The 115,343-nt window shown below is 47.8% G+C and carries 103 protein-coding genes, 1 tRNA gene, 1 rRNA gene and 3 riboswitches (1 of these 108 running past the window's edge); of the genes, 33 read left to right on the top strand and 72 right to left on the bottom strand.

The genetic code is table 11. The annotated features are described in order from the left end of the window. Nucleotides 1-1,193: the 5' portion of a helix-turn-helix domain-containing protein gene (locus AC0YNT_RS08470; RefSeq protein ID WP_475804164.1), read on the bottom strand. It extends 1,108 nt beyond the left edge of the window; 1,193 of the gene's 2,301 nt are visible here — the first part of the coding sequence; it begins with the start codon at nucleotides 1,191-1,193; the stop codon falls past the left edge of the window. A 113-nt stretch (nucleotides 1,194-1,306) separates the two neighbouring features. Between AC0YNT_RS08470 and AC0YNT_RS08465 the strand changes: the two genes are divergently transcribed. Genes AC0YNT_RS08465 through AC0YNT_RS08455 form a run of 3 tightly spaced genes read left to right on the top strand, consistent with a single transcriptional unit; the run spans nucleotide 1,307 to nucleotide 6,023 of the window. Then, on the top strand, nucleotides 1,307-2,332 hold the full coding sequence (locus AC0YNT_RS08465) for a carbohydrate-binding family 9-like protein (RefSeq protein ID WP_475804163.1): 1,026 nt from the start codon (nucleotides 1,307-1,309) through the stop codon (nucleotides 2,330-2,332). A 5-nt stretch (nucleotides 2,333-2,337) separates the two neighbouring features. Continuing rightward, a complete protein-coding gene (locus tag AC0YNT_RS08460; RefSeq protein ID WP_475804162.1) occupies nucleotides 2,338-4,962 on the top strand; it encodes a transglutaminase domain-containing protein in 2,625 nt (874 codons plus the stop codon). Nucleotides 4,963-4,988: 26 nt separating this feature from the next. After that, nucleotides 4,989-6,023, top strand: coding sequence for a glycoside hydrolase family 18 protein (locus AC0YNT_RS08455; RefSeq protein ID WP_475804161.1), 1,035 nt, complete (start codon nucleotides 4,989-4,991; stop codon nucleotides 6,021-6,023). A 48-nt stretch (nucleotides 6,024-6,071) separates the two neighbouring features. Here AC0YNT_RS08455 and AC0YNT_RS08450 read toward each other — a convergent pair whose 3' ends face one another. The 3 genes from AC0YNT_RS08450 to AC0YNT_RS08440 form a co-directional block, all read right to left on the bottom strand. Continuing rightward, entirely contained in the window at nucleotides 6,072-6,569 is a 498-nt protein-coding gene (locus AC0YNT_RS08450) for a DinB family protein (RefSeq protein WP_475804160.1), read from the bottom strand. A gap of 175 nt (nucleotides 6,570-6,744) precedes the next feature. Continuing rightward, nucleotides 6,745-7,347, bottom strand: coding sequence for a class I SAM-dependent methyltransferase (locus tag AC0YNT_RS08445; RefSeq protein WP_475804159.1), 603 nt, complete (start codon nucleotides 7,345-7,347; stop codon nucleotides 6,745-6,747). 83 nt (nucleotides 7,348-7,430) lie between these two features. Beyond that, the gene (locus AC0YNT_RS08440) at nucleotides 7,431-8,012 is read right to left on the bottom strand and encodes a TetR/AcrR family transcriptional regulator (RefSeq protein WP_475804158.1); all 582 of its coding nucleotides are present in this window, start codon (nucleotides 8,010-8,012) and stop codon (nucleotides 7,431-7,433) included. Between the two features lie 269 nt (nucleotides 8,013-8,281). On the opposite strand from AC0YNT_RS08440, the gene AC0YNT_RS08435 reads away from it, so the two are divergent. After that, nucleotides 8,282-9,439 carry an MFS transporter gene (locus tag AC0YNT_RS08435; protein ID WP_475804544.1) on the top strand — a complete coding sequence of 386 codons (1,158 nt, stop codon included), beginning with the start codon at nucleotides 8,282-8,284 and terminating at the stop codon, nucleotides 9,437-9,439. A 92-nt stretch (nucleotides 9,440-9,531) separates the two neighbouring features. Next, nucleotides 9,532-11,538 carry a catalase gene (locus AC0YNT_RS08430; RefSeq protein ID WP_475804157.1) on the top strand — a complete coding sequence of 669 codons (2,007 nt, stop codon included), beginning with the start codon at nucleotides 9,532-9,534 and terminating at the stop codon, nucleotides 11,536-11,538. Nucleotides 11,539-11,604: 66 nt separating this feature from the next. On the opposite strand, the gene AC0YNT_RS08425 is transcribed toward AC0YNT_RS08430, so the two are convergent. Next, nucleotides 11,605-13,029, bottom strand: coding sequence for an MDR family MFS transporter (locus AC0YNT_RS08425; RefSeq protein ID WP_475804156.1), 1,425 nt, complete (start codon nucleotides 13,027-13,029; stop codon nucleotides 11,605-11,607). Nucleotides 13,030-13,158: 129 nt separating this feature from the next. On the opposite strand from AC0YNT_RS08425, the gene AC0YNT_RS08420 reads away from it, so the two are divergent. Further along, nucleotides 13,159-13,794, top strand: a complete 636-nt coding sequence (locus AC0YNT_RS08420; RefSeq protein WP_475804155.1) for a TetR/AcrR family transcriptional regulator — start codon at nucleotides 13,159-13,161, stop codon at nucleotides 13,792-13,794. 240 nt (nucleotides 13,795-14,034) lie between these two features. On the opposite strand, the gene AC0YNT_RS08415 is transcribed toward AC0YNT_RS08420, so the two are convergent. The 8 genes from AC0YNT_RS08415 to AC0YNT_RS08380 form a co-directional block, all read right to left on the bottom strand. After that, the gene (locus AC0YNT_RS08415) at nucleotides 14,035-15,495 is read right to left on the bottom strand and encodes an MFS transporter (protein WP_475804154.1); all 1,461 of its coding nucleotides are present in this window, start codon (nucleotides 15,493-15,495) and stop codon (nucleotides 14,035-14,037) included. Nucleotides 15,496-15,878: 383 nt separating this feature from the next. Continuing rightward, the gene (locus AC0YNT_RS08410) at nucleotides 15,879-16,394 is read right to left on the bottom strand and encodes a DUF2179 domain-containing protein (protein ID WP_475804153.1); all 516 of its coding nucleotides are present in this window, start codon (nucleotides 16,392-16,394) and stop codon (nucleotides 15,879-15,881) included. A 313-nt stretch (nucleotides 16,395-16,707) separates the two neighbouring features. Then, entirely contained in the window at nucleotides 16,708-18,252 is a 1,545-nt protein-coding gene (locus tag AC0YNT_RS08405; RefSeq protein ID WP_475804152.1) for an ABC transporter substrate-binding protein, read from the bottom strand. A gap of 7 nt (nucleotides 18,253-18,259) precedes the next feature. Then, a complete protein-coding gene (locus tag AC0YNT_RS08400) occupies nucleotides 18,260-19,021 on the bottom strand; it encodes a response regulator transcription factor (protein WP_475804151.1) in 762 nt (253 codons plus the stop codon). After that, complete coding sequence (locus tag AC0YNT_RS08395; RefSeq protein WP_475804150.1) at nucleotides 18,996-20,756, bottom strand: sensor histidine kinase; 1,761 nt, start codon at nucleotides 20,754-20,756, stop codon at nucleotides 18,996-18,998. The genes AC0YNT_RS08400 and AC0YNT_RS08395 overlap by 26 nt, the downstream gene beginning before the upstream one ends. 149 nt (nucleotides 20,757-20,905) lie before the next feature. Further along, nucleotides 20,906-22,429, bottom strand: coding sequence for an ABC transporter substrate-binding protein (locus AC0YNT_RS08390; protein WP_475804149.1), 1,524 nt, complete (start codon nucleotides 22,427-22,429; stop codon nucleotides 20,906-20,908). A 95-nt stretch (nucleotides 22,430-22,524) separates the two neighbouring features. Next, nucleotides 22,525-23,454, bottom strand: a complete 930-nt coding sequence (locus AC0YNT_RS08385; RefSeq protein WP_475804148.1) for a carbohydrate ABC transporter permease — start codon at nucleotides 23,452-23,454, stop codon at nucleotides 22,525-22,527. 15 nt (nucleotides 23,455-23,469) lie between these two features. After that, the gene (locus AC0YNT_RS08380; protein ID WP_167281309.1) at nucleotides 23,470-24,414 is read right to left on the bottom strand and encodes an ABC transporter permease; all 945 of its coding nucleotides are present in this window, start codon (nucleotides 24,412-24,414) and stop codon (nucleotides 23,470-23,472) included. Between the two features lie 424 nt (nucleotides 24,415-24,838). On the opposite strand from AC0YNT_RS08380, the gene AC0YNT_RS08375 reads away from it, so the two are divergent. From AC0YNT_RS08375 to AC0YNT_RS08365, 3 genes are all read left to right on the top strand, one after another. Then, nucleotides 24,839-26,008: a sensor histidine kinase gene (locus AC0YNT_RS08375; RefSeq protein WP_475804147.1), complete on the top strand. Its 1,170-nt coding sequence runs from the start codon at nucleotides 24,839-24,841 to the stop codon at nucleotides 26,006-26,008. Then, on the top strand, nucleotides 25,995-26,696 hold the full coding sequence (locus tag AC0YNT_RS08370; protein ID WP_475804146.1) for a response regulator transcription factor: 702 nt from the start codon (nucleotides 25,995-25,997) through the stop codon (nucleotides 26,694-26,696). The genes AC0YNT_RS08375 and AC0YNT_RS08370 overlap by 14 nt, the downstream gene beginning before the upstream one ends. A 186-nt stretch (nucleotides 26,697-26,882) precedes the next feature. Further along, on the top strand, nucleotides 26,883-27,770 hold the full coding sequence (locus AC0YNT_RS08365; RefSeq protein WP_475804145.1) for a lysostaphin resistance A-like protein: 888 nt from the start codon (nucleotides 26,883-26,885) through the stop codon (nucleotides 27,768-27,770). Between the two features lie 41 nt (nucleotides 27,771-27,811). On the opposite strand, the gene AC0YNT_RS08360 is transcribed toward AC0YNT_RS08365, so the two are convergent. Next, the gene (locus AC0YNT_RS08360; RefSeq protein WP_475804144.1) at nucleotides 27,812-28,399 is read right to left on the bottom strand and encodes a TetR/AcrR family transcriptional regulator; all 588 of its coding nucleotides are present in this window, start codon (nucleotides 28,397-28,399) and stop codon (nucleotides 27,812-27,814) included. 160 nt (nucleotides 28,400-28,559) lie between these two features. Here AC0YNT_RS08360 and AC0YNT_RS08355 point away from each other — a divergent pair, with 160 nt between their 5' ends. Further along, entirely contained in the window at nucleotides 28,560-29,456 is an 897-nt protein-coding gene (locus AC0YNT_RS08355; RefSeq protein ID WP_475804143.1) for a ketopantoate reductase family protein, read from the top strand. A gap of 66 nt (nucleotides 29,457-29,522) precedes the next feature. Here the strand turns inward: AC0YNT_RS08355 and AC0YNT_RS08350 are convergent, their stop codons facing one another. Beyond that, nucleotides 29,523-31,262 carry an ABC-F family ATP-binding cassette domain-containing protein gene (locus AC0YNT_RS08350; protein ID WP_475804142.1) on the bottom strand — a complete coding sequence of 580 codons (1,740 nt, stop codon included), beginning with the start codon at nucleotides 31,260-31,262 and terminating at the stop codon, nucleotides 29,523-29,525. Nucleotides 31,263-31,667: 405 nt separating this feature from the next. Between AC0YNT_RS08350 and AC0YNT_RS08345 the strand changes: the two genes are divergently transcribed. Then, nucleotides 31,668-32,300, top strand: coding sequence for a TetR/AcrR family transcriptional regulator (locus AC0YNT_RS08345; RefSeq protein ID WP_475804141.1), 633 nt, complete (start codon nucleotides 31,668-31,670; stop codon nucleotides 32,298-32,300). 4 nt (nucleotides 32,301-32,304) lie between these two features. Then, nucleotides 32,305-33,021 (top strand): MBL fold metallo-hydrolase, encoded by a 717-nt coding sequence (locus tag AC0YNT_RS08340; RefSeq protein ID WP_475804140.1) that lies wholly within the window; start codon nucleotides 32,305-32,307, stop codon nucleotides 33,019-33,021. 7 nt (nucleotides 33,022-33,028) lie between these two features. Here the strand turns inward: AC0YNT_RS08340 and rlmH are convergent, their stop codons facing one another. The 7 genes from rlmH to glyA all read right to left on the bottom strand — a co-directional run bounded on the left by rlmH (nucleotide 33,029) and on the right by glyA (nucleotide 39,361). After that, nucleotides 33,029-33,508 (bottom strand): 23S rRNA (pseudouridine(1915)-N(3))-methyltransferase RlmH, encoded by a 480-nt coding sequence (rlmH, locus tag AC0YNT_RS08335; protein WP_167281277.1) that lies wholly within the window; start codon nucleotides 33,506-33,508, stop codon nucleotides 33,029-33,031. Between the two features lie 189 nt (nucleotides 33,509-33,697). Beyond that, complete coding sequence (gene lpdA, locus AC0YNT_RS08330; RefSeq protein WP_475804543.1) at nucleotides 33,698-35,140, bottom strand: dihydrolipoyl dehydrogenase; 1,443 nt, start codon at nucleotides 35,138-35,140, stop codon at nucleotides 33,698-33,700. Nucleotides 35,141-35,160: 20 nt separating this feature from the next. Further along, nucleotides 35,161-36,069, bottom strand: coding sequence for an L-serine ammonia-lyase, iron-sulfur-dependent, subunit alpha (gene sdaAA / locus AC0YNT_RS08325; RefSeq protein ID WP_475804139.1), 909 nt, complete (start codon nucleotides 36,067-36,069; stop codon nucleotides 35,161-35,163). A 16-nt stretch (nucleotides 36,070-36,085) separates the two neighbouring features. Then, nucleotides 36,086-36,751: an L-serine ammonia-lyase, iron-sulfur-dependent subunit beta gene (gene sdaAB, locus AC0YNT_RS08320; RefSeq protein ID WP_475804138.1), complete on the bottom strand. Its 666-nt coding sequence runs from the start codon at nucleotides 36,749-36,751 to the stop codon at nucleotides 36,086-36,088. 13 nt (nucleotides 36,752-36,764) lie between these two features. After that, entirely contained in the window at nucleotides 36,765-37,721 is a 957-nt protein-coding gene (gene lipA / locus AC0YNT_RS08315) for a lipoyl synthase (protein ID WP_475804542.1), read from the bottom strand. After that, nucleotides 37,705-38,097, bottom strand: coding sequence for a glycine cleavage system protein GcvH (gene gcvH, locus AC0YNT_RS08310; RefSeq protein WP_475804137.1), 393 nt, complete (start codon nucleotides 38,095-38,097; stop codon nucleotides 37,705-37,707). The genes lipA and gcvH overlap by 17 nt, the downstream gene beginning before the upstream one ends. A 22-nt stretch (nucleotides 38,098-38,119) precedes the next feature. Next, nucleotides 38,120-39,361, bottom strand: coding sequence for a serine hydroxymethyltransferase (glyA, locus tag AC0YNT_RS08305; RefSeq protein ID WP_475804136.1), 1,242 nt, complete (start codon nucleotides 39,359-39,361; stop codon nucleotides 38,120-38,122). A gap of 161 nt (nucleotides 39,362-39,522) precedes the next feature. Continuing rightward, a riboswitch (glycine riboswitch) is annotated at nucleotides 39,523-39,632 on the bottom strand. A 154-nt stretch (nucleotides 39,633-39,786) separates the two neighbouring features. After that, nucleotides 39,787-39,892: riboswitch (glycine riboswitch) on the top strand. Between the two features lie 3 nt (nucleotides 39,893-39,895). Continuing rightward, nucleotides 39,896-39,989, top strand: a riboswitch (glycine riboswitch). Between the two features lie 100 nt (nucleotides 39,990-40,089). On the opposite strand from glyA, the gene gcvT reads away from it, so the two are divergent. From gcvT to gcvPB, 3 genes are read left to right on the top strand one after another with little or no spacing between them, the layout of a single operon-like run. Further along, complete coding sequence (gene gcvT / locus AC0YNT_RS08300) at nucleotides 40,090-41,202, top strand: glycine cleavage system aminomethyltransferase GcvT (RefSeq protein WP_475804135.1); 1,113 nt, start codon at nucleotides 40,090-40,092, stop codon at nucleotides 41,200-41,202. An 8-nt stretch (nucleotides 41,203-41,210) separates the two neighbouring features. Beyond that, nucleotides 41,211-42,569, top strand: coding sequence for an aminomethyl-transferring glycine dehydrogenase subunit GcvPA (gcvPA, locus tag AC0YNT_RS08295; RefSeq protein ID WP_475804134.1), 1,359 nt, complete (start codon nucleotides 41,211-41,213; stop codon nucleotides 42,567-42,569). 8 nt (nucleotides 42,570-42,577) lie between these two features. Next, nucleotides 42,578-44,083 carry an aminomethyl-transferring glycine dehydrogenase subunit GcvPB gene (gene gcvPB, locus AC0YNT_RS08290; RefSeq protein ID WP_475804541.1) on the top strand — a complete coding sequence of 502 codons (1,506 nt, stop codon included), beginning with the start codon at nucleotides 42,578-42,580 and terminating at the stop codon, nucleotides 44,081-44,083. A 625-nt stretch (nucleotides 44,084-44,708) separates the two neighbouring features. Here gcvPB and AC0YNT_RS08285 read toward each other — a convergent pair. The 7 genes from AC0YNT_RS08285 to AC0YNT_RS08255 form a co-directional block, all read right to left on the bottom strand. Beyond that, a complete protein-coding gene (locus AC0YNT_RS08285; RefSeq protein WP_475804133.1) occupies nucleotides 44,709-46,172 on the bottom strand; it encodes a M20 family metallopeptidase in 1,464 nt (487 codons plus the stop codon). A 79-nt stretch (nucleotides 46,173-46,251) separates the two neighbouring features. Then, on the bottom strand, nucleotides 46,252-47,241 hold the full coding sequence (locus tag AC0YNT_RS08280; protein ID WP_475804132.1) for an ABC transporter ATP-binding protein: 990 nt from the start codon (nucleotides 47,239-47,241) through the stop codon (nucleotides 46,252-46,254). A 33-nt stretch (nucleotides 47,242-47,274) separates the two neighbouring features. After that, nucleotides 47,275-48,936 (bottom strand): ABC transporter substrate-binding protein, encoded by a 1,662-nt coding sequence (locus tag AC0YNT_RS08275; protein ID WP_475804131.1) that lies wholly within the window; start codon nucleotides 48,934-48,936, stop codon nucleotides 47,275-47,277. Between the two features lie 51 nt (nucleotides 48,937-48,987). Beyond that, a complete protein-coding gene (gene opp4C / locus AC0YNT_RS08270) occupies nucleotides 48,988-49,887 on the bottom strand; it encodes an oligopeptide ABC transporter permease (RefSeq protein ID WP_475804130.1) in 900 nt (299 codons plus the stop codon). 49 nt (nucleotides 49,888-49,936) lie between these two features. Further along, entirely contained in the window at nucleotides 49,937-50,887 is a 951-nt protein-coding gene (locus AC0YNT_RS08265; RefSeq protein ID WP_475804129.1) for an ABC transporter permease, read from the bottom strand. A 27-nt stretch (nucleotides 50,888-50,914) separates the two neighbouring features. After that, the gene (locus tag AC0YNT_RS08260; protein WP_475804128.1) at nucleotides 50,915-51,913 is read right to left on the bottom strand and encodes an ABC transporter ATP-binding protein; all 999 of its coding nucleotides are present in this window, start codon (nucleotides 51,911-51,913) and stop codon (nucleotides 50,915-50,917) included. After that, nucleotides 51,910-52,914, bottom strand: coding sequence for an ABC transporter ATP-binding protein (locus AC0YNT_RS08255; RefSeq protein WP_475804127.1), 1,005 nt, complete (start codon nucleotides 52,912-52,914; stop codon nucleotides 51,910-51,912). The genes AC0YNT_RS08260 and AC0YNT_RS08255 overlap by 4 nt, the downstream gene beginning before the upstream one ends. 366 nt (nucleotides 52,915-53,280) lie before the next feature. Between AC0YNT_RS08255 and AC0YNT_RS08250 the strand changes: the two genes are divergently transcribed. Further along, nucleotides 53,281-54,027 (top strand): response regulator transcription factor, encoded by a 747-nt coding sequence (locus tag AC0YNT_RS08250; protein WP_475804126.1) that lies wholly within the window; start codon nucleotides 53,281-53,283, stop codon nucleotides 54,025-54,027. An 8-nt stretch (nucleotides 54,028-54,035) separates the two neighbouring features. Next, the gene (locus AC0YNT_RS08245; protein ID WP_475804125.1) at nucleotides 54,036-55,802 is read left to right on the top strand and encodes a cache domain-containing sensor histidine kinase; all 1,767 of its coding nucleotides are present in this window, start codon (nucleotides 54,036-54,038) and stop codon (nucleotides 55,800-55,802) included. A gap of 9 nt (nucleotides 55,803-55,811) precedes the next feature. On the opposite strand, the gene AC0YNT_RS08240 is transcribed toward AC0YNT_RS08245, so the two are convergent. After that, nucleotides 55,812-57,863, bottom strand: a complete 2,052-nt coding sequence (locus AC0YNT_RS08240; protein WP_475804124.1) for a helix-turn-helix domain-containing protein — start codon at nucleotides 57,861-57,863, stop codon at nucleotides 55,812-55,814. A 167-nt stretch (nucleotides 57,864-58,030) separates the two neighbouring features. Between AC0YNT_RS08240 and AC0YNT_RS08235 the strand changes: the two genes are divergently transcribed. Beyond that, entirely contained in the window at nucleotides 58,031-59,440 is a 1,410-nt protein-coding gene (locus tag AC0YNT_RS08235; protein WP_475804123.1) for an amidohydrolase, read from the top strand. 81 nt (nucleotides 59,441-59,521) lie between these two features. Here AC0YNT_RS08235 and AC0YNT_RS08230 read toward each other — a convergent pair whose 3' ends face one another. Continuing rightward, nucleotides 59,522-59,692: a CxxH/CxxC protein gene (locus AC0YNT_RS08230; RefSeq protein ID WP_167281275.1), complete on the bottom strand. Its 171-nt coding sequence runs from the start codon at nucleotides 59,690-59,692 to the stop codon at nucleotides 59,522-59,524. Between the two features lie 166 nt (nucleotides 59,693-59,858). On the opposite strand from AC0YNT_RS08230, the gene AC0YNT_RS08225 reads away from it, so the two are divergent. Continuing rightward, on the top strand, nucleotides 59,859-60,188 hold the full coding sequence (locus AC0YNT_RS08225; protein ID WP_441895082.1) for a YnfA family protein: 330 nt from the start codon (nucleotides 59,859-59,861) through the stop codon (nucleotides 60,186-60,188). Nucleotides 60,189-60,317: 129 nt separating this feature from the next. Here AC0YNT_RS08225 and AC0YNT_RS08220 read toward each other — a convergent pair whose 3' ends face one another. Then, on the bottom strand, nucleotides 60,318-61,226 hold the full coding sequence (locus tag AC0YNT_RS08220) for a DUF4097 family beta strand repeat-containing protein (protein WP_475804122.1): 909 nt from the start codon (nucleotides 61,224-61,226) through the stop codon (nucleotides 60,318-60,320). 167 nt (nucleotides 61,227-61,393) lie between these two features. Continuing rightward, nucleotides 61,394-62,761 (bottom strand): S1C family serine protease, encoded by a 1,368-nt coding sequence (locus tag AC0YNT_RS08215; protein ID WP_475804121.1) that lies wholly within the window; start codon nucleotides 62,759-62,761, stop codon nucleotides 61,394-61,396. A 148-nt stretch (nucleotides 62,762-62,909) separates the two neighbouring features. On the opposite strand from AC0YNT_RS08215, the gene AC0YNT_RS08210 reads away from it, so the two are divergent. Next, the gene (locus AC0YNT_RS08210) at nucleotides 62,910-63,131 is read left to right on the top strand and encodes a hypothetical protein (RefSeq protein WP_475804120.1); all 222 of its coding nucleotides are present in this window, start codon (nucleotides 62,910-62,912) and stop codon (nucleotides 63,129-63,131) included. Here the strand turns inward: AC0YNT_RS08210 and AC0YNT_RS08205 are convergent. The 14 genes from AC0YNT_RS08205 to AC0YNT_RS08140 all read right to left on the bottom strand — a co-directional run bounded on the left by AC0YNT_RS08205 (nucleotide 63,100) and on the right by AC0YNT_RS08140 (nucleotide 80,479). Then, entirely contained in the window at nucleotides 63,100-63,906 is an 807-nt protein-coding gene (locus AC0YNT_RS08205) for an MBL fold metallo-hydrolase (RefSeq protein WP_441895505.1), read from the bottom strand. The two genes, AC0YNT_RS08210 and AC0YNT_RS08205, sit on opposite strands and share 32 nt — an antisense overlap. Nucleotides 63,907-63,973: 67 nt before the next feature. Beyond that, nucleotides 63,974-64,729 (bottom strand): two-component system regulatory protein YycI, encoded by a 756-nt coding sequence (yycI, locus tag AC0YNT_RS08200; RefSeq protein WP_475804119.1) that lies wholly within the window; start codon nucleotides 64,727-64,729, stop codon nucleotides 63,974-63,976. 28 nt (nucleotides 64,730-64,757) lie between these two features. Further along, entirely contained in the window at nucleotides 64,758-66,254 is a 1,497-nt protein-coding gene (yycH, locus tag AC0YNT_RS08195; RefSeq protein WP_475804118.1) for a two-component system activity regulator YycH, read from the bottom strand. Continuing rightward, entirely contained in the window at nucleotides 66,251-68,101 is a 1,851-nt protein-coding gene (walK, locus tag AC0YNT_RS08190; RefSeq protein ID WP_475804117.1) for a cell wall metabolism sensor histidine kinase WalK, read from the bottom strand. The genes yycH and walK overlap by 4 nt, the downstream gene beginning before the upstream one ends. After that, nucleotides 68,098-68,859: a response regulator YycF gene (yycF, locus tag AC0YNT_RS08185; protein WP_167281256.1), complete on the bottom strand. Its 762-nt coding sequence runs from the start codon at nucleotides 68,857-68,859 to the stop codon at nucleotides 68,098-68,100. The genes walK and yycF overlap by 4 nt, the downstream gene beginning before the upstream one ends. 178 nt (nucleotides 68,860-69,037) lie before the next feature. Continuing rightward, on the bottom strand, nucleotides 69,038-70,600 hold the full coding sequence (locus tag AC0YNT_RS08180) for a peptidoglycan DD-metalloendopeptidase family protein (protein WP_475804116.1): 1,563 nt from the start codon (nucleotides 70,598-70,600) through the stop codon (nucleotides 69,038-69,040). 138 nt (nucleotides 70,601-70,738) lie between these two features. Next, complete coding sequence (locus AC0YNT_RS08175; RefSeq protein WP_475804115.1) at nucleotides 70,739-71,443, bottom strand: hypothetical protein; 705 nt, start codon at nucleotides 71,441-71,443, stop codon at nucleotides 70,739-70,741. 142 nt (nucleotides 71,444-71,585) lie between these two features. Next, on the bottom strand, nucleotides 71,586-72,872 hold the full coding sequence (locus AC0YNT_RS08170; RefSeq protein WP_475804114.1) for an adenylosuccinate synthase: 1,287 nt from the start codon (nucleotides 72,870-72,872) through the stop codon (nucleotides 71,586-71,588). 199 nt (nucleotides 72,873-73,071) lie between these two features. After that, nucleotides 73,072-74,445 carry a replicative DNA helicase gene (dnaB, locus tag AC0YNT_RS08165; protein ID WP_167281249.1) on the bottom strand — a complete coding sequence of 458 codons (1,374 nt, stop codon included), beginning with the start codon at nucleotides 74,443-74,445 and terminating at the stop codon, nucleotides 73,072-73,074. A 207-nt stretch (nucleotides 74,446-74,652) separates the two neighbouring features. Next, nucleotides 74,653-75,099 carry a 50S ribosomal protein L9 gene (gene rplI, locus AC0YNT_RS08160; protein WP_167281248.1) on the bottom strand — a complete coding sequence of 149 codons (447 nt, stop codon included), beginning with the start codon at nucleotides 75,097-75,099 and terminating at the stop codon, nucleotides 74,653-74,655. Continuing rightward, a complete protein-coding gene (locus tag AC0YNT_RS08155; RefSeq protein ID WP_167281247.1) occupies nucleotides 75,096-77,057 on the bottom strand; it encodes a DHH family phosphoesterase in 1,962 nt (653 codons plus the stop codon). Before AC0YNT_RS08155 ends, rplI begins: the two co-directional genes overlap by 4 nt. A gap of 20 nt (nucleotides 77,058-77,077) precedes the next feature. Further along, a complete protein-coding gene (locus AC0YNT_RS08150; RefSeq protein WP_341805922.1) occupies nucleotides 77,078-77,998 on the bottom strand; it encodes a DUF2232 domain-containing protein in 921 nt (306 codons plus the stop codon). A 98-nt stretch (nucleotides 77,999-78,096) separates the two neighbouring features. Then, nucleotides 78,097-79,926, bottom strand: a complete 1,830-nt coding sequence (locus AC0YNT_RS08145) for an amidohydrolase family protein (protein WP_475804113.1) — start codon at nucleotides 79,924-79,926, stop codon at nucleotides 78,097-78,099. A 124-nt stretch (nucleotides 79,927-80,050) separates the two neighbouring features. Then, nucleotides 80,051-80,479: a CBS domain-containing protein gene (locus AC0YNT_RS08140; RefSeq protein ID WP_167281244.1), complete on the bottom strand. Its 429-nt coding sequence runs from the start codon at nucleotides 80,477-80,479 to the stop codon at nucleotides 80,051-80,053. A gap of 181 nt (nucleotides 80,480-80,660) precedes the next feature. Here AC0YNT_RS08140 and AC0YNT_RS08135 point away from each other — a divergent pair, with 181 nt between their 5' ends. Then, nucleotides 80,661-81,014 carry a DUF4870 domain-containing protein gene (locus AC0YNT_RS08135; RefSeq protein ID WP_475804112.1) on the top strand — a complete coding sequence of 118 codons (354 nt, stop codon included), beginning with the start codon at nucleotides 80,661-80,663 and terminating at the stop codon, nucleotides 81,012-81,014. A 64-nt stretch (nucleotides 81,015-81,078) separates the two neighbouring features. On the opposite strand, the gene AC0YNT_RS08130 is transcribed toward AC0YNT_RS08135, so the two are convergent. Beyond that, nucleotides 81,079-81,846 carry a DUF1836 domain-containing protein gene (locus tag AC0YNT_RS08130; RefSeq protein WP_475804111.1) on the bottom strand — a complete coding sequence of 256 codons (768 nt, stop codon included), beginning with the start codon at nucleotides 81,844-81,846 and terminating at the stop codon, nucleotides 81,079-81,081. A gap of 249 nt (nucleotides 81,847-82,095) precedes the next feature. Between AC0YNT_RS08130 and AC0YNT_RS08125 the strand changes: the two genes are divergently transcribed. After that, nucleotides 82,096-83,436 (top strand): hemolysin family protein, encoded by a 1,341-nt coding sequence (locus AC0YNT_RS08125; protein ID WP_475804110.1) that lies wholly within the window; start codon nucleotides 82,096-82,098, stop codon nucleotides 83,434-83,436. Nucleotides 83,437-83,475: 39 nt separating this feature from the next. Here the strand turns inward: AC0YNT_RS08125 and AC0YNT_RS08120 are convergent, their stop codons facing one another. The 6 genes from AC0YNT_RS08120 to rpsF all read right to left on the bottom strand — a co-directional run bounded on the left by AC0YNT_RS08120 (nucleotide 83,476) and on the right by rpsF (nucleotide 87,832). Continuing rightward, nucleotides 83,476-84,621: a cation:proton antiporter gene (locus AC0YNT_RS08120; RefSeq protein WP_475804109.1), complete on the bottom strand. Its 1,146-nt coding sequence runs from the start codon at nucleotides 84,619-84,621 to the stop codon at nucleotides 83,476-83,478. A 176-nt stretch (nucleotides 84,622-84,797) separates the two neighbouring features. Next, complete coding sequence (locus AC0YNT_RS08115) at nucleotides 84,798-85,976, bottom strand: NAD(P)/FAD-dependent oxidoreductase (RefSeq protein ID WP_167281239.1); 1,179 nt, start codon at nucleotides 85,974-85,976, stop codon at nucleotides 84,798-84,800. A gap of 30 nt (nucleotides 85,977-86,006) precedes the next feature. Further along, complete coding sequence (locus AC0YNT_RS08110) at nucleotides 86,007-86,429, bottom strand: DUF1641 domain-containing protein (protein WP_167281238.1); 423 nt, start codon at nucleotides 86,427-86,429, stop codon at nucleotides 86,007-86,009. Nucleotides 86,430-86,670: 241 nt separating this feature from the next. Then, the gene (gene rpsR / locus AC0YNT_RS08105; protein ID WP_167281237.1) at nucleotides 86,671-86,955 is read right to left on the bottom strand and encodes a 30S ribosomal protein S18; all 285 of its coding nucleotides are present in this window, start codon (nucleotides 86,953-86,955) and stop codon (nucleotides 86,671-86,673) included. 18 nt (nucleotides 86,956-86,973) lie between these two features. Continuing rightward, nucleotides 86,974-87,513 carry a single-stranded DNA-binding protein gene (gene ssb / locus AC0YNT_RS08100; RefSeq protein WP_167281236.1) on the bottom strand — a complete coding sequence of 180 codons (540 nt, stop codon included), beginning with the start codon at nucleotides 87,511-87,513 and terminating at the stop codon, nucleotides 86,974-86,976. Between the two features lie 34 nt (nucleotides 87,514-87,547). Continuing rightward, on the bottom strand, nucleotides 87,548-87,832 hold the full coding sequence (rpsF, locus tag AC0YNT_RS08095; RefSeq protein ID WP_015847812.1) for a 30S ribosomal protein S6: 285 nt from the start codon (nucleotides 87,830-87,832) through the stop codon (nucleotides 87,548-87,550). Nucleotides 87,833-88,017: 185 nt separating this feature from the next. Here rpsF and AC0YNT_RS08090 point away from each other — a divergent pair, with 185 nt between their 5' ends. Continuing rightward, nucleotides 88,018-88,200: a YjzC family protein gene (locus AC0YNT_RS08090; protein WP_167281235.1), complete on the top strand. Its 183-nt coding sequence runs from the start codon at nucleotides 88,018-88,020 to the stop codon at nucleotides 88,198-88,200. Between the two features lie 317 nt (nucleotides 88,201-88,517). Here the strand turns inward: AC0YNT_RS08090 and AC0YNT_RS08085 are convergent, their stop codons facing one another. The 5 genes from AC0YNT_RS08085 to AC0YNT_RS08065 all read right to left on the bottom strand — a co-directional run bounded on the left by AC0YNT_RS08085 (nucleotide 88,518) and on the right by AC0YNT_RS08065 (nucleotide 91,482). Then, nucleotides 88,518-89,834: an NAD(P)/FAD-dependent oxidoreductase gene (locus AC0YNT_RS08085; RefSeq protein ID WP_475804108.1), complete on the bottom strand. Its 1,317-nt coding sequence runs from the start codon at nucleotides 89,832-89,834 to the stop codon at nucleotides 88,518-88,520. A gap of 149 nt (nucleotides 89,835-89,983) precedes the next feature. After that, a tRNA-Ser gene (locus AC0YNT_RS08080) sits at nucleotides 89,984-90,074 on the bottom strand. Between the two features lie 69 nt (nucleotides 90,075-90,143). Continuing rightward, a complete protein-coding gene (locus AC0YNT_RS08075) occupies nucleotides 90,144-90,362 on the bottom strand; it encodes a DUF951 domain-containing protein (RefSeq protein ID WP_167281233.1) in 219 nt (72 codons plus the stop codon). After that, nucleotides 90,352-91,227, bottom strand: coding sequence for a mechanosensitive ion channel family protein (locus AC0YNT_RS08070; protein WP_475804107.1), 876 nt, complete (start codon nucleotides 91,225-91,227; stop codon nucleotides 90,352-90,354). The genes AC0YNT_RS08075 and AC0YNT_RS08070 overlap by 11 nt, the downstream gene beginning before the upstream one ends. Before the next feature lie 15 nt (nucleotides 91,228-91,242). Further along, nucleotides 91,243-91,482, bottom strand: a complete 240-nt coding sequence (locus AC0YNT_RS08065; RefSeq protein ID WP_475804540.1) for a putative Se/S carrier protein — start codon at nucleotides 91,480-91,482, stop codon at nucleotides 91,243-91,245. Nucleotides 91,483-91,597: 115 nt separating this feature from the next. Between AC0YNT_RS08065 and yyaC the strand changes: the two genes are divergently transcribed. After that, complete coding sequence (gene yyaC / locus AC0YNT_RS08060) at nucleotides 91,598-92,215, top strand: spore protease YyaC (protein ID WP_475804106.1); 618 nt, start codon at nucleotides 91,598-91,600, stop codon at nucleotides 92,213-92,215. A 1-nt stretch (nucleotide 92,216) separates the two neighbouring features. Here yyaC and AC0YNT_RS08055 read toward each other — a convergent pair whose 3' ends face one another. From AC0YNT_RS08055 to rpmH, 12 genes are all read right to left on the bottom strand, one after another. After that, nucleotides 92,217-92,699: a DUF4446 family protein gene (locus tag AC0YNT_RS08055; RefSeq protein ID WP_475804105.1), complete on the bottom strand. Its 483-nt coding sequence runs from the start codon at nucleotides 92,697-92,699 to the stop codon at nucleotides 92,217-92,219. 27 nt (nucleotides 92,700-92,726) lie between these two features. Beyond that, nucleotides 92,727-93,884, bottom strand: coding sequence for an aminotransferase class V-fold PLP-dependent enzyme (locus AC0YNT_RS08050; protein ID WP_475804104.1), 1,158 nt, complete (start codon nucleotides 93,882-93,884; stop codon nucleotides 92,727-92,729). Between the two features lie 203 nt (nucleotides 93,885-94,087). Then, nucleotides 94,088-94,945: a ParB/RepB/Spo0J family partition protein gene (locus tag AC0YNT_RS08045; protein WP_475804103.1), complete on the bottom strand. Its 858-nt coding sequence runs from the start codon at nucleotides 94,943-94,945 to the stop codon at nucleotides 94,088-94,090. Then, nucleotides 94,926-95,699 carry a ParA family protein gene (locus tag AC0YNT_RS08040; protein ID WP_167281227.1) on the bottom strand — a complete coding sequence of 258 codons (774 nt, stop codon included), beginning with the start codon at nucleotides 95,697-95,699 and terminating at the stop codon, nucleotides 94,926-94,928. Before AC0YNT_RS08040 ends, AC0YNT_RS08045 begins: the two co-directional genes overlap by 20 nt. A gap of 148 nt (nucleotides 95,700-95,847) precedes the next feature. Beyond that, a complete protein-coding gene (gene noc / locus AC0YNT_RS08035; protein WP_167281226.1) occupies nucleotides 95,848-96,666 on the bottom strand; it encodes a nucleoid occlusion protein in 819 nt (272 codons plus the stop codon). Nucleotides 96,667-96,989: 323 nt separating this feature from the next. Continuing rightward, entirely contained in the window at nucleotides 96,990-97,712 is a 723-nt protein-coding gene (gene rsmG / locus AC0YNT_RS08030; protein ID WP_475804102.1) for a 16S rRNA (guanine(527)-N(7))-methyltransferase RsmG, read from the bottom strand. Then, nucleotides 97,712-99,601 (bottom strand): tRNA uridine-5-carboxymethylaminomethyl(34) synthesis enzyme MnmG, encoded by a 1,890-nt coding sequence (mnmG, locus tag AC0YNT_RS08025; protein WP_475804101.1) that lies wholly within the window; start codon nucleotides 99,599-99,601, stop codon nucleotides 97,712-97,714. Before mnmG ends, rsmG begins: the two co-directional genes overlap by 1 nt. A 21-nt stretch (nucleotides 99,602-99,622) precedes the next feature. After that, a complete protein-coding gene (gene mnmE, locus AC0YNT_RS08020) occupies nucleotides 99,623-101,002 on the bottom strand; it encodes a tRNA uridine-5-carboxymethylaminomethyl(34) synthesis GTPase MnmE (protein WP_475804100.1) in 1,380 nt (459 codons plus the stop codon). A gap of 83 nt (nucleotides 101,003-101,085) precedes the next feature. Then, nucleotides 101,086-101,718: an RNA-binding cell elongation regulator Jag/EloR gene (jag, locus tag AC0YNT_RS08015; protein ID WP_475804099.1), complete on the bottom strand. Its 633-nt coding sequence runs from the start codon at nucleotides 101,716-101,718 to the stop codon at nucleotides 101,086-101,088. Further along, nucleotides 101,715-102,440, bottom strand: a complete 726-nt coding sequence (locus tag AC0YNT_RS08010) for a YidC/Oxa1 family membrane protein insertase (protein ID WP_167281672.1) — start codon at nucleotides 102,438-102,440, stop codon at nucleotides 101,715-101,717. The genes jag and AC0YNT_RS08010 overlap by 4 nt, the downstream gene beginning before the upstream one ends. 153 nt (nucleotides 102,441-102,593) lie before the next feature. Next, the gene (gene rnpA / locus AC0YNT_RS08005; protein WP_167281221.1) at nucleotides 102,594-102,947 is read right to left on the bottom strand and encodes a ribonuclease P protein component; all 354 of its coding nucleotides are present in this window, start codon (nucleotides 102,945-102,947) and stop codon (nucleotides 102,594-102,596) included. Nucleotides 102,948-103,074: 127 nt separating this feature from the next. Next, nucleotides 103,075-103,209: a 50S ribosomal protein L34 gene (gene rpmH, locus AC0YNT_RS08000; protein ID WP_068681599.1), complete on the bottom strand. Its 135-nt coding sequence runs from the start codon at nucleotides 103,207-103,209 to the stop codon at nucleotides 103,075-103,077. Between the two features lie 565 nt (nucleotides 103,210-103,774). Between rpmH and dnaA the strand changes: the two genes are divergently transcribed. From dnaA to gyrB, 6 genes are all read left to right on the top strand, one after another. Further along, nucleotides 103,775-105,127: a chromosomal replication initiator protein DnaA gene (gene dnaA, locus AC0YNT_RS07995; RefSeq protein ID WP_167281220.1), complete on the top strand. Its 1,353-nt coding sequence runs from the start codon at nucleotides 103,775-103,777 to the stop codon at nucleotides 105,125-105,127. Nucleotides 105,128-105,375: 248 nt separating this feature from the next. Beyond that, nucleotides 105,376-106,518 carry a DNA polymerase III subunit beta gene (gene dnaN / locus AC0YNT_RS07990; protein WP_167281219.1) on the top strand — a complete coding sequence of 381 codons (1,143 nt, stop codon included), beginning with the start codon at nucleotides 105,376-105,378 and terminating at the stop codon, nucleotides 106,516-106,518. A gap of 42 nt (nucleotides 106,519-106,560) precedes the next feature. Continuing rightward, nucleotides 106,561-106,776 (top strand): S4 domain-containing protein YaaA, encoded by a 216-nt coding sequence (gene yaaA / locus AC0YNT_RS07985; RefSeq protein WP_167281218.1) that lies wholly within the window; start codon nucleotides 106,561-106,563, stop codon nucleotides 106,774-106,776. A gap of 30 nt (nucleotides 106,777-106,806) precedes the next feature. After that, on the top strand, nucleotides 106,807-107,916 hold the full coding sequence (gene recF / locus AC0YNT_RS07980; RefSeq protein ID WP_167281217.1) for a DNA replication/repair protein RecF: 1,110 nt from the start codon (nucleotides 106,807-106,809) through the stop codon (nucleotides 107,914-107,916). Nucleotides 107,917-107,946: 30 nt separating this feature from the next. Then, nucleotides 107,947-108,198 carry an extracellular matrix regulator RemB gene (gene remB, locus AC0YNT_RS07975; RefSeq protein ID WP_012772007.1) on the top strand — a complete coding sequence of 84 codons (252 nt, stop codon included), beginning with the start codon at nucleotides 107,947-107,949 and terminating at the stop codon, nucleotides 108,196-108,198. A 41-nt stretch (nucleotides 108,199-108,239) separates the two neighbouring features. Beyond that, nucleotides 108,240-110,147: a DNA topoisomerase (ATP-hydrolyzing) subunit B gene (gyrB, locus tag AC0YNT_RS07970; protein ID WP_475804098.1), complete on the top strand. Its 1,908-nt coding sequence runs from the start codon at nucleotides 108,240-108,242 to the stop codon at nucleotides 110,145-110,147. A gap of 35 nt (nucleotides 110,148-110,182) precedes the next feature. Here gyrB and AC0YNT_RS07965 read toward each other — a convergent pair whose 3' ends face one another. After that, entirely contained in the window at nucleotides 110,183-110,944 is a 762-nt protein-coding gene (locus AC0YNT_RS07965) for a YheC/YheD family protein (RefSeq protein ID WP_475804097.1), read from the bottom strand. 295 nt (nucleotides 110,945-111,239) lie between these two features. On the opposite strand from AC0YNT_RS07965, the gene gyrA reads away from it, so the two are divergent. The 3 genes from gyrA to AC0YNT_RS07950 form a co-directional block, all read left to right on the top strand. Further along, entirely contained in the window at nucleotides 111,240-113,747 is a 2,508-nt protein-coding gene (gene gyrA, locus AC0YNT_RS07960; protein ID WP_475804096.1) for a DNA gyrase subunit A, read from the top strand. Between the two features lie 43 nt (nucleotides 113,748-113,790). Then, nucleotides 113,791-114,858 carry an HD-GYP domain-containing protein gene (locus AC0YNT_RS07955; protein WP_475804095.1) on the top strand — a complete coding sequence of 356 codons (1,068 nt, stop codon included), beginning with the start codon at nucleotides 113,791-113,793 and terminating at the stop codon, nucleotides 114,856-114,858. Nucleotides 114,859-115,144: 286 nt separating this feature from the next. After that, nucleotides 115,145-115,343: ribosomal RNA gene (locus AC0YNT_RS07950) — 16S ribosomal RNA — on the top strand; the annotation flags it as partial.

The raw sequence follows: 115,343 nt of genomic DNA, 5'->3' as shown, positions 1-115,343 counted from the left end.
AAGCGAAGATCAAAAGCTTGCAGCAGCTCAGGAGTCAGACTTTGAACATTGCCGTACTTCAGCAGCATCGACAAGAAGTGATTACGCGCGAAAGGCTCTTGAAGATCGATCCTTGAACTGTATTCCTGCAGCGTGGACCGAATTCGGTCCAGCTCGTTGCCGAGTGCTTCGGTCCCACCTTGCTGACGGTTCTTATTCGACTTGGATGCGGCGAATTGTACAAGCATCGAAATCGGCTGGTACTGCATTCTGGCAAGCACAAGCGCAATAGCCGCTCCAACAAGGACGATGATACAAAACAGCAGGATGATGAAGCTGCGTACATGCAGCACACTGCTGAAGAATTGCGCGCTTGGCATCGCCGTAACGTACGTCCAGCCGTTATTTTGTGATTTGACGGAGACGACGGAGTGCGGCTTGCCGTTAATGGTCTGCTCGTGAATGCCGGGTTCCAGGTTGATCAGCGATTTCGCTGCCGTACTGGTCATTGCTTCCCCTTGGCGGTTATCCACCAGAATATGGCCTTCGTTATCAAGAATAAAAGTAAGGCCTTGATAGTTTCCGAGTATGGAATCAATTAGGCTGGTGAGCTCGGACTCTCGGATCAGATACATAACCGTGCCATGCGGCGTTGGACTGTTTGGTGTGATGGGAATGAGATAAGCCAGCATACTCTCCGAGATCTTCGAAGATTTCGTAACGGTATCTGCCGGCCGCATCGTCGGATATTTGACCGTGTTCAGGTCAAGGAACAGCTTGTCCGTCGGCCAGTTTCCAAAGCTGAAGACATTAGCGAAAACGTCAAAATTGTAGAGGCCTTTGCTGGAATATATTTTCTCGTCTTGATGGAAATAGAGCAGCAGCTCACCGATTATTGAGCTGGTCGATTTGTATTGATCCAGCCCTTTAATCGCTTCGCCGCTGTAGATCGGGTCGTGAACACGGTAGGGCGTAAGCCGGTTGTCATAGGAGATACGGGAAGCGATCTCGCTCAGTTCCTTGATCCGGCCGTCGACAATAACCTTAGCCTGAGTCAGCTGATTCAATCGGGATTGCTCGATTTCCGAACGCAGGCTGCTGACGGCATTTTGGTAAATGAAGATGGTCATCAGAATTAAAGGAATTAACAATATAAACAAATAGGACCAAATGTATTTCAGGAAAAGCTTTGATTTAAAGTAGTTCTTTATCAAAACATGCTGCCCCCTGTGCGTCCTGCCGTGAATATATTTACCAATCATATCAACTTTTAATTTTTTTGCCCATAGCGCGAAGGAACGTAAAACCAACAACGGAGGATGAGAATATGAACAGAAGCGGAGTGCCGGAACCAAAAATTGCCTACGCCCCTGAACACTATCTATGCCGACGAGCGCAGGAGCCGCTTGAGCTGGACGGCCGCGTCGATAAGTCGTTCTGGGCGGCTGCGGAATGGACCGGGGATTTTGTTGATATCGAAGGCGATCTCCGTCCCAAGCCTTCAAAGCAGACGAGGGTCAAAATGCTGTGGGACGACGAATATTTCTACTTCGCGGCGGAGCTGATCGAGGATCAGATATGGGCAACGCTGACAGAGCGCGATTCGGTCATTTTTCACGATAATGATTTCGAGATCTTCATTGATCCCGACGGCGACAGCCATCACTATTACGAATTTGAAATCAATGCGCTGAATACAGTGTGGGATTTGCTGCTGGTCAAGCCCTATCGGGACGGCGGCCCGCCGGTGAACAGCTGGGATATCGCAGGACTGAAGACCGCCGTGCATATTGACGGTGAGCTTAATTGTCCTTCTGCAGCTAACCGCATGTGGAGCATCGAAGTGGCGATGCCTTGGACCAGCTTACGAGAATGCGCTGCCGGTGGGCGGCCTCCGTCTTCCGGTGAGTTCTGGCGCGTCAATTTCTCACGTGTCGAGTGGCAGGCCGAGGTACACGAAGGCAAGTACCGTAAAGTCATCAATCCGGTGACGGATAAGCCCTATCCCGAAGATAACTGGGTGTGGTCACCGATGGGTCTCGTCAACATGCATTATCCAGAGCTGTGGGGTTACGTCGTATTCACGGATGAGTATGGCGAGCCTTCGGCGTTTGAGCTTCCTGCAGATGAGCAGATCAAATGGGAGCTGCGCCGGCTCTACTACCGTGAACGCAACTATTTCGAAGCGCATGGTGAATTTACTAGGGATGCCAAGCTTCTGATGGGAGAGGAATGCTGGAGCATCAAGCCTGTCATTGAAACGACGAGCAGCCTATTCCAGATTAAAGTGCCATCCGCGGACCAGCAATCTGTGTTCTGTATTCGTGAAGACGGGAAGTTATGGAGGGAGTGACCCTAATGACAATACCAAAGATGATATTTTTACTGGATCATGAAGCTTTGGAGCGGATTGAACGCAAATTTCGTTTGAAACAGCAACTTGCCGCAGGGCGGCAGCAAGAGCTGTTTGGTATTTTCCAAGAAGAGCTGACAGAAGAAGAACTATGGGCTTTAAAGTACCTGTTCGCTTACATGCCGGTTAACGACATGGCCGATTACGACGGCTCCTTGTTCTTAAGCCATGTGCGGCAGACGCTGGACATCCGAAGGAAGATGCCGTGGAGTATTCCAGACGATCTCTTCCTGCATTTCGTATTGCCCTACCGGGTCAATACGGAGAATATCGAGGATTCACGCGGCATCCTATACCAAGAATTAGCAGAGCGTACGGCGCAGCTATCGATGGCTGAGGCCATATTGGAGACGAATTACTGGTGCCAGGAAAAAGCGACATACATAGGCAGCGATCTGCGCACGTTATCGCCGCTCTCCATGATTCGGAACGCGCGTGGACGCTGCGGCGAAGAGTCGACGCTTGCCGTAGCCGCGCTGCGCAGCATTGGCATTCCCGCCCGCCAGGTATATACGCCGCGCTGGGCCCACTGCGACGATAATCATGCATGGGTTGAAGCGTGGGCCGACGGGCAGTGGCACTATATTGGGGCATGCGAGCCGGAAGCCCGTCTCGACCAAGGGTGGTTCACGCCGCCCGCGCGCCGGGCCATGCTGGTCAACACGAGGATCCTCGCGGATTATCGGGGACCCGAAGACATTACCCTTGCCCACGACTGGTACACGGAGATCAACTTGCTCGATAACTATGCTCCTAGCGGAATGATACAGGCAATGGTGAAAGATGTGCACGGTGCGCCTATTGCCGGTGCGGAGGTCCGATTCGAGCTGTACAATATGGCCGAATTATTCCCGATTGCCATTGTGCCAACAAATAGCGAGGGCAAAGTCTCCTTTAAGACAGGTCTCGGGGATCTGGTCATTCGCGCGGTGAAAGACGGCCAATGGGACGAAACAAAAATCTCGGTATTAGGTCACAACTTGAACTTAGTGGAGCTTGTTCTGAACGAATCGGAGCAGCCGGCAGGATATGTCGACTTCAATATGGTTCCGCCTCCCGAGAGAGAGGGGGAGCCTTTGGAGCCGCTGACGGAAGCAAAGATTATGCGGCATAATAGCCGTCTAGAGGAAGGGACTCGATGTCGGACCTCTTATGAAGGAACTTTCCTCTGCGAGTTGGATGCCGCCTCGCTTGCGGAAGAGACGGGACTGCCTTCGGATCGTGTATGGAACATCCTTCGGAATGCGCGGGGCAACAGCCGTGAGATCGCAGCCTTTTTGCGGGAGCAGTCAGGCGCATTTGGTGAGTGGCCGCTGCGCCTCTTAGAAACGCTGCCGAGTAAGGATTTAATTGATACGTTCCGCCCTGTGCTTGAGGATCATTTGATCGGTGCACTCTCGAGTCGAGGCACGCTGGACGAAGAAATTTTTGTTCGTTACGTGCTTTGTCCGCGAGTACTGCATGAGATGCTGGTTCCTTATCGGAAGCTGCTACGAGCTGCATTCACGGCGAAGGAAATCGCCTCATTTCAAGTTGATCCTTCGCTGGTTGCCCGCAGCTTGCAAGAGAACTTTGAGGTTTGGACAGATCTGCCGAATCTAATAGGCCGGGGAAATCCAGCTGGAACTTATAAGCTGAAGCTGGGAGATCCGTTATCACTGGATATTCTGTTTGTAGCCGTCTGCCGCAGCTTAGGTATCCCGGCACGTCTGCATCCGAGCGAACAAACAGCGCAATATTTACAGCAGGATAGCTGGTTCGACGCCGAGACCACAGTGGAAGTATCCTCCGGAAGCGAGCGTGAAGCACCAAAAGATCGCGGGCTGTTACGGTTGAGCAAAGATGCTGCCGGAGGGCAGGAACCGCCAGTCGCCTCCTATGCAGAGAATTTCACATTCGCCCGTCTAGAGAACGGCGTTTACCAAACGTTAGTGTATCCTCACGGCAAGACGGATATCTACGATGTACCATTTGAAGTGCAAGCTGGCCAATATCGGTTGACAACGGGCATTCGTCTGAAGGACGGTACGGTGCGCGTACGCCTCTCGTATTTTGCTGTGCGTGCTGGAGCAACGATTGAAGTGCCACTGACATTCCGAGAAACGATGATGGATATTCCGGTACTCGGCGTATTCGACAGCAACAGGGAAATTACCCTGCAAGGCGGCGAGTCAGCCATGCTAGAGCAGATCCTCGGAACGGAAGGCGCTATTGTCGCCTGGATCGAGCCGGAACGGGAACCGACCAAGCATTTGCTCCGTGAGCTGATGGAGTTGTCTGAGCAGCTCAATCAGCTGAAGGTACCGATTATCCTGCTCACCAGCAACATGGAACGAACTGCATCCGACAGCTTTTCCGAATATCCGAAGCTGCCTTTGCATACCGTGTTTGTTCGTGATTCAAGCCCTTTGCCAGACACATTCGTCCAAGCATCGGCGACCGAAGCCGGATTCCCGCATCTGCTCGCCCTAGACCGTCAAAATCAAATTCGTTATGCCGCTTCCGGCTACAGAATCGGTAATGTGAAAGAAGCCATACAAGTGATGACTAGTCTCATTCCTTACGAATAGAAACAGAACGGAGCGGATAAACAACAATGGAAAAAAAATATTTTAAAGTAGGTTATGTGAGCGATTCGGCGCTTCCCGAGATGACACGGGAGGATCTGCTGAAGCTCACGCATATTAACGTGGCGTTTGGTCATGTTCGGCAGGATGAAATTGTTACGGAGCATCTAAAGCAAATCGATGCGATTCATACCATTAAGCGCGAAAATCCTGAGCTGAAGGTACTCCTGTCCGTCGGCGGCTGGAGCGCCGGCGGCTTCTCCGAAGCGGCATCGACCGAAGAAGGCAGACAGAAGATGGCTGCCTCGGCAGTCCGGGTCATTCGCACACTTCCTTTTGACGGGATCGATTTGGATTGGGAGTACCCTTGTTACGGAGAAGCGGAGATTGCCTCAAGTCCGGCGGACAAACAAAATTTCACGCTGCTGCTCTGTGCAATCCGGGAAGCGCTAGATGCCCAGGGCTCTGAAGACGATCGCCATTATTTGCTCACGATTGCAGCCGGGGCCGACCAGTACTACATTGATGGCACGGAAATGGATAAAGTACAGCAGTATTTGGACTACATTCAATTGATGACCTACGATATGCGCGGCGGCTTTCAGGTGCTCACCGGCCATCATACCAATCTATATACGCCAACTGGGGATCTGTTCCGCATTAGTACGGATGCTTCCGTTCGGATGTTCGCCCGTGCAGGCGTACCGATGAATAAGATCGTTATCGGCGCAGCCTTCTATTCCCGCAAGTGGGATAGCGTGCCGGACCGTAATAACGGCCTTCATCAAATGGCTGGCACCACAGGTGGATATGGCCCTTCCTTCACCGAATTGGACGCTGAATACATCAACAAGAAAGACTACATCCGCTACTGGGACAGCGAAGCTTGCGCTCCGTTCTTATTCGACGGATCGACCTTCATCTCTTATGAAGACGAGCAATCACTGCGCTGCAAATGCGAGTATGTGATGAGCCAGGGGCTTGCAGGCATCATGTTCTGGGAGTACAGCTGCGATGAGACACATAGTTTGCTTGATGCGATTAATGAAGGATTCTTGAAATAAGATACTGGATATAGCAAAGAGAGGGGTCTAGCCCCTCTCTTTGCTTGCTTATAGCGGTGGCGTCACTCCTAATTGCGCCCACCCCTCCTTGGAGGGACCGTATACGGCAGGTATAGGCAATCCCGCTTGGCGCATCAATACCGTGACCTGACCACGATGGTGAACGATGTGCTTAATCAATCCCATAAAAACCGTCGCGTTCGACTCCATTCTTTCGAATGCTTTTTGGATTTGCTTCAACGTATCATCTGTCCATTGCTCTTGAAGAGAATGGGTCACCTGGGAGCTTACCACTTTAAAGACCTCCGCAATTTCCTTTGCGGATGGCACCTCGCTCTGATTTGGCACTTTCGCTATCGAGACTCCAAATTCCGTTAAATAATCCGGAATGTTCGAAACGAAATGCCATGCGATTCTTCCCAACGTACGTCCTTCAGAATAAACCTGCTGCAAGAGTGCTTCATCGGTCAAGCTATCTAATATTTTCTGGGTTAATCCGGCTTCCCGCTTCCACTCAGCGATCAAATTTTCAACTGTACAATACATCTTGTCGTCACTCCTCTTTGTTCAACTTTAATCTCCTCAAACCAATTCTAATCCCTAATGATGACAACCTTTGTCATTGTTATGCATTTTATTAGCCGCCTTGTCTGCGTACCCAACATTACCGCATAACAAAAAGCCACTCCGACTAATGGAGTGGCTTTTCCCGTCTAAGGGTTTACTTTTGAGCATCAAGAATGAACATCGAGGCATCCTGTGCCATGAATATTTTACTTCCATGATAAAAAGTTTTGGATTGAATATTGTTGTAGCCTATTCGAGTCATTATGTCAGCTAATTCAGCTTGATGAAATCCGTTATGAACCATATCCGAAACGACATTTTCATTTTTATCAAAATCAACGATCATTACATGTCCACCTTCATTGAGAACATCAAATAATCTGGATAAGACGAATTCAACATCCGGAATGTGGAGCAGAACCTGAGCCATGAATATATAATCGGCGCGTATATCCGACAGACCATCCTGTTCAAAATCAAAGCATAATGTAGCTGCATTCTTAATATTCAGATCAGAAATTTTTTGCTCTATTTGATTAATCATGTTTGGTGATGTATCGAGAAAAAGCACCGAGTTAAACTCGTCTAGCAGGTTCAATCCAACAAGACCCGTTCCACACCCAAAATCGATAGCACTCTTGCTGCCAGCGTCAGTTAAATATTCACGAATGGCATCTGATGATACCTTTGCAATGTGGATTCTTCCAGGACTGTCATAGGTATGAGCGATCATTTCAAACTTATCTGTATTTGCCATCAATTTCTCTCCGATTCAGCTTCAGCTTTAATAAATAAAAATTGTTTCATGTGGAACAAACAAGTCAATTCAATCACGTGATTCTATCTTAATAATGTAAGTATTTCTTTTATTGAATTATCAACAAATACTCGTTCAGGACGAGATTTCATGAAAACAGTAAGTCCTATTAACTGTATAACCAGAGTTTGCGCTAGACCCTTTGCGTTAATACCGGTATCAAGCTCACCTGAGCGCATCCCTCGTTCAATCGTTTCTTGGAATATGACCGAGAGATACATCTGATGTTCTCTTGTGAGAATTTCAAATTTCTCATCATGAGGCGCAAGCTCCACCATTGAATTGATGCAAAAGCACCCCCAGTTTGGACATTCCTCATATTCCTTTGCCAACATATTTTCAAAAAAGGCACGGAATGCCTCCTTAACAGAAGAATTGTTTTGAAGATTGGTGCGAACATAGGCAGCATGGGCACTCGTATATTTCCGCAACGCAGCTTCAAATAGTCCCTTCTTGTCTCCAAAGGTGGAGTATATGCTTGGACGCTGAATACCCATTCTTGCTGTCAAGTCGCTTAAAGACGTAGCTTCGAACCCTTTTTCCCAAAATAGCTGCATAGCTGCATCTAATGCCTTTTCCTCATCAAATTCGCGTTGTCGGGCCATAATAACCCCTCTTTTCATATCGATCGGTATATTATAATTTTATGAGTTGAGGATTGTGCTGTCAATAATATTAAGCTTTAATCCGTCCACTACAGTAGTCTATTGACAGCAAACTTTTCCTGCAGTTATATTTAACAGGAAATATTTCATACTGATCAGTATGTTATTATTCAAATGGTAAACGTAAATTTAGGGAGGTGTTATCTTTGGGGAAGTTTGAGTCAGCTCAAACAGCGCTCACAGCATCAAAATCTGTGCCCGCATCTTTGATGTCTCGCAATGTTGCCCTTTTATTTGCAATCGCCTGCGGACTGGCAGTCGCCAACATCTATTACGCGCAGCCCTTGCTGGACGCCATTGCAACCGAGTTCGGTATTACTCATTCATCCGTCGGTATTGTTATTACAATCACTCAGGTATGTTACGCACTTGGCCTGCTGCTGCTAGTCCCCCTCGGAGATTTAATAAATCGGCGTTGGCTGATCGCTGGACAGATGCTAGTATCCGTATTGGCTTTAATTGTGGTTGGCACCGCCCCCACCGGCATGGTGTTATTCATAGGCATAGCTGTGGTTGGATTGCTTGCCGTAGTAACACAGACGCTCGTTGCGTTCGCGGCAACCTTGGCTGCCCCAGCCGAACGTGGACGTGTCGTTGGTGTTGTGACAAGTGGAATCGTAATTGGTATTCTGCTGGCGAGAACTTTCGCTGGCGTATTAACGGATTTGGCCGGATGGCGTTCTGTCTACCTTGTCTCGGCGGGATTAACGCTAATCATGGCATGTGTATTGTTTCGGGTACTACCGCATGATGAATACAAAAGAGAATTATTATCCTACTTACAGCTGCTTCGTTCGCTGCTCACTTTGTTTGCACAAGAACGAATCCTGCTAATCCGTGGTGCACTAGCCCTAATGATTTTTGCCGCTTTCAGTATATTATGGACTTCCCTAGTGCTGCCTCTCAGCACTCCACCGCTTTCTCTTTCACATACTGCGATTGGGGCGTTTGGTCTCGCTGGAGTTGCTGGGGCGTTAGCAGCAGCGCGAGCAGGTCGTCTTGCCGATCGGGGGTTAGGACAGAAGACCACAGGCGTGGCATTAATTCTGCTGCTTATATCATGGTTGCCAATAAGTTATACTCCTCATTCGCTCCTTGCATTAATCGTCGGCATTGTCCTTCTTGATCTGGCGGTGCAAGCCGTACATGTCACCAATCAGAGCATGATCCTTGCTATACGCCCTGAGGCACGCAGCAGGCTTACTGCTGGTTATATGATTTTCTATTCCATCGGCAGCGCCACCGGGTCAATTGCATCTACCAGTATCTATGCTTACTCAGGCTGGAACGGTGTCTGCTTGTTAGGTGCCATTGTCAGTGCCCTGGCTCTTCTATTCTGGGCATTAACCCATCGTATAGGGAAATAAGTTTTCTTCGACAATACGATTAAATCCTAGCAAATAGGGTATTTGAACGTAAGGTACTTTTTACGTGAATAAATACCGCTAGGAGGATTCAAATGGACAATAAGAAGACGGAGCAATTAAAGAAATACACCATTAACAACGAAGATAAGCATGGTTTGACGACAAACCAGGGGATCAAAATGGCCGAGGACGAGTTTTCTTTGAAGGCGGGACAACGCGGACCAACTCTTATGGAGGATTTCCATTTTCGCGAGAAGATGACTCACTTCGATCATGAGCGCATTCCCGAACGAATCGTTCATGCACGCGGCGTAGGGGCGCATGGATTTTTTCAACTTTATGAATCCTTAGAAGACTACACTAAGGCGGATTTCCTTACGGATCCATCCAAAATCACGCCCGTATTCGTACGCTTTTCCACGGTGCAAGGATCAAGGGGATCTAATGATACCGTTCGAGACGTGCGCGGATTTGCAACTAAGTTCTACACGGATGAGGGTAACTATGACTTGGTGGGCAACAACATGCCTGTTTTCTTTATTCAGGATGCCATCAAGTTCCCCGATTTTGTCCACGCCGTTAAACCTGAGCCGCATAATGAAATCCCCCAAGGTGCCAGCGCGCATGATACGTTCTGGGATTTCGTCGGGCAGAATCCGGAGACGGCTCACATGGTCATGTGGGCGATGAGCGATCGCGCTATTCCGCGCAGCTTGCGTATGATGGAAGGCTTCGGTGTGCATACCTTCCGTTTGATAAATGCGGCAGGAAGATCACATTTCGTCAAATTTCACTGGAAGCCCATCTTAGGGATACACTCCTTAGTTTGGGATGAAGCCCAGCAAATAGCTGGCAAAAACCCAGACTTCCATAGAGAAGATTTATATGAAGCAATTGAGAAGGGTCTATATCCAGAGTGGGAGCTTGGCCTGCAGCTTATTCCAGAAGAGGATGAGCATAAATTCGACTTTGATATTCTAGATCCAACCAAACTGTGGCCGGAAGAGGAAGTTCCCGTGAAACGGGTTGGTAAAATGACCTTGAATCAAAATGTCAGCAATTTCTTTGCGGAGACGGAGCAGGTAGCCTTTCACCCCGGTCATGTCGTGCCCGGTATTGATTTCTCGAATGATCCCCTCTTGCAAGGGCGGTTATTCTCCTATACCGATACTCAACTGTCGCGACTAGGCGGCCCTAACTTCCACCAGATTCCGATCAATCGGCCTGTGTGCCCGTTCCACAACAATCAACGTGACGGCATGCATCAGACTACCATTCATGAGGGACAAACAAGCTATCATCGGAACGGTTTGAATGACAACCAGCCTGCGCCAGTCCCCGCTGAACATGGTGGTTACGAGCATTATCAAGAGCGGATTGACGGGCGCAAAATCAGAGGTCGCAGCGAAAGCTTCCTTGACTTCTATTCGCAAGCGAAGCTTTTCTACAATAGTCTAGCTCCTTACGAACAAGAACATGTAAAGAAGGCTTTCAGCTTCGAGCTGGGCAAATGCAAATCAGATTTGGTAAAAACAAATGCGATTGCCCTCTTGAATCATATCGATCGCAACTTGGCGCAAGTGGTGGCCGACCACATCGGAACTGCTCTTCCCAAGGAGAACATGGAAGTGAAATCAGACAAAAAATCTCCCGCACTCAGCATGGCCGATACCGTCCTTGTGCCGGATACAAGGAAGGTCGCAATCGTTCGGATTGGCGATCCTGATGTGGAACAGTTTGCAGAATGGACGACCGCTCTAACGGAGAATAAGGTCAATTATACGATTGTTGGTGATAAGCTCCATGACTTGCCAAACCCGCTGAGAGTAACGGCTACTTATGAAACGGTGGACCCTACTCTCTTCGATGCGGTACTATTGGTTAGCAGCGAAGCCGCGATACCGATGCCTGCATTAGCATTTATCGAAACGACATTTAAGCATTATAAACCACTCGCAGTGGCTCTTAGCGATCAACAAGCCTTAGATAAAGCACGGGTAAAATTAGACGAGGCCGGCGTGTATGATTTAAACAACTCTACAATTCAAGCGTTTATTAGCGGAATCGCGCAAGGCCGTTTCTGGACACGACAATTATAAATTCAAAATAAAGCCACTCCAGCGTAGGAGTGGCTTTATTTTGTCATCGAGCTTTCCCACTCTTCCCTATTTTTTCCGGTTAGATAAGAACATGATGGGAAGCAAGCAAACGGCTGCAAAACCGACCGACCACCAGAAGGCAACTTGATACGCATCAGCAAGTGAAGTAAGACTTACTTCCGTTCCGTGCTTCAGTTGATGACCGATAACTGTCGCCAAGACGGCCGAGCCAAACGCTCCCCCAATCGTCTGGAAGATCCGCGTCGAGATGCTTGCATGCGGGATTTGTTCCTTCCGTAATCCTTCATATGCGGATACCATGATTGGAATAAAGATTCCGTTCATAGCCGCCCCCCGCACAAACTGCGCGGCGCCCAGCAGGATATGGCTCGTGTCCGTACCCGCGAAGGCAAACGGAATGGATGCCGCTAGTGTAATCACCAGACTGATAAGGACAATGTTTCGGGAACCGACCCGATCCGACATTCCTCCTATCCAACTCCTCGTAAGCAGCATCCCAACCCCCTGAGGAATCAAGAGAAGTCCCGTCGCTAGTACGCTCTCTCCGCGAACCTGCTCATAATATAGCGGGAGTAGCAGAAGTGCCCCATTCATCACCATACTCGTGAAGAACAAGATTACGTTCGAAGCCAAGAAATGTCGAGACCGGAATAGATGTAAATCCAGCAAAGGAGCTTTGCTCGAACGCAAGGCGTACGCGATGTACGCAGCCATTAAGACTATTCCAGCAGCTAGTGGAACGAGAGTTTTTGCTGACGACAGTCCATCTGCGGAGCTGATCTGCGAGATACCGTAGATGAGACTCGCGAACGCCGGGGATAATAGCAGTAGTCCGATCGTGTCAAATTTCGGCTTGCTCGCGGCAGCCTCTCCTTTCGGTAAGTACCTCCAAGACAGCCAAAGAGCGACCAGCATAATCGGGATGTTCACGTAGAAGATCCAGCGCCAGCTCATGTTGTCCATAATCAATCCGCCGATAACCGGACCAAGAATCGGACCAATCAGAGTCGGGATGCTGATAATCGCGATCAGCCTTCCGAGACCTCGTCCTCCCGCCGATTGAACAAGTACATTCTGTACCGTCGGTACTAGCAGCCCCGCGCCAGCTCCTTGCAATAACCGGAAGCCGATCAAGCTGCCGGTGTTCCACGCCAGGGAACATAAGAGCGAAGAAATGAAAAATACCCATAGCGAGAACAAATACACGTTCTTCCCGCCAAACCGCTGAATCGCCCATCCCGACACCGGGACTGCCAGCCCCATCGTGAGCACATAACCCGTAATCACCCACTGAGTTGCCGATACCGAACTGTGTAAGTCTACCGCGAGCGTGTTAATCGCCACGTTAATCATTGTTGAGTCGAGCAAGGGAACAATCGCTCCGAGAACAAGAATGAGTGCAATTTTTAAAACACCAGGATCAATTTTTTCTTTGGGAGGCTTAACCGCCTCCGCTTGGCTTTTGGCCATTGTCGTTCACCTCTCTGTCATTTAGGGTACGGTACGTACCGTACCTTATTGAAATACAATATTATAATTCTATCGAAAATGCAATATACTATTTAGAAAGTCTAAGGCCTAACGGGAGAGGAACACGATATGCCGGAATCACCGCACGATAGCAAAATGAATAAAGAGAAACAACAAGCAGGGGGTTCACGGAGACGCGGAGATGTTCTAGAGAACGCCATTTTGTCGGCTGCGTGGGAGGAACTGCAGGAAATCGGCTATTCCAAGCTGACGATGGAAGCTGTCGCCGTTCGGGCACAGACGAATAAGACTGCCGTCTACCGCAGATGGCCAAGCAAGGCGAAGCTCATCATCGCTTCGATGATTAAGCATATGCCTAAGCCTTCCCTCGACGCCCCCGATACGGGCAGCCTGAGAGAAGACGTCCTCACCTTGCTGGAGCGGATCATCAAGCCCATGCAGCTGATAGGAGCCGAGACGATTCATGGCCTGATGGTCGATCTTCACGGGGACGAGGTTCATGCCAAGATGACGTTGTCACCAAGAGCAGAAGATCCGCTCTCCATAACCATGACGAACATATTGCGCAATGCCGAGAAGCGCGGCGAGGTCGTGCTCGGAGAACTGCCGGAACGCGTAGTCACCCTGCCCATTGATCTGGTGCGGCTCGAGGTGCTCACGACTCACACGCCACTTACCGATGAGGCTGTCATTGAGATTGTAGATCACATTTTCCTGCCTCTCGTGCAAAAAGCTAACAAATAAGGCTGAACCGATGATCTCGGTTCAGCCTTTGGTTTAGATATAATGTCCCTAATCACAGTTACCACGCTGATAAATGATCTAAATTGTCGATCGAACCAAAGTTCACTGTGCAGATCCTTAACACGGAAGTCTTGAAGAATAAATAGAACAAATAGCGCTGAGATAAAATGAGGGGCACAACCGCTAGGAATAGCCGGGTGTGCCCCTTTGTAATGGCAATGGTGCATGATATTCGAAAGCCTACATTTCAGCGCGCTTGGCGTCGAGTTGCTTATTGATGCTCTCAACGTCTTTATCAGACAGTGGATAGATATGCATCACAATCATAGAAACAACAGCTAGAACAGCGGGTATCCAAATTGCCGTTATATTAATCCCTGAAAGGGCGTTAGCTGTTTGGTGATCAGCATCTCCATTAAATCCATAAGCGGCAAGGAACCAAAGTGGAACGGCACCACCAAGCGTGAAGCCAACCTTGAAGAACAGCCCCATAATAGCGTTGATAATAGCAGCATTACGTTTACCAGACTTCAGTTCGCCGTAAGAGACTACTTCAGGAACAAGGGCCCACATGAAACCAGTCGCTGAAGTCAATCCCCATTGCTTGATGAAAGTTGAAACATAAGCAAGCCAAAGCTGATCATGCATACCATCAAGACTCCAAATCCAAGTCAGAATTTCGCCGACAACAAACATACCGAGGAAGAAATGGAAGAAGCCCTTTTTACCGAAGGTCTTCTTGAGTTTTGGCCAGAATACTGTAAAAGCGATACCCGGTATTGAGGCAATCAGCCCCACAGCACCCACCCAGTCCGAGTGATCGACGGTATATTGATAAAAGAAGCCATTAACCGTATTCATGAAGAACATAAAGGTAAATGCCAACATGAAGAAGATTCCTAAGATGACCAATGGCTTATTATTTTTAAATTCAACAAAGAAATCAGAGACTTTAACTTGCGCCGATTGCTCAGCATTAGCGACAACGCGTTCTTTCGTAAGCTTGTAGCAAAGGAAAAGCGCAACGGCACCAATAACCATATATATGGCATAGACGCCAAACCAAGCATGGTCTGCAGAAGGATCCGTATAAGTCCCCATATTAAGCTTTAGTCCGAAGAAACCGGTGTCTTTGAGTGAACGGTCTTTTGTTGCCACCATTTGAACAAACATGGGGAACAAGGTATAAACAAGAAGATTCGCAATGTTTGCAAGCGTCATACGAGTCGTTGTAATTTGGTCAACAGATTCAGGGTTACGGGTCAATGAAGCGTTTAGCGATCCGTAAGGAATATTAACAACGGAATAAACCAAATCAAGTAACAAATAAGTGATGAAAATAAAGGGCACAGAGCCACGGACACCAGGAATAGGCGCAAACAGCAGCGCAGCCAAGATAACCAGTGGAATACCTGCACGAAGTAACCAAGGACGATATTTACCTGCTCTTGATGAGCGTTTATCGACAAATGTCCCGACCATTGGATCCCAAATCACATTGATAATACGGACAAAAAGGAAGATAAATCCTGCTGTTGCTGTGCCAATAGCATTAACAGTCGTCAAATAGAGGGCAAGAAAACCTCCGACTGTACCAAAAACAAGATTTTGAGCAAAGTCTCCAAAACCGTAGCCAATACGTTCAACAAGATTGAGCTTGCGATACTCCTCTTGTTGAATATTTTGTGTGTTATCACTCATTATGAATACTCCTTCTAAGATGTAAATTTGTACCATAATATTACATTCACTTTTTTATTCCATTAACAACTCTAGCTTGAAACACAATAAAAGCCCTTACATTTTTACAATTGCTTAAAGCTTTTGCGAATAAAACAAAAAAAATCATCAAGTTCTTATATAAGATTACCCGCGTCACGTCATCATATAATCGATTTTTCTCCTCCTGCCATGTTGTACTTTTGAAAGCGGATGACTTTCTTTGTTTATTAAACAAACTAAGTTGCAAATATAACACACTTATTTTTATTTATCAATTTCAACTGGGCAATGACCCAAGTAAACCCAGAATTTGGACATCCGCCTTCAGTATATGGTATAGGCTCATGCAGCAAATATTGACTTTATTGTTTTAACACCTTAGTCCAAAATCCACCGTGAAATCTCTTTGGCTCGATCGTAATGACGAAAGCCTTCGGATCACATTCAAGAACTAGACTATAGACTTTATCTTGATACTTTCTTCTCGAAAGAATTTCCATAACGAGTCTTTCCCCATCTTTTCCGGTGCCAATCCAGGAGGTCACTCCAAAGCCTTTTTCGCGCAAGAGGACGGGAAGACCAGAATTGGGTGCAATGCTGATGACTTTTAAAGTGACGTATCCAAGTGCGAGTTTTTCCTCGATCCACGATCCGATAAGAATTCCTAGCGCATATCCGAGCGCATATACGATCAAATAGACGATTTGATTCAAGTAGTTTAGTACCATATTTAGTCCCAAAACGTAAATCGTAATTTCCAGAACACTAATGACAGCGGCAATATACTTTTGCCCTTTGAGCGTCAATATCATCCTTAACGTATACGCTGAGACATAGACGACTTGAATGGCGAGAATGATGCCTAGCACTTTGAACATAAAGAAGGACCTCCAATGAGAATTCGGTGGTTAGTATTTTACATAAAATACCCTCTTTATACAGAATTATAACCTGGGTCATCCATAATGACTGATTACCGCCCATCATCATAAAAAAGCCTCCCTTAGACGCAAAGTCTTCCAAAGGGAGGTCGCAACGATAGACAATGATCTTAAATTGATCGAGATACAAAAAGCATAAACAACAATCTCATCTGTTGTTTTGAACAAGCATACTGTTAAAGAGCCAGCGAAAGTTCCATCTGGAATACTGGGGCAAATGCCAATTTAATTGAAAGATTATTGAAACCAATTAACCCCACGTTCCTCCTCCAAGTGACGAATGAGCGACTCTCCAGGCATCAAGCTGCTTTTGCACCTCCGAACGCACCTCGTTGATGCCCGCCTGCCGAAGCTCCTGATTAAACTTCGGCAGCACCAAAGCTACATCCACGCTGCCCGTCATCAGGCTGGGAAAGTATTTCTCCCATACCATCTGGATGTTCTGCATCTGAATGGGCATTCGGGACAAGTCCGGGGTAAAACCCAGCGTACTCGATACAACCGCCTCCTTGTTGCTGGCACGGAATTGATTCCATTTGTCCAAGGGGTCCGGGTATTCTCCGCCCATGGTCTTCAAAATAAACCAATTGCCCTGGGTGTACTGAACGCCTCCATAGCTTGGCTGCGCGTCCGGGATCGGATTGCCGTTATTGTCCTTGAGCGGAATGGGCACCACCTGGCCGTTACTATCCAGGGTGTAGTGCACACCCTCGATTCCGAAATTGAACAGATTGCGCACCTCGGGATCCGTGTTCAGCAGATTGAGGAACTTTATGGACTCGACGGGATGCTTCGTATCCGCGCTGACGGCCATGACCCCTCCCCGAATGGATTCCGTCGTGATGAGCGCAGGGGTTACAGGGTAAGCCACCAGCTTGTAACCGCGATCCTTGCTCCAGCTGTTTTCTGCCAGCGGGCCTCCCCCAGCGGCTTTCCAGAATACCAGACCGCCCCGCTTCAGTCCTTCGGTTTCCCGCATGGCTGCGTCCTCATTAATATAGCCTTCCACATAGTAGTGTCGAAGAAGGTCCAGCACTTTCCGGGCTTCGTCGGTTTCGAAGATATTTACAACCGGGGAATCGGGATCCAGGACATTCCGCATTAGCGGAAGCGTCTTTTCAGATACGTATTCGTAGCCGTCCAAGGCGAAGAAGTTTTGAGATTCCTTATCGAGCTCCATCGGTATATAAGATGGCTCCTTCTGCTTAATCATCCGCAACAGCGGCTCGAGGGAAGCCAAAGTTGTGTACTTCGAGATGTCAATATGGTACTTCTTCACTAGCACGTCCGGGTACATCCACTGGTCGCGCACGGCTAATTCTTTATTGGTCGGCACGCCGTAGATACCGCCGTCATCCATTCGTACGCCTTGCCAGAAAATAGGGTCGATTGCATCATACATATCCCTCCCCTCTTTCGACAGGTAGTCGTTCAGCCTCAGCCACGCGCCGCGCTGCGCGTAGGTTGCGTACTCCGGCGCAAAAGCGATGTCAAAGGGAGTTCCTGCCGACACGAGGGTATTCAGACGGTCTTCGTACTCTTGCCAGCCGACTTTGATATACGTGATGGTAACGCCGATTTTCTTGGCCAGAATCTCGTTGATCTTGTCGTTAACCATCTTAAGGTCCTTGTCTGGATCCCCGATCGTGTAATAGATCAAATTCACCGTATTGCCCGCCAGCGCGGCATTCTCGTTATTGCCGGATGCAGAGAAACAGCCGGATAAAGGCAGCGTCAGTATCATGACGAGGACGAAGGATGCAATGAGACGTCTCAAATTCCGATGTTCCCGCATGTCATCGTTATTCCTTTCTCCGCAAATCCGAGGGTGACTTGCCAAAATAAGCGTGGAAATGAGAATAAAAATAGTTCAGGTTGGGATATCCGACAGAAAGCGCGATGCTGATAATTTTCTCGTCCGTGGACTGTATGCGTTCCTGGGCGCGAAGCATTCGGTAAGCCATTAAATATTCTGAGAATTTCTTCTTCGTCTCCTTGAGGAATAGCTGCCCGAGGTACGTTCCGTTCATGCGAAAACGTTCCGCAACCGATTTCAAGCTCAAGTTCTGGGCATACTCCGCCTTGACGATCAACAGAATGCGATTGGTCAGCTTGGACAGGCTGTCATAGCGCACGCCGAGTACTGGGTCCAAATCCAGGTCACTGCGATCCGCATCCGCCAGCTTACCGTGCAGATCTTCCACGATAATCTTCTCGACCAGCTGCTGCAGCTTCGAACGATCGACCGGTTTGAGCAGATAGTCCTTGGCTCCGCAGCGTATCGCCTCCAGCGCATACTGGAACTCGCCGTAGCCGCTCATAATAATATATTTCGAGGGAAGACGCAGCTCGTTGAGCCTGTGGATGGCGTCATAACCACGCTGCTTGCCGATGCATACATCGAAGATCGCCAAATCCGGTAAAATCTCCACGGCCTTCGAAATCGCGCCCTCATACGTTTCGCTCGTCTCGATGCGGCCAAAGCCGTATTTCTCCCAATCCAGCGTTCGCTTCATTCCTTCCAGAATCTGCGGCTCGTCATCCACGATCAGCAGCTTGTACATCGTTAGTCGCCTCCTTGGATAGGATTACGGTTATTTTAACGCCGGCCTCCTCGTTATTATCGATCGTCATGGAGAAGCCTTTCCCATAGAAAAAGCGCAGCCGGGTATACACGTTACGCAGACCAATGCTGTCCGCCGGGGCATCGTCGCCTCTGGAGAGCTTTTTCCTGATTTCAGCCAGATGCTCTTCGGAAATCCGGTTGCCGTTATCCACGATCTCCAGCACGTAACGTGCCTCTTCCTCCCAGCCGGTCACAATGAGCAGGTTAAACTCGCTCTCCGGGTGAAAGCCGTGAATGAAAAAGTTTTCAGCCAGCGGCTGCATCCAGAATTTTACGGTGGGCAAAGAAATTAATGTGGGTTCCACATTAAACTGATAATAAAATCTTTCCGGATATTTGAACTCCATAATTTTTAAGTATTTTTGAAGCAAATTTAGCTCATTGCCAAGCGAAATAATATTCTCATTCTTTACGATATCACGGTACAGGGCACCCAAGGTGGCGATAGCGTCAGATGTATGGTCGGCGCTGTTGACCAAGGCAGAGGAACGTATCACCTCAAGCGTATTGTACAAAAAGTGAGGATTGATCTGATGCTGAAGCGCTTTCATTTCAGTCTCTTGCTGTTTGAGCTTTAGAAGATAATTAGTGCGAATATGCCGGTCGAGCTGACGGATCATATCGTCTAATTCCCGGGCGATCATGCCGTATTCGTTCCTTCGGTAGCGGGCAGGGTTAACTGGCGTAAAATCTGCCGTTTTCACGCGTCCGATGGATACAATAATCCGCCGCAGGAAGTTTGCGTCCTCGCGCAGATTGTAAACGATGAGCAGCAGAACGCAGATCATCGCGGCGAGTACGATGAGAAACACGATAAGCAGCACGTTCGCTTTTTGACGGATTAACGAGGCCAAATCCACGGTGCTGACGAACCGATAATCGAACTCGCTCGAATGGTACGTCACGAAATAGGCACGGTCCAAAAATCCCGTCGATAGAAAGCCATGCGTGCGCCCATCCGCTACGATCCGGCGAATCAGCTCCTCCGAGCTGCGGCCGTTACCGGCGATCAGGTACACGTCTCCGGAATCGCTGACTGCCGCAGCTTCATCCAGATGGTAATTTTGCACCGTCTTAAAAATCCGCTCACTGCTGACCAGAAATCGGAATTCGCCCAGCTGGCGGGAGATTTGGTTCGGATCCGAAAGCTTTTTGTGATAGACGAATCCTTTTTGAATCGTCTCGCGGAACGTTTCATCGGAGCTCGGCAGACGGAACAGATAACTCGTATTGCCGTTATTGTCAAAGCTCACCACGTTGCCCTCTTGTTCGGTATGCAGGCTGATTTGCGTGATGTCTCCCTTACCCCCGTTGCTTAAGAAGGATTTCATATCGTCGGGAAAGGAGACAAGCGGCCGGTTATATTGGCTGCCCTGCAGCCTGCTCGTCAGATAGCCTTCCGCGTTATTTCCCAAAAAACTGCGAATGTCGGACACCAGCCCGCTGTTGGAATACACTCGCTGCATAAACGCTTCGATGCGGTCAGCATCGTACTGGAGGCTGTTTTCCACCCGAGAGAATGCTCCGGCAGCCTCATTCCTGGAATTTCCCACCCATTGGTCCAGCAGTACCGCGCAGGTAAGCGCGCCGAGCGCCAGGCCGATGAAGACCACAAATACCGCATATGCAATGAACTTGCCGCGATAGATCTTGATTTGCATAAATGAACGCATGCGGCGTCTCCTTTGCAATAGGCTTTTGCCCTACCCCACTGCTCAAACATATAACGTTGTTATCCATAAAAGCAATCCATAATTTTGTACCAGAAAACCCGAACGGCGATCTCCGTTCGGGTTTTCTGAATGTTGATGACATGCAAAACTTATTTGAAATACGTATCAACTTGCTCTTGGGCAGCCTTCATAATCGTATCCATGCCAGCGGCCTTTAATTCCGCAACGATCTTCGGTACCATCTTCTCCGGATCGGAAGCGCCTGTCAGCAGTTCATACCGATATTTGTCCCATACCGCTTTCGTATTGGCCACTTCGGTGCTCAGCTTGCTGATGTCCAGCGCAAAGCCCAAGTTCGTTGAGGAAGTCGCTTGATCGTTCAGCTTGCGAACTTGATCCCACTGATCCACCGGAGCGCCTTTCGTTACAGCCAGGTCGAAGAACGTCCCTTGCGTATAAGCGGCAAGCGGCCAAGTATCCGATTTGCGCTCAATCACCTTCTCGCCATCCACATTGTCGTAGTCGACGCCCAGCTCGCCGAAGGCCAACATATTACGCAGCTTCGGATCCGTATTGACCAGCTGCAAATATTTCAGCGCCTCATTCTTATATTTTGAGTTGGCCGAGATAGCGTTCAGGGAGCCTTGGATCGTACTTGTCGTGTAAATCGGGCCAAAGATCTGGAACATGGTGTACTTCTCAACACCCTCCGTAATCTGCCAGCTCGCTTCTGCACCCGGGAATGCCTGCGCCGCGAAGAATGGGCGGCCTTTGTCCGCTTCCGTTTTCGTTGGTGCGTCCGGATTGATGATGCCGTCTTGGTACCATTGGTGCAGCTGCTTGAGCCCGTCCATAATGTCCGGCTGCTCCAGCACGGAGACAACCTTGCGGGAAGCGTCGTCGACTTTCACGCCGATCGGCGGCAGACCAAGCGTCATATCGTCGTAGCCGTTGAAGAATCCGTTATATCCGTCGCCTTGAGTGAGTGACAGCGGGTAGAAGCTTTTGCCTTCGCCTGCCTTCATATCGTGGAACGGCTTGTCGAGGTCTTTCAACGTCTTGATGCCAGCCGTGTCGATACCGTATTTCTGCACGTACTTATCATCGAATACCCAGTATTGGGTTAAAGACGAGTCTTTGTACGTGGGCACGGAATAGATTTTTCCTCCGATCTTCGTTCCATCCCAGACCTTCTGAGGAATAAGCTTGTAGAGATCGGGCGATTCGCTTTGTACCAAGTCGGTCAGGTCGGCAAACGCACCCAAGGTCACCTGCTGGCTATACTTGGAGTTGTTCGTAAACATGATGTCGAACGGTTCGCCGGTGTTCACGATGGTATTGATCTTCGTATCCCAGTCGCCCCAGCTTGCTACCTTAATGTCGACTTTCACGCCGATCTTCTCCGCCGTGTATTCGTTCATCGCAGCGATTGCTTTGTCGAAGTTGGCGGGAGTCTGTCCGCCGATCGTCCACCATACCAGCGTAGGCACATCACCCGAATCGGCGGGCTTGTTCGTTTCCGTCTGCGTACTTGCTGTGGCGTTAGTGTTCGAAGGCGCGTTGGTGCTTGAATCGGAATTGGAATTGGAATTCGAGTTGCCGCAGCCTGCAAGAGCGGTTGTCAGGAGCGCTACGGCGCTGATTGCAAGCCATTTTTTCTTCGTCCTTTTCATCTACATTTCCTCCCTTTGATATAGCCCTCTTCATTCCCACCGCCTACATGGTGCGGTGGATATCATAAACCGGACGAATCCGAGTTTATTTCGGCTTAACCTTTCACGGCGCCTACCGTCAGACCAGAAATAAAGTATTTCTGGAAGAACGGGTAAGCCACGGCCACGGGAACCACGATGACAATAGCCACGGCCATGCGCGCGGATTCCTTGGGCATGGTTGCGACAAGCTCCGCGTAACTAATGCCCATGCTGGAAGCATTTTTCGCCAAGGCGTCCACATTGGTCATCAAGCTGTTCAAGAGCGCCTGCAGCGAGTATAGACTCTGGTTGTCGATGTAGAGCATGGATTGGAACCAGTCGTTCCAATAGGCGAAGCAGAGGAACAATCCAATGGTCGCCAGGACAGGAAGCGAGATCGGCAGCACGATTGAGAAGTAGATGCGCAATTGGCTCGAGCCGTCTATCTCGGCGGATTCGATCAGCGCGTCTGGAATCGTGCTTCGGAAGAAGGTTTTGCAAATGATGACGTTAAAGGAGGAGACGGCCAGTGGCAGAATGAGTGCCCACACCGAATCTTTCAAGCCCAGCATATTCGAATTGATATAGTAGCTGGACACCAACCCTCCGTTGAACACCATCGGAATGAACACGATCCAGGTCAGAAGCCCTTTCAGCTTGTAATTCGGCCGGGAAAGGACGTACCCCATCGACGTTGTTAGCATCACGCCCAGCACAGTACCGAGGCCGGTAACGAGCACGGAGATGCCAAGCGCCTTCGTGATCATCGCCCCTTGCTGCACAATATAGTAGTAAGCATCTCCGGAGAACGCCGTCGGGAAGAGATGATATCCGCTCTCCCGAATAGAATCCTCGCTGGTCAGCGATATGGACAGCACCACAAGGACAGGTATAAGGCAAAGCAGTGCCAATACGATAAAAATCAGATGGAAAACCACGTTCGTGCCGGATCGGATCCGGTTGAACTTGTCCAGACCCGTCTCAAAATTCCCTTTTGATGACATTTCCCGCTTCCTCCTTTACATCATTGCACTCTCTCGGTCTACGAGCCGAACGACCCAGTTGGCAATCAGAATGGTTACGCAACCCATCACGGATTGTAAGAATGCAGAAGCTGATGCCATGCCTAACGTAGCGGTCTTTAGCTGCTTATACACAAGAACGTCAATCGTGGTCGCTACATTGAACAACGAGTTGGAATCCCGTGGTACTTGGAAGAACAAGCCGAAATCGGTGTAGAAGATGCGGCCTACGGCTAAGATGAACATCATCACGATGACGAGCTTCATAAGCGGCAGCGTAAGGTATCGCGCTTGCTGCCACTTGGACGCGCCGTCGATAACGGCAGCCTCGTAGTAGGTACTGTCGATGCTGGTTATGGTCGCCAAGTAGATCACCATACCGTAGCCTAGTCCCTTCCATACGTTCATGAAGACCAAGAAGTACGGCCAATATTTCGGCTCCATATACCAGTTCACCGGATCATTGCCGAGGACGGCCAGGAATTGATTGGCGATCCCTTTATCGAAGCTTAGAAACGCCCATACAATGGCGGAAACCACGACCCATGAGAGGAAATATGGCAAGAACATCAACGTTTGATAGATTTTTCCGGCCTTGCCGCTATGCAGTTGACCAATCATCAGTGCTAATGTGACGGGGACCACAATGCTCAGCACGATGAAAATCAGATTGTAGCCGAGCGTATTGCGAATCACGACCCAAGCGTCGTTAGACTTGAACAGGAATTCGAAATTTTTGAAACCGGTCCAATCGCTGTTGATGACGTTGCTCAGGAAACCACCGTGGATCTTGAAATCTTTAAAGGCGAGAATAAGGCCGAACATTGGCAAGAAACAAAACAAGATATACCAGATGGTCGTTGGTAAGGCCAGAAACGTCAGTTCGGTATCCTGTGTGCGCCAACGTGTTCGCAAGCGTTTTCGCCCGCTCTTCATCTCCATGTTCGCCACTCCTTACACTTTTTTTCGTTCAGCATGTACGCGCTTTCATTCAACCGTAAGTGACTCATTAAACATGCTTATCAATCTAATTAATGTCATTTTATAGAAATCACCTGCTTAGTTCTAGACTAAAAACATGAGACCGCAGTCAACAAACGTTAGATTTTTGAAGAAAGTGGGGTTAAACGAAGAGACCGAGAATCATTTTTTATGCGTAGCTCCTTTCGCAGACAACATGACAAAAGGGGCTTTCTCTGTTGTGAGAGAAAGCCCCAAAAATCAAGAAATGCACTAACCATTTTTCAGTACTTCCTCTCGGCGGATAGCATATCAGATTCAGCAACCTTTTATTACCATTTAAGTTCCTTACTTCATGTATAATTAAGGAAAAACCATATGTTATGCTGAGTAAGGAAGGATACCTATGAAAAAAGTTTTTTATATGATGGATTGGGGGATATTTGGGCTCCGGTCCTATTATTATGTTTTGCTGTGCGTTCATATTTTAATGGACAATACATTTTCGTCTCGATTGCTCGTGACCATGATTTGGCTCTTGGCAGCCTTTATTATTCCCATCCTATTCTGGTTTCCACAACTAAAGAAGAACAAGGAATGGTTCATCTTCCTTGAACTATTGCTAGGCGGATCTTATTATTTTACATCGTTCATGCAGGAGGATCAGCTAGGGAGTGTCGATTATCTCATTCCGAGTCTTACGATCGGTTACTTATTGACTAGGAAGACCACTTGGGCTATGCCGGTGCTCTTATTACTACCCTTTACCAGCATGGTATTCGGAGAGGTTACATGGGACCTCGCACTCGGTTCAAGCTCAGATAACCTTCTCTTCTCATTGATCGGGGTATGGGTCAACTTCATCGCCAAAGCCTATCATGAGAAGAATCAATTAGCTAAAGAAATTGATGATCAGAATAAATTGTTGACCCTATATGCTGCAGAGATCGAACGAATGACTCTGCTAGAAGAACGAAATCGTATGTCCAAGGAGATGCATGACACGTTAGGACACTCTTTTATTTCCCTTATTATGAGTCTGGATGCTGCTATTGCGCTTCTAGACAAAAAACCGGATCTAGCTAAAGAGAAATTGATTCGTATAAGAGGACTAACGGAACAGAATTTGGATGAAATGAGGGGCATCGTGCACAAGATGGGGGAGGAAGAGAATATAAGTCTAGTAAACCATGCCGAAGGACTCATCGACAGCTTTCGAGAATATACCGGAACGGTCATTCGTCTCACGCTGGAAGGAACAGAACGTATCCTTCGTTTCGATGTGCGGCAGTCGATCATTCGGGTGATACAAGAGTCTTTTACAAATGCCCTCAAGCATGGAAAGGCTACGGAAATCGAGCTCAGTCTCCGCTTTTCCCCATCAGCCTTGCTTGTGTCCATTCGAAATAATGGAATACCTTTGGATAAGGTAGAGTACGGGTTCGGCCTAACAAACATGAAGAATCGGATGGAGATGCTGGAAGGCACTTTCTCCATCTCCGCCTTAGCGGTCGTCGGCGCTGAAGTCAGGTGTGAAATTCCACTAAAGGGAGATAAGCTGTATGACGAAAATTAAAGTACTCATCGTTGATGATCAGGAATTGATTCTGGAAAGCCTTAATATCGTACTAGAAATGGAAGACGATATTGAGGTTGTGGGATTGGCGAAGAATGGTGAGGAAGCTATCAACCACTGTGCGGCATCCCAGCCCGATCTCATCCTCATGGATATTAATATGCCTATTATGGACGGCGTTGTTGCTACAGAGAAGATCAAACTTCGATTCCCGTTAACGAAAATTATTATTCTAACTTCGTACAAGGAAGTCGAGTATGTTCTGGCAGCGTTAAGCCATGGAGCTGAAGGCTACCTGCTCAAAGCTATCCATCCCAAAAACCTTATCGCCGGCATACGGGTGGTTCATACAGGAGGCACGCTCATCTCACCGGAAATGGCAGACAAAATGATCAAAAGCATGCTAAAAAATGGGGTTCCACCGGCTATGAATACAAGCGACTTGAAGCCTGAAACACTGGAGAAAAACAACGAATTCGGTCTTAGCGCCCGTGAAGTCGAGGTTCTTCATAAACTAGCGTTAGGGCTACGTAATCAGGATATCGCTAAGGCATTATTCCTTAGTGAAGGTACGGTTAAAAATTACATCTCTAATATTTATTCGAAATTGAATGTAAAAGGAAGAAGAGAAGCTACCTATAAGGCCAGGGAAACAGGAATGATTATCGATCCTATAAGAATGAAATGATGCCATAGCACAGCTCAAAGCCGACATCGTAACGGATGTCGGCTTTTATTCTGCCAAAGTCATATGACCACGATATGACTGAACGGCACTGCTAACGCATGACTTTTTTCAACTATAGTGTGAATTGTAGCCTGTGATATTGAAGCTTATCTCGTAAATCTGTCAAAGGAAGAGATGTGATCACTTATGATAAGAAAAAGGAAGACAACCAACATTGAGGCCCTTAGTGGTCAAAGAACGCCTGCGATTGTTACATTTTTCCGATTCCCCCTCATCTGGATGCTCGTGGGCGCACTGGGGATCGTCCTTACTAATGTGATATTCAGCAGGTTATCAGACGATGCGAATGCACTAGGAGCCGTCTTGCTAGCACTTATCGGAAGCGCCGTAGCGATCGTTATCTACTGGCTTACAATGAGGTTCCTGGCGCGGCGACCGGTTCCTGAACTTCTGCTCCAACGGCGTGCGGTAAAGGAAGTTATTTTCGGCGCTGTCGTCGGCCTTATCTTTATCATCGTTTCAACAGCCCTCATCGTCTTATTCGGTGGGTATTCATTCGAGTGGGCCGACGTTAACACCAGCTCTGTCGTTTGGTCTGTCATCGCCACGCAACTCGCCGCTGCCTTCATAGAGGAGTTGATCTTTCGGGGGCTTGCCTTTCAGGCTATTGAAAGAATGGGTGGAGGCTGGCTCGCACTGGCCCTGACCTCCCTCTTCTTCGGGATTGCTCACCTGGGCAACCCCGGAGCTACCATTTGGGGTGGCCTCTCTATTACCATTGAAGCTGGCGTATTGCTGGGTTCAGCATTCCTATGGCGGCGTAATGTTTGGTTTATCGTTAGCCTCCATTTTCTCTGGAATACAATAGAGGGACTCTTGGGTATCCCCGTCTCAGGCCACCCCTCCTCCGGACTTTTCACAGTCGAAGTTACGGGCCCGGCCCTTCTCACTGGAGGCAAATTTGGCCTTGAAGGTTCGATAATACCTGTCATCATCAGCCTGTTGATCGCCATCCCTATGCTGATTTCTGCTCGCCGCAAAGGGCATCTCCTATCTCCCCGTCAAGATCCATAAATAGTTCGACTCACTTGTCCAAAATCGCAAAAGCTGCATGTCTATTTATCGCCACTGCGATACAACCCTAGACCGTTCATGATATAAGGACGAACAATGTCTACAAGCCCATCAGTTCGATCTTTGTCCTCAACATTTAACCAATAATGCGCAGCGCTATAGATCGCCGAACCTGTCATGGCCGCCATGACTTTGATAGAGTGCCTGTCCATGCCAAGATGCGTAGCTCCTTTTAGAAAGATGCTTTCTATGGTTTGCAGCAGCATTTTCTTTATTTTCTCATCGACAAGCGTGGCCATCGGCTTGGAATCCATTCTGCATGTCTGATAAAAATCTACGATGTATCGGTGTGTCTGCAAGATCAGCTGGTCACATATTTCATCCGTAAACTCCCGTGCATTCGCCACTTGCTCCGGAATCATCTCACGGAATGCCTGTTCGGTGACTTCGTCCAGCAAAGCATATTTATCTTCAAAATGGGCATAAAAAGTGGCTCGGTTAATGGTTGCTTTCTGCGCGATATCCTTGATGGTGATGGCATCGAATCTTTTTCTCAGTAACAAATCTCTGAACGCTTCTTTAATTAATTGTCGTGTGCGCAACACCCTCGGATCTTCCTGATTTACCATTTCAATATCTCCTCGGTAAACATCAATTATGACAATGTGTTGCCTAAGCAACTTTCAACTAACTCTGCCGGTTGAGATCACAAGCATGCAGCATTATCATCTTATCTAACAGGTGCTGCTTAAACAATTTATAACTATTTATTTGAAAGGAAGGATTCTATTGAACACCAAGCCTTATCGACTTCTGATATTTGGCGCCGGCGTGGTTGGCAGTGTATACGCACTCCGATTTGCACAATACGGAATGGACGTAACCTTGCTGGCACGAGGAAAGAGGCTGGAGGCACTTAAAAGGAACGGACTGTCATACAACGACAATGGAACGATCAAGCAAATACCGGTCAAGACGATAGACACGCTTGAGAACGACGACATTTATGATTATATCTTTGTTCCCGTACGATATGATCAGGCCGAATCCTCCCTTACTGCAATCAAGAACAATAAGAGCAAAACCATTGTCACCTTGACCAACACCATAGGATATGACAGCTGGCTTGAAATCGTGGGAGACCGACTACTCCCAGGATTTCCGGGTGCGGGTGGAGACATCAAAGAGGATGTTCTATACGCCCAATTTGGTTCCGAAAAACATCAAGGAACCATTTTTGGTGAAATAAATGGACGGACGACTGAAAGAGTGAATGAACTTGCCCAACTATTCGAATCAGTCAATTTGCATTATGAAATCCAAAAAGACATTCTGGCATTTCATATATCGCATATTGCGTTGGCTATCGTCAACAAGCATTTCTACACGAATGACGGAATGGTGGATATTGAGACCGCAAGAAGTGTAAAGATTCTAAGCAAGATTGCCTCAGATATAAAACAGAACCTTCACCTGGTAGAGCAAGCCGGAATTCCGGTAATCCCACCTGAAACGAAGGCAATGGGAGAACTGCCTGAGAGCGATATTATTTCCCGTTATCGTCAGATGCTGAGCAGTGATTTTATCATTGATGTAAAGCTTGGGAACCATGCTATCAGCCAAAAGGCGGAAATATTGTTATTAGATAAGATATTTCATGAATGGATAACCGAGATGCAACCATAAGCACGGCACAAAGAAATCAATACAATAAAAAGACACTGAGATTCTATCCATCAGTGTCTTTTTATTTTAAAGCAACTTAATCAGCTCTTCTAGCTCATCAACTAAACCTTTTGCAAGTTCAAAATCAGTATCTTTTAAAGCCAATTCTATTTTCATTTCAATTGATTTTTTATTTTGTTCCTTTTCTAAATAGTCTCTATCGAAATGACTAGCATAAATCATCTGTTTGAATTTTTTCATAGTCATTTTTCTAATCGTCTTATTATCGATGATTAATACATAATCCATACCATTTACAACGGAATAGAAATCATGAGATATCATGAGGATCGCACCTTTATACTCTTCAATGGCTTTCTCCAGTGCGATTTGTGTATAGGTGTCTAAATGGCTCGTCGGTTCATCAAGAAGCAATACGTTTGCTTTACTGGCAGAAACTTTAGCTAATTGAAGCATATTTCTTTCTCCACCAGATAAAGACTTTATCTTTTGATTAACGATTTCTCCCTCAAAGCCATAGTTTGAAATATACGATCTAATCTCATCATAAGTGTTAAACCCAGCATCGATGAATTCTTCTAGTATTGTATTAGAATCCTTTAGCATTTCGCCTTGAATCTGAGATAAATAAGCCACTTTAACATCGGCATTGATTTCAATTGAATCGTTATTATTGTTAAAGATTTCGCGGAGTAAAGTCGTTTTCCCGGTACCGTTTGGACCGATAATGGCTACTTTATCCGTAGATTTTATCTCAAAGTTAACATTTTCTAAGAGCAACTCATCAAAGGCAACACTATAATTACTGACATTTATAACAGTGGTGTCTTCCATTTCATTATCAATACCGAAACTGATCGTCGGCTGCTTAATATCAACAAATGGCACTTTAAGTCTACGCGCTTCCAATCTCTCTTGAAACCTAACTCTAGCTTTTAACGCTCTGCCTCTAGAGGCTTCTGAATTATATGTTGCGATAGCTCTTAGATTATTAATGATGTTCTCGTTTCTCTCAATTTCTTCTTTCTCAGCGACTGTGAGTTCTTGCAACTCAATTTTAGTTTGAAGTAATGAGAAATTATAATCAATATATCGCCCATCAAACTCTTGGATCTCCATGTTTTCAAGGTGTAAAATTTTGTTAAAGCAATGATTCAACAGATATCGGTTGTGCGTAACAACTAGCAGTATTCCTTTGTGAGCATTAATAAGATTTTTTAGCGCATTTAGGTTTTCAAAGTCTAAAAATACATCTGGTTCGTCCATTATCATTAAGTCTGGGCTATTAAGCATTTCCTTCATCACTTGAATGAGTTTGAATTCCCCACCACTCAGGTCGGATACCCTTAGATCTTTTAGCTTCATGAGGTTTGCTAGATTTAGCTTTTTATTAATGTTGCTTTCAAAATCTTCCCCACCGATTGAATCAAATGCGTCTAAAGCTAATTGATACTTTTCGAGTAACGGCTCAATATCCGATGATGTTTCCATTTCAGTACAAATAGATTGTATTTCATCTTGTATCTTAATGAATTGTTCTCCGATATATTCAAAAACGGTTGTTTCTTTCGTTCTGTCAAGTTGCGAGAATTGACTTACATACCCAATTTTGAAAGTCGGGTCCATTTCTAACTTGCCCTCGAACAAATATCTCTCTGGATCCATCAATATATCTATCAATGTACTTTTCCCACTGCCACTTGTTCCTATAAAAGCGCAATGTTGTGCCTCTTCGAGCGTAAATGAAATGCCTTTATATAGTTCTTTTTGTGGAAATGAGAAGGATAATTTATCAACTTTTATCATAGTGTTACCTTTCTTTATAACTAGAATAGTGACTATTACAAGCTGCACTGCAGAACATACATTTTAGTTTACCGTTGTTAGAGTAACACTGTTTACAACCATCTACAATCCCGATCGTCGTTTCCACCAGAATCATGCAAGAGCAATCTGTGCGCATGGAATTCCTCGGTTAGCAGTAACCTTCGCAACTTTTAACCGAGCGGAAAGAGCAAAAGTGACCGGAGGCAGCTTCGCTCGGCTTGCTGATCACAGGCAAATCGAGGCGGCGACCTTCGCCCTACTTTTGATACGGTTCAGCTTAACGGGGCTATCGGCAAAATCCCCTTAATTTGGTTGGCGAGTAACTAACCACAGGTTATATTGTAACCATTGGTTAGTTATCTTTTCGACATGGAGGTTACAGGAATGGCACCACGCCAGAAGCTCCGCTCAGAGGAGACAAAACAAGCGATTTTGACTGCCGCAGGAATGTTATTCGCGAATCGAGGCTATAATGGCGTGTCGATGAGGGAAATTGCGAAAGAGGCCAATTGTTCGCACACGACGATCTACATTTACTTCAAGGATAAAGAGGAACTCTTGCACGCGATGTCTATGCCCCCACTGCTCGAGGTACAGAGAAACATTGATGTAATTGCGAATCAGACCAACCTCTCGCCAGAAGCTAAGCTCAAGGCAATCAGCATGGAATTCCTCCGTTTCTGTTTGCAGCATAAATCCATTTATCAAGTTGTTTTTATGGTCAAAGGGGTGCGCGTGGACGAAGAGGAACCGGTATTGGAGATCAACCGGATTCGTATCAACCTATTCAAGGCGATTGGGCAGGCCCTTCAAAACGTATTTCCGATACAGCCAAATTCGGATCGTTTGCTGAGGATCAATCGAATCTATTTCTTTATGTTGAACGGTATCATTAACACATACCTGCTGACTGACGAATCCCTTTCAGACCTGATGAACCGCTTGAGCCCGGCTTTCGAAGAAGCTTTCGACACACTTCTCACCGGCTTTAAATTAAAAATAACGAGCGAGGGATGATGAAATGAAAGCTACACAAATTTCAGAACATATTTGGAGCTTACGGACATGGATGATAATCCCGATTACCGTGTGGGTAGTCGTTGAAGAAGACGGGGTCACTCTGGTCGATACAGGAATGTCCATGATGGCCAAAGGAATTCTAAAATTAATCAAAAGTCTAAATGCCGGCCCGTTAAAACAAATCGTGCTGACCCATGGGCATCCCGATCATGTCGGAGCGCTTAAATCAATATTGAATCATGATCCGGTTACTGTCTTCGCTCACAGTAAAGAAGTCCCCTACCTGCTAGGCGAACGCTCTTATCGAGAAGGTAAAAAGCCGGTCGCCACTTTAATTAATGGAGGGGTTCAAGCTTTCGTCGAAGATGATGGCGGAGAATTACACGCTATTGGTAGCCTAAAGCCTTACTTTACACCAGGTCATTCGCCAGGACACGTCGTCTTCTATCACGTAAAAGATCGGGTTATGCTCGCAGGTGATCTTTTCTCGTCTAAGAACGGCAAACTTCGCAAACCCCTCTTCACACCGAACATGAAGGAAGTACTGGACAGCAGTTTAGTCGTAGGCAAACTGCTCCCTAAACGAATGGAAGTATGCCATGGTCATTCCGTGTTCAACCCGGCAGATCAGTTATCAGACTATATCTCTGAGGAATCGAAGAAGCACCATACAGCCGTTGTCTCGGCTGATGGCTCTGACAAACCGTCTCCCCTATGAATTCACCCTACTTATGATACGGTTCACCGCGGTTAATCTTCACCGCGCGATACACTTGCTCGAGCAGCACCAGCCGCATCAGCTGATGCGGCAGCGTCATGCGCCCGAAACTGAGCTTCTGCTGGGCGCGCTGCAGCACCGCGGGAGCTAGTCCCGTGCTCCCGCCAATAACAAATGCCACGTGGCTCTTGCCATACGTGGCCAGCTTATCGAGCTGGTCCGCGAGATCCTCGCTGGACCAGAGCTCGCCGCCAATCGCGAGCGCCACGACGTGGGCGTCCGGCTTCAGCTGCGCCAGAAGCCGCTCCCCCTCCCGCTCGCGCACCTGCGCTTCCTCCGCCGGACTCATCGTCTCCGGTGCCTTCTCATCGGGCACTTCCGTGAGCGTAAGCTTCACGTACGGCCCAAGCCGCTTGGCATATTCCGCTATGCCCTGCACCAAATATTTTTCCTTCAGCTTGCCGACTGCCGCTATCTGTATATGCATGATTGTTCATCCCTTATGTAAGTTCAATTTCCCTTCAGCATATCAAAACTCACCCGAATGTGGAAAGGTCTGCTCCCTTATTATGCACCACACGCCAAAAAGCGCTCCCGTGCCTGCGTTAGAATCCCCCTTCTTTCAAGGTAAATTCTGCACACGGCCGGAAAGCGCCAACTCTATTCATATTGCTATTTACATCCCGAGAGCCAGCTTGTCCGCGCCAAGCATCGCTTCCCCGATAATCTCCGACAGCGTCGGATGGGGATGAATCATCCTTCCGACCTGCATCGACGTAGCCTCCAGCAATTGCGCAAGCGCAGCTTCACCAACGAAGTCCGTCACATGCGGACCAATCATATGTACACCTAGCACAGTACCTGTATCGGAGTCTGCCACAACCTTGACGAATCCGTCGGATTCACCAAAAACGAGCGCCTTGCCGATGGCCTTGAATGAAAACTTGCCTACCTTGATGCTGCGTCCACTGTCGATAGCAGCCTGCTCCGTCACCCCAACACTCGCCATCTCAGGGCGACTGTAAATGCATTTTGGCACGGAAGAAGGATCAGGAGCATGTGTCTCTAGTCCGCAGATCGATTCAACGGCTGTTACGCCTTCATGACTAGCCACATGGGCAAGCTGCAAACCACCGATAACGTCTCCAATTGCGTACACGTGTGGATCTGCTGTACGCATCGAGTCATTCACGCAGATGACACCCCGCTCCACACTAGCAGCGGTTCGCTCAAGACCAAAGCCCTCAACATTTGCAGCTCGTCCTACAGATACAAGCATACGCTCCGCAACTAGCCGTTCAAGCTTGCCGCCGCGTTCAACGTCCACCATAACACCCGCTTCGCCAGCCGTTACACTCTCCGGAAGCAGCTTCGCTCCGGTCAACACCTTGATTCTGCGTTTGGCGAACAGTCTTGCCAGCTCACGCGATACATCAGCATCCTCTGTTGGAACAATACGATCCGCTGCCTCAACGATCGTTACCTGCGCGCCGAAGTCGCTCAGCATCGAAGCCCACTCCACACCGATTACTCCGCCGCCGACAATGACAATGGAAGCTGGCAATTCCGTCATTGCCAGTGCTTCGTCACTGCTCATGATCCGCTCATGTGACGGCAATCCGGCAATACGACGCGGACGAGAGCCTGTTGCAACAATTAAATCCCTGTAGGCAAGTCGTACAGGTTCTTCTACCGCTTCCCCGGTATCGCTTATTACTTCAATAATCCCGTTACAGTCAGCTTCATCAGCCTCAGCACCGGAGCCATCCACAATAACTCCCTTGCCGGAAAACACATCAATAGCGTTCTTTTTCATCAAGAACTGAACGCCTTTCTCAAGCTGTTCCACAATGCCTTCCTTGCGCCTTTGCACACCTCCGAAGTCCAGCGTTACCCCTTCGGTACGGATACCAAATCCGGCGCTGCGTTTCATCGTCTCGAACAACTCCGCGCTGCGCAGAAGCGTCTTGCTCGGAATACAACCTTTATGCAGGCAGGTACCGCCAAGCTTCTCCTTCTCGACAAGCGCAATACGTTTGCCAAGCTGGGCACCCCGGATAGCGGCAATGTACCCGCCAGGGCCGCCTCCCAGAATTACGATATCGTACTGTTGCATCAGTACCCTCTCCCTCCTGAAGTTTATTTCAAAGAAGCAGGTGCGGATGCTTTATCCTTCATCATCCTAAGCTGCTCTGTCAGCTTGCGTCCTGTCGGAGTTGCCGCCAGACCGCCAAGCGCCGTCTCCCGGTGCTCCATCGGCATTCGTGTGCCCACCTCGTACATGACTCCAATCACCTCGTCAGAAGGAATGACACTTCGAACTCCGGCAAGCGCCATATCAGCAGCCGCTAGTGCATTCACAGCACCTAGCCCGTTGCGGACAATACAAGGGATTTCCACTAGTCCAGCGACCGGGTCGCAGATCAGCCCTAATGTGTTTTTAAGAGCGATACCCACTGCATGTACAGCCTGCGCTGGCGTCCCACCACGAAGCTCAACCATTGCACCGGCAGCCATACCGATGGCAGAGCCAACTTCGGCCTGGCATCCTCCTTCTGCACCGGAGATAAACGAGTTATTCGCGATTACATAGCCAATAGCACCCGCCGCGAACAGTCCGTTAACGAGCTTTTCATCATCCCATCCAAAACGTTCCTGCGAGCTGACGAATACACCGGGAATAATACCGCAGGAGCCGGCGGTTGGAGTTGCTACAATTCGGCCCATCGAGGCATTTACCTCCGATACCGACAGTGCGTAAGCCAGCGCTTTTCCTGCCCACTCACCAACGGATGGTTCACCGGCAAGAACATACTCGTTCATCCTCCGCCCGTCCCCACCGGTTAGACCGCTGCGTGATCGTGTACCTGGCTCAAGCCCTTTGGCTACCGCTTCCTTCATGACCTGATAATAGCTGCTCATCTGGAGAATGATATCTTCCTCAGACTCACCGGTCTCTCTAGCCTGCTCGTTAATCATAAGCTGGGCGATAGACAGCGATTCATTGCGGCAAATACTCTCGAGCTCGCTTAAGGTGCGGAATCGCATACTCCCATCCCCTTCTCTACCTAACGTCTATAACTGAAACACCATCTACCCTCGGCAACTGGCGGAGTGCCTCTAACAGCCCGGCTTCCGGTACCCTGTCACCTTCAATAATGGTCATGGCGTCCCCGCTTCGTGCTTTGCGAGCAACGTTCATAAAACCAATATTTAATCCGGAAGCACTCACGGTTCCCGTAATGGATGCAATAACGCCAACTTGATCATGATGAGCGATAACCAGCGTTGGATAATTCCCCGTGCAACCGGCATCAAACCCATTAATGGAATGGATCTCAATATTCCCACCGCCGATTGATGCCCCTTGAACGGTTGCTTCCCGCCCGCCGGCCTTCACGGTAATCTCAACAAAATTCGGATGCGGCATCACACCGGTTCCAACACGAAGCACATAACGCATACCAAGCTTATCTGCTTCGGAGACTGCCTCCGGAATTCTCGCATCATCGGTGTCGAAGTCCAGCATTCCGCCGATTAGCGCCAGATCCGTTCCGTGACCGGAATAGGTCTCCGCGAACGAACCATAAAGCGTGATAACGGCCTCCTCCGGGCAGCATCCGAGCAGCTGCCGTGCTACACGCCCGATTCTCGCAGCACCTGCTGTATGGGAGCTGGAAGGACCGACCATCATAGGTCCTATAATAGAGAAGACATGCTTGAAACGCATACCTGAATACCCCCTATGCCCATGATTCCTTAAGCGGCAAGGAAACATCGCCGCTGCATGCCCTTGCGCTTTCTGTCTGTTCACGAGCATGATAGGAGCTGCGTACGAGCGGTCCCGCTTCGACATGTGCGAAGCCAAGCGCCATACCTGCCTCCTTCAGCTCCTTGAATTCATCAGGATGGTAATACCGATTAACCGCGATATGCTTTGGAGTAGGCTGCAAATATTGGCCAATCGTTACAATATCGACGCCAGCTTTCCGCAGATCCCGCATCGCCTCTACGACCTCCGCGTTCGTCTCTCCAAGCCCGACCATAAGGCCGGACTTTGTCGTCTGCCCGGGGCGAAGCTCCTTCGCCGTTTGAAGCAGCATTAATGAACGGTCGTATTTGGCCTTAGCCCGTACTTTATCAGACAGCCGTCGTACCGTTTCCAAGTTATGATTGAGTACGTCCGGCCTCGCCCGTAATACAATATCGAGTCGCTGAGGATCACCGCCAAAATCCGGAATCAATACCTCAATATCCGTCAGCGGATTAATATGACGAACGGCTGTAATGGTAGCTGCGAACATCGTCGCCCCGTGATCATTAAGGTCATCTCGTGCAACCGAGGTAATAACCACGTGCTTCAGCCCCATCTCGTGGACAGACTGCGCGACATGGCGGGGCTCCTCCAGATCAAGCTCCGTCGGCATCCCCGAGGTCACTGCACAAAACCGGCATGCACGCGTACACACTTTCCCCAGAATCATGAACGTCGCTGTACGCTGACTCCAGCATTCGAAGATATTTGGACATTTTGCCTCTTCGCATACGGTGTGCAATTGACGCCCCCGCATCATCCCTTGTATCTCCTGGTATCCATCGCCCGCGTTTAGCTTGATCTTCAGCCACTCTGGCTTCGGTTCCTTGGCTTGCCGCATGATGCCGTTCTCCTCTCTCGAATCCCGGTTATTTGTTAGCGATATAAGTCGCGTACGCCTTTGCGCTTAACAGTACAGCTACCTCACTCGATGCTTCCCCGTCCACTTCAATCTCAATAATCCAGCCTTCCCCATATGGATCCTCATTCACCTTCTGAGGGGCATCAAGCAGCTCCTCATTCACGTTAACGACACGTCCGCCAACCGGACAGTAGAGATCGGATACCGTTTTAACGGATTCAATAGTGCCCATTGCATCATTTGCGTCGAGCGACATTCCTACTTCAGGCAGCTCTACAAATACGATGTCGCCCAGTTGCGACTGTGCAAAATCGGTAATCCCGATACGTACAATAGTTCCTCGTGCCTCTGCCCATTCATGCTCCTCCGAATATCCAAAACCTGCTTTAACTTCGCTCATTATGAAAACTCCTCTCTAGGATCTATTCTCTCGAAAATAGTGGGAAAGCACCTGCGAGTTCTGCTGTCTGCTGCCCGACTTTTGCCATAGCTGCTGGATTATCCCGATGCTTCAGTGCATTGGCAATACATTGCCCCAGCACCTGCATTTCCGCTTCAGACATCCCTCTTGTCGTAAGGGCCGAAGTACCGATCCGTATACCGCTTGTGACAAATGGGCTTGCTGTTTCACCTGGAATTGTATTCTTGTTAACGGTAATACCAACCTGCTCAAGCAGCTTCTCAGCTTCCTTGCCGGTAAGGCCCCATGGACGGACGTCAATCAGCATCAGATGATTATCTGTACCGCCGGATACAAGGGTTGCCCCTTCTTCTTTCAAGGTATTTGCCAGTGTTCTTGCATTACTTACAACCCGCTCGGCGTATACCCGGAACGAAGGCTGAAGCGCCTCCTTGAAGCTGACTGCCTTGGCTGCGATGACATGCATGAGCGGCCCGCCCTGAATGCCTGGGAAAATCGCTTTGTTCAGCCCCTTGGCTGTTTCTTCATCATTGGTCAGCAGCAGTCCGCCGCGTGGCCCGCGTAAGGTCTTGTGTGTTGTGCTCGTTGTCACATCGGCATAAGGTACCGGTGACTGATGCAGCCCCGCTGCTACAAGGCCCGCAATATGCGCCATATCTACCATTAATTTTGTGCCAACCAGATCGGCTATCTCTTTGAATTTGGCAAAATCAATCATACGCGGATAAGCACTTACGCCTGCAATAATGAGGGAAGGCTTTTCCTTGCGGGCAACCGATTCAACAAGATCGTAATCAATGAGATGAGTCTGCTCGTCAACGCCGTAGGATACAGCATCGAACCATTTGCCCGATAAGCTGACGGGACTGCCGTGAGTGAGATGGCCGCCCTGTGACAAATTCATTCCCAGAATCTTGTCCCCAGGCTTTAGATAGTGGAACATAACTGCTGTATTTGCCTGCGCACCGGAATGCGGTTGAACGTTGGCATAAGCTGCACCAAACAGCTGCTTTGCCCGTTCGATGGCCAGCGTCTCCGCTTCATCTACATATTCACAGCCCCCGTAGTATCGCTTCCCGGGGTAACCTTCGGCATACTTATTAGTGAGAACAGTCCCCATAGCCTCCATGACTTCCGGGCTTACAATATTTTCGGAAGCAATCAGCTCCAGCGTCTTTAGTTGCCGGCCATGCTCCCGCTCAATAGCAGCGTGCAGATCAGGATCGTGCGTAAGCAAACTCAAAATAGAACACCTCCTATGTATTTGGGGGGAAAACTGCAAAAAGGGACAGAGAACCGGCTTATGCCGTGTTCTCTGTCCCGGGTACCTGAGAGTTTAAACGATTTTTGATTAAAAAAACCGTTGTTACCCCTTTGGTGGCTGTTCGCTCTCTCCAGAGTTGCGTCAGATGCAGGTACTTTTACCTGAGAGATTAATCTTGGGCTGGCAGCCGTCGACTTGCTCCTTCGGTGTTTCCGGGTTTTACCCCTTCCGTCTCTCCCTTGCATCGTCATCCGCATATTTAATTGGAATTAATGCCCTTAGAATAATGCAAGGACAAGTCTCATGTCAATATACCTAACACAAATTTTTATTTTTCCGCTTCTTGTATTGACACTTCTTGGATAAACCGTGTAATAATAGAGTAAGACATTTAAAAATAGCGTATGAAGGCAATGGGAGAGATCGCCCAAAGGTAACATCTAGGCGACGCCGAAGGAGTAACCCTCACATGGAGGGGAATCTCTCAGGCAAAAGGACCTTTGCTGGACGCAACTCTGGAGAGAATCCTGCATGGACAGGATCGCCCACGGGGAAACTTGCATTCCATTAACGGAGTCAAGGTAACTCTCAGGTACAAAGGACAGAGCAAAGAGGAAGTGCGAGGACGGCTTTACGCCGTGGTCGCAGCCTCTTTGCTGCTGTCCTTTTTTGCATGGCAACAACCTACTAGAGGAGGCAAAACGCAAATGACACTCGATCTGAAAAGAACGCCGCTGTACCCCTATTATTCTGAATTATTTGGCGTCCGCTGCATTGATTTTGGCGGCTGGGAGCTTCCCGTTCAATTTTCCGGCATACAGAAGGAACATGATGCGGTAAGGCAGCAAGCCGGTCTATTTGATGTTTCGCATATGGGCGAATTTATGGTGACGGGAACGTTTGCTGAGAGCTTCCTGCAGCGCATGACAACTAATGACGTGTCCAGGTTAGCGGATGGCCAAGCGCAGTATACGCTGATGTGTTATCCGGACGGAGGTGTCGTCGATGATCTGCTTGTCTACAGGATCTCAGCCGATCAATTTATGGTTGTCGTTAATGCCTCGAATATTGATAAGGATCTGAATTGGCTCAAGGAACATTTAATTGGTGATGTGGTAATCGAGAACAGGTCGGAGCAGACGGCTTTGCTTGCCCTGCAAGGACCTCTCGCCGTCGATATTATGAAAGCCGCTGGTGCACAGCATGAGTCGCTTGAGCTTCCCTCCTTCCACTTCCGATCGGATACAGGATTAATCGGCCACCCTCTGCTCATCTCCAGAACTGGATACACCGGGGAAGACGGATTCGAGATTTATGTCCCGTCCGAGCAAGCCGGTGAGGTCTGGAAAACACTGCTCAATGCCGGTCAGCCATTTGGCCTCGTCCCTGCCGGCCTTGGGGCACGCGATACGCTTCGCTTTGAAGCTCGCCTCCCCCTTTATGGCCAAGAGCTTTCTAACACCATTACTCCCTTGGAAGCTGGTGTAGCCTTTTTCGTTAAGCTTGATAAAGAAGATTTCATCGGTAAAGACGCGTTAGTGAAGCAGAAGAGCGACGGCCTGCCTCGTAAGCTTGTTGGAATTGAAATGATTGACCGGGGTATCCCCCGCTGCCATTATCCTGTCTATGTCGGTGATGTCCAGGTCGGCGAAGTAACGACAGGCACACAATCACCAACGTTAAAACGTAACCTTGGACTCGCCCTAATTAATTCCGAATACTCCGCTGTTGGCACCGAGCTTGAAGTGGAGATTCGCGGCAAGAAGCTGAAAGCGGCTGTTATCAAAACACCTTTCTATAAAAGACTTCCTAAGGAGTGATTCCCATTATGACCAACCTACATCGCTACATTCCAATGACCACAGAAGATCAAGCAGAAATGCTTGCTACAATTGGCGTCTCAGACATGGAAGAGCTGTTCCGTGACATTCCGGAATCCATTCGTTACCGCGGCACGCTGCCTATGTCATCTGCTCTTGATGAATGGTCTCTGCTCGAACATATGAAGGAGCTGGCCGGACGCAACGCCGATACGGATCGTTACAAAAGCTTCCTGGGTGCAGGCATTTACGATCATCACCTGCCAGTCGTCATTAACCATATGATTTCCCGCTCTGAATTTTATACCGCTTATACCCCTTATCAGCCGGAGATCAGCCAAGGCGAGCTGCAGGCGATCTTCGAATTCCAATCCTATATCTGCATGTTAACGGGTATGGCGGTTGCTAACGCAAGTATGTATGACGGTACAACAGCACTGGCTGAAGCTGGGGCACTTGCCGCTGGTGCAACCAAACGCAAGCAGCTTGTTATTTCCCGCACCGTCCACCCGGAAGCTCGGGAAATGGTCCTCACAATGGCACGTGGATTAAATCTTGAAGTTGTCGAAGTGGGTTACGCGAACGGTGTAACGGACCTGGGCGCTCTTCAAACTGCCGTCTCCGCTAATACGGCAGCTGTACTCATTCAATCACCAAATTTCTTTGGCGCTGTAGAGGATCTTGCCGCTATTGAACCAATCATTCATGGAGTAAAAGGATTGTTCGTTGTCAGTACCAATCCGATGTCACTTGGCCTTCTTGAAACGCCAGGCAAGCTTGGTGCAGATATTTGTGTTGGTGATGCGCAGCCGCTTGGCATCTCGCAGTCACTTGGCGGACCAACTTGTGGATTCTTCGCTGTAGCTGAACCGCTTACTCGCCGGATGCCGGGACGAATTGTCGGGCAAACGACCGACCTGGACGGTAAACGCGGATTCGTACTAACATTGCAAGCGCGGGAGCAGCACATCCGTCGTGAGAAAGCGACTTCCAACATCTGTTCTAATCAGGCCCTGCTCGCCCTATGCGCTTCAATCTACCTTTCTACAATGGGTAAGCAAGGATTAATTGACGCGGCAAACCTTAATTTGCAAAAAGCACACTTCGCTGCCGACGAACTACAGCAGCACGGCTTCGAGCTTCCTTTCAGCACTCCATTCTTTAATGAATTTGTCATTAAGCTGCCGGATGGGGTTTCTGTCCGGGAAGTAAACCTCAAGCTGCTTAAAGCCGGCTTCCTTGGCGGCTATGATCTGGGCATTTCCTATCCAGAACTTCAAGGACATATGCTGGTCGCTGTTACGGAGAAGCGTACACGCAGTGAAATCGAAAACTTTGCCATCAGATTGGAGGAGTCGGTAGCATGAGTATAACGATGAATAATACAAACACAGAGCAAAAACGTGAGGTACTAGCTTCCGCCAAGCCGGAAAAGGCACTAATTTTCGAACTAAGCAAGCATGGACGTGTCGCTTACTCCCTGCCTGCCTGCGATGTACCGCAAAAGCCTGCTTCTGAATATATTCCAGCTTCCATGCTTCGCGAAACGCCAGCTCAGCTGCCGGAAGTATATGAAGTGGATGTCATCCGTCATTATACCGAATTGTCACGACGTAATTTCGGCGTTGATAACGGCTTTTATCCGCTTGGTTCATGCACAATGAAATATAATCCTAAAATTAATGAAGATACAGCACGCTTTGCAGGCTTTGCCAAGATCCATCCTTATCAGCCGGAAGAAAGTATCCAAGGTGCACTTGAGCTCTTGTACATCCTCCAGAATGATCTGGCTGCTCTAACCGGCATGGATCAGGTTACCTTGCAGCCAGCTGCCGGCGCTCACGGGGAATGGACCGGCCTTATGATGATCCGCGCTTATCACGAGAGCCGTGGGGAACGCCGCACGAAGGTTATCGTACCGGACTCCTCGCATGGCACAAACCCGGCAAGCGCTACTGTCGCCGGCTTCGAGACCATCACCATTAAATCGAATGCGCGCGGCATGGTTGATCTTGATGCCCTTCGCGCAGCTGTCGGCAGCGACACAGCAGCACTCATGCTGACGAATCCGAGTACACTTGGCTTATTCGAGGAACAAATCGTCGAGATCGCCCAAATTATTCACGAAGCTGGCGGACTGCTTTATTATGACGGAGCAAACTCCAATGCAATTATGGGAATTACGCGGCCAGGCGATATGGGCTTTGATGTTGTTCACCTTAACCTTCACAAGACGATGAGTACGCCTCATGGCGGCGGTGGTCCCGGATCAGGTCCAGTTGGAGTGAAGAGCAAGCTGATTCCATTCCTGCCGAAGCCAATTGTTGCACGCTCGGAGGATGGCTCTTACTACTTCGATTACGACCGTCCACAATCGATCGGCCGGGTAAAAGCGTACTACGGCAACTTCGGCATTCTCGTTCGCGCATACACTTATATCCGTACCTATGGTCCGGAAGGTCTGAAGCATGTATCGGAGTGCGCAGTACTGAATGCCAACTATATGATGGCACGTTTGGCACCGCACTTCGAAATGCCTTACCCAGGCGTATGTAAGCATGAGTTCGTTATGTCAGGCCGAGGCCTGAAGGCCAATTATGGCGTTCGGACACTCGACGTTGCCAAACGACTGCTCGACTTCGGTTATCATCCGCCAACCATCTACTTCCCGCTTAATGTTGAGGAGTGCATTATGATCGAGCCTACCGAAACAGAGAGCAAAGAAACGCTCGACGGCTTCATCGATACGATGATTCAAATTGCAGAGGAAGCACGTACCAATCCAGAGCTCGTCCTCAATGCGCCGTACGGCACCGTCGTTCGCCGCCTTGATGAAACGACTGCCGCACGTAAACCGATATTGAACTGCTCCTGCAACTAACTGGGGCAGTCGGCACACCCACAATCTTATAACGGAGTAGGCGACAGCTAACACTGTACCTCTCCTGTAACTGGCTGGGGGCAGCCGGCACTTTACAACTCTTGCAACTGACTCGGCACAACCAACACTGTAACAATCCTGCAACTGACACCACAAAAGGCGGCTGACCCCCAGGTCAGCCGCTTTCTTGTTCCACCCTGCCATGGCAGGGCACCGCCGTCCTTATCAACTCAGAGCTACGTTGGATTTTATCCAGCCAATCCACTATTATCGTGCCTCATATTGCGACTGGATTGGATTTCACCCAATAGAATTAGCCAAACACGCCAGCTCACAGGCATCTCCCCCCAAATCTAATGGATGAAATCCAACCTAAACGACCACTCTTGTCCTCTAACAATAACTGATTGGATAAAATCCAACCTAAATACCTACTCTTGTCCTCTAACAACAACTTAAACACCCTTCCCCGCTCTATAGCACTAACGTATTTGATAAATCCAGCCTTAGCCGCTATTTCTTCTCAAACAGTAGACTCACTATACGCTGAAGCCCTTCCCAGCAAGCACAAAAAAGACCACCCCATAGTCACCTAATGACTTCTAGGACGGCCTCTTTCTTACTTTTAGATCAGTACAGCTGGCTCCGTTATTACATAACTAGGAGGTTTCACATCATCCGGGAATGGACTGACGTAAGTTTCCCCATCCAGACGCTCGACCAGCTCGGCCTTAGCCTTTGCAATAAGAGTTGGTTCCAGCACCGCTGCGATTGCCGTGCACGCCATTGCCTTGCCGGCCAAGAGCATCCCCTTATGCGCATAGCCACTCTTACCCTGTGCCACGGCCTGCCAGGAATGAGCCTGCGTCCCAAACGCCCAGGTAGTTGTACCGCACTGCGCAGTTGGAACATTCCAACTGACATCGCCGACATCCGTGGATGCAGGCATCACGATCATTCTATCCATTAGCGGAGCAACAAAGGTGGATAGCGGCTGCTCGAGGAGCAAAGCAGCAGCCTGTTTGCCAACTTGAGCCGCGGCAGCCTGCCGGTCCTCTTCAGGAACCGTATCTAAAATCGCCTTAGCGAATGACATCTCTTCATCCGTATAGAAAGGCAGGTCCAGCTCCTGCAAAAATTCGTGCATCTTGCCCTCCAGCGTCGCGTTTGGTATGAGGTTGGATGCTCCCCCCTCGTAGTGATACGACATCTTCGTACCCGTCATTAGCGCTGCACCACGCGCTACATCAAGCACGCGCTCAAACAGCGGCAGTACTTGGCCTGCTTTTGGCGCACGGATTAAATAGTTAACCTCCGCTTCAGACTGTACGACATTCGGAGCGAACCCACCTGTATTGGTTACAGCGTAATGGATTCGAGCTTCACTAATCATATGCTCCCGAAGATAGTTGACACCTACGTTCATCAATTCAACCGCATCAAGTGCACTTCTCCCAAGATGAGGAGCTGCAGCCGCATGAGCGCTTTTACCCGCAAACTTGAAATGGATATGCAGATTCGCAAGAGAGGACATATGCATAACAACGTTTGTTGTGGCGGGATGCCAACAGAAAGCCGCATCCACATCTGCGAATAAACCCGCTCGTGCCATATACGCTTTTCCAGAGCCGCTCTCCTCCGCCGGACAGCCGTAATAGCGAATAGTGCCGGAGATTCCATTCTCTATAAAGTAATCCTTCACTGCTACTGCCGCAGCAAGAGAACCCGCTCCCAGCAGATTATGTCCGCAGCCATGACCGTTCGCACCCGGAACAATAGGTGCAAAGGTCGATTTGCCTGCCTCCTGACTTAAGCTCGCTAAGGCATCGAACTCACCCAGAAAGGCAATAACGGGGGACCCACTGCCGAAACTTCCGATGAACCCGGTATCTAGCTCCGCCACTCGACGTTCCACGTGGAACCCTTCCTGTTCGAGCGCCTGGCACAGCAACTCCGCAGAACGGACCTCCTCGAACCTTGTTTCTGCAAAGCCCCAGATTTGATCGCTGACATTAATAAAAAAGTTCCTCTTCCCTTCAATTGCTTCCGTTACCGCCTGAATAATGCTCTCATTCTGGTTTCCATTCATACCTAGCACCTCTCTCACAGTGTTATTATTTATGGCAAAAGGCAAGAGCCCAGCAATAGCTGCAAGCCCCTGCTTTCCGTCAATCAAACGCAAAACAAGCTACAGTATGATCTTGCCTCCCCTTGAGCTCAGGCTCATACTCTCTGCAAATCGCCTTGGCAATTGGACAACGAGTATGGAACCTGCAGCCAGAGGGAGGAATAACCGGACTCGGCACATCCCCTTGAATTATAATCCGGCTCTTCGAACGAAGCTTTGGGTCCGCTACTGGATTTGCACTTAGAAGGGCATTCGTATAGGGGTGCTTTGGCGCCAGGAACAGCTTTTCGCGGCTCGCAATCTCCACAATCTTGCCAAGGTACATGACAGCAATTCGGTCGCTAATATATCGGACGGCCCCTAGCCCATGTCCAATGAATAAATAGGAGAGCCCGAAATCCCTTTGAAGCTCCCTAAGTAAATTTAAGATTTGAGCTTGAATCGAGACATCAAGAGCGGAGACAGGCTCGTCACAGACAACAAGCCGGGGGTTTAGCGCGAGCGCTCTGGCAATGCCTATACGCTGACGTTGACCTCCTGAAAATTCATGCGGGAACCTGTCCTGATCACATCTTGCGATACCAACGGTTTCAAACAGCCGATCCACCTTGCCCCATACCGTCGTACATGTCTCCAGCTTATGGGCCAGAAGGGGCTCAGCGACAATGTCGCGAGCCCTCATCCGTGGATTTAGAGAGGAATAAGGATCCTGGAAGACCATTTGCATGCTTGCACGCATTCGCCGCCAGTCCCGCTTCCCAAGCTCAGACAGCTCTCGGCCATTATAGAAGATGCTCCCTTCATGAGGAGTTTCGAGCTGCATAACGGAGCGCCCAACCGTTGATTTACCGCAGCCGGATTCGCCAACAAGGCCAAGGGTCTCTCCCTCACGTATGGAGAAGCTGACACCATCAACCGCCTTAACATAGTCCACGACCCGGGAGAATACGCCCTGCCGAATCGGATAATACGTCTTCAGCCCCTCAACCCTCAGCAGCGGCACTGCCTGCCCCTTCTCAGGCGATCTCATCCCAAGCCCTCCCTCGAAGAAGCTAATTCCGGCTTACTGGTTGAACTTCCATTGCATAACATTATTAAGCAGGCCGACCGCGCTTGTCTCCAGGCCTTTACCTAGATTCAGATCCTTAGATGCAGCATACAGCTGTTTGTCTGCATACAGAGCAATGACCGGAACATCATCATGCAGGATCTGCTGGATTTGCTTATAGATCTCGAGACGTTTAGCAGGATCAAGCTCCATGGCTCCTTGACCGATCAGCTTATCAACTTCAGGATTCGAATAATCCGCCAGGTTAAACGCCACACCTGACAGGAATAAGCCAAAGACGCTGCCCGGATCAAGAATGAAGCCGAGATTGAGAATTGTCAGGTCAAAATCATGCTTGAGTGCCCTTTGGTACGTCGTTGGGAAGTCCAGCTTGGTTACCTGTACCTTCAAACCAACAGCCTTCAAGTTTTCTGCCGCGATATCGGAGGCTTGCTCACGGATTTTGTTACCCGTTGGAACAACAAACTCAATTTGTTTGCCGAAATCCCAGCCTGCTTCCTCTAGCAGCTGCTTTGCCTTCTTCGGATCATACGAATATTGTGGAATATCGGCATTATAATAAGGATGGCTCTTGCCCAGCATCCCGTCGACAAGATCCCCTTGTCCCTTGAGCAGCTGATCGACGATAAGATCCCGGTTCATAGCATAAGCAATAGCCTGACGCATTTTTGGATCTGGGAATGTCTTCGAGTTGATAAACATAATATTTGGGTTATTCGCATCACCATAACCCGTCGCTACTGTTGCCATGTTCTCTACCTTATCGAAGTCCTGGATTGGAATTAGCCCTACTCCCGGGGATGTCATTTGAATATCACCCGTCTGCAGCTGAGCGGCCAGGTTAGTAGCCGGCATCATTTTAATAAATACCTCTTTAATCGAAGGCTCGCCTCCGTAATAAAGCGGATTGGCAGCCAGCTCCACATACTGATCCTTGGCGAACTTAACGAATTTGTACGCACCGTTAGTAACCGTCGGATTCATCATAAATTCATTTTTGTTCAGATCCGCCGGAGCAACATCCTTAAGGATATGCTTAGGCAGGAAGCGCATATATGTGCCGAATTGGGACTCGAATTGCGTAGTCTCCATCGGGTTTTTGGTCTTAATGACAAAGGTGTTGTCGTCTACTTTCGAGTAAAACGGCAACTCCGTTTGACCTGCTGCCAGTTTACCTGCGGCATCCAGTCCGTCTACGAATGACACATTAAGCAGCGTCTTGACACTTGCATCTGTGAACATACGAAGCGTAAATTCAACATCGTCTGCTATGAATGGCTCTCCGTCGCTCCATTTGGCATTTTTGTTCAACTTGACTGTGAAGTTCTGGTTGTCCGTCGTCTCAATAGATTCCGCCAGCTTCGGATCAAAGCCGTAATCTTTATTTAAGGCAACAAGGGTATCGCTCATGAACGAATTGACGAAGATGCCTGCATTATCGAGATTAAATACGTCAAAGGTCGTTACCGGGTTAACTAGCCCAATTGAAAGTGGCTTGCCCGTGCTTTCGGATGCAGCTGCGGAAGCAGATGGGCTGGCACTCGAAGCTGTATTACCCGTATTGCTGTTATTACCATTGTTCGAACCGCAAGCTGATACCAAAAACATACTTAGAGCAAGTAAACCGCCTACCCATGCTTTACGCGTCTTCCTCATCCAAACCCCTCCAGCTTTTTAATGTGCCTTCTATATTTAATTTCTTTGAGGCTATTGTTTAGGATCGAAGGCGTCGCGCAGGCCGTCGCCAACGAAGTTAATGGCCAATACAATGACCAGGATCATGATGCCTGGCGGCAGCCATAACCAAGGTTGATCGGTCATTACGCTGATGGATTGTGCATCTGTCAGCATATTGCCCCAGCTCGCTGTTGGCGGCTGAACGCCCATCCCGAGGAAGCTGAGCCCGGACTCGGCCATAATAGCCGCTGCTACGCCAAATGTTGCGTTGACGATAATGGGAGCAATAGCATTCGGGAGAATATGACGGAACACAATGCGCGGAGTGCTTAAGCCAAGTGATACGCCGGCCTTTACATAATCCATCTGTTTCAGTGTCAGCACACTGCCTCTGACCAAGCGGGCAATTGCCGGCCAGGAGAATAAGGCGAGGACGATTACGAGTGTCCATAAGGTTGGCCCCAGCACACTTACGACCACCAGAATAACCATCATGTACGGAAAAGCCATAAACATGTCGGTCATACGCATCACGATCATATCAACCCATCCGCCAACATAAGCGGACAGCAAACCAACAACGGTGCCAAAGGTGACGTAAATAGCAACTGTACCAAAACCTACTATGACGGCTACCCTTGTCGCATAGATTAAACGCGCCATGACATCCCTGCCTACCTGGTCCGTCCCAAGCCAATGGGCAGACGATGGAGAGGCCGAGAATTCGGCTGTGACCTCATACGGATTATGCGGCGAAAGCCATGGAGCAAATATAGCGATAATAATGAGAAACAATGTGACGACGAGACCAACGACAGCAAGCTTATGCTTCATAAACCGCCGTGACATTTGACGGAATGTACCTTCGGAACGCTCTTCACGGACTGCATAGACAACCGTTCCAGTGGCAGCAGCTTTAACAGTAGACATCAAGTCCGCCTCCTCTCATGTATGTATGTTGCAAGTGATGACACTTCATTTAGTTATACTTAATGCGCGGATCAGCTACCGAGTAGAAAATATCCGTAAGCAGATTAGCAGATAAGACGATTACAGCCGTGACTAGATTTAGACCCATAATGGTCGAATAATCGCGTGACATAATGGACTTGATTGTAAGCTGACCAATACCCGGCCATTGGAACAGCTGCTCTACAATAACAGCGCCTCCGAAGAGCAGCGGGATCTCCATGCCAACAACGGTAATAACCGGAATAAGAGCGTTGCGGAGAGCATGCTTGTTTGTTACAAAAAACTCCTTTACACCTTTGGCCCGGGCGGTACGCAGATAATCCTGCTTCAGCACATCCAGCATACTTGCTCGTATATAGCGCACTTTACGGCCTGCGATCCCGACGGCCAGCGCAATTGCCGGAAGAACAATGTGCAAGATCCGATCACCAATCCCGCTGCTGCCGCCAAGTGTTTCCGTGCCGCCGACAGGCAGCCAGCCCAGATTAACCGCAAAGATATAAATACAGAGAAGGCCTAGGAAAAACTGGGGAATCGACGTTCCAACAAACGATAAGCCAGTCATCAGATAATCGAATTTCGAGTTTTGCTTAACCGCGCTCATGATACCAATCGGCAAGGCAATGAGCAGACCGAGCAGCAGTGCGCAAAATCCTAGCAGCATCGTCTGTCCGAGTCGTTCACCGATTATAGAACCAACGGCCTCATTCGTACTGAAGGAGTACCCAAGGTTGCCGGACAAGAGCTGCCCCAGCCACTTGAAGTATTGAACGAATAACGGGTCATTAAGGCCAAGCTGTTCTTTCCTCAATTCCAGCAGCTCGGGAGGTGTATCAGGGGACATGTACATGTCGACCGGATTGCCCGGCGCGAGGTTGATAATAACAAAGTTAATAATGGTAATGCCGAACAAAACAGGAATTGCAATTAGAATTCTGCGGATGATGTACGTTAGCATGATATCGCTCCTTTCCTATCTTTTCAGCTAAATGGCGGCAAGGGGATAATGACAAGCCGCTGCATGCTCACCGCCAATGAGAAGCGGCTCTTGCTCCGTGCACATCGCAGTGGCAAATGGACAACGAGTATGAAAACGGCAGCCGGAAGGCGGATTAGCCGGGCTTGGTACATCACCCTGCAGGACAATTCGCTGTTGTCCCCGCTTGCGTGGTTCAGGAACCGGATAAGCGCTTAGCAGCGCTTGCGTATAGGGATGGCGCGGATTAGCGAAGATCTCTTCCTTCGTCCCAATCTCCACCACCTTGCCAAGATACATCACGGCAATCCGGTTGCTGATATATTTGACCGCTCCAAGACCATGGGCAATAAATAAGTAAGTCAGCCCCAGTTCCTTCTGCAGATCCTTCAGCAAATTAAGAATTTGTGCCTGAATCGAAACATCAAGCGCTGACACCGGTTCATCACACACAATAAGCTTTGGATTCAGCGAAAGCGCGCGGGCAATGCCGATACGCTGCCTCTGGCCTCCCGAGAACTCGTGGGGGAAACGCTGCTTATAGCTTCGAGGAATACCGACCATATCGAGAAGCCAGTCGATCCGGGCTTCTATTTTGTCATCCGGAACGATACCGTGAACTCTCATCGGCTCGGCCAGCAATTCCCTCACTCGCATGCGAGGATTTAACGAAGAGAAGGGATCCTGGAAAATCATTTGCATCTTCGGACGGACCGAGCGAAGATCCGATATGGAATGCTTCGTAATGTCTTCCCCATCGAACCAGATCGAACCATCCGTCGGATTTTCCAACCGAATGATACTCCGGCCGATCGTTGACTTGCCGCAACCGGATTCACCAACCAAGCCCAGCGTCTCGCCAGGATAAAGCTCCAGCGTAATATCATCCACTGCCTTTACATTGCCAACTGTCTTGGAGAGCAGCCCGCGACGTATGGGATAATAGGTTTTCAGCCCTTGAACTCGCAGCAGCGGTTCGGCTTGTGTGGTCAGTACGTTCTCTGTCATACGGCTTCCTCCTCTCGCGATTCCATCTCCCACACTTCTGGCTCTTGCGCCTTCCAACAGCGTACAGAATGTCCTTCTTGGACCGGCTTGAAAATAGGCGCTTGCAATTGGCATTTCTCGCTGGCAAACTCACAACGGTCATGAAATCTGCACCCAGCAGGCATATTCGTTAACGGCGGTACAGCCCCGGGGATGGATGCTAAAATATCCTCCGTATCGTTATCCAGATGCGGGATCGACTTCATTAAGCCTTGCGTATAAGGGTGAAGCGGATTTTCGAACAGGGTGTATACATCCGTTTCCTCTACCACCTGCCCCGCATACATGACAACGACTTTATCCGCCATCTCGGCTATTACGCCAAGATCATGAGTGATAAGTACAATAGAAGCTCCAATCTCCTCGCGAAGCCCCTTCATCAAATTCAGAATCTGAGCTTGTATGGTGACGTCCAGTGCTGTTGTTGGTTCGTCAGCGATCAACAGCTTCGGCTTGCACGAAAGTGCCATTGCAATCATGACCCGTTGTCTCATCCCACCGGATAAGGCATGCGGGTAGCTTGTCATGATGGCCTCAGGACGAGGAATACCTACCTTCTTAAGCATCTCGATTGCGTATTGCTCGGCAGCCTTGCCCTTTAGATCAGAATGAAGCCGAATAGCTTCAATTAATTGGTTACCAATCGTGAAGACTGGATTGAGGGAGGTCATCGGCTCTTGAAAGATCATGGCCATGTCACCGCCGCGCATCTGACGAAGCTCGGATTCGGACAGCTTGGCGAGATCCTTGTCCATAAACCGGATCTCTCCTTCCTTAATCCGTCCGTTTTTCCCTAGCAGGCGCATAATGGACAGCGACGTAACACTCTTCCCGCAACCGGACTCACCAACAATACCGACGGTTTCTCCCTTGCCCACTTGCAAGCTTACTCCGTCTACCGAGGTGACCTCACCCTTCTCCGTTTTGAAGACCGTCTTCAAATTATTAATCTCCAGCAGCATGGTAAACCCTCCTTCGTTGCCTTCATCGGCTTGTCATGCAACGTTCATGTTAGAAAAAGTAACAACATTTAACAAATCGTATTAAAAAGTGTGTAGTTACACAGTTTTCCTGTTCAATTATTGTGGGAATCTACCTACTCTTTCAATCTGCTTTATGGTATATTCGCGATAAGTTTCCACATGTCCGAGCGTTTGACTCTTATTTCTACGGAAGAATGTTTTCTGTGTAACCTTATTTAACATCAATATTACAGAACATTACAGACCCTTCGCTTAAGGACATAGGATTCAATTCTTGTCTTTCATAGCTGTCAAGGGATAAAAAGGTATCGAATCTTTAGAATTGTCAGATAACTTAATGCGGAGGTGGGGAATTTGTACAATCTATTGATTACGGATGACGAGAGCGAAATCCGCAATGGGCTCAGCAATTATTTTCCATGGCATGAATTTGGCTATCGCGTCATCGGACAAGCGAGCGACGGCGAAGAGGCACTTGCTTTCATTGCTGAGCAGCAGGTCGATGTGTTATTGTGCGATATTCGCATGCCTACTCTTACGGGAATTGAGGTGGCCGAGCGACTGTTTCGGAAGCAGTCTGAGGTGAAGGTTGTCCTGCTCAGCGGTTTCCGGGAATTCGAATATGCTCAGTCCGCCCTGCAGTACGGGGTGAAAAGATATTTGACCAAACCAACCAAATACGCGGAAATTGCCGAGGTGTTCGGACAGATTAAAAATGAGCTTGACCAGACGAGGCAGACGACGGTTCCTCCAGCCTTAGTACAGGACAATATTTCGGGGGATCAGACAATCGAGAAGATAAAGGCTTACCTTCATGACAATCTGGCTTCTGCATCACTCGAATCAGCAGCCAAGCATGTTTTTTTGAACCCTTATTATTTGAGCAAATACTTTAAGACCAAGACGGGGGAGAATTTCTCTGATTTCTTAACTAAGCTGCGCATGGACAAAGCGGCTGACCTGCTTCGCTCAACGTCCAGCAGAACCTATGAGATTAGCGAGACCGTAGGCTACAGCAACGCCAAAAATTTTACGAGGATGTTTCGCAGTTACTTCGGAATGACGCCTAGAGAATACCGAAACGAGGAATAGTGATTGCCATGACGACGACATCCCGTTTTTTCACTCGAAATTTGCTGACCTTTCTGCTGCCCATGTTGATTCCTCTCGTCGTCCTGGGAGCCTTGTCCGCCTTTCTCATCCAGCAGTATGCGGTGAACGAGATTAACAATCGAAATACGAACATGCTGAAACAGACTAAGGAAAATATCGAGCTGCTGTTTAATGAGCAGCAATCCCTGAATCTTCATATTATTGCGAGCGCAACCCAATTTATGAATTTGAAGAGCATGCTGAACAAGCCGCTCCCAACGGCCGAGGACTACGAGCAGCTGGCCGCTCTTAAAAATTTTATCGATTCCCCCTCCATCGCTCAGTCCTATATCGATTCCATCTACATTTATCTCAATAACGACTATCAACGCTTTATCTCCTCTGTCTCCGGGGGGTTCCTGTCACTCGAAGAGGATCCGGATCATGACTGGTACGCCAGTTACTTAGAGCATGCGAATGATAAAGCAGTCTGGGCAGAGAGCCGTGCCGTTCCCAGATATAATTTGAACAAACAACTGGTGAACAATAACGTCATTACGATGTATCGTAACTTTAAGGTGCTTGATGATACGGAAGGCGTTATCGTTCTTAATATTAAACAGGAATATATTGAGCGCCGGCTGAACGATTTATCTACTCTAAAAGGTCAGCAGCTGCTTGTCGTGAATGAGCAAGGATCCATTATCTTCGGGAATAACGCCGGGATCACTCTGACCCCAGTCGAGATTGAGCAAATTATCGCCAAGAAGAACAATTCCTTCTCCATGGACACTGCCCATGACGATGTACTCATTAATAAGATGAACTCGGAACCGTACAACTGGACTTTTATATCCGTATCGCCCAAGAAATCACTCTATACAACGCTTCAGAGACTGCTCACGATTAGCAGTGTCCTGCTTTCCCTATCCCTGATTGCGGCCATCTTGCTTGCCTACAAATTAACTCAAAAAAATTACAGGGATTTAAAGCTCATCATATCGATTCTGGAGGCAGCCGAGAAAGGAAAGCCGCTCCCCGTTCACCGGACAAAGGGGAACAGCGTCCATAGCCTAATTATCCGAAGCCTGCTGCAAAATTTTATTGAGCATAATTACATAAGAATTCAGCTGTCAGAAAGCCAGTACAAGACGCAGGCCGCTCAATTTGCTGCTCTGCAGTCCCAGCTGAATCCCCATTTTCTATACAACACGCTGGAGACCATCCACTGGAAAGCAGCCAGCTATACAGACGGTCCAAATGAACTGACCAGCATGGTTGAGCATCTGTCGGATATTTTACGATATTCCTTGGACGGCCAGAACTCTCTTGTCCCTCTAAGGGTAGAGATTGCCAATACAAAAAGCTACGTGGCCATACTGAGGGTTCGGCACGGGGAACAGTTCGACATCTGGTGGGAATACGATGAAGAACTCGAGAAGTATCAGGTTTTAAAGCTTATTTTCCAGCCTCTGATTGAAAACAGCCTTGAGCATGGACTGCGCACCGGGCATAAGCTCCTGATCAAGATTAAGATACAGCGTCTGAACAACCAGCTTCGTCTCACCGTCATCGATAACGGTAACGGTATTACAGCTGAGAGAATGGTGAAGCTGCAGACCAAGCTCTTTAGTGATTCGCCTCCAACTAATCACATCGGCCTAATTAATACGCAGCGAAGAATCCAGCTCGCCTACGGTCAGCGAGGCGAGCTGCGGCTCAAAAGTAAACCTGGAAGAGGAACGCTTATCGCTATTTTGCTGCCGATTAACTAATAAGCACCGTTAGGACGTACTTAAGTGGCAGGCCAGATATAGTTTTAACCAATCATCCGGATCATCCAAACTTACCTCCAGCAGTTCTTCAATCTTGCGAAGCCGATGGTACAGCGTGTTTGTATGAATGTGAAGCTGCTCTGCCGTTATAGCAGAGGCGCGATTGGACGCCATATAAGTCTTGAGAGTCCGTTCCAGTTCACCCGATCGGCCCTTTGGTGAACGGAGCGGTTTCAATACATCCTGAACGTAAGATTCAATCTCCTCCGGGTCCTGATTTATGAACAATCGGTTAATGCCAATATCGCCATAAAGCATAATTTGGAGGTATCCCCGGCTCTTCAAATAGGCAAGCGAGCGGCCCGCTTCTTCATTGCTTTTGGCTGCATGCTCAAACCCTTTGTACAGTCCGCCAACACCTCCGTAAAGATTCGTCCCAGAGGTCTCCGACCATTTGCGCGCCGCGTCACTCAGCTTCCTAACGAACAATTGCTGCTTCTTCTCGTCCTCTGCAGATGCCAGAATGGTTACCTTGTCATGAGCGCCAAAGAGCAGATGGTCGCCTCTGCCGAATTCCTTCTCTATGCCGGACACAATTCTTCTTAGATCACTTTCTCTCCGTTTGGCATCCGTCTGCTCTTCAACCAGCTGAAGAACAGCTACGAATATAGACTGGTGCTTCGATAAGCCAAAACCTTTTAGCCTGCTTTCCAGCTTTTTGGGTTCACGATAGGCAAGCAGCTCGCCAAAGAGCTCTTGATTGCCTCGGAAGTGCATTTCAATTAACGAGTAGGTATTCATCATTTCGAGTGCAGCCACCGCTCCGCCTTGCTCCAATACAACCGAATCAAGCTGTTGAAGAGGGCGGCTTAGCTTGACGGCGAAGCAGCCGAGCAGTATCGGGCCGTTTAATACCGGATAAATATAGATGCTGTCACGATCCGGAAAATCCATTGTCCAAGGTGTCGTCTCTTGTCTGAGACGTCGATGATTGCTCTCACCAAGCCTATCCTGTTCGTCGCCCGCCGCGGGATACCATTCATCCTTAGTCAAATCGACAAAGGATACCGGCAGTCCAATCATCTCCGTCATCGTCCGGGTTACCGTCTCGAGGTCCTTGCCTTCAACAGACAGCTTGGTGAAAATATCATGAATGTCATTACGTCTTGTCAAATACCGATTCTTCTCCTCCAGCTCTGCAAATAACCGGGCATTCGAGATCGCAATGGCAGCCTGATCGGCAAATCCTTGAAGCCGCTGAAGGTCCCGTTCATTAAGCCGGGCTCTCCTCTGCAGCTGATGCACGAGCATAACGCCAATTTTTTCTTTGTTCATCATAACCGGTACGGCCATAGCGGCCTGAACACTATCGGCCTCACTCCCGAATGCTTTGGATAAACTGGAAAGTTTCACCTCGGATACATTGTCCATTGCTCTTGAGAATGCTTCTGTCGCTATGTAAATATCACCTTGGCCGCTTTCGAATACTTTCCCGGATATTCCTTCGCCGGGACCAACCCGGAACTCATATATCGATTCTTCCATGCCAACACTTGCCCGCGGAACAAGTAAGCCCGTCTCAGGTTCATACATCATGAAGAAGCCATAGCTGGCAGATGGAATAACGGTTAATGCGGTACGCATAATGTGAAGCAGTAATTCATTCAAATCGAGCGAGGAAGTAAGCTCCCGCAATCCCATAAGCCACTGTTCATGCTCCATCTGCTGCCGATGCACCTTTTCCTCAAGCCACAGCTCCCGGACAGTGGAACGAAGCCGCTCTTTTTTCTCATAACTAATTCCCGCTCCTGATGGATAAAGCATAAGCGCCTCCCGCCATAGAGGCTCACCATATACGAAGAACAACGATTCCGCATCACCAGGATCTTCAGGCAATTCGTCCTCGCTGGGCGAATCCGCTGCAGCCGCAGCCTCTGCCCCTATCCGTTCGATGCCTGACCATCTTCGCCATGAATCTTCCGCATCGTTACGTACCCATAGACCATACGGACTGCCTTGCTTCCATTCAACTAACTTTTGCATTAGCTCATGAATATCCATCCGAACCACCCGCTCTTATGTTAGTTAATATAACATTAGTTTACTGGATAATTGTGTGAATCAACAAGATATAACGGTAAACATCCTCTTTTCCAACAATGATTCAGAAAATCATGAGGGCTATAATGTAAATGAATCTAACATAATCAAAGAAGAGAGGGATTGTCATGAGCAAGCAGGATATTCTCGCATGGGTGGACAACAATGAAGCTGTATTCACACAAATGGCTAAACAAATTTGGGAAAACCCCGAGGTAGGCTATACGGAAAGCTTTGCTTCCTCGCTGCAAGCTGAAGCGATGGAGAAAGAAGGGTTCCACATTACGCGTAATGTTGGAGAAGTGTCTACTGCATTCGTAGCTGAGTACGGTAAAGGGAAGCCGATTATCGGTATTATGGGAGAATTCGATGCATTGCCAGGATTATCCCAACAGCTTGACTTCAATGAGAATCCGGTTGTGGAAGGCGGGCCAGGACATGGCTGTGGACACCATCTGCTGGGTACCGCAGGTGTAGAAGCGGCAATCGCCTTGAAGCAGATTATGGCTTCAGTTAGCGGTACGATTCGTTATTATGGCTGTCCGGCTGAAGAACTGTTGTCAGGCAAAACCTATATGGCTCGTGCCGGAGCGTTTGATGACCTCGACAGCGTATTAACCTGGCATCCTGGCGGCATGAATATGACCGCTAACTTCAGATCGCAAGCATTGACGGCAATTGAATTCTTCTTCTCTGGCCGCACGGCTCATGCCGGGGCCGCTCCACATCTTGGACGCAGCGCGCTCGACGCGGTTGAACTGACAAATGTTGCTGCCAACTACTTACGGGAGCATGTGCCAGACGGATCGCGTATCCACTATACGATTACAAACGGCGGGCTTGCTCCAAATATCGTGCCGGACAAGGCAAGCGTGTACTACTTCCTGCGCGGCAAGAATAGAGCTGAGGTTGATCACCTGCAGGAGCGTCTCATTAAGATTGCCAAGGGTGCTGCGATGATGACGGAAACGGAAGTCGAATGGGGCATCAAAGCAGGCTGCTACGATACTCTACCGAATGTGGCGTTGAATGATCTCATGTATGATCAATTTGCACTAATTGAACCTTTATCTTTTACAGAAGAAGAATATAAATTTGCAGAGAAGCTGCGCGGAAGCGTTGACCCTGCTGTTCTCGAAGCCGGTAGTAAGATGTTCCCGGTATCCGATATCCTGCCTACTGACTCCTTCAATCCTAAGCATTTGTTAGGAATCACCTTTGGTGGATCAAGCGATATTGGTGATGCTTCCTGGATTACGCCAATGGGCCAAATTATGACCACCTGCTCACCTGCAGGCATTCAAGCCCATACTTGGCAGGCAACAGCTGCCTTTGGATCCTCTATCGGAATGAAGGGCATGCATTATGCAGCCAAAGCAATGGCACTTTCTGCTTATGATCTTTTGCTTAACACAAACGGCATACTGGAAAAAGCTCGTGAGGAATTTGCAGCAAGTACAAACGGGCATATCTATAAGACCGGTATCCCGATGGACGTGAAGCCTCCGTTCTACAAGGAGTCTGTTCCAGCAGGCTAACCCGATTTATGAAAAAAGGCTGGCAACTCTCACCGGATATTCCGGTAGAGAGATGTCAGCCTTCTTAGCGTTCACACGCAGCTATACCACTAGGAACTCAGCGGCTGCGTCTCCGCACAGATCACAGCTGCGCGGCGGATCCCAGTCCGCAAATTCCGTTTCCTTCAAGTCTACAATATCCGGTGCATCCTCATACTCGTCCACAAATTTATCAATCGCCAGTTCCACATGCTGTTTGCATACACAATACATTCGTAGTTCGCTTCCTCTTCAATGTTGTTTATTATAACTAGCATAGCAAACTAGCCAGCCGATGTGAAGCATCTTGTCCGATTCTCCCTTTCATTTCCTTCTGTGATCCATCCCGCTATAATAAATAACAAATCATTAATACCTTATTGAAAAAGGAGTATTTCCCTTGCTTATTGCACTTGTTCTCTTCCTGCTTGCCGGCCTTGCTGAGATCGGCGGTGGTTACCTTGTATGGCTATGGCTGCGTGAAGCGAAGCCAATCTGGTATGGCATTGTCGGCGGCATCATTCTGCTTGCCTACGGCATTATCCCAACCCTGCAAAGCTTTCCCTCCTTTGGCCGAGTTTACGCAGCTTACGGTGGTGTTTTTATCATCTTGGCCGTCCTATGGGGATGGCTCATCGACAAAAAAGCACCCGACCTCTATGACTGGATCGGTGCCGCCGTTTGTATCATTGGTGTAGCGATTATGCTCTACGCTCCTCGGAGCAGCTAGCCATCCCGCTACCAATAAGACCCTGGGACGGTCTTATTACTTCCGCCGTTACCCGCCTTACCCGTCTACTAGGCAAAAAAACCGCACGGTCAGTTATTCTGCCCGTGCGGCCTCACTTACTCGATTATGTTACGGCTGGGTCACCCGAATACTTCCGCTATCCGTACGGACTTTGATTACTTCACTCGAAGTACCTTTTGGATCTGGAGCATGCTCGGAGCCCGAATCGGACTTCAAGTCGTACGAGCCGCCAAACGCAGCCGGCACCTCGATTTTCACACTACCCGAATCACTCTTCACATCGGCGCCAGACGTATCGTCCTTCACAATCCGGATGGAACCGGAATCGGACTTCACTTCAGCAGCGCCACTCAGACGATCTATCGTAATGCTGCCGGAGTCAGAAGAAGCCTTCAGCTTCGCACGAACCGTTCCCGCATGGATGCTTCCGGAATCCGAAGTCATGGAGAGGTCGCTGCCTTCGAAGCTGTCGATCTTAATACTGCCCGAATCTGACTTCGCCGACAGCGTATTGCCTAGGAAGCCGCTTAGCCTGATACTGCCCGAGTCAGATTCTATCACGCTGTCCAATGCAGCTGCATCGTTCACTTTAATCGAGCCAGAATCGCTGATTAGCTTGAACGATTCAAGTGATTTCTTCGTTTCCTCCGTCAGCGATACGGTCACAACCTGCTTATCGTTAAGGGAAGAGAAGTCGAAAAATCCAATATGCCACTTCTCTTTCAAGCGTAGATTCAGCCGTCCATCTTCCGCACTAGCATTCTTGATCTGGTCGATAATCTCCTGCTTCGCTCTTCCTTCAAAATGGATCGAATTGCTGCCGTCCGTGCTCGGAACAAAGTTAAGCTCAAAGCCTAGGCTGTCAGCCGAAATATTGAATTCCTTAAGTTCATCCATCTTCAGCGTATGTTCGTAATCCTTGCTTTTTGAACCTCCGAATTGATACTGAAATAATGCCATAATTCCGATCGCCACAAGAATCACTCCAATCGTATTTCTTACCCATCCTCTATTCATAAGTGCTCTCTCCCTCTCTATACCTCTTCGCTCCGTTTATCTTACCTTCAGTTTACGGCAGCAAAGGATTACCATAAACCTTCCAGAGGATGGTTCGAAGGTTAGACTTTAGTCGGGGACAAAAAAAGCTGCGCCAACAGTCTCCTGTCAGCGCAGCCCTTCAACTTCTATTCATCCTTCGTCTTTTCCTCAAGCTTGAACGATGCTGTCTTCAGCTTTCCGTCATGGTAGAAGGTAACCTTTATGTCGTCACCAATCTTCTTCTGATCGTACAGATACTTGCGAAGCTCCATTGTACTGCCGATACTCTGTTCGTCCAGCTTCACAATGACATCGTTAAGCGCCAGCCCCGCTTCCTTCGCTGGCCCAACCGCCTCAAGCACGATTACTCCATCTAGCACTTCATCAGGCAGCTTCAAATCCGGTAGATCCTGTACCTCAGCCGAATCCTCATTAGCTGAACCTTCACCTTTACCTGCCTTCGTGTCACCGCCCGCTGGCTGATCTGTCATCTGCTGCTGGGCGAAATACTGCTCCAAATCAACCGTGTAAACACCAAGATAAGGACGGGATACATATCCCTTCTCCATCAGGCTGTTTACAATCGGCATCGCATTGTCGATTGGGATGGCGAAACCTAATCCTTCTACGCCAACCTCGGCGATCTTCATACTGTTAATACCTACGACCTTACCATCCATATTAATAAGTGGTCCACCACTGTTGCCTTCGTTAATTGACACATTCACCTGGATTACTTCTTGCTGCCAGTCGTACACGCCGTCCTCGTTCAAGGACACCGGCACGATCCGATGCGTCTTGCTCACGATGCCCATCGCCAGCGAGTCACCAAGTCCAAGGGGATTACCAATCGCAAGTACGAATTCAGCCGGCTGCAGCTTCGACGATTTGCCGATCTCAGCTACCGTCTTAATGTCCTTGCCATCCATCTCGAGCACCGCAAGATCTGTAATCTGGTCGCTGCCGACAATTTTCGCTTCCCGCTTCTCACCATTCACCAGCAGCACCTTCACAGACTCTGCATTTGCGATAACATGATGATTTGTGATGATGTACGCTTTGCCATTCTCAAGCTTGAAGATGACACCTGAACCAACGCCTACTTCCTGCTTCGATCCCTGCACCTGACCGTCATCGCCACTGCCTGCTCCATCCTCGGTGCTGCCTGTATCCGGCATTAGCCCATACGGAACAGTCTGCTCATTAATGACACTGACAACGGCTGGACGAACCTTGGCCGAAGCTTGAATCGTCCTTTGTTCAAGCGATGTACTGCCAGAAGCCGATACGCTTGCCGGATGCGAACCTGGTCCAAAGCCGCCTCCTCCAAAGACAAGCACGAACAGAAGCACGGCTGCCACAGCACTAGTGAAGGAAGCCACGAACGCAACACGGACATTGGACCAGCTCCGCATACCTTTTTTATTAGAGAAGGCAAACTCATCCCTCGAAGAAGTGGTACGAACGCGCCTTGATACTTTTGTCGAATAGAAATCGTCATCAAACAATCCCATCGTTACCGCTCTCCTTTCGATGCTTGCCTTTGAAATGCAACAAGACTATTTTTCATATTTTAAGAATGTTTTCGTAAGAGTTGACTACAATAATAATAGATTCCCTTTGCACTCCTCCATCATAACGAATAAGGAGCGAACCGTATCTATGAAAACAAAACCATTCTCCCCCTGGGAGCAAGTCCAATTAGCAGCCAAGCTGGCTGACTTGAAGGAAGATCACTATCGTACCGTCCTCACCCTTAGTGCTATGCTTGAGCTTCTAGTGGACAAGGGTCTGCTTACCCGAGATGAGCTGAACGCCAAAGCCGACGAGCTGGATAATCAGCTGGACTCGTTTATTTCCGCCTCACTTCATCCCATGCAGTAGGTCTGTCATGGTAAGTCGCACGCAGCGGGTTCTCATCATTTTTGAAAAAGATTCCGTTATCTTCTAACACATTCCTCACCGTCAGCATCGCAAGATCCATCAAGTTGTGATCGAGACTCAGATGGGCTAGATACACCCTCTTCGTCCGGTCCGTCAGAAGCTCACATAACGCTTCACCAGCGGCAACATTCGACAAATGTCCGACATCGCTTAAGATCCGGCGCTTAATGTTCCACGGGTAACGTCCCATGCGGAGCATTTCAGTATCATGGTTCGACTCCAGGACAAGCACATCGGAATCGATAATTTCCCGTCTTACTTTATCACTCATATAACCAAGATCGGTTGCGAGACTCAGCTTCTCTCCATTATCCACGAACGTATAACCAACCGGCTCCGCCGCGTCATGAGAGATCGGAAAAGAACGTACTTCCATCGTGCCAAAGCTCAGCATCTCACCGGTCTCCATAATAACCCGCTTCTCCGGAGCAATCGTACCCACATGACGTTCCATACCGCCCCATGTTCCAACATTAGCGAAGATCGGCAGCTCGTACTTTCGTGCGAAGGCGCCAAGCCCTTTAATATGGTCGGAGTGCTCATGTGTAACGAACAACGCATCCAGCTGATGACCAGCTACACCTTGTTCTCGCATAAGCTCATCTAGTCTTTTCATGCTTAGGCCGGCATCCACCAGCACCATTTTATCCCCGTTGCTTACAATCGTCGCATTACCTGTAGATCCGCTTCCCAGCACCGTAAACGTAAGTCCCATCATTCTTCCCTTCCCCTGCTCCCATGAACACAAACCTCTATTTCACCCTGCACATCCGCACCCTATACTAACGAACGCGGTCCTGCTGTACGTCTTCCTTCACCTGTGCGACTTCCCCGTTAATCGCATGGATATAATACTCGTTCCCGTCCTCCAGCAGCACTCGGTAATAAGGCGCTGATACCTGCGTTTCTGTATCAAACACTTGACCATGGTAACCAAGCTGAATGTCGGTAATTACTGCACCATCCGGTAGGTTCCGCTCAATGAACGGCGCCATCGCCTTCGAGGCTGGCAGCACCATCTGTACCTTGGATTCGCCTGGTCCCGTCAGATCAATCCGGACTTGACGGAAGCCGGTTATTTTCTGATTGCTGTAGTACAGCTCCAGCTTCACATCGAACATCGGGCGGTTATCAGCCATACGATAAAGTACGAATACACCGTCTCTAGTCATCGCTGGGTCAAACTTATATTTATCGAGGTCAATAATCTGGCTGCCCAGCGTCTTGATTAAATCCTTCTCAGAGAAAATTATCCGGCTGTCCACCGGCGTATCCAGCTTCGTCTCCGGCAGCTCCTCGAAGGGGCCGCTGCGCAGCATATACGTCAAATCCCGCAGCTTTGGTGTCTCGACCGGCAGATTCGCGGAAAGTTCGATTCCCTTCTGCTTCATAAAGGCGTATGTCTCGGTCGGCAGCTCTGCCGTATTCTTATTGGCATTGAGCTGCTCGCCGACGTTCGACCACACTTGATAGCCGAGCAATACGTTAAGCAGCAGAAACGATATAATAAGCACGCTTTTCGCCCTGCCCCAATCCACCTGATCTTTCGCCTCCGCTCCTGCAGACTTATTCCTTGCTACCCTTATCCGGTGCTATTGAATCCTGTAATTGATTCGATCCCTCGAACAAGCTGTTACTGTCGTTATCCTTGGATGCTGTCTCTTGATCTTTGGAATCAACCTCTCCGGTACCTGTCTCTTTCCCCGTATCAGACGCATTCCCTAAATCAGTCAGGTTCTTCGCTTCCTGCGGGACAAAGCCAACCGGATACGCTTCGGTTAGTACCTCCTGCGTACCATCCTCGAGCTGAACCGCCCACACTGGGATAAACTTCAGTTCATTGTTCTCAAGCGGCACCGCCTTCAGTGCAGGGAACAGACGGACAACCTCCGAACGACGGTCATAGTGATCCAGCGTATTACGCAGCTGCGCTCCGCCTGGCAGCCATCTTGCTTCTCTTGATTTGGATTTCTCCGCTAGCGTAATCAAGGATCGGCTGTATTCCGTCACCACACCTTGCTGCAGCGTCAGTCGTATACTGCCATATTCGAAATCTTTCGTTTCTATAATCGGTAAGTTATCTACATACTGCTGGAACTCTGCATATTTGCCAGTCTTGCTTTCCACGTTCATCCCTGGATTGATGAAACGGTGTATACCGTCCCATCCGCCGTGATCGTTAATGAACTCAATCGAGGCGAACACGTTCTCACTGAGCAGATTCTCCTCACTTTGCGAGGCGGCCGGGTTCGTATAGATCATCCACATGCCCTTCTGCTCAATCTGCAGACCACGCTTACCGTCCGTAAAAATCTGCGAGCCGCTTCGGTCATACAGCGCCTTCGTAGTCGCCGGATCAAAGTACATCTGCTGCATTAGCTCGGAGGAATAAATCTCATAAGGGAACACCATCTGCACGGATTGAATCGGCTGCTTCGGCAAATAAATGCCGTCCGTCGTCATCTGGTACTTCGGCTGATACTCACCAAAGCCGACATAGTCCTGAACGTCGCGAACCGTGAGGTCGGCCTGTGTAGATTCGTATACCTTCTGCCCATCGCTGCTAAAGAAGAAAGTCCTGACCTCTTCTGAATCGGTTGCCTTGAAGATCCAGATCCGGTCAATCATTTCACCTAGGAACAGTAAATCCCCCTGTACTTTGAGCAGTTTCTTGAGCAATTCTACCGGAATGCCGTTCTGGAACCGCAGCTCCACGCCAATATCGTTTTTCCGTACTTCATCCCAGTTGAGCATATTGGCCGGATTCCGTTGGAACCCTTTAAATTCACGTCCCTGGATACGATCCTTCAAAATCATATTGTAAAACGTTGTTCCCGGGTATAACACGGTATGTTCGTTGCCGCCAAAGTGGAGGACGATCTCCTCTGGGAAAATTACATTTTCCACACTTGTCTTTTTGCCCAGCGGATCCGCATTAACATAATCCTGATCCGTCTTAACCGTTGCGCCAAGACCTGGCATGCTATAAGCGAGAATATACGATTGGATCAAGCTGAGAGTAACCAGCATAACGAGCAGGAGCGTCTTCGCTTTCTCCATCATGCGGTCTCACCTTCCTCTTGCAGCACAGGCAGCGTGAACGTCACAGTCGTTCCTTCGTTCAGCTCCGACTTCAGCGAAATCGTGCCGCCATGCGCTTTAACGATTTCCCGGGCAATGGATAAGCCTAGGCCAGTACCGCCCATATTACGTGAGCGAGCCTTGTCCACCCGGTAAAATCGATCGAAAATACGAGATAAATCTTTTTTCGGAATACCAATACCGGTGTCCTTCACGCTGATCGCGATCGTACCGGCATCCTGCTTATGGGCGCTGAACTCAATCGCCCCGCCTTCAAGTGTATATTTGATCGCATTCGATATTAAATTATCAAGCACTTGGTCAATCTGGTCACGATCCAGCCATGCCGACTTCAAATCGCGGTCGACAACTATCATCGCCCGAATGTTCTTCTGTCGCAGCTGGAAGGAGAAGCGGTCCGTCACCTCGTCCAGCATCTCATGGATGTTGGTCTTCCGCCGCCGGAGCGGTGCTTGATTGGAGTCAAGCCGCGACAGATGCAGCAAGTCGGTAACAAGCCTGATCATCCGTTCGGTCTCATTGCGGATAACCCCAACGAATCGCTCCGACAGCTCCCGCTCATCAAGCGCACCGTCGTTAAGTGCTTCGGCGTAACTCTTAATTGTGGTGAGCGGCGTGCGCAGTTCATGCGAGACATTCGCAACGAACTGGCGGCGTGACTGCTCCAGCTTTTCCTGCTCGGTAACGTCTTGAAGCACCGCAATCGTCCCTGTAATCCCTTTGTCTCGGCGGTGAATAGGCGTGAACGTCACGCGGAGGATGCCCTCCGCATCATCGTCGCCTGGTTCTTCATCATCCTCGCGTGATAAGATGACGGTCTGCTCCCGCCCCTGCTGCAGCTCCTGGTACTTCTGCTCCGGCATGCCAAGCAGGTCAGGCAGATTACAGCCTTCGCAGGTGCGAACATCCAGCATCTCGAGTGATCGCCGGTTCCAGACAATCACCTTGCCATTCTCATCAGCCGCAATCACACCGTCGCTCATATTCGACAGAATGGAGGCGAGCTTCTCGTTCTCCTCCTCATTGACCGAGAGCGCCTCTTTCAGCCGAATGGTCATATCATTAAAGGCTAGACTAAGCCTGCCAATCTCATCATCGCCAAGAACCGGCACCTGAAGATCAAACTTCCCATCCGCCACTGCGGCCGCCTGCCTCGTCAGCCCTTGAATTGGACTCGTAATGGTATGGGCCAGCAGAATGCCGAGAATACCCGTGAGGCCAAGCGCGATAAGTGTACCGGAGAAGAAAATCTGGTTAACCCGGTTCACTGTATCGTACAAGCTGTCCATAGATGCGACCATGTAGACCGCACCTACCACCTTATCGTTATCGTTATAAGTGACAGGAAGAGCGATAATCTTTTTACGAATACCGTTCTCATCAATTATCTCTTCTTCATTATCCGAAATGCCGGTTAACGCACGGCTTACCGCAAGTGATGTATTCTTCTTCCCGATATAGGATTCCGGAACCTGCAGTGAAGTCGCAACGACACGTCCGTTCCCATCCAGCACCTGCACCTCCGTGCCGCTGATGCTGAATAGATTACGGACGACAAGGCTCAGGTTCTCTGTGCTCTCCGTATTCGCTTCACTGTCGCTTGTTGGGTTAACCGATAAATTAGGCGCTGCCAGCTTAGAGAGAATATCCGCCTGCTCCCTCATATTGGTCGTAAAGTTATCTGTTAGCGATGCCTTCACCGTACTGATGAAGTAAACGCCAATCAGCTGCATTGCGACCAGAATAAGCAGGAGATAAATAATAACCAGCTTTACTTGAATGGTGCGAAAAAACCGCCGACCGCTCATGCGTAGCCGAGCCCTCCCGACTTCGGATTACGCATCATATAACCAAGGCCTCGGCGGGTCATAATATATTCGGGACGGCTTGGATCATCTTCGATCTTCTCCCGCAGGCGGCGAATGGTCACATCAACCGTACGCACATCACCGAAATATTCAAAGCCCCATACCGCTTGCAGCAAATGCTCGCGTGTCATTACTTTGCCGCTGTTGCGCGCCATATAATAGACAAGCTCATATTCGCGATGCGTGAGGTCAAGCGGTTCGTTGTCCTTGTAGACCACGTACATATCCGTATCAATAAATAGATTAAACAGTTTCAGGCCCTGCTTCTCATCAGCACCTTGACTGCCATCAGCAGAAGCGTTGTCCGCAGAAGCAGCAGCTGCTTCTGTTGATTTCTGCTGCCGGCGCAGATGCGCTTTCACTCTAGCAAGCAGCTCGCGTGTGCTGAACGGCTTCGTTACATAATCATCAGCACCAAGCTCGAGGCCTAGCACCTTATCAATCTCTGTATCTTTGGCTGTCAGCATAATGATCGGCATTTGCAGACGCGTCCGTACTTCACGGCATACGTCCATGCCATCTTTTACAGGCAGCATTAAATCGAGCAAGATCAAATCTGGTTGCTCTTCGAACGCAAGGCGTACCGCCTCGCCACCGTCAAACGCACAGATTACCTGATGCCCTTCTTTTTCTAAGTTGAATTTCAATATATCTGCAATGGGCTGTTCGTCGTCGACCACTAATATTTTCCCGTGCATCGTTACACCCGCCTGTCGCTCATCCTATTTTCACTCTTTTATTTTACCATAGTCGGTTTGCAAGTTCCCAATTAAAGTTCGTTCAGCGGGACTCCAATAATACTCATAATTGGAGAAGTCCAGTTATACAAAAAAGAGGCTGTCCTCTAACGGACAGCCTCCCTGGGAAAAATATATATTATAAGTACTTTAACGGATTTTGCAAAACACCGTTTTTCGTAATCTCAAAATGTAAATGTACGCCAGTCGATTCACCAGTGCTGCCCATAATACCGAGCTGGTCACCTTTTTCGACAATCTGGCCTTTCTTCACGCTAATGGACTTCAGATGTCCATATAACGTTTTGTAACCATTCTTATGATTTACAATAATACAATTGCCGTAACCAGTTTTCTGACCAACGAATTCTACAACTCCATTATCTGGTGCCATAATCGTCTTGCCGCCCGTCATATCGATGCCTTTATGCATCCGGCCCCAACGCTGGCCAAACTTACTTGAAAGCGACCAACCGGATACCGGTGATGCAAAATGACCTGTGCCTTCTCCGAGAATAACCTTTGTTCCTCTCAGAACAACCTCTGCTACCGGCTTCACAACAACTTGACTGTCCACGAGCTCTTCTGTCATCACCTTACCGTTCTGCTTCACAACCCGGTATGTAAGAGTCTTCTTCCCGCTCTTGCCTTCAGTCAGCACCTTCGATTCTCCAAGCTTCATCGAATCGCTCTTACGAATTTCTACCGGTGCATCATAGGAGATCGTCTCTGTTGAACGCTCTTCTGTCTTCACCGTCAGCTCCGGCTGAAGCACGGTCAGATCAAGAACATCGCCCTCTTTGATCATGTCCTGCTCAATCCAGCCATTGTTATCATAAATAACCTGCTCGGAAATTTTGAACTTATCGGCAATACAGCCGACGCAGTCGCCTTTTTGAACCGTATATTTGGTTGGCTTGTAATCGCCCTTCACCAGCTTCAGGTACAATTCATTCGCATCCATAATCTTGCTAGGATCCGTTGCAACTTCTTCCGTCTTAACTTCCTCAACGAATTTCACACCCGTGATCTTGTTGCCGCTATTCGTCTTCTTCTCTGCCGTTGATTTGGAGGTGGAAGTTTTCGAATAGGACAAGGTGGATACTTCCGCTGACTTCTTGTTTGCCGCTAACTGTGGAGCATATTTGCTCTGCACTCTTGTCAGAATCGTATCGGCTGTTTCTTGGTCCTTCACGATACCAACAACCTTACCGTCAATAACAAGCTCCACGCCTTCCGCGTGCGACGTCAGTAAGCCCTTCAGCGCTGCTAATGTCTGTTCTGTCTCCGGCTCTGCTTTAAAGCCGCTTTCACCGCTGTAAGTAATCTCACCTGCATCCAAAATCATGTTAAGCTTCGGATTGGCTTTCTTCACTTCTTCGGTCTGTTCCTTGATCAACTGATCGACTTCCGCCGGATCGTTGACCGAGCCAACCACTTTGCCATCTTTATATACGTTGTAATAATCGACTGTATTCGCTTGTACGTATCCGGTACCACCGATACCGGCTGCTGCGAGGATTACCAGCACCCCTGCTGTTAGCATGACAGGCTTTCTCTTCCACACCGGAGTATGGGACTTATCGCCTGGGGATGGAGGCTGCTTCTTGCCTTTCGAGTCTTGCAGATCGGTAGGCCGAAAGAACTGAACTGCTAGGTTCAAAGTCTTCCGAAATCGATCCTTGGGGCTGAAAACGGTCATGATAGTCTCCTTTTCGCACTTTTCCTGCATGAAATTGCGGGTTCCGACATGAAAAAAGACGAATGTCCTGTCGGATCACTCGCCTTACTTTAACATATGCTTAATAAACGCGGCAACCATTCTTGTCAAGAGTCAAAATTAATATTTTTTCAGAATTCCCATCATTTGTTCATATTGATCACGGTCGAGGTACTGCGCCATCAGCTGTTCGACCTGTGTAAGCTCCTCATCAGTCAGCCCGTTTTCCATGTAACCAGATATCGTCTGCAAGGCTTGCTGCGGCAGCTCACTCATTAATAATCCGAACAATTGATCTTTATCCGCATCACTCATTTGACCCTTTACGGCATTCATATCTTCAGTCGTAATGGCGGTTTCCGATCCATCAATGGAAGGCGCTTCATCATCATCTGTCTGTGCACTGCCTGTGTCGCCTTCGGTTGTACCTTCAGTCGCCCCCGTACTCGTGCCCGAATCATCCGGCTGTCCGCTTGGGCTGCCTTCCGCCTTCGTACCACCGCCAATACCAATATCCGTTAGCGGCGGGTTAGACGGCTGGTCGCCAAAGGCGTCCATCGCAACCTTATCATCATCCCCGGCTTCATCCGTCCCAGTCTTCTCAGTATCGTCCTTCTGGACCGGCTCAGCGCCCCACAGCTTGCCCCATACACCGGACATGGCCATTGGCTGTACCTCCAGCGGCAAATTATACTGCTTCAGCAGCATCTCTACATAACTACTAACGATATAACCAGTTGTCCATATGGAGAGAAAGCTGACGATGAGTCCCGCCGCTACGATTTTTGCGATCCATACGGCCGCTTTTAACCACATTGTGCTCATCCCTTTCCTTCTTCTATCTACCATTATGGTCAAAGAATAGGGTTAGCATTCCTATGAAACAAGGTGAACCATTCTTAGAATGAAAACAAAAGAGGATAGCCGCCGGCAATTTGCCTTGGGCTATCCTCTTCATCCATAAATTCTATTCGTAGATTGCACGAACCGGATTTGTTTGCTCACGGTTACGTCCTACCGAGAAGATTGCAATTGGAATACCTGTCAGCTCGGATACGCGGTTAAGGTAGTTCAGCGTGTTAACCGGCAAATCTTCCAGCTTCTTCGCTCCTGTAATATCCTCGCTCCAGCCTGGCATTTCTTCATATACCGCTTCGCATTCCGCCAGCATTTTCAGGCTTGCTGGGTAATGCTCAATGACTTCGCCGCGATATTTGTAAGCTGTACAGATTTTCACTGTATCAATACCGCTCAATACGTCAAGGGAGTTAAGGGAAAGACCTGTAATACCGCTGACACGGCGAGCATGGCGGACAACAACACTGTCGAACCAGCCAACACGACGCGGACGGCCAGTTACTGTACCGTACTCATGACCTTTATCACGGATCAAATCGCCGATTTCATTGATTTGCTCTGTAGGGAATGGACCGTCGCCTACACGAGTTGTGTAAGCTTTCGCTACCCCAATAACCTGTTGGATCTTGGATGGACCTACGCCAGAACCGATACATACGCCGCCAGCCGAAGGGTTAGAGGAAGTAACGAATGGATAAGTACCTTGGTCGATATCAAGCATAACGCCTTGTGCGCCTTCGAAAAGAACCTTTTTGTTTGCATCGATTGCATCGTTCAGGACTACCGAAGTGTCCGTTACGTAAGGACGAAGCGTCTCCGCATAGCCTAAGTATTCGGCAATAATCGCATCAGCATCAAGCGGCTCTCCACCGTATACTTGCTGGATCACTTGATTTTTCTCTGTTACCTGACGGCGAGTCTTTTCTTCGAACTCTTCTGCATCCAGAAGGTCCGCGATACGAATCCCGTTACGAGCGGCTTTGTCCATGTAGCATGGGCCGATACCTTTACGTGTTGTACCAATTTTGTTATCGCCTTTACGGTCTTCTTCAAGGCCGTCCAGCACGAGATGATAAGGCATAATGACATGGGCGCGGTCACTGATTTTCAGGTTTTCGCTCGAGAAGCCATTGTCATGAATATAGTTAATTTCGTCGATCAGCGCTTGCGGGTTAATAACCATCCCGTTACCGATGACGCAAGTTTTATTTTGATTAAAAATACCCGATGGAATCATCGTCAATTTGTACTTTTTGTTGTCAATGAGAATAGTGTGTCCGGCATTGTTACCACCTTGGTAACGAGCGACGACGTCGGCCCCATCCGCCAAGTAATCGGTAATTTTGCCTTTCCCTTCGTCTCCCCACTGCGTACCGACAACAACAACCGTAGACATAATCATACCCCCGTCCGGTGATTTTGCACACCGAAAATTACCGTCTTATCATTCGCCGAATCCGTGTTTCTTACTCAGAAACAATCGAATTCAACGCAAAAGACAGCAATAACAGTGTAGCAGTCCCGTATAGAGAAGTCAAACAAAAAACGAACAATTGCACAGTCACCCATACAATTGTTCGGATATGATACATAAGTTATGATGCCTGCGACGGGTCTTCGTGCGTGCGGTCTAAGCTTACGAATTTATTAAAGTTTTTCAAGAATACAAGTTCAACCGTGCCTACCGGACCATTACGCTGTTTGGCAAGAATGATCTCGATAATGTTCTTCTTCTCAGATTCCTTATCGTAGTAATCATCACGATACAAGAATCCAACGATATCGGCATCCTGCTCGATCGAACCCGATTCCCGAAGGTCAGACATCATCGGTCGCTTGTCCTGGCGCTGCTCGACACCCCGGCTGAGCTGCGACAGGGCGATAACCGGCACTTCAAGCTCACGGGCAATTTGTTTCAGTGTACGAGAAATTTCTGATACTTCCTGCTGACGGTTCTCCCCCGCTTTGCCGCGGCCTTGAATGAGCTGCAAGTAATCGATCAGAATCATGCCAAGATTTTTTTCTTTCTTTAGACGACGGCACTTTGCACGGATATCGGCAACCGTAATACCGGGTGTATCATCGATATAGATTTGGGCTTCTGACAACGCGCCAATCGCCATCGTCAGCTTCTCCCAGTCATCGCCCTCAAGCTGACCGGTCCGCATTCGTGTTGCGTCTACATTCGACTCTGCACACACCATACGTTGTACCAGCTGAGCCGCGGACATCTCAAGTGAAAAGATCGCGACAGTCTCGCGGGCACGAACGCCGACATTCTGAGCAATGTTAAGCGCAAAAGCCGTCTTACCTACGGAAGGACGTGCCGCTATAATAATCAAGTCGCTGCGTTGGAAGCCTGCTGTCATTTTGTCCAGATCGACGAACCCTGATGGAATGCCGGTCGTCCCGGCTCCCTTCTGATTATAGAGCGTCTCGACCTTCTCGAATACCTCCATTAGCACATCACGGATCGAGATAAAGCCGCTGCTTGAGCGTCGGTTCGAGATTTCAAGGATTTTTCTCTCCGCATCACTTAGAAGAATGCCGACTTCATCCTCGTTAGCATAGCCGTCGGACACGATATTCGTTGCCGTCCGGATAAGCCGGCGCAGCATCGATTTCTCTTCCACGATCTGTGCGTAGTAATCGACGTTCGCCGCCGTTGGCACCGCACTTGCCATTCTAGCCAGGTACGACACACCGCCGATTTCCTCAATCAGCTGCTTGTCCTGCAAATGGGCGGTTAACGTGATCAGATCGACGGGCTGCCCGCTTTCACCGAGATCAACCATTGCTTCATAAATATGTTGATGAGGAACGCTATAAAAGTCTTCGCTGCGCAGCCGCTCCATCGCGGTGATCAGCGCCTCCGACTGAAGCAGGATCGCGCCGATAACGGCTTGCTCCGCCTCCAGGTTCTGCGGCGGCACCCGATCAAACATCAGCTCTGTACTATTCATGCTCATGCTTATTTGTTCCTCCTTAAAAGAATTGCGAAGCAATTCTTGCTTCATACTCATCCGAATCCATTAAGCTACAACGATCAGTGTAGCAGTTGCGAGCCACCGAAAGCTATGGTAACTGTCGGCAGTATCTCTTTATACAACAATAGCGATGCTGAACACATCGCCATTGCTTCGTTTTATGATTACGTTACTTGTTAGATCTAATGATTACTCTTCCGTAACATGAACGTTCAGCTTCGCTTTCACATCAACATGCAGCTTTGCCGGCACCAGTGTTACGCCGAGGGTACGAATAGCATCTTCAAGCTCGATCTTCCGCTTGTCGATTTTCACGCCTGCTTGCGCAGCCAGCGCTTCCGCGATTTGCTTACTAGTGATAGCACCGAACAACCGGCCGCCTTCACCTGCTTTAGCTTTAATCACGATCTTCAGTTCTTCCAGACGCTTGCCGAGCTCAACTGCATCCGCTTTTTCCTTCTCTTTACGTTTCACTTCCGAAGCGTTCTGAACTTCGAGTGTCTTCAAGTTGCCGTCGGATGCCAGCTTGGCAAGTCCTTGCGGCAGTAGAAAATTACGTACATAACCTTCAGACAGTTCCTTCACATCGCCCTTTTTACCTTGGCCCTTTACATCTTTCAAGAAAATTACTTTCATTCAAATAACCCCTCTTCCGCTTCAATTTGTGCTAATACGTCCTTCAGCTTCACCGCTACCTCTTGAACGGTGCCCTCCAGCTGGGCTGCCGCGTTCGTCAAGTGACCGCCGCCGCCCATTCGTTCCATCACAACCTGTACATTCATATGCCCAAGTGAGCGGGCACTGATGCCGATTAACCCATCGGGCCTTTCCCCAATGACGAACGAAGCATATATATCCGTCATATTAAGCAGCGTATCAGCCGATTGCGCGATGAGAAGCTGTGCCACCTTCCGGCCCGGCTCCGCGACCGCAATCGCCACATGTTCATATAACACTTCCGCATGCTTGATAATTTCCGCCTTGCGTACATACTCTTCAAGATCTTCCTTCAGCATCCGCTGAATCATCATTGAATCAGCGCCGTTGCGCCGCAGGAACGAAGCCGCGTCAAAAGTACGGGCGCCAGTCCTCAGCGAGAAGTTCTTCGTATCCACTGTGATTCCGGCAAGCAGTGCTGTTGCTTCACGTACATCGAGCAGCACACGGTCGTGAATATACTGGAGCAGCTCGGTCACGAGCTCACAGGTTGATGAAGCATATGGTTCCATATAGACCAGGATCGCGTTCGAGATAAATTCCTCGCCGCGGCGGTGATGGTCAATCACCACAATTTTATTTGTCTGTGCAAGAATGCGAGGCTCCTTCACCATCGATGCTTTATGCGTATCGACAACAACCGCAAGTGTGCGGCCGTCCGTTATACCAAGCGCTTGCTCCGGTGTAATGAACCTTTTCGCAAACTTCTCATCCTCACGCAGCATTTCCATCATTTTCTGAATCGCAGGATTAATGCCTTCCAATACGATAAAAGCTTCTTTGCCAAACATCTGTGCCGCCTTCATCACACCAATCGCAGCACCAATCGCATCCATGTCCGGCATCTTATGGCCCATAATAACCACGTTGCCGCTCTCGCGAATCAAATCGCGAAGCGCATGTGCCACCACACGTGCACGCACGCGGGTACGTTTCTCTACCGCATTCGTCTTGCCGCCGTAGAATGACTGTCTGCCGCCTACCTTCACAGAAGCCTGATCGCCGCCGCGTCCAAGTGCGATATCGAGACTGGACTGTGCCCATTGGCCAAGCTCTACGATGCTTTCTGCTCCAGCGGCGAAGCCGATACTGAGCGTAATCGGGATCTTCTGGTCACCGGTCATCTCCCGCACTTCATCCAGAATAACAAACCGGGATTGCTCCAGTTGCCTCAGTGTCTTCTGATCTGTAATGAGCAGGAACCTGTCCGAGGTGACCCGCTTCAGATACAGCTGATAACGCTGCGCCCATTCAGTAATTTCGGTCGTCACCTTCGACTGAAGCGAGCTTCGCTGATGGTCGTCCATCCCTTGCGTCACTTCCTCGAGGCTGTCGATCATCACTACGCCCATCGCAAGCTTTTCCTCGTCGTACCGTTTGTTTAGCTGCCACAGCAGCGTAATGTCCTGAACGTACAGAATCCGTTCCTTTTGCTTGAAGATCAGTTGATAGACATGTCCGCCTACCGCAGCTTCAACGGTTCCTTCCTTGTCTTTCACTTGTTGAAGGGCTGGGAACAGTTCTGTCAGCGGCATCCCGATCACGGATTCCTGACCCATGATCTGCGAGATAAAGGGATTATGCCATTCCACTGCCCGATCTTCGTTATACAAAATAACGCCAAACGGAAGCTCACCGATGACGTCATTTCCGACCTTCTTAACCCGGTAGGATAACGTCCCGAGATACGACTTCAAATCTTTGCGGAAGGCCCGCTCCGCAAGCACCGTATAAATGGCCGCAGCAATCGTGAGAAGAAGCGCGATTAGCCCGAGCACCCACCAATACCAGGTGAGTACTACGGTCATGAGAACCATTAATGCGATAGACCAGACCTGATGCATGCCATGCCATCGCGTGACAAGAAACTTCGGCATTTCCTATTCGCCCCTATAGCTTATGATGATTTCGAAAACGACTTACGGATCGGAAAAGCAGCATCTAGTACGCCAATCAAGCTAAGCGGCGGGAACAACAGAAGCGGAATAGCGATAATAACCGGAACCGCCTTGTTCCATTTACGCTGATGCGCAATGTAGAAGAAAAATCCGATCGCTTGAATCGTGAACGCATACCGCATAAGCGGCACCAAATTCATAAGCGCTACGGAGTAGAAGGAACTGCTGTCGCTGGATACGAACATATTCAGAATGTACACGATCAGATAATAGAAGACCATGATTCTTGGAAGCATCCAGTCTTTTGCTTGTGGCATCTTCGGAATATCTTCATTAGAAGCCGCAAGCACTTTGCGGGCGAAATATTGCGAAATGACGGCATACACGAAGGAGATCAGAATGATCGCCTGCGGGATCGAATGAATCATCATTCGAATGAGGGATTCCGTATAATCGCTGTCCCATTCTTTCGGGAGCACCCCCTCCGAGCTCAGGTCATTCACTAATGTACGGACAAATTCACCAATTTGATCAATAAAAGATTGATTCAATACCCCTTCGAATATAAGGAGCTCTGCCAGCAGACAGAATAGAATCGTCAATGTTGTACGCCTTAATATACGCGGTGCTGACGCCCGTTTCCGATACATCTGTCCCATCATCATTGCGGGAATTAAGAAAAATAACGCGATAATTAGAACAGACGGGCCGAGAATAACAGCCGCTATAATCCATACCGGCACAAGATGCAGTAAAAAGGACCGCGTCGACAACGTCGTGTACAACACAACATAAGGCACCATCAGCAGCATCATCGTAAGTATGTTAAATCCAGGTACTGCCAATGACAAAATAAGAAGCAGAGACGCGCCGCTCCATAGAACTGCTTTCATACCGGGCTTACCTTTCAAGCCGTTCACCTCTTGCATACATAATCAATTTACAAACATTCCACATCCCATTATATCATAAAAGCAAAACAGAACACGAACATCCTTTAGTCCGGTACCCATCGCACTTACTTCAAGCCTTCCAGGATCGATAAGGGTACAAACATCCGGCTGCCAATAGAGATAAGAGCCGTCTTCTTGCCAGCAGCCTCAAGCTGATAACCTCGCTCCAGCATAAGTTGTCCTTCGGCAGGTGCTATCTCCGCACCGCTGGTCGAGGGCGGTGGTTGGCTGCTGCTCGTTGCCGTAACGACATGCGTGACTTTATTCCAGACCAGCTTGAAGCCTTGCTGCTCCAAGGAACGGACATCGACGTATGGCGTTCCTTTGTAATCGACAATGGCATATTGCCGGACTCCCCAGCTCCGTTTATCCGCCCCTCCATTGACCCGTACAAACTCGCTTCGGATCGGTTGACCGATATGAACCGATTTATTCAGCTTTCCCTTATCCATGGCAAGCTGTCCGCCGACTAATACATAACGAATGCCGCCTGACAACTGTTCTGGATGCTCAACGGTAGACCGGTCTGTAATCGTCTTATAATCAAAGATGACGATATCAGCATCCATTCCTTTGGCTATACGGCCCTTCTTACGTAAAGCAGGGGCCTGCTTCTCCAGCCGCTGCGCAGGCATCAAGCTCATCTTCATAAGAGCCTCCATTAAAGTAACGACCCGCTTCTCTCTTGCGTACAGCCCTAATGTCCTCGCATAGGTGCCGGAAGCACGCGGATGATTGTTATTGCCCGGTTCCAGAATTGCGTCACTGCCGATCATGACATATGGTGCCTTCAAGGCATCTATCACATCCTGCTCCGGTATCGCATAAGCAACCGCTAGCTTCCCCTCAGCCCGATAACGCCCGAACGTCTCTTCGGTCAGTCGATGATCCGTACCCGCAATTTGCAGATCCTTAAATGTGCTCCGGAATCTCGATTGCCAGCCTTCATCAAACCTGGCCGAGTTCAGGAATGTTCCCCAGTAATCGTAAGGGTAGACGCAGGACGTTATGTCTAGTCCCTGTTTACGCGCAACATCCAGCAGCGCTAGTGACTGCTTCATCGAGAAAGTACCGCCTGTACTATTAATATGATCGATATGAACGGCCGCTCCTGTTTTCTTCGCGTAACCGATCAATTCCTTAAGCGCATCTAGATTAGTACCCGGCTCCTCCATATCGGAGTAACGGGCATGGAAGTAGACAGGTACATTATAGTCATATGCCAGCTTCATAAGCGGGAGAATCTCGGCGGCTGTAATCCCCGGCACATATTCGAGACTGAACGAAATGCCTAATGCCCCGTTATTTAGTGCCTTCTCAGCCTGTTCAACAAGCTGGGTGATCTGATCAGGAAGCGCACTGTCATAGCGGTCGAGTTCATAACGATAGCGAGCCTGCGTGTAAAAGAACGAGGCCCCGAAGTGAACGGGTAACTGCTTCTTTTCATAATACCCGTACCACTCGTCCGGTGTTGAGGTACCACCATGCATGGCAATATTCGTTGTTACTCCATCTGCGATCTTGTTCCAAACACCAAGCGGATTCGGATCGTAGGAAAGATTATCGATAAATCCAGGGGCTACAACAAGCCCAAAAGCATCTATAACTCGTTTACCCTTCAGGGGCTTTGGTGTAACAATAGCAATCTGACCATTGCTAATCCCAACATTCCAACCCTTCTTGTCCAGCTTCGTTTCCGGATTTATGACCCTGCCTCCGGTGATGACCGTATCGTAGACCTTCTCCAGTACCGCTTGACTGACCACTTGTGAGGCTTCCAGGCTCATCATGGCTTGGTACCATCCAGGGCAGCAGGCAATAACAACGATAATCAATAAAACAAAAAGACGGTACCGTTTACGGTTTCCGTCTTTTTGGTGCTCATTCCTATTCATGAAGCGCCTCCTGATGTTAACCCTGTATACGGAAATATTTTCACCTAAACCATCTGAAAATATAGCCTTCTACCGAAAAGAACCAGGAGGAGCTGATTTGTCCTATTCTTTGTTGGTGCAAAGTTTACGCTTCAACCGCAAGCGATGGTGATCCAGGAATAAAAGTCTGGCAATAATCAATAATTTCACTTCTGCGGACGATCCCTATGAAATGTCCCCGGTCGTCTACGACAGGAACAAAGTTCTGTACTTTCGAAAGTGCAATTAGATCCTTCATATCGGCATCGATCCGAACCGAACGATTCTTCATCCGCAGCGGTACATCTATTAGAGATATCTTATGGGCATTCTCGAATGTCACACCTGGTGTATTCTTCATGTACCAGAGTAAATCACCTTCAGTTACCGTGCCGGCATAGCCGCCTTCTTCATTAATAATCGGGACCGCCGAGTAGCGGTGATGCTCCATTTTCTCTAGGGTTTGCCTGAGCGTTGCATCTTGCGTTACCGTTACAACCTCCTGCTTAGGCAGCAGAAAAAACGCAATATTCATCCGTCATTCAACTCCAATCTTTCTTTTGGTTGGTACCGTGAGCTGTTGCTCCACTACTGTAGATTCAATAACTAAGCTGCAGGTTCCTTGTTTTATTGATTAAAAATACGTTTGACATATAACTTTTCGGACATGAATACAATCTTCACGAGAGTTGATATAGAAAGGATGAGATTCGTTCATGTCCAGCGCTTCCTTCGAACCTGATCATTCCTCAACAGGTATAGACCCGAAAGTAGCAGCACTGCTTGCTTATTTCCTTGGCTTTATTACCGGTATTATATTCTTAGTCGTGGAAAAACAGAGCCGCTTTGTAAAATTCCACGCGCTGCAATCCATCGCCGTCTCTGTCGTGTTTATCGTACTTAACCTCATTCTAGGCTTTATTCCCATCATCGGCTGGCTTCTTGGTCTCATTGTGACCCCCGTAGGCTTTATTCTATGGATAGCCCTGATGCTTCTCGCCCTGCAGGGCAAGCGCTTCAAGCTGCCTTATATCGGCGACTGGGCAGAACAGCAATCAAGCAGGTTCTAAAAGCGTCTGGGCAGTTTACCACATCGGTTGCTGCCTTTTTATACTTCCTATGTGTAGTGACCGTTTACGGGTTCAGGAACAAGGTCGCATGACAATACCGTTTGGCGAGCGAATGAAAGTAGGATGTACGAATCGATATGGCTGCAATGAACAGGATATGACGAAGAACCTCGGTCTGCTCATCACTTAGATGAGGCAGTACCTTCAGAAATGGTTCAGAGGCTTCGTGAAGCAATTGCTCCATAACAGCCTCTTTGTCTCGCCTTGCTGCATCTGGACGAGCCATGTCTAGCAGCCGGTAGCCGCTTGCCGCTAGCTCTTCAAACATGGAGGTATAGGAGTTGTACAGCTCCAGCGGACCGATCAGGTCATCGGTCTCATCCTCCGGTTTATTGAATAGCCGATCAAACAGCTTGCGAATAGAGCCGAAATCAAGACTCGACTTCAGGTCATCGATAATAAACAGCAGTGCTGTTTGATTAAGCGAATATTTTTTCCCGACTTTCGGGCAGTCGAAATAAGGCTTGAAATCTCTTTTCACCCAATTTTGCATCGATGTAATCGACATTTGTGAAAATTCTATTAATCCGCCAAGCGCGGATATTTCCTGCAAAGAAAATCCTTTGACCTCTCGCCCTTTAATTAGCTTCACCAAGACTGGTGGAAGTTTCGTCGACAGGAATGCCGGCAAGGACGACCCAGTTTCATACGCATCAAGATGCGACTTCTTCCAGGCCTGCTGCAGAACTTGAAGCGGTTCACAGCAGTTTTGGCCATGCAGCGCGAGCAGCAGATCCGCCATCTCTTTGCGAGTAAGCGTAAAAGCTTCCATGCCGCTTACCTCCTCATATAACCATGTAGCCTAATTACAAGCTCAACTGAACTTATCATACGCCCCTGTAGAGAGCCTTGTAAAGACGAGGTATTTGCCAATAATGTCATGATAGCACCGTATTTTTCGGAATAATGGGGGGTATCGCCCCCGTAACGTAAAATAGCAAGTTTGCAACTGTTAGCTGAAGTTCGTTATAGTAGATCATAGGAACTTATAATATTTCATAAAGGATTGTGAAGAACCGAAATGGACAGTAGTATAGGATTTAATTTGTTTATGATTGCTGTATTAATTGTATTAACCGCCTTCTTCGTTGCAACGGAGTTCGCGATAATCCGCCTTCGTGCCAGCCGCGTCGATCAGCTCGTGCTCGAAGGAAAGAAAAACGCACTTTCCGTACAACGGGTGACAAGCAACCTTGACGCATATCTGTCGGCTTGTCAGCTTGGTATTACGATTACCGCCCTCGGACTTGGTTGGCTAGGCGAGCCTACCGTTGAACGAATTATTCATCCGTTATTCGAGAAACTGGGCGTACACAGCGATTTGAACCATATTATTTCCTTTGTTATAGCATTCGTTGCCGTTACATTCCTGCATGTTGTCATGGGTGAACTTGCTCCGAAGACATGGGCAATTCAGAAAGCTGAGTTTATCAGCTTTGCCGTTGCCAAACCGATTATCTACTTCCACAAGATTATGTACCCTTTCATCTGGGTGCTGAACGGCTCTGCTACTTCCCTGATCCGTATGTTCGGACTCAAGGCTGTGAAAGATCATGAAGAAGCGCATAGTGAAGAAGAAATTCAGATTATTCTTAACGACAGTTATCAAAGCGGTAAAATCAATAACACCGAATATGGTTACGTGAGCCGGATCTTCGCCTTTGACGAGATGCTTGCGAAAGAAATCATGGTTCCGCGTACCGATATGATTTGCTTATATACGAATAACTCGTTAATTGACAATATGGATATCATCCGCAAAGAGCAGTACACCCGCTTCCCTGTTGCAACCGGCAGCAAAGATAATATCGTCGGCATGATCAACACGAAGCAGCTGTTCCTTGAATTCCAGGAGAACAAAGAGTTTAACTTCCAGAAGCTCGTTCATCCCGTTCTTGCCGTATCTGAGGTTCTGCCGGTTAAGACATTGCTTAAACGTATGCAGCAGGAACGTGTTCATATCGCCATCTTGATGGATGAGTACGGCGGTACTTCCGGTATGATTACAATCGAAGATATTTTGGAAGAGATCGTTGGTGAGATTCGCGACGAATTCGATGAGGACGAACGGAAAGAAATCGAGAAGCTGGCTGATAACTGCTACCTGCTGGACGGAAAAGTATCACTTGATCATATTACCGAACTTACTGGGGTTAACCTCGAACAAGATGACGTCGACACGGTTGGCGGCTGGCTGTTTACCGAATTCCAGGATCCGAAGCCTGGTAAAGAACTGCAGTATGAGAATCTGCGATTCATTATTCGTGAGATTGGTAAGCACCGCATTAAGAAGGTTGAACTGATTATTGAAATTGAAGCAGATAATGACAGCAATCATGAAGCCGAAGTTGAAACGGCGTAATCATATAACACACAAAGGCAGCCAAGAGGCTGCCTTTTGTTATGCCTGCTCCCGCTCTTTAAAAGTAAGCTTGAGAAGCGGTGGAGTTATTAGTGTTGATAGAATCACGACCAATACAACCGATGTAAAATACTTCTGCAGCAATAAGCCTGACTCCAGCCCTGCTGCGGCAATAATGAGTGCCACTTCTCCACGTGACACCATTCCTGCCCCAATCGCGATGGAACCACGTCGGTCGAAGCCCGTCATATGCGCCCCTAGCCCACCACCTAACAGCTTGGTAATCGAAGCTACGAGGGTTACGAGCACAATGAAGAGAAGCTGCTCACCTACTCCATCGAAGGTAATATGAAGACCGATACTGACGAAAAATACGGGAACAAATAACGTATAGGCAATTGGCTCAATCTTCGATTCCACTTCAAGCTTATACGAGGTCTGCGATACCGCAATACCTGCAGCAAAGGCGCCGATAATACCTGCGATGCCCATCTCCTCTGCAAAATAAGAAAAGGCAAAGCAGATGATTAGCCCCCCGCTCATGACCGCTTCTGTCACACGTAGTGGAGAGAACCATTTTAGGAAACGAGGCACCAATAGCCATCCCGCTGCAACAACTATAATAAAGAACAAAAGCTTCTTACCGATAAGCAGCCCAATCGATACATCTTGAGCAGGAACAAGAACGCTCATCATAACCGCCAGCAAGACGACTACGATGACATCATCTACAACTGCAGCACCTAGAATGGTCGTCCCCTCACGCGTCTGCAGTTTATTCATTTCCTTCAAGGTTTGCACCGAGATACTGACTGAAGTGGCGCAAAGCAGCAGCCCAAGGAATAACGCTTCATTGTTCGACAAGCCAAACGCTGCAGCAATCGCATAACCGCCTACAAAAGGCAGTATAATGCCGCCAACAGCAACAGCGAACGAGGCCTTCCAATTGCTCCTCAGCTGCTCCAGATCGGTCTCCAGCCCCGCTATAAACATAAGCAGCAGCACACCGATTTCCGAGAAATGTCCGATAAAATCATCCGGCTGTACCCAGTCCAGTACAGCTGGGCCAATAATAATGCCTGCGAGCAGCTTTCCAAGTACAGCAGGCTGCCCCAATCGTACAGACAAGGCTCCTGTAACCTTGGTAGCGAACAATATAATGACCAAATATAAAATGAATACCATTGTTATATGGCGCTCCTTCCTCCATGTATTTAAGCATAACAAAAGGAGCCTGCAACTATGCAGGCTCCCGAAAATAGACAGAAGGAGCCCGCTGTGGCAGGCTCCTCCAAGATAAAGCTTATTTAACTACTATTACGAGTGAACCAGCGAATGGTTCCTTTTCTCGAATAAAACTATTATTTCAAGAACGAGAACAGACCGTTAACATGAGTCAGGTAACGAACGTTACTTGCTTCTTTCATCAGTGTAGCTGCTGTACCTTTCAGTTTCAGCTGGCTAGCACCAATTGTACCGATTGCATCTTTGCGGCCAAGGCTCGCAAGAACACCGGAGTTAACGAACTCGAACGATTTCATTGGGATACCTTTGCCCGATGCGAACAGGTTGTAACCAATGCACTCGCCCATTTGCCAAGCGATTTGTGCACTTGGTGGGTAAGGACGGCCTTCTGGACCCATAACAAACGCGTTGTCGCCAGCAAGGAATACATCCGAGTGGGAAGTCGATTGCAGGAATTCAGTAACCGATGCACGGCCACGGTTTACTTCGATACCACAGTTTGCTACTACAGGGTTACCTGTAACACCGCCTGTCCAAACGAATGTATTCGTTTCGATCGAGCTGCCGTCTTTCAGCATAACTGTGTTGCCTTGAACTTCAGTAACGGCAACACCCATGATCAGGTTAACGCCACGGTCAGTCAGGCTGGATTTCGCACGCTCAAGCAGGTCAGCTGGGAAGCCCATCAGAATGGTTGGACCAGCTTCAATGTTGTACAGCGAGATTTCGCTGCGGTCAACACCATGCTCTGCACACCATTTTGGAAGCATATCAACGATCTCGCCGATCAGCTCGATACCTGTCAGGCCGCCGCCGCCAACAACGATTGTTGCGTCTGCTTTGTTTTTGGATTGCGCATAAGCTGCAATGCGGTTTTGGATATGAGCGCTAACTTGCTTCGCTTCTTCAACCGATTTCAGCGTCAGGCTGTTCTCTTCGAGACCAGGGATGCCAAAGAATGCTGTTTCGCCGCCTAGAGCGACTACCAGTTGATCATATTTCACTGTGCCGCTGCCAGCCAGTTTAACTTGTTTTTTCTCTGGATCGATGTTCTCAACTGTATCAATAACCAGATTAACCGATTTGCCTTTAAGCAGTTTTTCCAAAGGAAGTGCTACGTTTCCTTCGTTAACGCCGCTTACAGCCAGACGATGCAATTCAGTAATGATTTGGTGGTAAGGCGTTTTGTTAATTACCGTGATTTCTGCTTCTTCAGCCGAAATGTATTTACGAGCCGTTAGTGCGCTCAACAGACCGCCATAACCGCCGCCAAGAATTAAAATTTGCTTAGCCATGTTTACCCTCCGCTCTTGTATGATTCCGAATTATACGTTCTTACGCTCAGCCAATACGTTCAGGAACGATTGAGCGAAACGAAGTGTTGCTTGTACTTGTGGATCTTTCAGCATTTTCAGCATGCCAAAGAGACCAATTGTCGAGTTATCGGCTTGTGCACGATCGCCAGCTTCAACTGCTGCGTTAGCAATACCTTTAGTTTTATCAACGATTGGTTGAACGAATTCGCCAAAGCCATGAACCATATCGTTCATCAGAACTTTGTCGTTTGCTACTGTAGTAGCTACATCATAAGCTTTAGTCATAAGCGTCACCAGTTCTGCCAATTTAGGCAGGTGGTTCACCAGTTGAGTCAGCGATTGCTGAATTTCTGGTTGCAGCAGTTGCTCGAGAACGTCCAGTTCACGTACAGAGCCGGATTCTTCAGGTAATTTCGTTACGGTTTCAGACATACGAATGCATCCCTCTTTCCATCAGTAATCGATCAAATGATTTACTTGCATAAGTCGATATTCCACAACTGTAAATTTAAAGTGAAATTATTCACAATGAAGCTCTAACATCATCGCCGACTTGTATGCACGAACTACATCTTATTGTATTCCTCTTGCGTCAAATGATCAATTCCTATTTTTATGAAAACACGAAAAAAGCCCATCGAGACGTTAGTCTCAATGGGCTTCTTACTACTTACTACTCAGTTGTGTACGGCAGCAATGCTACTGTACGTGCACGCTTGATAGCAACCGTCAGCAGACGTTGGTATTTCGCGCTAGTTCCAGTTACACGACGTGGCAAAATTTTGCCGCGCTCGCTGATAAACTTTTTGAGCAGATCAGTATCTTTATAGTCAATGTGAGCAATTTTGTTCACAGTGAAGAAACATACTTTACGGCGTTTGTTGCGTCCGCCTTTGCGGCCGCCGAATTTGCGTTCTGGACGCTCTCCGTCTCCGCCTTCTCTTTGCTTGAAGCTCATTCGAACCCATCCTTTCGATTAAAATGGCAAGTCATCTTCTGATATATCGATCGGTCGACCGTCATCCGAGAACGGATCACGGCTGTTGTTGTTGTTACGTGGAGTACTAGGCCGGCTTCCGCCGCCGCCGCCGTTACCGCCGCCATAAGGAGCGTTACCACCGCCGCCGCTTAAAGATCCTCCGCTGTTGTTGTTGCTTCCGGCATAACTGCCACTTTCTTGCGGAGCTCCGCCTTCACGGTTAGATTCCAAGAAGCGAACGTTATCGGCAATAACTTCCGTCACATAGACGCGTTTACCTTCGTTGTTCTCGTAGTTACGCACTTGAATGCGTCCTTCTACCGCTGTTAAGCGACCTTTACGCAAGTAATTGGCGCATGTCTCAGCCAACTGCCGCCAAGTTACGACCGGAATAAAATCCGCTTCGCGCTCGCCCTGACCGCTCGTAAACGGCCGGTCTACTGCTATCGTAAATTGCGTAACTGCTACACCTGCTGGTGTATAACGCAATTCGGGGTCTCTTGTTAATCTGCCAATCAGTATTACACGATTCAACATCGCCTTTGCCTCCCAATCGAACATCTAGCGTGGATTAAGCAACGTCTCTGACGATCAAGCTACGGATAACTTCATCCGTAATTTTCATGATGCGGTCAAGTTCATTAACAACTTCTGTCGTTGCATTGAAATGAACCAGAACGTAGTAACCATCACGAATCTTATTGATCTCATACGCAAGACGACGTTTACCGATCACATCTTGCTTTGTGACTTCCCCGCCATTGTTAATGATGCCACTGAATTTGTCGACGATGGCTTGAACGTTTTCTTGCTCAACATCCGGACGAATGATGTACATCACTTCATATTTGCGCATTGTGTTTCACCTCCTTTTGGACTAACGGCCCCTTTAAGGGGCAAGGAGCGAGATTATTACTCGCATCTACACAGTATAGCAAATAGCCTATACCTTGACAAGTCATTCGGCACTCCCGATTTCTACCTTTCATGACCCTGCCCTCTCCGGTTCATAATAAGAATCGGACAAGGAGGTGAACGAATATGGGTGAATGGACATTGTTTTCTCCCGGCGATCACGCGCCAAACGACGGCACCTATATAGAATCGGGCGTCAATTCCTACCATATGGGCATTAACAACCCGAAGAAGGTTGAACTCAAACGTGGACAAAGATTCCCAGAGACATCAAACCATGAACGTAAGTGGAAACGAATGGCTCACTAAATTTTTTATCAGAGCGCGAATAAGAACTTAAACCTTCGGACATTCTAATTATCGACGGTGAAGAGAGGTGTGGTTCCATTGAACCTTTGTGGTGCAAGGGCTACTAGAGAATTTAACTACTCATTCACAAAAGAAGCGAGGCGTTGTGCTAAATACACATTACTGTAAATTCACGATCGGATAAGCGATGAAGCATTAGTGGAATTGTGTACCGATCTGTGAGGATTACAACCTGGTTTTCTGTCCGTATTGATGTGTGAATTCATCGAAACTTACAACACCGTCGGAAGAGGGGCTCGCGAGAGTCCCTCTTTTTATTATTTAAAGCTGCCCTTGCTCGCCAGCAGCCTTCCTACATATACTCCGCTTGCTGCCGCCTGAGATAAAGAATGGGTAGTGCCTGAACAATCCCCTATTACATATAGTCCTCTTACCGTTGTCTCGAACCTGTTGTTTGTCTCAATGGACGGTGAATACAGCTTTCCATCGATTGCATATAGGATCGTATCTTGGTCGATTGGCTCCCCGAGCAGCTTCTCCAGTGCTTCTAGGAATGCTAACGTCACTGCAATATAACGTCCAGGAACCTCTTGCCTCAGATCTGCAAATTCCGCCTCCAGTGTTGGCCTGATCGTTCCACTGCCTGGTTCGTTACTCGCCATACTCCCTTCCCGTAGAGAGCCTAGCCTTTGAGCGGCAATTCGATTGCGAGCTCGATTAATTCGACCGACTGTATCGCGGAAATAGACGTCAGCTTCCTCTAAAGTCGCAAATCGATTCGGAATAAACAGAGTGAAATTAAGGTTGGAAGATCCCTCTTCCTTCTCCCGATAATTTTGTCCGTCTGGCATCGCCAGCCCCTCCTGAAGCTTTAGCACGACCATGCCCCGAGGATTCATACAATAGGTAGTGGCTGTATAATCTTCGCCTTCAAAGCTGAGCTTTGTCTCGAAGGAACTCTTCAACAGGTTATCCAACTGATTACCACGCATTTCGATTCGAAGTCCCAGATCTACTCTGGCTTCTCCCCGTCCAATCCCAAGAGACTGGCATTGTTTGGACAACCAGTCGTTCCCGCTTCTGCCGGTTGCGATAATAACCTGCTCCGAGTCAATAATGATTCCATCAGGTAACATAACAGCGAATCCACCGCCATCCTTCGGTGTGATGCTTGAAGGCTCCGCATCAAATTGCATGTCGATCCGGGACTTTAAATAAAAAAACATCTCATGTAGGACATGTTTTGATAATTTCGTCCCCAGGTGCCTGGTTTTGGTAGACAGAATCCCGAAGCCGGATGCTATCGCTCGACTTGCAAGTTCTGGATCATAAGTATGATAAAGCTCTGCCGCACTTCCTCCGTGCCTGCATAATATAGCATCTACGCCTTCCATAAGCCGCAGAGCAGCATCATAGCCTGTTTTCCGCTCCAGCTCTCCACCAAAGTCATTCGTGAAGTTATACTTGCCCTCAGACAAGCCTAAACCGCCAAAGCCTATATAGCTGTCGCTTCGCTCTTCCAGCCTCTTGCCCTTATCAAGCAGTAGCACCTTCAGTCCGCTGGCGGCAAGCTCATACGCAGCAAAGATTCCACTGACACCTGCTCCTATAATAGTCACATCATAACGAGTCATTTTTATCACCCTAATATGTTAACTTATTTTTATTATTGTGGTTAACATATTATCATACCTTTGAATACAAAAGAACATAAAAAAAGCCCCTACATTTAACCGTAGGAGCTTCTTTTCTATGTAACCGCCGTAGCGTTGTTTACGTTGTATGGCGGAGAAGGTGGGATTCGAACCCACGCACGCTTTGACACGCCTAGCTGATTTCGAGTCAGCCCCCTTGGGCCTCTTGGGTACCTCTCCGCGAGTGTCAAGCAAAAACTATATTATCATATGACTTGTCCCAATGCAACAGTTTCAGGAAAAATATTTTCAGGCCTGCTCATTCTGCCCTGAATCAGCAGTTGATCGCAGTACTTTCTTCATGTTCTTCTCGAATTTGGCTCTCGGGATTAGAACACTATGCTTGCATCCTACGCATTTGATACGAATATCCATCCCCATTCGAATAATCTCCATTTCGTTGGAGCCGCAGGGATGCTGCTTCTTCATTTGAACGATATCGCCAAGCTCGAATTGTTTACGCTCCATTCGGATCGCCGCCCCTTTCATTGCGATGATACGTTACCATTCGTGGATACGGGATGTCAATCCCGTGATCGTCCAGCACTTTTTTAATGTACGCATTAAGTGATCTTGCGACTACCCCATTCATATTCGGCAGACATTCTGCCGTAATACGTACCTTAACCTCCGTGGAAAGCATGGTCTGGATACCAAGCACGTCTGGACGCTTCACCAGGTTATCATCCTCAAACCGCTCTAATTCCTTACGGATGATCGTAATCGCACGTTCCGCATCTTCTTCATAACCAATAGACACATCGATAAAAGCAATGGAGTTATGCATGGAGAAGTTAGTTACCTCATTGATCATTCCGTTCGGAATAATATGCACCTCTCCTGTCCAGCTATGGATCCGCGTTGCCCGAAGGCCGATGACCTCAACCGTCCCTTTGAAAGTTCCCGTCTGAATCACATCGCCTACAGCAAATTGATCCTCAAATATGATAAAGAATCCTGTAATAATATCTTTCACTAAGCTTTGTGCGCCAAAGCCAATTGCTAGACCAATAACTCCTGCCCCAGCTAGAAGAGGTGCAAGCTGTACGCCAAACTCATCTAGTACTAGCATCCCAATAATGAAATAGCCAGCGTATGAGATAATATTTTTGATCAGCTTGCCGACTGTTGTCATTCTTCTTGTCTGCATAACAAGACGGCTCTCAGACCGGTTTAATACGACCCGATCAATCGTTTTGTTCGCGAGCCATATACTAAGCTGCCCAATGATGATAATAACTACAATGCGGAAGAGTGATTGCCCAAAACCTTCCCAAGTTGTCTCGTTTGTTATCCATGTCGCGAAATCATCAAAGTAGGCTTTAATATTCATTGTCTCTTACCTCGCTTACAGTATTACTTCCTCATACCCCGATGCAACCGGCTTAAACACTCCCCGGATCGCTACGTCTTCCGTTTCAATTACATTCTTTACCGTATGCAGATCCTCTTCTGGAAAATGAATCGATAACGCGCAGCCTGCTGTAATTTCTTTTGGCGTCGGACATATATCGATCTCAATCTCTGCATATTCAAGCAGCATTTCTGCACGAAGCGCCTGCTGCGTCGAATCGAAAGCAATTAACATCACCGTATTTCTCCTCTCCTTCACCTAAAACAACGAAACTATTGGCTTCGCAACGTATAAAATGGTTGTCCTATCCATATACTAGTATCATATTGGCATTTACGGAGGGGATTCTATGAAACTATCATTTTTGAAGGATGTACCATTGAAGGTGCCTCACACGGAAGCGAACGCTGTTGGACAGATCGTGGGCCGGCTTTCTCTAATGCTTGATGAAATGTCCGCAGGACGACCGATTGTCATTGTCTGCGTTGGCACGGACCGCTCTACCGGTGATTCCCTTGGCCCTTTGATCGGCACGACACTTTCCAAATACAAAAGCCCTCACTTCTCCCTATACGGCACTCTAGAAGAGCCTGTACATGCCATGAACCTTGAAGAGATTCTCCATCAGATCAATCGCACCTATCACAAACCTTTTGTCATCGGTATTGACGCCTGTCTTGGACAAGTGGCAAGCATCGGATCCATTCAAGTCGGTACAGGACCTGTAAGGCCTGGTGCTGGTGTGAACAAAGAGCTTCCGCCTGTAGGCGATATTCATATTACCGGCATCGTAAATGTCGGAGGCTTTATGGAATATTTCGTTCTGCAAAATACCCGTCTTCACCTAGTTATGAAGATGGCGGATATCATTGCTTCGAGCTTATTCTCCTCCATCATGAACAGCATTCATACTTCTTCCCGTTCCAGAGAACAGGCAGCCGCTTTAGAACATCCCCACACCAATTAAACTATTTTGCTTCGGCAATCGCCTTGCGCTCTTCTGGTGTAAGCGTATAGTTCGATTCACCTTTATTTATTGGCTTGGCATACACATACGTGTTGTCCCTGCTATGCAAGCCCGAGATCACAACCCCATCCTGCGATGCATTCACGACTGCAATTGAGAAGCTTAGATCACTACCCTGATCTGAGAATGCATTGTAGCGAAGTACACCTACACGTCCCTTTTCCTGTTGCTGCAAATCTTTCACTTGTTCCAGCTGTTTTTGCAATTTTTCGCTTTGCAGCTCTTGTGCTGTAATTGACTGCTTCAGATCGATAATAACGTCCTCTAAATTCGTGATTCCTGTGTTGCCCATCACTTCCACATACTGCTTTCTAAGCTTCTTCATTCTTCTGCTAACCATTGAAACTCTAATAAATAACACGATGACCAACAATGCCAGTACAACCGTAACCCCATTCATCGGGTTATTTGTCCACTCATCCATTCGAACTTCCGCCCCCAGAAAATTATGCTAAGAGTATTGCTTCCGTATTTCTTTCACTGCTGTAACAAGGGCATCCGCTTCTTGCTCTGTTGTAAAACAACCTACACTCGCTCTTACTGCGCCTGTTCCTGTCGTTCCTGCGCAGGCATGGGCCAGAGGTGAGCAGTGGAAACCTGCCCGCACCGCGATTTGATAATGCTGGTCGAGAATGAAAGACATCTCGGACGGATCGATTCCTTCAACAACAAATGCGACGATTCCCGTTCTCTCTTCGCCTAATTTCGGCCCAAGAATTCTAACTCCATTAATCGGCAAAAGCCCTTCCATGAGTCGTTGGGTTAACGCCCATTCCTTAGTATGGATGTTGTGTACCGTCTCATGCAGGATATATTGAACACCCGCCTTCAGCCCCGCTAGGCCGGGTGTATTTTGCGTTCCCGCCTCATACCTGTCTGGACGTACGTTAGGCTGCTCAGGAGCCTCAGATTGACTCCCCGTCCCACCATGCAACTGTGGCACAAGATCTAAGTTAGGATGGATGTACAAGCCTCCTGTGCCTTGTGGACCAAGCAGACCTTTATGCCCTGGGAATGCCAGCATATCGATGCCCATTGCCTCAACATCAATATCCAATATACCAGCGCTCTGAGCAGCATCAACCAACAGCTTAACCCCTCTGCTTCTCGCAAGTTCACCAATCTTTGCAACTGGCGTGATCGTACCGAGAAGATTTGAGCTGTGAGTAACAATAATTAATGAAGTTTGTGCAGTTATGGCTTCTGCAATTCGATCGACTTCAACATGTCCTTCTTCATCAGACTCAACATAGGTTACATGGATACCTAGCGCATGCTTCAAATACTCAAGTGGCCGTCTCACCGAATTATGTTCAACTGAAGTTGCAATAACATGATCACCGGTTTTGACCCAGCCTTTTATCGCCATATTCAGTGCTGCAGTCGTATTTGACGTAAATGCTATATCATTTGGGTTTTTAATCCGAAACAATTTACTCAACTGCTTCCTTGTATCAAACAATACACGGCTGGCTTGGACTGCCATCCGGTGGCTGCCACGTCCTGGATTTGCAGCTTCGTGAAGCATCGCATACTGCATCGCTTCGAGTACGCTTGGTGGTTTAGGCCAAGAGGTCGCTGCGTGATCCAAGTAAATAATCCCTTCCATTACCCATCTCCTCCTTCCTCTACTTCCCTATTTCCAAATCCAAAAATTGATAGTTTCTCCTGTTATAGATCTGCTTAGGTTGTTCCAGATTAAAACGTTCTAAGCTGCAAAATAAAGGCACCTTAAGACATAACAATAGCATACCTTAGTTTAATCTTTCGTTTCAAAGATTACAACTTTGGTATGCTAGATTTATACATCTATTAAGCCATATTCTGGAGAATCTCGAGAAGCCGTTCCAGATCTTGTTTGTTGTAATATTGCAGCTCGATTTTCCCTTTTTCTTTTTGCTGTTTAATTTTAACAGTTGTTTTGAAGCGATCTCTCAAAGACTCTTCCAGACTTTCAATATAAGGGTCACGCTTCTTCGATTTAGCTTTTGCTTTTGTCGCTTCCGCAGCCTCTTTTACTTCAAGCTTCTGAATCGCTTCCTCAAGATCACGAACACTCCATCCCAGACTGACGGTCCGATCGGCCATTTCCTTTTGGACAACTGCATCCTTAATACCGACCAATGCTCTTGCATGCCCCATCGATATTGTTCCACGTGAAACATTGTCTTTGATCTCTGTCGGCAAAGCGAGAAGACGCAGGAAGTTGGCAATATGCGAACGCGATTTACCAACCTTCATGGATAGCTCTTCCTGAGTTAGCTTGAACTTATCCATCAAGCCTTGATAAGCCATTGCTGTTTCAATTGCATTTAAATCCTCGCGCTGCAGGTTCTCAATTAAAGCAATCTCCATAACCTGTTGATCGGAGAAAGATCGAACAACTGCTGGAACCGTAGGATTACCGCAAAGCTGAGAAGCACGGAAACGTCTTTCCCCTGCAATAATCTCATAGCCTTTTAATACGGTGCGAACGATAATCGGCTGAATGACGCCATGTTGTTTAATTGATTCTGCTAATTCCCTAATGGAATCATCATCAAAGGTCTTACGTGGTTGATACGGGTTAGGACGTAATTGCGTCAATTGAATCTCAATAACTTTATCGTTTTCGCTTACCGAAAGCGATGGAATAAGCGCATCAAGTCCTCTACCTAGCCGCTTGCTCATACATGATCACTTCCTTAGCAAGTTCAAGATATACTTCAGCACCTTTAGATCTTGGGTCATACGTAATAATAGCCTCACCATGTGATGGGGCCTCACTCAAACGAACATTACGAGGAATGATCGTTTGGTATACCTTTTGTTGGAAATACTTCTTAACTTCTTCGATAACTTGAATACCAAGATTCGTCCGAGCATCAAGCATCGTTAATAGAACACCTTCAATTTGAAGGGAAGTATTAAGATGTTTTTGAACGAGTCTAACTGTATTTAAGAGCTGGCTTAAACCTTCCAGCGCGTAATATTCGCATTGTATAGGAATGATAACCGAATCAGCTGCAGTCAATGAATTAATCGTCAACAGACCAAGTGATGGCGGACAATCAATTAGAACGTAATCAAATTGATCCTTCACCAAGTGCAATGCCTTCTTCAAACGGAGCTCCCGCGAGATCGTTGGTACCATCTCAATCTCCGCACCCGCTAATTGAATCGTAGCCGGAATGATTTTGAGACCTTCGATCTTCGTTTCAAACATCGCATCTTTTGGATGGACATCATTAATCAGAATATCGTAAATACAATTGTTTACATCTGCTTTGTTAATACCAATACCACTTGTCGTGTTGCCCTGAGGATCTATATCAACCAACAGTACTCGTTTACCGAGTGTTGCAAGACATGCCCCTAAGTTAACAGACGTTGTTGTTTTACCAACACCGCCCTTTTGGTTGGCTATTGCAATAATCTTAGACAAACTTGTTCACCTCTATGTCTCCAAACTTTTATTCCCATGATGACGATTACGCTAACGGTGAAACGTATCGGTATAAACGGTTTTGCCGCCCTCATAGAGGACGGCCCAGAGAAGTACTATTACGTTCATCATAAATGATTACGCAAAGCTAACTTTTCGGTATATGAATAGTAATTTCATAGAAATCGCCAAGATCTTTTTCGTCTGCCTTAATTTCCATTCCCGTGCTCGAAACCATCTGTACAGCTTGGCGAATAGTGTTAAAGGCCAGTCGAGTATTTTTCGGCATAGCAAAACGTTTGGTTTGCTTTGGTTTAGGTTCTTCCTTCAGCGAGGCAATACGATTCTCCGTCTGTTTGACGTTTAATTCCTTCGTAATGATCTCTTCCAGCACCTGGTTCTGCAGTTCTTCCGTATCCAGCGACAATAGTGCTCTAGCATGACGCTCTGATATTTTTCGACCAGCAAGCGCATTCTTAACCGTTTCGTTTAACCCGAGCAAACGCAGCTTATTCGCAATTGTGGATTGGCTTTTACCTAAACGCTGAGCTAGACTTTCCTGCGTCAACTCATGAAGCTCAATCAGCTTCTGATAGGCAATCGCTTCCTCAATAGCTGTCAAATTCTCACGCTGAAGATTCTCGATCAGAGCAATGGACGCCGTCTGCGAATCATTAAATTCGCGAATAATAGCTGGAATAGTTTCGAAACCAAGCTTCGTAACCGCACGCCAGCGACGCTCCCCTGCTATAATCTCATATCTGCCATTTCTGGCGCGAACGACAATTGGCTGAATAATACCATGCGTTTTAATCGTTTGGCACAACTCATCGATACGTTCATCATCGAAGATTGTTCTTGGTTGGAACGGACTCGTATCAATATCTTGAATAGGAATTTGCCGAACCTCTTCTTGACCGCTCCGCTGATCACTCAGACCGAACAAACGGGAAAATGATTCTTTCATATTATCTACTCTACCACCCGATTAAGAAACCAGTTGCCGTAAAACGGGTTGGTTTCCAAGATGTGCTACTATGCATCAACGGTAATTGGTTTTATTACCGTTACTACCATTTTATCTTTATTCCCTATTCCAGACAACCTCGTTTAATAGACTAATCGTGATACCCCACTCATACCCTTTTATCACTTGTGCCGGGTCTCATCTATAATTCTAATATTTCGACTTCAAATAGACAATTTCCTGCTTGATCTTTTTATAATTTCCAATGTACACAAATAAACCTCCGTATGTTTCACGTGAAACATACGGAGGTTTATAATGATTTAAACAAGTGGTTGTTTAAGTGGCGTTCCCGCTTTACGCGGATATTTTTTAGGCGTAGAATCCGTCTTCTCAATCAGGACGATATGTCGCTCCGATTGCTCGAAAGGAAGCTTGAATGCATGCTCTGCACGAACCTTCCCTCTTAGCTCTCGAAGGCTTACTCCCGCTTCCTTAACCTCTTCTACACTTTGCGAACCTTTCATTGCAGCGAATAAACCATACCTACGGGTAAACGGTAAACAAAACTCATTCAACACATTAAGACGTGCAACTGCTCTTGCTGTAACGAGATCGAAGGCATCTCGATATTCCGGCATTCTTGCGATATCTTCTGCACGACCGTGAACACAGTGTACATCTTCTAGTCCAAGATCCGTAACCAGTTGATTCAAAAATTGAATCCGTTTATTTAACGAATCTATAATTACGACCTTCAGATGTGGGAAGCAGATTTTTAACGGGATACTTGGAAATCCTGCTCCTGAACCGATATCAGCAATTTTCCGAACGTCCTTCATATTCACGAAGAACGAAAGCGAAATCGAATCGTAGAAATGCTTCTCAAAAACGGCATCCCGTTCTGTAATCCCCGTTAAGTTCATCCGTTCATTCCACTCTACTAGCACGCGGTGATACGTATCAAACTGCTCAAGCTGCTTAGGGGATAAAGTTATCCCATTCTCCCCCATCAGCTTTTCAAACCATATATGCGTATCTGTCATTAGGATCCTCTCGCTGCCGTCACACGGTTATAGTGTTCCAAATATACGAGCAGAATGGAAATGTCAGCTGGAGTTACACCTGCAATCCGTGAAGCTTGCCCGATCGACAATGGACGAATATCGGCCAATTTTTGTTTGGCCTCAGATGCCAAGCCATGTACTTCGCTATATACGATGTCATCCGGAATTTTCTTTTTCTCCATCTTGTTCATTCGCTCTACTTGGTGCAATTGTTTTTCAATGTAACCAGCGTATTTAATTTGAATTTCCGCCTGCTCCTTCATTTCCTCTGTCAGAGGAAGATCGGAAGGTGCAATGGTTTCAATCATCGCATGTGTCAGTTCAGGACGTCGAAGCAGGGACAAAGCATCCATGCTAAATGCGATAGGTGCGGAACCAGCTGCCTCCAGCATTGGCAACGCCACTTCAGGACGAATCTTTGTTGTGCTAAGACGTTCAATCTCCTGCGCAACAAGATCTTTCTTATTAAGGAAGGCTTGGTAACGCTCTTCCGAAATCAGTCCGATCTCATAACCAGTTGGAGTCAACCGAAGATCAGCATTATCATGACGGAGCAGCAAACGATATTCTGCACGTGACGTAAGCAAACGGTATGGATCATTTGTTCCTTTTGTTACAAGGTCATCAATCATAACTCCGATATAACCTTGCGAACGATCAATGATAACCGGTTCTTTACCTTGTACTTTACGCGCCGCATTGATACCTGCAATAATACCCTGACCTGCAGCCTCTTCATAACCCGAAGTTCCGTTGATTTGTCCAGCTGTGAATAACCCGTCGACCAACTTTGTCTCCAGGGATGGCCAAAGCTGTGTTGGAACAACTGCATCATATTCAATCGCGTAACCATTACGCATCATCTCAACTTTTTCCAAACCTGGAATAGAACGTAAAATCCCAAGCTGTACATCTTCTGGCATACTTGTTGAGAGGCCTTGTACATAATACTCAGAAGTATGCTTGCCTTCTGGCTCTAAGAAAATTTGATGCTTCGGCTTATCAGCGAAACGAACAATTTTATCTTCAATAGAAGGACAATAACGGGGACCCGTACCTTCAATGGCTCCTGAGAACATTGGCGCACGGTGCAGGTTGTCGTTAATAATTTTATGGGTAGCTTCCGACGTATAAGTCAGCCAGCAAGGTAGCTGCTCATTATCGGATGACTCTGTCTCATATGAGAAAAACTTCGGTTTATCATCACCAGGTTGAATTTCTGTTTTGCTAAAATCGATCGTATCCTTATGCACACGCGGCGGTGTACCCGTCTTGAAGCGAGCCAATTTAAAACCCAGCTCCTTCAGACTAGCCGAAAGCTTCACCGAAGGCTGCTGATTATTTGGACCACTCTCATACATCAATTCACCCATAATAATTTTGCCGCGCAAGTAGGTACCGGTTGTAATAACAACCGATTTAGCTCGATAGATGGCACCCGTTTTTGTAACAATCCCCACTACTTTTCCATCTTCTACGATCAGATCCTCTGCCATCCCTTGTCGAAGTGTTAGATGGTCAGTCTCCTCGATGGTCTTCTTCATTGTGTGCTGATAAGAGAACTTATCGGCTTGCGCACGCAACGCATGAACGGCAGGACCTTTACCCGTATTCAGCATCCGCATTTGGATAAACGTTTTATCGATATTGCGCCCCATCTCGCCGCCTAGTGCATCAATCTCACGCACAACATGCCCTTTCGCAGGTCCCCCGATCGATGGATTACATGGCATAAACGCCACCATATCCAGATTGATCGTAAGCAGCAGCGTCTCGCAGCCCATTCTCGCAGAAGCAAGTGCCGATTCACAACCAGCATGACCCGCTCCTATGACAATGACTTCATATTGCCCAGCTTCATATGTCACTTTATTACCCTCCAATTCACTTTACTTCCCTAAACAGAACTGCGAGAAAATTTGATCTATTAATGAATCGCCAACCTCATCGCCCAAAATCTCACCAAGCGACTCCCAAGCATCACGCACGTCGATCTGAATTAGATCAATTGGGATGCCAACATTCGACGCTTCTATCGCATCAAGCAGTGATTGCTGTGCTCTCTTCAGCAGAGAAATATGCCGAACATTGCTGACATATGTCAAATCTCCAGAATCAAGCTGCCCTTCGAAAAACAATTTACTGATCGCTCTCTCTAGATGGTCGAGTCCTTCTTCTTCAAGAACCGACATACGTACGATTCTTTCCTCGCTAACAAGCTCTTCAATCTCAGCCATATTCAGCTTTGAATCCAAATCCGATTTATTAATAACGAGAATAAGCTGGCGATCCTTCACCTTCTCAAGCAGCGTCCGGTCATCCTCATGCAAACTTTCATTGTTATTAAGCACAAACAAAATTAGATCCGCTTCTTCGAGCGCGTTATGCGACCGTTCCACTCCGATTTTTTCAACAATATCACTTGTTTCGCGGATACCCGCTGTATCAAGCAGCCTAAGCGGAATATGATTTAAGGTGACATATTCCTCGATGACATCACGGGTTGTACCTGGAATATCTGTTACAATCGCTTTATTTTCTTGCGCCAGCATATTAAGCAGTGAAGACTTCCCTACATTCGGGCGTCCGACAATTGCCGTCATAATACCCTCACGTAATATCTTTCCTTCGTTCGCCGTTTTTAACAGCTTAGCAATCTCCTCAAGTGCAGATCCGCTCTGTTCACGAATATACGCACTTGTCAGATCCTCAACATCATGTTCAGGATAGTCGATATTTACTTCGATATGTGCGAGCAGCTCAATCACCGTCTGGCGGAGTGCTTTAATCCGCTTCGACAATGTTCCTTCTGCCTGTTTGCGGGCTACCGAGAACGCACGATCCGACTTCGAGCGAATGAGGTCGATGACCGCTTCTGCCTGCATCAAATCAATCCGACCATTTAGAAATGCTCTCTTGGTAAACTCACCTGGCTCTGCAATTCTGAATCCATCCTGCAGCAGCACTTGATCGAGAACCTTCTTAACAGCAACTACGCCGCCATGGGCATTAATCTCAACAACATCCTCCGCTGTGAATGAACGTGGTCCACGCATCACCGTAACGATAACTTCCTCAACTTGCTCCCCAGTCTTGGGATTTATAATATGACCGTAATGAACAGTATGCGTTGCCGCATCCGTTAGATCGGTCCGTGAACGAAAAATCCGGCCAGTCCCTTCAATTGCATCGGGACCACTGACACGAATAATCGCAATGCCGCCTTCTCCAACTGCCGTTGAAATCGCCGCAATAGTATCGTGCACCATTAGCTGTCAGCACCTCTCAAATGGAAAAACAGCAATGACCACGGGAGCCATTGCTGCGAATTCATAAATCTATAGATCTAACTTTACATCTGCTTTTCCTTCAAAGCAATGACAACACGCCGATTCGGCTCATCGCCTTTGCTATATGTTTTCACCCTTGGGTGATTCTGAAGCTGGGAATGAATCACTTTGCGTTCATGCGACGACATCGGCTCCAGCACAATCTCTTTCTTTGTACGTATAACCCTGCCGGCAAGGCGTTCCGATAATTCCTCCAGCGTCTTGCGGCGACGCTCGCGAAAATCTTCTGCATCAAGTACGATCCGAAGATGGCTGTCCGAGTATCGATTTGCCACTATGTTAACCAAATACTGCAGCGCGTCAAGCGTTTGTCCGCGCCGGCCAATCAGCATGCCGATGTCCCCACCGCCCGATACGGACAGATAAGTCGCATCTCTCGTTTGTTTCCGCTCGATGGCAACAGTTAACCCCATTGCCTCTGCTACATCACGAAGAAATTGCTCTGCTTCAATTGTTGGATCCGGGATGAGCTCCAGCTCAACCTTTGCTGCTTTTACGCCAATGAGTCCGAACAGCCCTTTGGAAGGCTGCTCCATCACAAGCACTTTGACGCGATCCTTGGTTACATTTAATTGTGTCAAACCGCTCTGTACAGCATCATCAATCGTTTTCCCTGATGCTAGAATTTTCTTCATTTCGCGAGGGCCTCCTTACCCTTGTTGGATGAACGAACGTACAGGAAGTAGTTTTGAACTATCGTGTAAATATTACTGAAAATCCAGTACAACGGAAGAGCCGATGGGAAGTTCAGCGCCATAACGAAGATCAGAACTGGGAAGATCATAAGCATCGCACCCATACCTGGCATCGCTTGTGTTTGCTGCTTCTGCATCATCTTCGATTGAACGAATGTAGTTGCTGCTGCAATTAGCGGCAGGAAGTACCATGGTCCTGGCTCACCAAGCTGCAATCCGAGGAATTCATGCGTACGAACCTCAGGATTTCGGTAAATCGAGTTATAAAGTGCCATAAACACAGGCATTTGTACGATAAGCGGCAAGCATCCAGCCATTGGATTGACTTTGTTTGCTTGGAACAGCTTCATCGTTTCTTCCTGCTGTTTCTGCGGGTTGTCTTTATGTTTCTTCTTGATTTCGGCCATTTGCGGCTGAATTGCTTGCATCGCCTTCGAGCTGCGATACTGCTTCAGCGTTAACGGCAAAATTGCTGTTCTTACAATAACCGTAATGAGCAGGATAGCTAGTCCATATGAACCGTGGAACCAGTCAGCAAATGTATCCAGCGTCAGGGAAAAATAATAAACAACGTTTTTCTCCCAGAAGTTGCCGTGCTGTAGATCAGCCGTACTCGTCGTGTTATTGATCTGCTGACCGCATCCGGAGAGCAATGCTACCATCAGCACCAGACCCAGTACGAGCAGCCACTTGCGGTTTTTTCTTAAAACCAACGTGAAATCTCCTCTCTGAACACTCCAAACTAAGCATTATTGTCTAAACTATACCATAAATAATAGGACAAAGAAACAAGTTGGCAATGCTGGCCACTTTTGCTAAAAACGAGCTTCTTTCTTCAGCAAACCAGCCTTCCTAAGTACGTGCATAATGCTCTTCTCCAGCTGCTTCGTCTCCATCTCAACCGCAGGTTTTCTTACTATTAATATAAAATCGATGTTCGGGACGATTTTCGCTCCGTTCAAACGGATAATTTCCTTAATAACGCGTCTCATCCGATTACGCACAACAGCATTGCCGATTTTCTTACTGGCGGACACGCCTAACCTGAATGGTTCCGCAACTGGCTGCCTCGACCAATACACAACAAACTGCCCATTCGCGAATGATTTGCCATAACGATAGATCCGATTGAAGTCAGCGCGGTTACGCAGACGCAGTTTTCTTTGCACGACCAGGTTCACCGTTCTTTCTTCATTTAATAAACCTCTATGTATGATTTGCCCCGCGGAACCGATCCTTTACCTATCAGTATCGCCCGCAGGGCAAAAAAAAAGACCACCCGACGTGGTCTTTTGCTTATGCGCTAAGAACTTTTCTGCCTTTTTGACGACGCGCTGCCAAAACTTTACGTCCGTTTTTCGAGCTCATCCGTTTGCGGAAGCCATGTACTTTTGCTCGTTTGCTTACATTCGGTTTAAATGTAGGTCTCATCTGAACTGCACCTCCCGTATATCAAATACTGAAACAGTATCGCATATTATCGATCTGCTTATTCTTTGTAAACGACTGTTTTTTTGAAACACGCTTTTTTTATTAAACCATGCTGGGTCCAAAAAGTCAATTAAAAACGAGCTTACCCAAATATTGTGGATAAATGAATGGAATACAGTACTTTGTCGGAAAACTAATAACATGTGCATAATTTCTCGGGACTTTGCACGAACTTTGTCGAAATGGTAACAAGATATTAACAATATGTAGTGGTGTCTATAACTTTTATGCACAAGCTATTGAATTTGTGGATAAAATCTCACAATTCGTTGAAATACAAGGGATCTTTTGCTATGATTATTATGTTTTCGGTGTGTATACCTCATCGATCAGCTACTCTTATCAACAACCTGTGGATAACATTGTGAACAAACTCATCCCCTATTCATAACTCATGTTCCCTTTATTCTTCATATTGTGGATGTATTCGTAATAAACACCATTCATTCGACATGATTTGGCTTAATTGCGCCGTTTTGGCGATTTTTGATAAGGAGTGACGTCTGTGGACAGCCATACCTATGATTTATGGCAGCAAGTGTTGTCAATCATTCAGACGAAACTAAGCAAACCCAGTTTCGATACCTGGTTTAAAGCGACCAAGGCTTCCTTCGTGAATGATTCTTTGCTGGAAGTGACGGCGCCGACAACATTTGCGGCTGAATGGCTGGAAGGCCGATATACCAAATTAATTCGTAATACCTTGTTTGAGTTTCTCGGCAGACAGGTCGATGTCCGATTTTCAATTGAAGAGGCCAAAACAGCCGAGCCCGTGCCCGCTGTGCAGCCAAGATCAGTCGAAGCACCAATCGTTCATGAAGAGACATTCAATCATATGCTCAACCCGAAATATACGTTTGATACCTTCGTCATCGGCGCCAATAACCGGTTTGCTCATGCTGCTTCGCTTGCTGTTGCAGAAGCACCGGCTAAAGCGTACAATCCGCTCTTTTTATATGGCGGTGTAGGTCTTGGCAAGACGCATTTAATGCATGCGATCGGCCACTACATTATGGATCACAATCCAAGCACGAAGATTATGTATATCTCATCTGAGAAGTTTACGAACGAGTTCATTAATGCAATCCGCGATAACCGTGGCGAGAGCTTCCGGAACAAATATCGCAATATTGACGTGCTTCTCATTGACGATATTCAGTTTTTGGCGGGTAAAGACGGGACGCAAGAGGAGTTCTTCCATACCTTTAATGCGCTGCATGAAGAGCGGAAGCAAATCGTTATTTCCAGTGACCGTACGCCAAAAGAGATCCCGACTTTAGAAGAAAGACTACGTTCGCGGTTCGAGTGGGGACTAATTACGGACATTCAAGCGCCAGATCTGGAGACGAGGATCGCCATTTTGCGTAAAAAGGCGAAAGCGGAGAACCTTGATATTCCGAATGAAGCGATGGTCTACATTGCTAACCAGATTGATACGAATATTCGGGAGCTGGAAGGTGCTTTAATCCGTGTAGTTGCTTATTCTTCGCTTATTAATCAGGATATTACATCTCATCTGGCTGCTGAGGCATTAAAGGATATTATTCCTTCCAGCCGCCCGAAGATGATCACCATGAACGATATTCAGCAAAAGGTTGGCGAATTCTACGGTTTGCGTCTTGAGGAATTCAAAGCGCGTAAACGGACCAAAGCTGTCGCTTATCCTCGTCAAATTGCAATGTATCTTTCTCGTGAACTAACTGATTATTCACTTCCGAAGATTGGTGAAGCATTTGGCGGTCGTGATCATACTACCGTCATCCATGCACACGAGAAAATATCGCAGCAGCTGAAGGTAGATCAGGACTTGTACAAGATTTTGCAAAACCTGACCGAAAAGATCAAAAATCACACGTAAAAGTTATTCACTTCTATATGAACAACCAAGCAAGCCTATGCACAAGCTATACACATGTGGATAGGCTTGCTTTATCCGTGTTTTAGACGGTTATCCACATATTCAGGCCGCCTACTACTACGACTACTAATATTTTTAAATAAAACATCATCAAAATAGGGCGAAAACGCCCATTACGGCTCCGCCGATTTTCAACCCATTTTTTAAACCACAAAACATCGATCCGAAACGGACTTAGGAGTGAAACCATGAAACTTTCAATTTCCAAACATGAACTGAACGAAGCCATCCAACAGGTTGCAAAAGCGGCTTCTTCCCGTCCGACAATCCCGATTCTAGGCGGCATCAAGATTGAAGTTACCCATCAAGGGGTTACCTTAACGGCTAGTGATACCGATATATCTATTCAAAGCTTTATCCCTGTAGAACGAGATAATCTCGTGATTGCACATGTGGATAAGCCGGGTAATGTCGTTCTCCCCGCCAAATTCTTTGTCGAGATCGTTAAGAAACTTCCTTCTGACAATGTTGAAATTGAAGTAGGTGCTCATTTCCAAACCCTTATTCGTTCCGGTTCAACAGATATCCAAATGGTAGGACTGGATCCTGAGGAATTCCCGGTTCTACCTTCTATTGAGCAAAACGAGCTGTTCCAAATGCCTGGTGATCTGCTGAAGGCGATGATTCGTCAGACTGTACTTGCAGCATCCGTGAATGAGCAGACGCCAATTCTGACAGGTGTACTTTGGAGTCTCCAAGATAAGCAGCTGAAATTTGTGGCGACCGACCGCCACCGCTTGGCAAGCCGTGTCGCTCAAGCTGAGACAGCTATGGAGTACCGGTTTAATAATGTCGTTATTGCTGCCAAAACGTTAGTCGAGCTGTCTAAGCTGGTCCCGGATCAGCACGGCCTCGTTGATATTGTGGTTGCAGACAACCAGGTATTGTTCAAGATCGGCAACGTCCTCTTCTATACACGCATATTAGACGGGACTTATCCGGATACTTCTAAAATTATTCCGAGCATGTTCAAAACAGAACTTGTACTCGATACAAAAAATTTGACGGATGCAATTGACCGTGCGTACCTGATGTCGAGAGAAGAGAAGACCAACATCGTTCGTCTGACGACTCTTGATAATGGCGTCATTGAGATTTCATCCAGCTCCACTGAAGTGGGCCGCGTAACGGAGCAGCTTGATGCCAAACAATTCGATGGTGAGCCGCTGCGGATCGCCTTCAACTCCAAATATATGCTTGATGTGCTTAAAGTCATTGACAGCGAACAGATTTTTATCGGCTTTACCGGGGCAATGAGCCCTATTGTTATTCGTCCGACGGATCATTCATACAACACGTATGTCATCCTGCCTTATCGAACAACGAATTAAGGCTACATGGGTAAGATAAGGTGAAAGGAAGGTGAACTTGCGATGAAGGAAGTTGCTATTCGTACGGAATATATTACGCTTGGACAGTTTTTAAAGCTGGCGGATTGTATATCCACAGGTGGACACGCAAAATTTTTCTTGCAGGAAAACGAGGTTCATATAAACGGAGATGTGGATAACCGTCGCGGCAGAAAACTGTACGTCGGTGACCGTGTTGAAGTAGAGGGCTGCGGCGTCTTTACGGTAACCGGGGCTTAAGCCCATACCAGGCCGGGAGGACAAACAAACGTGTTTTTAAATAGCATTCAATTGCACAATTATCGCAACTACAAAGAACTTGAGCTTAAGACAGATAATCAAGTGAATTTGTTTGTCGGGCCAAATGCGCAGGGGAAGACAAATTTGCTTGAGGCGATTTTCGCCCTCGCCCTCACCAAATCACACCGTACATCCAAGGATAAAGAGCTGATCGGCTGGGAAGCCGATTCTGCTCGGATCCACGGAGAGGTGGAGAAGCGGTATGGGATGGTTAAACTCGACTTGATGTATTCGACGCAAGGGAAAAAAGCAAAGATTAACGGTTTAGAGCAGCGTAAGCTGAGTGATTTTATTGGCTCACTTAACGTCGTCATGTTCGCACCTGAGGATCTTGAGATTGTAAAAGGAACGCCGGGCATACGAAGACGGTTTCTCGATATGGAAATCGGACAAGTACAGCCCGGTTATTTGCATACGTTGACGCAGTACACAAAAGTGCTGGCACAGCGGAACAATTTTCTAAAGACGACCACTCCCGGCAGCTCGCAGCTAGCCATGCTTGATATATGGAATATGCAGCTTGCTGAGCATGGTGTTAAAATTATGAAAAAAAGGAAACACTTTATACATAAATTACAACGGTGGGCGGAGCAGATCCATTCCGGTATAACGGCGGGTGGCGAGCACCTCACCATAGAGTACCGCCCATCCTTTGACGGCGGTGCCTCCGAAGATGAAACTGTTTTATTTGAGCAATTTATGTTAAAGTTATCACAGGTGAAAGATCAGGAGATTCGCAGAGGAATGTCGCTTGTTGGACCGCATCGCGACGACATGGCGTTCTTTATCAATGGCAAAGAAGCGGCCGTATACGGCTCGCAGGGTCAGCAGCGCACAACGGCGCTGTCACTTAAGCTTGCCGAAATTGAGCTAATCTGCGAGGAGATCGGGGAATACCCGTTATTACTGCTTGATGATGTGTTGTCTGAGCTCGACCAGAATCGTCAGACACAGCTTATTGAGACATTTCAAAGCAAAGTTCAGACGTTTATTACAACGACCGGACTCGAGAGCGTAAATGTGAGCAAGCTCCAAGACGCCGGTATCTACGATGTGCGGGAAGGCCGAGTGACGCGCTGATCACCAGCGTATATACGGGAGGCGGAGGACATGTATATCCATTTGGGCGGCGAGAAAATTATTCGGGCTGCTGAGTTGGTAGCCATTTTTGATATATCGATAGAGCAATCCTCTAAGCTATCCAAGCAGTTTGTAGCAGGAGCCCGCAAGCGCAAGGATGTAGAGACAATTGGTGAGGAAGAGCCCAAGTCGATTGTTGTGACCAAGCAGAAAATCTATTATTCGCCGATTTCATCCTCTACTTTGAAGAAACGGGCCCATCATTTTGCGGCGAACGGCTAGAAGCAGCCAAGGCGAACAGGTATGAGAGGAGCAGTGAGCAGTTGAATCAGCAGAATACGTACGATGAGAGTCAGATACAGGTCCTCGAAGGTTTGGAAGCAGTTCGCAAACGTCCTGGGATGTATATCGGTTCTACTAGCGGTAAAGGCCTTCACCATCTCGTATGGGAGGTTGTCGATAATAGTATCGATGAGGCGCTGGCCGGTTACTGTACGAAGATTCAAGTCATTGTCCATGAGGACAATAGTATTACCGTAATCGATAACGGTCGTGGTATCCCGGTCGGGGAGAACGCAAAGCTTAAGAAATCAACTCTTGAAGTCGTTATGACTGTCCTGCATGCAGGCGGTAAATTTGGCGGCGAGGGCTATAAAGTATCTGGCGGATTGCACGGGGTAGGTGTATCCGTCGTTAATGCGTTGTCAGAGCATGTAACGGTTACGGTTAAGCTTCATGGTAATGTCTATCAACAAGAATACCGCCGTGGTGCACCGCAGTATGACGTCAAGATTATTGGTGAATCGGACGAGACCGGTACGACGGTTAGATTCAAGCCGGACCCTGAGATTTTTACCGATACCACAGTTTACGAATATGAGACGCTCCAATCGCGGATCCGCGAGCTTGCGTTTTTGAATAAAGGCCTTGAGATCGAATTGATGGATGAGCGTACTGGCGCTTCGAATACGTTTAAGTACGATGGCGGTATTATCGAGTTCGTGAGACACTTGAACCGCAACAAAGAAGTTATGCACGAAGATCCGATTTATGTTGAAGGCTCGAAAGATCATATTCAGGTCGAAGTGTCTTTGCAATATAATGACGGCTACACGGAGAATATTCATTCCTTCGCGAATAATATCAATACACATGAGGGCGGTACGCATGAATCCGGCTTCAAGAGCGCGTTGACGCGGATTATCAATGATTATGCCCGCAAGACGAATTTGATTAAAGATAATGACTCCAATTTCTCCGGCGATGATGTACGTGAAGGTTTAACAGCGATCATTTCGGTGAAGATTCCTGAACCGCAGTTTGAGGGACAAACAAAAACGAAGCTTGGCAACAGCGAAGTGCGCGGTATTGTCGAATCGTTCTTCGCTGAGAAGCTGCAGGAGTTCCTGGATGAGAATCCGTCTGTCTCCCGTAAAATCGTGGAGAAAGGCCTGCAAGCGGCTAGAGCCCGCGAAGCGGCACGTAAAGCACGCGAACTTACAAGACGTAAGAGCGCACTGGAAGTAAGCTCCTTGCCAGGTAAACTGGCTGACTGCTCTTCGAAGGATGCATCCATTAGTGAATTGTACATCGTCGAAGGCGACTCAGCGGGTGGATCAGCGAAACAAGGCCGTGACCGTCACTTCCAGGCGATTTTACCGCTTCGTGGTAAAATTCTGAACGTTGAACGTGCAAGGCTCGACCGTATTCTTGGTAATGCCGAGATTCGTGCGATCATTACAGCGCTTGGTACGGGTATTGGTGACGACTTCGATTTGGCGAAGGCACGTTACCACAAAGTCATTATTATGACGGATGCCGACGTTGATGGTGCCCATATTCGGACACTGATGCTGACGTTCTTCTTCCGGTACATGCGGAAGATTCTTGAGGCGGGTTATATCTATATTGCACAACCGCCGCTGTTTAAGATCGAACGTAACAAAGTGATTCGCTACGCACAATCCGAGAAGGAACGCGATGATATTATCGCTGAGTTCGGAGAAGGTGTGAAAGTGAATGTACAACGTTATAAAGGTCTAGGCGAGATGAATGCAACGCAACTGTGGGAAACAACGATGGATCCGGAGAGCAGAACAATGCTTCAGGTATCGATCGATGATGCCATTGAAGCGGATATTATCTTCGATACGCTGATGGGCGATAACGTTGAACCACGCCGTGATTTCATTCATCAGTTTGCGAAAGACGTTAAGAACTTGGATGTCTAGCAAAATAATATAAAGATAGCCGTCCATATGGGCGGCTATTTCTTTTTATATCGCCCGTAAGATACAGCATACTGATAGATTTTACGGAATATGGTTTTATCTTCGAGCTTACGGAATATAAAGGCGTCAGGTTTGGTATTAACCTCAAGGATCCAAGGGCGCATCTGCTGGTCTATGGCAATGTCGATGCCGAGTTCCTTGATGCCCGGATAATGCTTCTCCAGCTCCTTGGCGATATCAAGACTGATCTGCTTAAGACGGATGGCATACACCATTTTTTGCGTAGGCGATTGATGAGTAGACATTAGACGGTCGAAGGACATTGGAGTTCCGCCATTATGATAGTTGGTCACAATTTTAGCAGGATGGGCAAGCCGGCCGATAATACCGGTAGCTTCCCAATGGTTGTTGTCATTTCGTTGTATCATGACGCGGATATCGAAGCGTCGTTTTTTATGGCGAAGCAGATCGATCCCTCGTTGGACCAGATATCGTCTGCCATTAATTTTTTTTACCAGGCTTTGGTGCAGCAGCTCGAAGGTAGGAAAAGTTCTAATGGTGGTATTCAATTGATATTTGTAGCCTTTGCTTGGCGACCTCAGCTTTTCTACACGCATGACTCCCTTGCCGAAAGTTCCGTTTACTGGCTTCACATATACCATGCCATATTCCGTTAACATCTGCAGAAGATTCTCATGGCCAAAGAGCTTGGTCGCAGGAATATATTCACGGAGAGCCGCTGAATGAAGAAGGACATTTGTTTTCTCCCACTTGCTGTATACACACTGGCTAGACAAAGTGGTTGCTCCTTTCCGGATGGACCCTGTTCGAATGATGGATGAATGCACAATCAAGAAGAAGACAGAGATTGGAATGAGTGGTATAATGTAATTTGGGTCTGTTTATTTTATGGCGGCTCTGGAACGAAAGAAAACGGTTATTTGCCTATTTTTTTCGTTTTTTGTAGGCAATTTGTCTGTTTTATCGTTGAAACGTAGAAAAGGTGTTTAGCCGCGCCTTTTTTGTGAAAGTAATATAATGGTTATCATGAATGATGAGTTAGGCAGATCAATGACGTCAGGGAGGTAAAACATGGCGGAAGAACAACAGCATTCGCAAATTAAAGACCGTGACATCGGTATAGAAATGCGCGATTCTTTTATGGACTATGCGATGAGTATTATCGTGAGCCGCGCACTGCCCGATGTAAGGGACGGTCTTAAACCGGTGCATCGTCGTATTTTATATGCAATGTCGGAGCTAGGCATGTCCTCGGACAAGCCGTATAAGAAGTCTGCGAGGATCGTAGGTGAAGTTATCGGCAAGTATCATCCGCACGGCGACTCGTCGGTATATGAAGCGATGGTACGGATGGCACAAGATTTCTCGATGCGATACATGCTTATTGACGGGCATGGCAACTTCGGCTCAGTTGACGGAGATATGGCGGCGGCGATGCGGTATACCGAAGCGCGTTTGTCCAAGATCGCCATGGAAATGCTTCGCGACTTAAATAAAGATACAGTTAATTTTATTCCGAACTATGATGGTGAGGAAAAAGAACCGGCGGTTCTGCCGTCGCGTTTCCCGAACCTGCTCGTAAACGGGGTAACAGGTATTGCGGTAGGTATGGCTACAAACATTCCTCCGCATAACTTGAACGAAGTAATCGACGGCATTCAAGCACTGATTCAAAATCCAGAAATTACGCCGCTTGAGCTGATTGATTATGTAAAAGGTCCTGACTTCCCGACAGCGGGTATTGTAATGGGGCTTAGTGGAATTCGTAATGCCTATCTGACTGGTCGTGGCACTGTCACGATGAGAGCGCGGGCTAACATTGAAGAGAACGGCAATAAAGCTCGTATTATTGTCTATGAGCTGCCATACCAAGTGAATAAAGCGCGTCTGGTTGAGAAGATCGCTGAACTCGTTCGTGAGAAAAAGATCGAGGGTATCACTGACCTTCGTGATGAATCCGATCGTAATGGCATGCGGATCGTTATTGAGCTTCGCCGTGATGTGACGCCAAGCGTTGTACTCAACAATCTGTATAAGCAGACGCAAATGCAATCGAATTTCGGTATTAACATGCTAGCGCTTGTTAATGGTGAGCCGAAGACACTGAACTTGCGGGAAATGCTCTATTACTACCTGCAGCATCAGATCGAAGTTATTCGCCGTCGTACAGAGTATGACCTGAAAAAAGCAGAGGCTAGAGCTCATATCCTCGAAGGCTTGCGTATTGCTCTTGATCATTTGGATGAGGTTATCGCGCTTATCCGGGGATCACAAACGGCGGATATCGCCCGTGAAGGCTTAATTGAGCGTTTTGCTCTAAGCTATGAGCAAGCACAAGCTATTCTCGATATGCGTCTACAAAGACTGACTGGTCTCGAACGCGACAAGATCGAAGCTGAGTATGAGGAACTGATGAAGAAGATCGCTGAATACAAAGCGATTCTTGCTGATGAGCAGCTTGTGCTCAACATCATTAGTGAAGAGCTTAATGAGATCAAAGAGCGTTTCGGTGACGAGCGTCGCACGGAGATTACGGTAAGCGATGAAGAGATCCTTGATGAGGATTTAATCCCGCGTGAGGATGTTATCATCTCTATTACGCATACCGGTTATATCAAGCGTCTGCCGGTATCGACTTACCGCAGTCAGAAGCGCGGCGGTAAAGGCGTAGTGGGCATGGATACGAAGGAGCATGACTTTGTCGAGCATCTATTTGTATCGAATACCCATCATTACCTCCTGTTCTTCTCGAATAAGGGTAAAGTATATCGCTTGAAGGCCTATGAGATTCCAGATCTTAGCCGGACAGCTAGAGGGACGCCGATCATTAACCTGATTCAAATTGAGCAAGGTGAGACGATCAACGCGGTTATTCCTGTAGAGGGCTTCGATTCAGAACAATACCTGTTCTTTGCTACACGCCAAGGTATTGTGAAAAAGACTCCGCTTGACGATTATATAAATATTCGTAAAGTCGGGCTTATTGCGATTTCGATTCGTGAGGATGACGAACTGATCGGCGTGAAGCTGACAGACGGCAATCAAGAGATCGTAATGGGTACAGCACAAGGGATGTCCATTCGCTTCTCCGAGCAGGATGTACGGTCAATGGGCCGATCTGCTACTGGCGTAAAAGGCATTCAGCTGGATGATGAAGATGTGGTTATTGATATGGACGTTGTTGTTCCAGATAATGACGTACTTATCGTTACAGCAAAAGGTTACGGCAAACGGACACCAATGAGTGAATACCGAATCCAGAATCGTGGCGGTAAAGGGATTAAAACCCTTAACGTTACGGATAAGAATGGACCGATTGTTAGCTTGAAGGTTGTTCTGAATGACGAGGACCTGATGATTATGACCGCCCTAGGCACATTGATCCGGATGAGCATGGAAGGCATCTCGACGATGGGCCGTAATACGCAAGGCGTGAAATTGATTAATACACGTGAAGATGACACGGTATCTACGGTAACCCGTGTAGCTCGCAACGAAGATAGCGATGATTCCCTTGAAGAAGGCGAAGAATTCGAAGAAGGAACAACGGAAGCTGATTCCGAACCCACAGAAGAGTAATTATTGAACGCATAAGATAGGCATACATCGGGAGGGGACCGTTGTGGCAACAGTGGCTTTATCACAAGTGAAGTTAGGCGACAAAATCAGCGATGATGTCCTCACCCCGCTTGGCGGAGTGCTGCTCCATAAGGGGAAAGTGGTCACCCCTAGGGAGTTAGACATTATGCGTGCATTTCTGGTTCCACAAGTAAAGATTGAAATGCCGGCTAATCAGGCAGATAAAGTGCAGGAGAATATCAAACAGGATCCAGTTGTCCCTAGCTTATCTGCAACTCCGTTGCATGATGAATATGATCAAATGATTGTTCTGCTGAAGCGGGTTATCAATGAGATCAGATCGGGACTTCCGATTCCGGTTATGGATATGAGGTCACAGCTTGAGAAGATGCTGCAGTACGAGAATATGTATCAGGTACTTACCTTCACACCAAGACAGTTTGTAGAACGTGAATACTTGATGCATAACAGTGTACTGGTTGCGCTGACCTCCTATCGCATTGCCCAGTGGTGTGGTCTTCCTCGTAAGGATTGGATGCCCATAGCGCTGGCCGGCTTGCTGCATGATATAGGGAACGTGAAGATTGACCAGGCTATTCTGGCCAAGCCTTCAACCTTAACAACGGCGGAGAACGATGAAATGAAGCGTCACACGGTTCTTGGTTACCAGCTGCTGAAAAATATCGCCTCTTTAAACGAAGGGGTGAAATTATCAGCGCTTCAGCATCATGAGCGAATAGACGGCAGCGGTTATCCGTTAGCAATCGATTCGACCAAGATACACCCGTACGCCAAAATTGTAGCCATTGCTGATATCTATCATGCGATGACCCTTAATCGTTACTACCGTAAGGCAGCTTCCCCATATTTCGTTCTGGAACAGATTCAGAGCGATGCTTTCGGCAAGCTTGAACCTGGATATGTAAGGGTGTTTGTTGAGAAGGTAACGCAGTTCCATAACGGCAATATCGTGAAGCTTAGCGATGATCGTGTTGGTGAGATTGTGTTTACGGATTCTGTTCATCCGACTAGACCATGGGTATCGGTTAATGGTTCAATTATTAACCTTACGGTAGATAGACATCTGCATATAAAAGAAGTAATGGGATAACATAAAAGATATCGCCCTGCATTAGGGCGATATCTTTTATTGTTTATTAAGGATTTAATGAGTAATTTTGAGATGTAAAAGATAATAATCATGTTTTAGCAAAATAGTTTAAAAAAGTACTTGCAATCCATTAGGCAGACATGGTATATTATCTAAGTCGCCGCTGAAACAAACGGCCGACAAACGAAAAAGAATTGTTCTTTGAAAACTGAACAACGAGCAAAACTGCCCCGTTAGAAATAACGGAAAAAGCGATAAAAACAAGTTTGAGCAAGTCAAACACCATTTCATGGAGAGTTTGATCCTGGCTCAGGACGAACGCTGGCGGCGTGCCTAATACATGCAAGTCGAGCGGACTTTGCCTTCGGGTAAAGTTAGCGGCGGACGGGTGAGTAACACGTGGGTAACCTGCCCATAAGACTGGGATAACATTCGGAAACGAATGCTAATACCGGATACGCGAATTGGTCGCATGGCCGAATCGG

Source organism: Paenibacillus sp. J22R56 (assembly GCF_056269375.1).
Note: the sequence above shows the minus strand (reverse complement) of the source record. Positions and strands in the feature narration are given on the sequence as shown.

Coding starts and splice junctions, on each gene's coding strand:
- yyaC (WP_475804106.1), top strand. CDS start 91,598: ATGAAACTATCATTTTTGAAGGATGTACCATTGAAGGTGCCTCACACG.
- AC0YNT_RS08255 (WP_475804127.1), bottom strand. CDS start 52,914: ATGCTGCTGGAGATTAATAATTTGAAGACGGTCTTCAAAACGGAGAAG.
- gcvPA (WP_475804134.1), top strand. CDS start 41,211: ATGACCAACCTACATCGCTACATTCCAATGACCACAGAAGATCAAGCA.
- AC0YNT_RS08375 (WP_475804147.1), top strand. CDS start 24,839: ATGAAAAAAGTTTTTTATATGATGGATTGGGGGATATTTGGGCTCCGG.
- AC0YNT_RS08430 (WP_475804157.1), top strand. CDS start 9,532: ATGGACAATAAGAAGACGGAGCAATTAAAGAAATACACCATTAACAAC.
- AC0YNT_RS08385 (WP_475804148.1), bottom strand. CDS start 23,454: ATGTCATCAAAAGGGAATTTTGAGACGGGTCTGGACAAGTTCAACCGG.
- AC0YNT_RS08205 (WP_441895505.1), bottom strand. CDS start 63,906: ATGGGACTTACGTTTACGGTGCTGGGAAGCGGATCTACAGGTAATGCG.
- AC0YNT_RS08450 (WP_475804160.1), bottom strand. CDS start 6,569: ATGTATTGTACAGTTGAAAATTTGATCGCTGAGTGGAAGCGGGAAGCC.
- AC0YNT_RS08155 (WP_167281247.1), bottom strand. CDS start 77,057: ATGCCGAAGTTTCTTGTCACGCGATGGCATGGCATGCATCAGGTCTGG.
- AC0YNT_RS08170 (WP_475804114.1), bottom strand. CDS start 72,872: ATGTCTACGGTTGTTGTTGTCGGTACGCAGTGGGGAGACGAAGGGAAA.
- AC0YNT_RS08405 (WP_475804152.1), bottom strand. CDS start 18,252: ATGCGGGAACATCGGAATTTGAGACGTCTCATTGCATCCTTCGTCCTC.
- AC0YNT_RS08010 (WP_167281672.1), bottom strand. CDS start 102,440: ATGGTAGCATTGCTCTCCGGATGCGGTCAGCAGATCAATAACACGACG.
- AC0YNT_RS08380 (WP_167281309.1), bottom strand. CDS start 24,414: ATGGAGATGAAGAGCGGGCGAAAACGCTTGCGAACACGTTGGCGCACA.
- rpmH (WP_068681599.1), bottom strand. CDS start 103,209: ATGAGACCTACATTTAAACCGAATGTAAGCAAACGAGCAAAAGTACAT.
- AC0YNT_RS08455 (WP_475804161.1), top strand. CDS start 4,989: ATGGAAAAAAAATATTTTAAAGTAGGTTATGTGAGCGATTCGGCGCTT.
- AC0YNT_RS08055 (WP_475804105.1), bottom strand. CDS start 92,699: ATGGATGAGTGGACAAATAACCCGATGAATGGGGTTACGGTTGTACTG.
- AC0YNT_RS08420 (WP_475804155.1), top strand. CDS start 13,159: ATGCCGGAATCACCGCACGATAGCAAAATGAATAAAGAGAAACAACAA.
- AC0YNT_RS08285 (WP_475804133.1), bottom strand. CDS start 46,172: ATGAATGGAAACCAGAATGAGAGCATTATTCAGGCGGTAACGGAAGCA.
- AC0YNT_RS08110 (WP_167281238.1), bottom strand. CDS start 86,429: ATGTCTGAAACCGTAACGAAATTACCTGAAGAATCCGGCTCTGTACGT.
- gyrA (WP_475804096.1), top strand. CDS start 111,240: ATGGCGGAAGAACAACAGCATTCGCAAATTAAAGACCGTGACATCGGT.
- yycH (WP_475804118.1), bottom strand. CDS start 66,254: ATGATGGAGAAAGCGAAGACGCTCCTGCTCGTTATGCTGGTTACTCTC.
- AC0YNT_RS08395 (WP_475804150.1), bottom strand. CDS start 20,756: ATGCGTTCATTTATGCAAATCAAGATCTATCGCGGCAAGTTCATTGCA.
- rpsF (WP_015847812.1), bottom strand. CDS start 87,832: ATGCGCAAATATGAAGTGATGTACATCATTCGTCCGGATGTTGAGCAA.
- AC0YNT_RS08280 (WP_475804132.1), bottom strand. CDS start 47,241: ATGAGATCGCCTGAGAAGGGGCAGGCAGTGCCGCTGCTGAGGGTTGAG.
- AC0YNT_RS08415 (WP_475804154.1), bottom strand. CDS start 15,495: ATGAGTGATAACACACAAAATATTCAACAAGAGGAGTATCGCAAGCTC.
- AC0YNT_RS08435 (WP_475804544.1), top strand. CDS start 8,282: ATGTCTCGCAATGTTGCCCTTTTATTTGCAATCGCCTGCGGACTGGCA.
- sdaAA (WP_475804139.1), bottom strand. CDS start 36,069: ATGCGATTCCGCACCTTAAGCGAGCTCGAGAGTATTTGCCGCAATGAA.
- AC0YNT_RS08275 (WP_475804131.1), bottom strand. CDS start 48,936: ATGAGGAAGACGCGTAAAGCATGGGTAGGCGGTTTACTTGCTCTAAGT.
- AC0YNT_RS08175 (WP_475804115.1), bottom strand. CDS start 71,443: ATGAGCACAATGTGGTTAAAAGCGGCCGTATGGATCGCAAAAATCGTA.
- jag (WP_475804099.1), bottom strand. CDS start 101,718: ATGAAGAAAATTCTAGCATCAGGGAAAACGATTGATGATGCTGTACAG.
- AC0YNT_RS08390 (WP_475804149.1), bottom strand. CDS start 22,429: ATGAAAAGGACGAAGAAAAAATGGCTTGCAATCAGCGCCGTAGCGCTC.
- AC0YNT_RS08135 (WP_475804112.1), top strand. CDS start 80,661: ATGTCCAGCGCTTCCTTCGAACCTGATCATTCCTCAACAGGTATAGAC.
- AC0YNT_RS08360 (WP_475804144.1), bottom strand. CDS start 28,399: ATGGTAAATCAGGAAGATCCGAGGGTGTTGCGCACACGACAATTAATT.
- AC0YNT_RS08115 (WP_167281239.1), bottom strand. CDS start 85,976: ATGGCTAAGCAAATTTTAATTCTTGGCGGCGGTTATGGCGGTCTGTTG.
- yaaA (WP_167281218.1), top strand. CDS start 106,561: ATGAAGGAAGTTGCTATTCGTACGGAATATATTACGCTTGGACAGTTT.
- dnaN (WP_167281219.1), top strand. CDS start 105,376: ATGAAACTTTCAATTTCCAAACATGAACTGAACGAAGCCATCCAACAG.
- AC0YNT_RS08230 (WP_167281275.1), bottom strand. CDS start 59,692: ATGTATTGTGTATGCAAACAGCATGTGGAACTGGCGATTGATAAATTT.
- gcvPB (WP_475804541.1), top strand. CDS start 42,578: ATGAATAATACAAACACAGAGCAAAAACGTGAGGTACTAGCTTCCGCC.
- AC0YNT_RS08440 (WP_475804158.1), bottom strand. CDS start 8,012: ATGGCCCGACAACGCGAATTTGATGAGGAAAAGGCATTAGATGCAGCT.
- AC0YNT_RS08050 (WP_475804104.1), bottom strand. CDS start 93,884: ATGGAAGGGATTATTTACTTGGATCACGCAGCGACCTCTTGGCCTAAA.
- AC0YNT_RS08065 (WP_475804540.1), bottom strand. CDS start 91,482: ATGTTAATTGCTTTCGATTCGACGCAGCAGGCGCTTCGTGCAGAAATG.
- mnmE (WP_475804100.1), bottom strand. CDS start 101,002: ATGGTGCACGATACTATTGCGGCGATTTCAACGGCAGTTGGAGAAGGC.
- AC0YNT_RS08460 (WP_475804162.1), top strand. CDS start 2,338: ATGACAATACCAAAGATGATATTTTTACTGGATCATGAAGCTTTGGAG.
- opp4C (WP_475804130.1), bottom strand. CDS start 49,887: ATGTCTACTGTTAAAGCTGCTGCCACTGGAACGGTTGTCTATGCAGTC.
- sdaAB (WP_475804138.1), bottom strand. CDS start 36,751: ATGCGTTTCAAGCATGTCTTCTCTATTATAGGACCTATGATGGTCGGT.
- remB (WP_012772007.1), top strand. CDS start 107,947: ATGTATATCCATTTGGGCGGCGAGAAAATTATTCGGGCTGCTGAGTTG.
- AC0YNT_RS08345 (WP_475804141.1), top strand. CDS start 31,668: ATGGCACCACGCCAGAAGCTCCGCTCAGAGGAGACAAAACAAGCGATT.
- AC0YNT_RS08090 (WP_167281235.1), top strand. CDS start 88,018: ATGGGTGAATGGACATTGTTTTCTCCCGGCGATCACGCGCCAAACGAC.
- rsmG (WP_475804102.1), bottom strand. CDS start 97,712: ATGACAGATACGCATATATGGTTTGAAAAGCTGATGGGGGAGAATGGG.
- dnaB (WP_167281249.1), bottom strand. CDS start 74,445: ATGAGCATGAATAGTACAGAGCTGATGTTTGATCGGGTGCCGCCGCAG.
- AC0YNT_RS08140 (WP_167281244.1), bottom strand. CDS start 80,479: ATGAATATTGCGTTTTTTCTGCTGCCTAAGCAGGAGGTTGTAACGGTA.
- AC0YNT_RS08410 (WP_475804153.1), bottom strand. CDS start 16,394: ATGTTCAAAGTGCTAGGCATCATTCTCGCCATTCAAGTCGTCTATGTC.
- AC0YNT_RS08220 (WP_475804122.1), bottom strand. CDS start 61,226: ATGAATAGAGGATGGGTAAGAAATACGATTGGAGTGATTCTTGTGGCG.
- AC0YNT_RS08365 (WP_475804145.1), top strand. CDS start 26,883: ATGATAAGAAAAAGGAAGACAACCAACATTGAGGCCCTTAGTGGTCAA.
- ssb (WP_167281236.1), bottom strand. CDS start 87,513: ATGTTGAATCGTGTAATACTGATTGGCAGATTAACAAGAGACCCCGAA.
- AC0YNT_RS08180 (WP_475804116.1), bottom strand. CDS start 70,600: ATGACCGTTTTCAGCCCCAAGGATCGATTTCGGAAGACTTTGAACCTA.
- AC0YNT_RS08265 (WP_475804129.1), bottom strand. CDS start 50,887: ATGCTAACGTACATCATCCGCAGAATTCTAATTGCAATTCCTGTTTTG.
- AC0YNT_RS08045 (WP_475804103.1), bottom strand. CDS start 94,945: ATGAGCAAGCGGCTAGGTAGAGGACTTGATGCGCTTATTCCATCGCTT.
- AC0YNT_RS08350 (WP_475804142.1), bottom strand. CDS start 31,262: ATGATAAAAGTTGATAAATTATCCTTCTCATTTCCACAAAAAGAACTA.
- AC0YNT_RS08400 (WP_475804151.1), bottom strand. CDS start 19,021: ATGTACAAGCTGCTGATCGTGGATGACGAGCCGCAGATTCTGGAAGGA.
- AC0YNT_RS08235 (WP_475804123.1), top strand. CDS start 58,031: ATGAGCAAGCAGGATATTCTCGCATGGGTGGACAACAATGAAGCTGTA.
- AC0YNT_RS08070 (WP_475804107.1), bottom strand. CDS start 91,227: ATGAATATTAAAGCCTACTTTGATGATTTCGCGACATGGATAACAAAC.
- yycF (WP_167281256.1), bottom strand. CDS start 68,859: ATGCACGGGAAAATATTAGTGGTCGACGACGAACAGCCCATTGCAGAT.
- AC0YNT_RS08240 (WP_475804124.1), bottom strand. CDS start 57,863: ATGGATATTCATGAGCTAATGCAAAAGTTAGTTGAATGGAAGCAAGGC.
- rlmH (WP_167281277.1), bottom strand. CDS start 33,508: ATGCATATACAGATAGCGGCAGTCGGCAAGCTGAAGGAAAAATATTTG.
- AC0YNT_RS08260 (WP_475804128.1), bottom strand. CDS start 51,913: ATGACAGAGAACGTACTGACCACACAAGCCGAACCGCTGCTGCGAGTT.
- AC0YNT_RS08120 (WP_475804109.1), bottom strand. CDS start 84,621: ATGGTATTCATTTTATATTTGGTCATTATATTGTTCGCTACCAAGGTT.
- AC0YNT_RS08215 (WP_475804121.1), bottom strand. CDS start 62,761: ATGGGATTGTTTGATGACGATTTCTATTCGACAAAAGTATCAAGGCGC.
- AC0YNT_RS08125 (WP_475804110.1), top strand. CDS start 82,096: ATGGACAGTAGTATAGGATTTAATTTGTTTATGATTGCTGTATTAATT.
- gcvT (WP_475804135.1), top strand. CDS start 40,090: ATGACACTCGATCTGAAAAGAACGCCGCTGTACCCCTATTATTCTGAA.
- AC0YNT_RS08145 (WP_475804113.1), bottom strand. CDS start 79,926: ATGAATAGGAATGAGCACCAAAAAGACGGAAACCGTAAACGGTACCGT.
- AC0YNT_RS08445 (WP_475804159.1), bottom strand. CDS start 7,347: ATGGCAAATACAGATAAGTTTGAAATGATCGCTCATACCTATGACAGT.
- AC0YNT_RS08245 (WP_475804125.1), top strand. CDS start 54,036: ATGACGACGACATCCCGTTTTTTCACTCGAAATTTGCTGACCTTTCTG.
- AC0YNT_RS08210 (WP_475804120.1), top strand. CDS start 62,910: ATGAAAACAAAACCATTCTCCCCCTGGGAGCAAGTCCAATTAGCAGCC.
- AC0YNT_RS08075 (WP_167281233.1), bottom strand. CDS start 90,362: ATGGAGCGTAAACAATTCGAGCTTGGCGATATCGTTCAAATGAAGAAG.
- walK (WP_475804117.1), bottom strand. CDS start 68,101: ATGAGCGGTCGGCGGTTTTTTCGCACCATTCAAGTAAAGCTGGTTATT.
- AC0YNT_RS08370 (WP_475804146.1), top strand. CDS start 25,995: ATGACGAAAATTAAAGTACTCATCGTTGATGATCAGGAATTGATTCTG.
- rpsR (WP_167281237.1), bottom strand. CDS start 86,955: ATGAGCTTCAAGCAAAGAGAAGGCGGAGACGGAGAGCGTCCAGAACGC.
- AC0YNT_RS08465 (WP_475804163.1), top strand. CDS start 1,307: ATGAACAGAAGCGGAGTGCCGGAACCAAAAATTGCCTACGCCCCTGAA.
- AC0YNT_RS08425 (WP_475804156.1), bottom strand. CDS start 13,029: ATGGCCAAAAGCCAAGCGGAGGCGGTTAAGCCTCCCAAAGAAAAAATT.
- AC0YNT_RS08130 (WP_475804111.1), bottom strand. CDS start 81,846: ATGGAAGCTTTTACGCTTACTCGCAAAGAGATGGCGGATCTGCTGCTC.
- AC0YNT_RS08085 (WP_475804108.1), bottom strand. CDS start 89,834: ATGACTCGTTATGATGTGACTATTATAGGAGCAGGTGTCAGTGGAATC.
- rplI (WP_167281248.1), bottom strand. CDS start 75,099: ATGAAAGTAATTTTCTTGAAAGATGTAAAGGGCCAAGGTAAAAAGGGC.
- gcvH (WP_475804137.1), bottom strand. CDS start 38,097: ATGAGCGAAGTTAAAGCAGGTTTTGGATATTCGGAGGAGCATGAATGG.
- noc (WP_167281226.1), bottom strand. CDS start 96,666: ATGAAAGAATCATTTTCCCGTTTGTTCGGTCTGAGTGATCAGCGGAGC.
- AC0YNT_RS08340 (WP_475804140.1), top strand. CDS start 32,305: ATGAAAGCTACACAAATTTCAGAACATATTTGGAGCTTACGGACATGG.